The sequence below is a fragment of the Kribbella sp. NBC_01245 genome (genome assembly GCF_036226525.1).
GTDB lineage: Bacteria > Actinomycetota > Actinomycetes > Propionibacteriales > Kribbellaceae > Kribbella.
The window spans coordinates 4139084-4254426 of sequence record NZ_CP108487.1; the positions used below are offsets into that span (position 1 = coordinate 4139084).

Here is a 115343-nt window from a genome sequence, read left to right on the forward strand (position 1 = left end):
AGCGTGAGCAGGTCGCCAAGGAAGCCCTGCTGGAGCGGCTCGGGCTGGTGGTGGAGACGCAGGACGCGGGCGTCCCGCAGTACCAGCTGAACGCGATCGCCTCCACCGCGGCCGAGATCCGCCAGGTGTTCGATTTGATGCCGACGGCAACGGACGAGCACTGGGAGACGATCGCGACCCGGCTCGGCAAGGTCGGCACCGCCCTCGGCCAGTACCGCGAGAGCCTCACGTCGCAGGCGGCCAAGGGCAAGATCTCCGCGCTTCGCCAGGTGAACGACGTGGCCACCCGGATCGCCAGCTGGACCGGCGCCGAGGGCGACGACTTCTTCGCTGGACTGGCGTCGCGCGCTCCGGAGGGATCGCTGCGGGCGAAGGTCGAGGCGGCCGCCGCGGAGGCGCGTTCGGCGTACGACGAGTTCGGGGCCTGGCTGGAGACGGATCTGGCACCGCAGGCGCCGACCCGGGACGGCTGCGGGCTGGAGGTGTACGAGCTGGCTTCGCGGGACTTCCTCGGCGCCAAGGTCGACCTGGCCGAGACGTACGCCTGGGGCTGGGAGGAGCTGGCCCGGATCGAGACCGAGATGCAGTCCATCGCGGCCGGGCTGAACGGTGGCGATCGCAGTATCGAGGCCGCCGCGCAGCTGCTCGACAACGACCCGAGCCGGATGATCAAGGGCAAGGAGGCCTTCCGCGACTGGATGCAGGAGCTGGCCGACTCCGCGGTCTCCGAATTGGCCGGCAAGCACTTCGAGATCGCGCCCGAGATCCGGAAGATCGAGTGCATGATCGCGCCCACGTCGGACGGGTCGATCTACTACACCGGTCCGAGCGAGGACCTGACCAGCCGGCCCGGCCGGATGTGGTGGGCCGTGCCCGCGGGGCAGACCGACTTCGCCACCTGGCGTGAGGTCACCACCGTCTACCACGAGGGTGTGCCCGGGCATCACCTGCAGGTGGCCCAGACGATGGTCCGCGCCGACCTGCTGAACCGCTGGCAGCGGATGGGCTGCTGGGTCTCGGGCCACGGCGAGGGCTGGGCGCTGTACGCCGAGCGGCTGATGGACGAGCTCGGCTACCTGGACGACCCGGGCGCGAAGCTCGGCATGCTCGACGCGCAGGCGTTCCGGTCGGCCCGGGTGATCATCGATATCGGTATGCACCTGGAGCTGGAGATCCCGAAGGACAACCCGTTCGGCTTCCACCCGGGTGAGACCTGGAGCGGGGAGCTCGGGTTCGAGTTCCTGCGTGGGCACTGCCGGATGGAGACCGACATGCTCAAGGCGGAGCTCAACCGGTACCTCGGGTGGCCCGGCCAAGCGCCGTCGTACAAGGTCGGCGAGCGGATCTGGCTGCAGGCTCGCGAGGACGCGAAGCAGCGCAAGGGGGCCGACTTCGACCTGAAGGCGTTCCACCGCGACGCGCTCAACCTCGGCTCGCTCGGGCTGGACCCGCTCGTTCGCGCCCTCGGGCGGCTGTGACAACGTTAGGCGCGTGACCCGTTTCATCCTGGCCTCGGCCTCACCCGCGAGGCTGCAGACGCTGCGCAACGCCGGAGTCGACCCTGAAGTGATCGTCTCCGGCGTTGACGAGGACCATGTCACCGCGCCCTCCCCCGGCGAGCTGGCCCGCACGTTGGCCACGCTCAAGGCCCGCGCCGTCGTCAGCGAGTTGGACGGCCATGCCACCGTGCTCGGCTGCGACTCGGTGCTGGAAATCGACGGCGTGGCTTACGGCAAACCCGGTACGCCGGATGAGGCGCGGGCGCGGTTGCGCGCGATGAGCGGCAGCTCCGGCGTACTGCACACCGGGCACTGCCTCTTCGACACCAGCAGCCGGGTCGAACTGCGCGAACTCGCCTCCACCAAGGTCTTCTTCGCCACTTTGACCGAGGAAGAGATCGAGGCGTACGTCGGGACCGGCGAGCCGCTCGCAGTTGCCGGGTCGTTCACGGTCGACGGCCTCGGTGGTGCGTTCGTCGAGGGAATCGACGGCGACCACCACAACGTCGTCGGGATTTCTCTGCCGCTGGTACGTCGGATGCTCGCGGAAGTCGGCATCACCTGGACGTCGCTTTGGAAGCCCTCGATCGAGTACGACGAAGCCGAGGCCGAGCGGTACGACGACACGCGCGGTGGTGCCGATCGGGCTCGCGCTGCCGCTGAAGCCGTCGACCGTCTACTCGAGGACAAGGGGCGCGTGCTCGACCTGGCCGTGGGCACGGGCATCGTCGCGGCCGAGCTGGCGGCCCTCGGTCATCTCGTGCACGGCGTCGACGTCTCGGCCGCGATGCTCCAGCGCGCCGCGATCCGTTTGCCCGGCCATGTCGCGCAGGCCGACGCTGGTGTGTTGCCGATCGCGGATCTGCGGTGCGACGCGGTCACCGCGATCTGGCTGCTGCACCTGGTGCCGGACAGCGACGCGCTCTTGGCCGAGGTGGCCCGCATCCTCAAGCCAGGCGGGTTGTTCGTCACCACGGTGGACAAGAACGACTCGAGCCAGGTCGCCCGCGGCAATCCCCCGAACCGCGTCCGCGCCCAAGATTCCCTCGCCTACCTGGCCTCCCGTGCCCCTGTCCACGGCCTCGTGCTGGAATCCGCCACCACCTTCCCCGGCCCCGGCCACATCGGCAACGCGGCCATCCCGGTCTATCCGCTAGTCGCCTTCCGCCGCCCGCTTTAGCCCGCGCGTGGTCGCATCTGGTCCGCACGGCATTCCGACGCCTGCTTTAGCGTTCATTCGTCGGAATCCGCCCTCTCAGCGCCGCGGACCTGTACAGGACTGTGGTGGGAAGAGGGCGGATTCCGACGAATGAACGCAAATGGTTCTAGTCGACTGTTAGGTAGTAGGCGGTGGTGGTGAGGGCTAGGGCGGTGATGGTGAGGACGAGGCTGCCGGAGAGGGACGCCTCGCGGATCAACGCTGACGTGGCGGCGACGGCGGGGGCGAGGAGTAGGGCGACCGTTGCTGGGAGCAACCAGCTGCGGATGGTGGCGCGCGAGGCACGGACGTACGCGGGCAGTTGAGCGGCGTACGACGTGGCGAGGTGGAAGGCGACCAGCGCCATCGCGACCGCCGCCACCTGCCAGCTCGGGTCGGACGGCCCTCGCATCAGCCAGCCTCCCGCAACCACCACCAGGAAGACGAACGGCACGGCCGAATCCGGCAACGCGATCGTGGCCACCAGCGCCACCAAACCGACCACCAGCACGAGATCAAGCTGATCCCACGGCTGCAGTCCCGAAATCGCCAGCGCCAATCCACCCGACGCCAGGATCAGCAGGCGGGCAAGGACCGCGGCACGACCAGCGGCGCGGGCGCGAGTGAGCCAGAGGTTGATGCGTTCAGCGAGGTTCATCCGCGCGACCTCCGTTCGGCCGGGTTCATCCGCGCAACCTAGGTGCCGCGGATAGACGGCTCGCGTCGCGCAGGACCTCGTCAAGCGTGCCGGCGCCACGCCAGGCGACGGTTGGTACGCCGAGGTTGCCGAGACGGTCCAGCTCAACCCGCCGTTCGAGCAGCCGCATTCGCCAAGCCAACGGCCAGGCGCGCGGATCGTGGTCCGCGTCCATCTCACCAATGTGCTCGGGCAGCGTGTCGACCGCGATGACCGTGCAACCGGCATGCGCCAACGTCACCACATGCCCGAGCACGGCACGCCGGAGCAGCGGGCTGAGCACGATCACCAGGCTGTCCGGCCGGATCCGCTCACGCCTGGCCAACTGACCCGGATCGCGTTGGGTATTTCGGACATCGGCACGCACAAGCGCGTCGAGGATCCGCCGCAAATGCCCACGCCCGGTCCCGGCCCGCACGGACCGAACGCCCGCGCCGGTATCGATCAGCCGGACCCGGTCGCCGTGCCGCAGGTAGTGCTCCGCGATCGACGCCGCCGCCCGCACCCCGGTATCGAGGCTGCTCGCCCGCCCGTCGATCCCCTCGCTCACGCCGATGTCGTCACCGGTGTCGAGGACCAGCACCACCTCGGTATCGCGGTCGGACCAGGTCGACGTGACGTGGAGTTCACCCGTACGGGCGGAGACGGCCCAGTTGATCCGGCGCAACCTGTCGCCGGTTCGGAACGGCCGGACGCCCGCGAGCTCGGTCCCCTCCCCGGGCCGCCTAGACCGATGCAGACCGACCAACCCGGCCGGACGCGGTACGGAATCCACGGCGGCGAAGCCCTCGCGCAACGGCAACGTCATCACCTCGGCCACCCCGACCTCCAGCGACTCGGTCCGGTAGGCGCCGAGCAACGACGTACACACGATGGTCGGTCGTTCGACCGCGCGGCGCCCCCAGCGTTCCGACCGCAGCCCAAGGTCCAGCTCAACCGAATCACCAGGCTGTACGACGACCGCCCGCGCGCCGCCGACCGGGTCGTACGCGAACCACCGGCCGCGCGGTAACGCCACCACCAGCAGATCGGCCCGATCGTCGAGCCCGGTCACGCGGACCCGGTAACCCGTCGCCTGCCCTTCGAACAACGTGGTGGCATCCAGCGAGACGTCCGCCTCCGGCGTACCACCTGGACGGGCGAAGGCGGCCCAGAAGGCCAGCACCGCGAGCGGCAGACCGAGTACGGCCGCGTCCGGACGGCGCAGCACGACCGCGGCCAGGACCAGCGCCGCGGACATCCCGACCACCCGGATCTGGGCGTGCGTCGGCCGCCAGCTCTTCTTCACCGGATCGCGTCCGCCGGGGCATGCACCGTGGGCGGCGCGGGCACCGAGGCGAGCACATTGCGTACGACGGTCGCGCCGGTCACCTCGTGCAACCACAGCTCGGGCCGAACGGTGATGCGATGGGCCAGCGCCGACTCCGCGACGGCCTTAACATCCTCCGGTACGACGTAATCGCGGCCCTGGATGACCGCGTAGGCCCGGGCGGTGAGCAGCAGCGCGAGCGAGCCTCGCGGCGACGCGCCGACCAGCACCTGCCCATCGCGGCGAGTCGCCGAGGCGAGGTCCACGCAGTACCGCCCGACCGTGTCGTCCACCGTGACCGTCTCGACCGCCGCCTGCGCGGCACGTAGTCCGTCCGCATCGGTGACGGCCTCGACCTGCTGGTCCTCCTGGCGGCGGCCCATCCGTCGCTGCAGCACCTCCCACTCCTCGTCGGCGGTGGGATAGCCGAACCCAACGCGCAGCATGAACCGGTCGAGCTGGGCCTCGGGCAGCGGGTAGGTGCCCTCGTACTCCACGGGGTTCGCCGTGGCCAGCACGTGGAACGGCCTCGGCAGCGGGAAGGTCTCGCCCTCGACCGTGACCTGGTGCTCCTGCATCGACTCCAGCAGCGCGGCCTGGGTCTTCGGCGGCGTCCGGTTGATCTCGTCCGCGAGCAGCAACCCGGTGAAGATCGGGCCCGGCCGGAACACGAACTCCGACGTGCGCTGATCGAACACAAAGGCGCCGGTGACATCGGACGGCAGCAGGTCCGGGGTGAACTGAACGCGCCGGAAGTCCAGCCCCATCGCTTGTGCGAACGACCGGGCCGCCAGCGTCTTCCCAAGTCCCGGGAAGTCCTCCAGCAGCACGTGCCCGCCTGCCAGGATGCCGGCGAACACCAGCTCCAGTGCGGGCTGCTTGCCGACAACGGCCTGGCCAACCCGGCTCAGCACCTCACGGCTCAGCGTGGACACCTCTGCGAGTCGCATCTGCTCAGTCACCGCTACACATCCCTACAGCTTCTCGATGGATTCAATGGCTCGCTCGATCCGTCCATAGCTGACAGTTGGCTCAGCCGCCGTGATCAGTTCCCAAGTTGGTACGCCGAGTAGTGCCTTCGCACGCTCCGGTTCAGCCTCTAGTTCGACGCCATGACGGGCACGAAGCGTTGTAGCGGCCAGCTCGGCCATTAGCGGCTGCACGCGCCTGGTGAAGGTCTCAGCTTCCCGATTCGACTCCTGCAACCAGGTAGCGAGGAACTGCGCCCTACTGTCGTTGTTGCGCCACGCACCGACGTACACCAGCCCCTTCTCGGGCCAGGACGTCTGAGTCACTCTGCGGCCTACAAGTCGCACTGCCACCGACACCAGCCCAGTGGCAACTGCAACGGCCACAAACCACGCTGGCCGCGGCTGGTACTTGAAGGCGGCAAAGGCGGCTACCAGCAACAGTGCGACGCCGAGACTGATCCCGACGTGCTGCGCGATCATGCGACGAGTAGAGATCATGCTGCGCCTACAAGTTCTTCCCGCAGCCGCACCAACGCCGTACGCGCCCGCTGCCGGTCTTCCTCGCTCGACTCATGCGTGGAGAACCGCGCCTCGCGGTAGAGCTCGGCCAACTCGGTCAGTGCGTCCGCCGATACGTTGCCGAGGGCAAGGACCCGGACGGTGAACTCTGCCGGCGTCTCGGCGGGCTCCCGCGGTACGCCGGCACTCGCGGCCGTCTGCTCGAGGGCGACCCAGCACGCCACGATCGCGTCCGCGGCGCGGCCCGAGTCCACCCGGGACAGGCCCTCGTCGACGGCGTCCGCGAGGCGCTCGGTCGCGACCCGCTCCCAGTCGTCGGAGGTGTCCTGCTCGACCTCGGGCAGCCGCAATTGCCGGAAGAACCCATAGAGCAGCCGGAGGATCAGGTAGGCCAGGCCGCACACGACCGCCACGGCCACGGCCATGCCGAGAAACTTGAGGCTGATGGACAGCCAGTCCGGCAGGTCGATCGGATCGACCCGCTCGCCCGGGCTGGCCACCGGCTGCGACGGCGTGGCCTGCGGGCTGACGGTGCGGATCGACGGCGTACGGCTGGCCGTACTCTCGCCGATCGGGCGCACGCTGCCGGTCGACGAGACGACCACGACCAGACCGACGACGGCGGCCGCCAGACCCACGGCACCCGCCGCCGCGAGGGCGCTGGAGCGGCGCGCACCGATCGGCTGCATCCCGGCAGGCTATCCCGGCTTAGGTCTGTGCCCTTTAGAAGCCGGTATCGAGCCAGGGCAGGGTTTCGGTCTGGAAGGCCCTGGAGGTCTGCACGAGCGCACCCGGCGTGAGCTCCTCAACCAGGCCGGCCTTGGCAAGGCTCGTCATACCCGGCCTCCCCAGGTAGAGCCCGCCCAGGTCACGTACGTCGGCCAGTAGGTCCGCCTTGTCGGTAGTGCGCTCACAAGTCGCTCCACCCGGCCCAGCCGTCAGACGCCACGACCCGTCGTTCCACGGGCAGAACTCGTCCCTGACACCCAGTACGACGTCTACGTCGCTCTCGTACGTCCGAGCGGTCAGTGCGCGCGGCAAGTCCACCAGCCGCACCCAGAGGCCGTCGAACAACATGGGCCGCGACGGACGAGAGTTGACCAGCAGAGTGATCAGCGGATCGTCCAACGCGAACCGGCCGTACCCGATCTCCGTCATCAGGTCCTGGTCGAGCAGGAACTTCCAGATCGCCACGTACGACGCGAGGTCCGTCGCGTGCACACGGTCGACCATGACCGTGTTGTGGGGAACGTTGTTCACCCTGTCGCGCTTAGTCCGGTAGTACGCGTAGCCGGTGAGCACACCGTCCTTGCTCGACTGGACGCACCTCACGGCACTGGCGCCACTTCCAGCGCCCCAGACCACCTGCTCACTGCTGACGTACTTGCGCCAACCCGCATCGTGCTGGAACATCCCGGCCCGGGTAGCAGCCACCTCGTTGTGGATCCGCGCGCACTCATCGAGAGAGCCCGCCACGTCGGCGTACCGGATCTCCACCTCGTCACTACCCGGCACTGGCCGCAGTGTCGGGCCGGGGCGGCGCGGAATCTGCAGGCGGAGGTGCTCGCTGGCGAGGCCGTAGCCGAAGCGGCCGTAGATCTCCGGCTCACTCGCGGTCAGCGCGGCGACGGACTCGGCACCACTCTCGTACATCTCCGCCAGCTGGCGGTTCATCAGCTGACGCAGGATGCCGCGGCGGCGATGGGTCGGTTTGACCGTGACCATGCTGACGCCGGCGACCGGCAGCGGCCCACCGGGCACGGTCATCTGCAGCGAATACGCGGCGGTATAGCCGACGACCTCCTTGCCGTCGACGGCCACAATGCCGCGGTCGGGCTCGTGGATATCGAGCTCGATCGCCCAGTCGTCATCGCTCAACATGTCGGCGAACGCGAGCGACAGGGTTTCCCGGATGCCGGTCCAGTCGCCGTCGAAGGACCTCAGCTCGATACTCATACCCGCCTGCCTATCATCCGGTCGGCACCGGCGGCGATCGCTTTTAGCTTGCCGCTAGCCAGGTGTGCAGGGCCCACCAGTTGCGCATCGTCTGCAGGGTGCCCGACGAGGTCGTGTCGGGCGACCAGCCGGTGAGGGCGGTCAAGCGGCTCAACCGGTAGCGGACCGTGTTCGGATGCAGGTGCAGCGCGGCCGCAGTACGGTCGAGGCGGCGATCGGCATCGAGGTACGCCTTGGCGGTTCGCACCAACTGCTGATGGAAGGCGTCGCCCGGATCGAGCGCGCCCAGCAGGTCCCGGGCCAGGATGGCGGCAAGGTCCGGCTGCGTCGCGAGAGCCGTCTCGACCGCGAGGTCGGCCAACTGGTGCAGCCCATGCCGGCCGCTGGCTCTTGCCGTGGCCAGGGCGTTCCCTGCCGTTGCGTAGAGCGCGGGGATTTCCCGGAGCGGCGCGGCCGGTGCCGCCACCACCAGCTCGTCGGCGGTGATCAGCTTCTTGCCGGGCAGGCGCGGGATCAGGCCCGCCAACTTGCCCTCGACCAGTCCGAACACGCCGCCCGCGTCAGCCAGACGTCGTTCGATCGCCTCGGATTGCACGGGGTCCGCGACGTCCGATCGCAGACAGAAGTACGACCTTCGCCTGCTCAGGTTGACCCGGCTGAGCTCATCGTCGGACACCTCGATCTGCTGACCTTCTCCGATCAGCAGCTTGCGGAGGACCTGGGTGCGGATATCGCGCTTCGTTCGGGCCAGTTGCAGTTCAGCCGTGTGGTAGCCGCTGACGACGTGCCGCTCGAGCGCACCCGCATAGCGCTCGAAGTCGAGCAGCACATCCAGCAGTACGTCGGACGGCACGCCGATCGCCCGGCTGCGTTCGACCGCGATGGCGATCACGCGACTCCGGCCGGCGTGCACCCCTTTGAGCAACTCGGTCAGTGGGATGCCTTGGGCGGCGCGGTCCGTACCGAGGCGGGCGGCCGCGGCGAAGTCCTCCACCCCGGGCCCGTCGGAGTCGTCGAAGGCGGCCAGCCCGGCGGCGACCATCACGGCGATATGGCGGCGGTTCTCCGCGATCGGCAGGCTCGCCACGTCGGTCGAATCGTTGCGCGCCGCCTCGACCACCGCCTCGATCACGTCAGGATCCGTGGCCATCGCCCGGACCACGTCGCTGAACTGGGCCTTCATCCGCTTCGCCCTTCGTTGTGGTCGAGCCACAACGAAGCCCGGTCATGTTGGCGGTCGTGGCCTAGCGACACAACGCTACTGGTTGGTTACCTAGGGCACTACCGCCCCGCTTCTTCGCGCTTGGAGAACTGCCATGCGTACTGCTCTGATTCTGACCGCCGCCTTGATAGCCACCGCCCTGCCGACCGCCCACGCCTCCGTGGAGGCCGGCGTACGACCGGTGTTGTTCGTCGGCAACAACTGGGAGGGCACCGCCGACGTGGTCGCGTCGACACCCGACCTGACCAAGATCGGCCGGATCAACCTCATCCCGGACAAGGCCCAACGGCTGCACGAGATCTACCTCGACCCGATCAGGCTGGCCTACTTCCTCGGTATCCGAGCCTCGGTCGGCGAAGGCCATGACCAGTTCGTCGACGACATGTACACCACCCCCGCGGGCGACTCCGTCGTCGTCTCCCGGCCGAGCTTCGCCGACGTGGTGTCGATCAGCCTGACCACCGGCCAGGTCAACTGGCGATTCCCGGTGTCGGGTTATCGCTCCGACCACATGGCCGTTTCCCCCGACGGCCAACGGGTCGCGGTGTCCGCGTCGACGTCCAACACCGTGCACGTACTCGATATCGGCACCGGCCAGCAGCTCGGGTCGTACGGCACGGGCGACAAACCGCACGAGAACACCTTCACCAACGGCGGCCGCTACCTGTGGACCAGCTCGATCGGTGAGGTCAACACGGCCACGGACGAGCCCTGGCTGGACTGGACCAAGGGCGATCGCAAGATCACCATCGTCGACACCACCACGTTCCAGAAGGTGCGCGAGGTCGACATGCGCCCCCGCCTCGACGCCTTCGGCCGCAAGGACCTGTCCGACTCGGTTCGCCCGGTCGCCTTCACGCCGGACGAGTCGAAGCTCTACTTCCAGGTCTCGTTCTTCAACGGACTACTGGAGTACGACGTGGCGTCGGACAAGATCACCCGCGCCAAGACGTTGCCGAAGAACCCGAACACCACCGAGGACCGCACCAAGTGGGTGAACGATTCGCGGCACCACGGTCTGTCGATGAGCCCCGACGGCGCCAAGCTCTGCGTCGCCGGGACCATGGACGACTACGCCACCATCGTCGACCGCGCCACCTTGGCCGAGGGACCGCTGGTGCCGGTCTCCAAGCCGTACTGGGCAACGGTCAGCGGTGACGGTTCGGCCTGCGTGGTATCGGAAAGCGGCTCCGATCGCGTCACCTCGATCAGCTTCCGCACCGGCCAGAAGGTCGCCTCGATCCCGGTAGGCGACCACCCCCAACGCGTCCGCCTCGGCAAGGTCCCCACCGGCTGGACCAGCCCCTCCTGACCCGGCCCCTCCTGCCCCGGGCCTCCTCCTGACCCGGTAAGGGGATGCCGGGCAGGGCCGGCATCCCCTTACCGCCTCGATTCTTTTGCATTCATTCGTCGGAAACCGCCCTTTCAACTCAGCGGACCAGTTCAGGTAAGCGGCGAGAAGAGGGCGGTTTCCGACGAATGATGCGTCAACGTGTATCGGTGTCCAGGCACCACCGTGGCCGTAACCTCCTTCCAGCCTTGGCTATTCGTGCACGTCTTCGCGAGCACCGCACTCGTCGTACCGCTCGTCTCGTCCTTCAACGTCGCCCGCGCCCAGGCGTACGTCACGGTGTCGGGACAACTCACGCTGTACCAGAACGACAACCTGGTCGAACCACTCGGCACAGTGAACGTCTGCGCCACCTTCGACTCGCCGTTGGTCGCAGTCGCCGCTCCAAGCCGTACGGCGTGCGCGCCGCCGTGCTGACCCGCGTTGACCGTCGCCGACGTCCCGGCCGGCGTCCAGCCGTCGGTCGTACCCGTCTCGAACCCGCCTTTGGTCACACCATCGACCGGCGGATCGAGGTCTTCGCCCAGTTGTTGCCGGATCAGGGCCTCGTAGTTGGTGATCTTGGAACCGACTTGCGGACCGGCACAGTTCGTATCGCCGGACTCGATCAGGCCGACCTTCTTGATCACCGGGTCGTAGTCCGCGCTGGTCGTTCCGGCACCGGTCTTTCCGTTGGTCACCAGGGTCGTATTGGTGCCGATCACGTTGAGGCCGGTATCGGCCGCGGTCGCCAACGCCAGCAGGGAGGTCCCGGGACGAGTGATCACCACCGACCACGGAAATTGCGCATGCGTGGTGTGCTCCCCACCCTTCACACCTTGCGCGGGCAACGCGGTCATTGTTGTCGGCACTGCGATGAGGAGACTGAGCAGGACGCGTAAAAGCCTTCTAGCCATGGGTTTCCCTTCACTTGGAGGCACTCCGTCCTCTTTCTTGTTCACGAGTGGTCAAGAAAGACCGGGGCGGGCACGAGGTCTGCGGGCCGGGCGTCCCGCCAGGTGTGCCGGGCCGGGGCGCCCAAAGGCCCCGGCCCGGCTGATGGGGTCAGAGCGTTAGGGACCAACCGGTGAGGGTGCCGGTGTCGCCTGGGCCGTTGTCGCCGATGCGCAGGGTCCACGTGCCGGCGGCCGCCTCAGTGGTCGCCGGCGTCACGGAGTACGTCTTGCTGGCGGGCAGCGGGTGGCAGGTGGTGCCGCCGTAGCGCTGTAGGTAGTACCACCGGCCCGAGGGCGACACCACGCTGATGTTGAGGTCCTCCAGGCAGGTGTGGTTGCCCTCGACGGTGACCTTGAACGGGCTGGCCGGCTTACCCGTCGCGGTAGAGGAGATCTTGCTGATCGTTACTTGATAATCCCGAATCGGATAGTCACTTCCGTTGACGAACGTCCGCCCGCCACCGGTATCACCCGGCTGCGTTCGCGCAGACTCGGCCACGGTGGGCTTCGACTTGTTGCCTGCGGCATCCTTCGCCTGGATGGTGAACGAGTACGCCGTGTCCGCGGTCAGACCCGACACCGTGGCCGTCGTACCGGCAACAGTGGTGGCAAGCGTCGAGCCGTTGTAGACCTCGTACCCGGTCACGCCGATGTTGTCGACCGAGGCGTCCCAGGCGAGCGAAACGCTGTCTGCCGTCGTACCGGTCGAACGCGGGTTGCCCGGCGTGGTCGGCGCCTCGTCGTCACCCGGATCCGGCGTACCGGTGTAGAGCGTCAGACCCCACTTGGTCAGCGCTTCCTTGACCGGCTGGAAGATCGAGTTGTCCTGGTTGGCCGTGCAGCTGTTCTCGCCACCGGAGTGCAGACCGACGGCCTCACTGCCACGCAACCACGCACCGCCGGAGTCACCACCCTGCGAACAGGCGTCCGTGGTGGTCAGACCGTCGATCACGACGTTGCCGTAGTCGATGCTCTGGTTGACCGACCTGACCTTGCCGCATTCGAAGTTCGGCGCGGTGTTACCGGAGTGGCAGACCGAGTCGCCGACGATCGCCTCAGCCGCCCCCGTGACGGTGACGGCGGGCTGGCCCCAGGTGTTGACGCTCGCGCTGAGGTTCCAGCCGGTTTCGGTCACCGCGACCACGCCCATGTCGCCTTCGCGGGCGTTGATGCTGCGGCTGCCGCCGACGTTCGACGTACCGATCTTGTTGCGCTGACCGCTCTCGCCGTACGCCGCCTGGTTCACGTCGTTCGTGCAGTGACCGGCGGTCAGGAAGTGCTTGTTGCCCTGGGCATCGGTCGCGCCGAAGCCGACCGAGCAGTTGGACTCGCTGCCCGGCCACCACGGATCACCCGGGTTCACGTCGCCGGCTTGCTGCTTGAACGACGTACTGACCTTGACGACCCGGACGCCCGGCGCCGAGAACTTGAACGCCTTCGGGTCGCGGGTCTTCACCACCACGCTGTTGGTGACGGGGTCGATTCCCCAACTCTGCAAGTGATTCCCGGTGTCCGCGCGGGCGGCACGATCGACCTTGGCGCGCAGGAGATCGAGGTCGGCCTGCGAGCGGGCCACTTGCTGAGGCACGGCACCAGCGGCGCGGACGCGGGCGGCGGCCCGCGCGCTGGTGACCGCGACGACCAGGCGGCCATCGTTGTTCACCCAGCGTCCGGCCAGGTCGGCCGCGCTGGGGATCTTGGCGGAAATCGCCTGCACACCGTTCGGTCTTGGCTCACCGTGCACGCGATCGATCGCGTCGGCACCGTCTTGGGAGTAGGCGCCTTGCGAGCCGTACGCGCCGGCGGGAAGGGCGTTGGCGGGGGCGCCGGTGAGCAGGCAGAGGGCTAGTGCTGCCAGCACTGAACCACCGGCGACTTTCGTGCTGGGGGCCACGGGAATCTCCTCACTGTCCGGGTTTCGGGTGCCCTGACAGTAGGCCCGAATTCGCCGGACAATAAGGCAGTGGAGCTTTTAACAATTAAGCACTGAACGACCAGCGGAAACCGTACCGCCCGGGTCCGAAATTCAACGCCACCCCGTGTACCGAGTACGCGTCGACCGTTACCTGCTGGACGATCTCGTCGTCACCGTCGAGCCGGGAGAACCGTTCACACCGGGCCGGAATGGCGGCCGGATCGAAATGCACTTCGAGCGCGAATTCCCGGACCGGCAGCCGGAACTTGCGTTCGTAATTGGTCGACGGCGGATAAGGCGCGATATTGACCAGCTCGTGTTCGGTGATGACGGTTTCGCCGCGCAACAGCGGCCGGTCGAAGAGCAGTTCCGCGACCAGCAGACCGGCTTCGGGCCGATGCACGATCCGGCCGAGATGGCAGTGCTGCAACGGCCGGATCGTCGGCAACGGCCGGTCGTGTTCGTCCAGGTGCATGATCACGACCCAGCGATCGGGCCCGTCCGCCTCGGCACGCAGGACCTGCCGCGAGAGGTAGGACCGTTCGCCGCCGTCCGCGCTGATGAAGACCTGGTCGTGCTGGCTGATCCGGGTCAACCGCTCGTCCCACCGGGTGTCGACAGCACTCACGGCCTCGTCGACGGCCTCGGGCTTCGGCCAGAACGCGGCGATCTCCGGCGCACTCGGCACCCGGCTCAGCCAACGCCCCCTGCGCCGCGGCGGCCCGAGCAGTCCGGACAGCGAACCGGGCGGCACCTCCAGCACCAGCTCGAGCTGCGCCAACGCGACCAACGACTCGCGGCGCTCGGGACGACTGCGACCGGACTGCCAGTAGCTGAGCGTGGCCAGGCTGACCGAATCGCCTCGGGCCCGCAGGTGATCCCTGATCCGCTCCAGCCCCAGCCCGCGAGCCCGGATCGCCGCCCGCAACGCGGCAGCGAACTCCAGCCCACCGATCGGCCCATCCGTCGGCCCGTCGATCGGCCCAGAACGCGGCCCGTCTATCGGCCCAGAACCCGGCCCGGACATCGAGCCAGAACCCGGCTCAGACGTCGCGCCGATACTCGGATGCCGCGGCTGTTCGGTCATCACCTCTCCCGGCTCCAGTCTCCCGCCGACGGTAACCCCGCCCCGCCGCCACGGCGAAGGCTTAACCGTTGACACCTGGATCTCACGCCTGCCGCCGCCCCTCGCCCGCCTGCGACCGCCGTACCGGAACGTGGTTTCCGCGATTCGCCGGAAGTCAAGGGATTGGACCGGAATCACGCGGAAAATCCGGTTCCGGTACGGGCTGGACTAGTGAAAACGGTTTTCATATAATGCGGAGATGGCCGCCCACCAGCAAACCCCGCTCACCCTGCTCGTCGGACTCTCGACGACCCTGCGCGAGCCCGTCCTGACCGCGATGCTGACGCCTGGGACCGCCGCGATCGTGGTCGATCAGGACGAACTCTCCACCCGTGGCGTGCTCACCTGGCGCCTCCTCACCGCCGCCCCGATGAGCGCCGATCCGGCGTCCATCCGCGAGCCCGGCGCCTGGTCGGCCGAGCCTGACTGGCCGACTGGCTGGGCGGCTGACGATGATTGGCCCGCGCCGGACTCAGTGTTGCTCGATTCGGGCGAGTTCGCCGTCGGCGAGGACTGCGGCGCCTGCCAGCTGATCGAGTCGCTACTGCCGCTGCTCGACACTCTGGTCAGTCGCGGTCACTGGGAGCACCTGGTGCTCGCGGCGCCGCCCGCGATGGAGGCCCGTCCGCTCGCCACCACCCTGGTCGCCGCGATGCCGGCCGAGATCAAGGTCGACACCGTCACCTGCGTGGTCGACGCCGTACTGCTGGTCGAGCAACTCTCCGGCGACGAGCTCCTCGACGAGCGCGGCCTGGCCCTCGGCGCGCCCGACCGCCGCAACGTGGCCGAGTTGACCGCCCGCCAGGTGGAGTACGCCGACATCTGCGTGCTGGCCAACGCCCATCGCGCCAACGCGCCCGAGCGCCTGCACAACCTGCTCCGCCACCTCAACCCGCGTACGACGGTCATCCCGGCGGACCCCAGCGGCGTACCGTCCGGCCCCGTCTCCCAAACCGGCGCCTTCGACATCGAAGCCGCCGAGGCCTGGGCAGGCGAACTCGCCGAAGCCGGCCGCCTCCAGCCGAGCGAGGCCGGCGTCACCACGGTGTTATGGCGGTCCACCCGGCCGTTCCACCCCGCGCGCCTGAACGACGCCCTCGAGGACATCGTCGAAGGGGTCGTACGCAGTCGCGGAGTCGTCTGGCTGGCCAACCGCCCAACTCAACGCGTCCGCTGGGAATCCGCCGGCTTCAGCGCCTCCCTAGGCGCCCTCGGCGAATGGTCCGACACCGAACACCTAGCCGAATGCACCTTGGTCGCCACCGGCGTAGGCCTAGACCCCTTACGCCTCCAGGCCGTTCTAGACGCCTGCCTCCTCACCGAAGCCGAACTAACCACCCTCGACTGGCACTCCCTAGAAGACCCCTTCGCCGGCGTCCTCTAACCACGCCACTACCGGCAACCCGGCACGACCGCCCGACGCCAACACTTGCAGACGCCCGCGATCCGAACAGCTCAAGCCCTGCGTCGATTTGCCTGGATGCGACCGCTAGGAGGCGGGCCGTGATCGGGATGGCTCCGTGCGGTCGCATCCTGGCAAACCGACGCTAATCCCGGTCCACGAATAGCGTCAGGCCGGGCGCTTGTTCCGTCGTACGGGCTCCGAGGTAAGGGATGCGTGGCGGACGACAGCGTCGGTTTGCCAGGATGCGACCGCGCGGAGCTGTCGGAATTGCGCTCGCCTGTCCAGCGGTCGCATCCAGACAAATCGACGCAGGGCTTGGGCTGTTCGGATCGCGGGCGTCTGCAAGCGTTGGCGTGGTGCGAGGTGATTCGGATCGCGGGCGTCTGCAAGCGTTGGCGTGGTGCGAGGTGATTCGGACCGCGGGCGTCTGCAAGCGTTGGCGTGGTGTGAGGTGATTCGGATTGCGAGCGTCTGCGAGTGTTGGCGTCGGTTAGACCGGGGGGACGCCGTGGCGGCGGTTGGAGAAGTGGCGGGACTTGGTTTGGGCGGCGGCTAGGCGGGCGATCAGGTCTTCGCGGAGGTGTTCCGGTTCGACGATGGCGTCGATGACGAGGTCGGCGGCGAGGCGGAGGATGTCGATGTCGGTTTCGTATTCCTCGCGCAGTTTCGACACGTACTCGACCCGCTCGGTCTCGTCCGAGATTTCCTGGATCTTGTTGTAGTAAACGGCATTGATCGCCGCCTCCGGACCCATTACCGCGATCTTCGCCGTCGGCAACGCGATACACGCGTCGGGCGAAAAACCCGGACCGCACATCGCGTAAAGCCCTGCCCCATAAGCCTTTCGCACGATCACCGAAACCGTCGGCACAGTCGCCTCAGAAACAGCGGTGATCATTTTCGCGCCATGCCGGATAATTCCAGCCCGCTCAACCTCGGACCCGATCATGAACCCCGGCACATCGCACAAGTAGATCAACGGAACGTTGAACGCGTCGCACAACCAAATGAACCGCGCCGCCTTATCCGCCGAGTCGACGAACAACACGCCACCCTTGACCGCGGGCTGATTCGCCACGAACCCGACGACCTGCCCCGCCAGCAGACCGAAGCCGGTCACCAGCTCCGCCGCGTACGACGGCTTGACCTCGAAGAACGAGTCCGCGTCCGCGATGGCGTCGATCACGTCGTGGATGTCGAACCCGATGCTCTCCTCGGCCGGCACCAGGTCACGCGTGAACGCACGGCCCGCCTCCCCCGCGTCGTACGACGGAGGGCTGGACTGCCAGGAGCCCGGGAGGTACGAGAAGTACTGCTTGGCCAGGTCGATCGCCTCGGCGTCGTCGGACGCGAGCAGGTCACCACATCCCGAGACGCTGGTGTGCATCCGAGCGCCGCCCATTTCCTCGAGCGTGACCTTCTCCCCGACGACCATCTCGGCCATTCGCGGCGAACCCAGGTACATCGAGGCGTTGCCGTCGACCATGATGACGAGATCGCAAAAGGCCGGGATGTATGCGCCACCAGCGGCGGACGGCCCGAACAGGCAGCAGATCTGCGGCACCTTGCCCGAGAGCGCGACCTGGTTGTGGAAGATCCGGCCGGCGCCACGACGCCCCGGGAACAGGTCCACCTGGTCGGTGATGCGCGCACCCGCCGAGTCGATCAACCAGAAGATCGGCAGCTCGTCGCGGATCGCCACCTCGGTCATCCGGACGATCTTCTCGACCGTACGCGCGCCCCACGAACCGGCCTTCACGGTCGGGTCGTTCGCGACGACGAGCGCCGGCCGTCCATCGACCAGCCCGCGGCCGGTGACCACGCCGTCAGCCGGGAGACCCGGGTTCAGCGCGTTGGCCAGCTGCGCGTCTTCGACGAACGAACCCTCGTCGAGCAACAGTGCGATCCGGTCGCGGACGTACAACTTGTTCTGCGAAGCGAGTTTGGCCGCCGCCTTCTCAGGCGGAGCGATCGTCGCCTCGCGCGCGACCTTGAACTCTGTCCAGTGATCCCGGCTCATGCCTGCATCCTCACACGCTCACTCAACGGACCGCGTCTCATTCGACGGGGAGGCCTAGACCACGCGCGATCAGCATCCGCTGCACCTCTGACGTACCCTCGCCGATCTCGAGGATCTTCGCGTCGCGGTAGAAGCGGGTGACCGGGTATTCCTCCATGAAGCCGTAGCCACCGAAGACCTGAGTCGCGATCCGGGTCGCGGTGACGGCGGCCTCGGTGCTGTAGAGCTTCGCGACCGCGGCAGCCTGCTTGAACTCCTTGATCGGCGCGCCCTTGTCCTTCAGCGCGGCGGCCTTGTACGTCAGCATCTCGGCCGCATGGGCCATCACCTGCAGGTCCGCGATCTGGAACGCCACACCCTGCTTGGCGCCGATCGGCACCCCGAAGGTCTTGCGCTCACCGGCGTACTGCACGGACATCTCGAGGCACGCCTTGATGCAGCCGAGCGCCACCGCGGAGATCGCGACGCGGCCGTCGTCCAGCGTCGCGAGGAACTGGCCGAAGCCCTTGCCGCGCTCGCCAAGCAGGTTCGCCGAGGGCACCCGGCAGTCGGTGAAGCTCAGCGGATGCGTGTCGGAGGCGTGCCAGCCGAGCTTGTCGTACGGCGCCTCGGCCACGAAACCGGGCGTGCCACTCGGGACGATGATCGTGGAGATCTCGGGCTTGCCGTCAGCCCGCTCACCGGTGCGCGCGGTGACGGTGACCACCGAGGTGATCGACGAACCCGAGTTGGTGATGAACTGCTTGGAGCCGTTGACGACCCACTCGTCACCCTCAAGTACGGCGCGGGTCTTCGTGGCGCCGGCGTCGGACCCGGATTCCGGCTCGGTCAGACCGAAGCCCGCGAGCCGCTTGCCCGCGACCAGGTCGGGCAGCCACGCCTGCTTCTGCGCGTCGGTGCCGTACGTCAGGATCGGGTTGATGCCGAGCCCGACGGCGGCCTCGAGCGTGATGCCCATCGACTGGTCGACCCGGCTGATCTCCTCGATCGCCACGCACAGGCTGGTGAAGTCGCCGTCCGCGCCGCCGTACTCCTCGGGCGCGGTCAGACCGAACAGGCCCAGCTCGCCCATCTTGTGCACCACGTCGACCGGGAAGTGGTGCTTGCGGTCCCACTCGGCGGCGTACGGCGCGATCTCGGCCTGGGCGAAGTCGCGCACGCTGGCGCGGAACTCGTTGTGCTCAGGGGACAGCTCGAAAGACATTCCGACTCCAGTGGCTCCGGTGATTGACGCTTACGTAAACGTAAAGCATGCTGGCGGCGTGCACAATATCCAGGTGAGTGCCGACAGCCGGACCTGGTCGATCGCCGAACTGGCGGCCGAGTACGACGTCACGCTGCGCACCATCCGGTTCTACGAGGACCGGGGCCTGCTCACGCCCGAACGGCGCGGCACGGTCCGGGTCTACCACCCGCGCGACCGGGTCCGGCTCGGCCTGATCCTGCGCGGCAAACGCCTCGGTTTCAGCCTGGACGAGATCGCGACGATCGTGGACATGTACGACGCGGAGCCCGGCGAAAAGGGGCAACTGGCCTACCTACTGGACCAGATCACGTCACGCCGCACCGAGCTCGAGCAAAGACGCCGCGACATCGACGAGACCCTGGCCGAACTGGCCGAGGTAGAACGCCGCTGCCAAGCCGACCTCCACGCCCTCCGCGACTAGGACTCCGAGATCTCGCGTTCGTACCTGCTGAAGGTTTCGACGAAGAGTTGCCGTTGGGCCGGAGTGAGGGGTTCGAGGGCGGCCCGCCAGGCCTTGGCGCTTTGGGAGAGCCAGGCGTCGACGGCCGGGCGTTGGTCCTCGGCGATCGTGACGATGGCCTTGCGACGGTCTTCGGGATCGGCCTGGCGGTCGAGGATGCCCTTACGCGTCAGCTCCCCCACCATCAGGCTGACCGTGGCCGGGGTGACCTCGAGCCGGGCGGCCAGGTCGTTCACGCCGAGCGGCCCGTCGAACTGCAGGTAGGCGAACAGCGAGAGGTGGCGCGGCGCGAGCTGCAGGCCGGCGATCTCCGGCGGCACCTGCAGGCGTTTGATCCGGCCGACCAGCCGCGGCATCAGCAGCAGCATGGTCCGAATGCCGTCGTCCACACCCAAGCCGCTTGACATATCTTTGTCTCCAAAATAGTTTTGCTCTCAAAGCTATTACTTTGCCGCAGGTTCACAGTACCGATCGGGAGACGACGTTGAGCGATTTCAACCGGCAGTTGATCGAGGAGTTCCGGGCCAACCAGGGCCGGTTGAGCGGCATGTTCGAGGGCGCGCGCCTGCTGCTGCTGACCACCACCGGCGCCCGCTCGGGTCGACCCCACACCACCCCTGCCGCCTACCACGCTGACGACGACCGTCTGCTCATCTACGCGTCCAACCGAGGCGCCGACGAGCATCCCGCCTGGTACTTCAACCTCCGCGCCAACCCCGAGGTCCAGGTCGAGCTGGGCGCCGAGACGTTCCAGGCCCGCGCCACCATCCAGGAAAGCGCCGAGCGTGATCGCCTCTTCGCCGAGCAGGTCGCCCGCGACCCACGCTTCGGCGAGTACGAGGCCGCCACCAACCGCGTCATCCCAGTCATCGCACTCACCCGCATCGAGGCCCGCGTGGGTGCGGCGACGGCTCACCTCAAGGCCATTCACCAAGGCCTTCGGGACAACCTGGCGTCGCTCCGAGCGAGCGTCGACGACTACCTGAGCGGGCAGACCAAGTCGGTCGAGCTGCCGCAGTTGGTCGACGATCTGCGCACGCATTGCCTGGCCTTCTGCGGTTCGCTGCGAGCACACCACACGCGCGAGGACAGCGTCTTCGACCAGCTCAACCTCGGCCCGGCAGCCGACCGTCTTCGCCGCGAGCACGAGATCGTGGCCGAGCTCAACGACCAGATCGCCGATCTGGTCGGCCAACTAGGCAACAGCGACGGCAACAGCGACGGCAAGGGCGATGACGCGAGGTTGCGGGACGAACTCGCCCGGCTATCGGACCAACTGGAAGCGCATTTCGACTACGAGGAAGCCCATCTCGGCCCAGCGCTGGATGCCGCCTGATGTGATCGGATAGGCGTTGTGCAATCGACGATCACCTATCTCGAACAGACCAGCCCCGATGACCTGATCCCCGCCCGCGCCCCCGCCGAACCAGTGGAGGTACGGCGAGCCGAGGTGCCGTCGCCGGAGTTCCACCGGTTCCTCTACTCCGCCGTCGGTGGCGACTGGCATTGGCGGGGGAAACTCGCCTGGGACTGGGACCAGTGGATGGAGTGGCTGACGCAACCCGGCTTCGAGGCGTGGGTCGCGTGGGTGCGCGGTACGCCGGCCGGCTACACGGCGTTCACCGGCCGCGAGGGCACCGAGGTGGAGATCGAGAACTTCGGCCTCCTACCCGCGTTCATCGGCCGGGGTATCGGCGGCCACCTCCTCGCCACAACCCTCCAACACGCCTGGACATTGCCCGAGCGCCACCCGGACTTCAAGCCGGTCAAACGCGTCTGGCTGCATACCAACACCCTCGACGGCCCCCACGCCCTCGCCAACTACCAGGCCCGCGGCCTACGCCCGTACCGCACGACCACCGAAGAACGCCCCGACGCCGACGCCCCTCCCCCCGGCCCCTGGCCCAACGCCAACCGCCGGGCATAGCCCTGGACCAGTTCGGACTCCTCTCGGCCTACAGCACCACGGTCGCCGGAGTCGCCGACCGCACGTTGTCCGATATGCCTGCCGTAGGAGGCGGATCGCCAGCACCACACGACGACCCGAAAGCGGCCAAACAGCCCGAAAAGACACCTTCATGTGGACCTGGCGGTCCGCCTATGCAGACGGGACCAATAGCGAACGGCGGGCGTGGTCGTAGCGTTGCAAGGCGAGGGCGGCGATTCGGGTGTCGGCGCCGAGGGGGGCCGAGCAGCGGACGGCGCCTGCCTTCAACGAGATGTGGCGGGCGCGGTCGGCGAAGAAGCCGGGGGCGAGGAGGTACGTCGCGACGGCCACCCGGCCGGGCGTACGGGCGATGACCGGGCCGAGGCGTTCGCCCGCGCCGGAGATGTAGCCGACCTCGACGGAACGCCCGAGGCGCTCGCCCAACAACGCAGCAGTCGCGGAGCAATCGAGCAAGGCCGCGCGATCCGACGAACCAGCGGCCGCGAGCACGACCGAGTCGATCCCACGAAGGTCGCCCAACCGATCGACCAGTACGTCGGCCAACACGGGCGACGGGCCGAGCGCGGGTGCCGCGACGACCTGGCCGGAACGACGTACGACCTCGCGACCGATGTCCACGCCCACGTGATACCCACTGCTCAGCAACAACGGCACCAACACGGTTTGCTTGCTATCGGCAACAACCCGCGAGACCAACCCGGGCAGCGCCGGCTCCTGCACATCGACGTATCCCAACGACATTGGCAGTTCCGGCCGCAGCGAGGCCATTTCCCGTACCAACGACCGGACCGCAGCGATCCCTCGCGGGTCCGCCGTACCATGCGCGACAGCAACGAGATCGGTCATCCGGCACCTCCAGCCACGGCCAGCCGGTACCCCCGGCGCACGACCGTACGAACAAGTTCGGGTTTGCCGATCGCGGTGCGCAATCGGTTGACGGTCACCTCGACGGCGTGGACGTCCTCGGCCCCCGGTAGTACCGAGAGCAACGCGGGACGCGACACCACGTCACCACCCGCGGCCACCAGGGCGGCGAGTACGGCGCGTGGGCCCGGGCCGAGCGGCAAGACCGTGCCATCGAGTACGGCGGCGCCACCACGGATCACCAGCGAGCCGAGTTCCGTCTCGATCGACCGGGCGTTGTCGTCGATCAGCTTGTCGGTGACGATCCGGATCAGCGCGCCGAGGCGAAACCGGTCCGGCACCACCGGGTCGAGGCCGATGGCGCGGAACGGCAGCGCGGTGATCGGTCCGACGCAGGCGTTCATCACCCGACCGGTTCGCAGCGCGGCCACCAACTCGTCGTACTGCCCGTTCAGTGCCGCGGTGTCCAGCAACGCCTGCGCGCCCGGCGCCGAGGTGTGCACGAGCGCGTCGACCGCACCCGCACAGATCTGGCCGATCGCCTTCTCCACCACGGCCTCGTCGGGCGCGGGCCCCCAGCGGTACACCTCGATCCCGCGGACGGAGGCGCCGGCCGAGCGCAGCGCCTCCAGCGAACCGGGATCGGACATGCCATGCAGTTGTACGACGATCTTGCGGCCGTCCACGCCTTCGGTCTGCAGCCACTCGACCACCTCGGCCGTGGTCTCGGACTTCGCGGACCAGTGCTCGACCAGCCCGGCCGCCCGGATCGCGCCCCGGGCCTTCGGGCCGCGGGCCAGGATCCGGGTCTGCTCGAGCGTGCCGAGCAGGTCCGCCGCGAGCCCGACGGTATCGGCCGCCTCGACCCAGCCGCGGAAGCCGACCGCGGTGGTGACGACGACATCGTGCGGCGGGTTGGCGATCACTCGCCGGGTCGCCTCGACCAGGGCCGAGTCCTCCTCGATCGGCACGATCTGCAGCGTCGGCGCGTGCATTACCTTCGCGCCGCGCCGCTCGAACGAGGCGATCAGGTCGTCGGCGCGCCGGTGCGCCGTGACGACCAGAGTGCAGCCGCTAAGCGGCCCCGGCTTAGTTGTCGCCATACCCCACCACGCCATGCCCCACAACCACCAGGCCGTCTACGACGGACACCGGGTAAGTAGCGACGCTGACCTCGGGATCGTCCAGGCACTGCCCGGTCCGCAGGTCGAACACCTGCTTGTACATCGGCGAGGCCACGGTCGGGATCTCGCCGCGGCTGCCGACGATGCCGCGCGACAGCACGTTGGCACCGCTGAAGGGATCCTGGTTGTCCAGCGCGTAGACCGCACCGTCGTGCGTGCGGAACAACGCGATCTGCCGGTCCCCCAACAGGGCCGCGACGCCCCGCTCGGGGAACAACGCCTCGTACGCGCAGATGGTGGTGGCGGTCATGATCGGAACACTCATCGGCGAATCTCCAGTCTCGGCCCGGCCAGCAGTACCGGCCCGGTCAGTTCCTTCTCGGCCGGGGTGGCCGGCCGGGGCTGATTGCGCTCCACCACGTACCGGAGATCGGCGTCCGGCTGGTCGGGAGCGTTGACGAAGGAGACGAAACGCGACAACTTCTCGGGATCGTCCAGCGTCGCGCGCCATTCGTCCGCGTAGGAGTCGACGTGCTCCGCCATCGCCTTGTCCAGGTCGGCCGCGATGCCGAGGCTGTCCTCGAGCACCACCTCGCGGACGTGGTCGAGACCGCCTTCGATCGAGGTGATCCAGGTGGCGGTGCGCTGCAGCCGATCGCCGGTTCGCACGTAATACATGAGGAATCGGTCGATTGCCTGCAGCAACTGCTCGTCGTTGAGGTCGGACGCGAGCAACTGCGCGTGCCGCGGCGTCATCCCACCATTGCCACCGACGTACAGGTTCCAGCCGTTCTCCGTCGCGATGACGCCGACGTCCTTGCCACGCGCCTCCGCACACTCACGGGCACACCCGGATACGCCGAGCTTGAGCTTGTGCGGCGACCGCAGCCCGCGATACCGCAGCTCGAGCGCGATGGCCATCGCCACGGAGTCCTGTACGCCGTACCGGCACCAGGTGGATCCGACGCAGGACTTCACCGTGCGCAGCGCCTTGCCGTACGCGTGCCCCGACTCGAAACCGGCGTCGACCAGCCGGGCCCAGATCGCCGGCAACTGCTCGATCCGCGCGCCGAACAGGTCGATCCGCTGACCACCGGTGATCTTCGTGTAGAGCCCGAAGTCGCGAGCCACCTCGCCGATCGTGATCAGGCCCTCGGGCGTGATCTCGCCGGCCGGGACGCGCGGCACCACCGAGTACGTACCGTCCTTCTGCAGGTTGGCCATCACGAAGTCGTTCGTGTCCTGCAGGGTGGCGCGTTCGCCGTCGAGCACGTGGCTGCCCGGGTCGAGGCTGGCCAGGATCGACCCGACGACCGGCTTGCAGATATCGCAACCACGACCCTTGCCGTGGCGGCTGACGATCTCGCTGAAGGTCCGCAGCCCGGTGACGCGGACGACGTCGAACAGCTCGGCCCGGGACAGCTCGAAGTGCTCGCACAAGGCCTTGCTGACCTCGACACCCGCGGCGGCGAGTTCGGTGTTCAGCAGGTTCTTCACCAGCGGCAGGCAGGACCCGCAGCTCGTGCCGGCCTTGGTCTTGCCGCACAGCGAGCTGATGTTGTCGCAGCCCTCATCCCGAACCGCGCAACGAATGGTGCCTGCAGCAACGTTATTGCAGGAGCACACCACCGCGTCGTCCGGTAGATCGCCCTGTGCCGGTTGTGCGCCTTCAGGCAGCAGGTACGACGCGGGGTCCGCGCCGAGCGGACGTCCGACCATCGGCCGGAGTGCCGCGTACGCCGAGGCGTCGCCGACGAGGATGCCGCCGAGCAGCGTGCGCGCGTCGTCCGAGAGCACGAGCTTCTTGTACACCCCGGCGACCGGGTCGGCGTACACGATGTCGAGCGCGCCCTCCGTCGTACCGAAGGCATCGCCGAAGCTCGCCACATCCACACCGAGAAGCTTCAACTTGGTGGACGAATCGGCGCCCGGGAACGTCGCGGCACCACCGAGCAGCCGGTCGGCGACGATCTCGGCCATCGCATAACCGGGTGCGACCAAACCCCACACTCGGCCCTCGATGCAGGCCACCTCGCCGATCGCCCAAATGCCCGGCGTCGACGTCTGGCAACTGGCGTCGACCACGACACCACCGCGTTCACCGATCTGCAGGCCCGCGTTCCGGGCGAGCTCGTCGCGCGGGCGTACGCCGGTCGCGAACACCACCACGTCCGCGGGAACATCGTTGCCGTCGGCAATCGACATCGCCTTCGCCGCGCCCTGCGAGTTGGTGCGGACCTTGGTGGTCTGGCTGGCCGTCATCACATCCACGTCGAGACCACGGATCAGCCGGGCCAGCGCGCTGCCGCCGCCCTCGTCGACCTGCAACGGCATCAGCCGTGGGGCGAACTCGACCACGGTCGTTGTGGCGCCGAGGGCCCGGAGTGCGCCCGCGGCCTCCAGACCGAGCAGACCACCGCCGACGACGACGCCGGTGACAGCTCCGTCACGCTCTTCCTTCAGGCGTTCGACGTACGTGCGCAGCGCGGCGACGTCGTCGATGGTGCGGTAGACGAAACAGCCTTGCGCGTCGCTGTTCTTGACCGGCGGTACGAACGCGCTCGAACCGGTCGCGAGCACCAGTTCGTCGTACGCCACGACCTCGCCGCGGGTCGTCTCGACGGTCTTGGCCGTCGGGTCGATCGCGGTGACGCCGACGCCCTTGCGCAGGGTCACGGCCGGGTCGTCCCACAACTCCGCTTCGCCCAGGGCCAGGTCCTGGGGATCGCGTCCGGAGAAGTAGCTGGTCAGCGCCACTCGGTCGTACGGCAACCGCGGCTCCTCTGCGAAGACCGAGATCCGCCAGGCGATCTTGTCGTCGCGGGAGCGCAGTGCCTCTACGAGCCGGTGCGCGACCATGCCGCCACCGACCACCACTACATGTTTGGCCTGCTCGAGTTCGGTCATGGTTGCCTTCCTGGCCGGAACTGGTTCGGTCTCGCCTTGCCGGAGCCGGTCGAGAAGGTTGCCGACAGCACCGACACAGCTGCCGCAACCCGTGGTCGCTCTGGTCTCCTTCGCGATGCCGGCAACGCTGTCGGCACCGCCTTCCCACGCCTGCCGAATGACGCTGCGGGTGACTCCGTTGCAGCGGCAGACCGTGCTGTCCTTGGTGGTCGTCTGGGGCTCGTCGGACTTGAGGAGCGTGGCCCCGTCCACCTGGGTGTGCCGATCGGCGAGTAGCACCAGCTCGGCGGCGACGTCGGGTGCGCCGATGCTCACCGCGGACCGGACGATCCCGTCGGTCAGCACCGCGCGGACGTAGCGCTCGCCGTCGTCGAGCTGGACGACCTCGCCGAGTTCGCTCGTGCTGCCGATCGCGAGCACGTCCAGACCACCCGCGGTGAGGCGGATGACCTCTGGCCGTGCCTCGTAGGTGCCTTGGTTTATAAGGCTTTCCGCCAACGCGTCGGCCTGTTCCCAGGCTGGTTCGACCGTGCCGGTGACAACGCCGTTGACCTCGGCGCAATCCCCGATGGCGTGGATCCTCGGGTCGTTCGTGGTCAGGTCGTCGCCGACCACGATGCCGCCAGTCGGTCCCGTTTTGATGCCTGCGGCCCGGGCGAGTTCGGTGCGCGGGTTGGTGCCGCAGGCAACTACCAACAACTCGCCGTAGACCAACCGCGCGCGGTTGAGGTGGATCGCCCGGAATCGGCCGTCGCGAGTCTCGAGCGGGCCTGCCTCGGCGTTCAGCATCACCTCGATGCCGAGACCGCGGACGGCCCGGGTCACGCGACGGCCGGCGGTGAGGCCGATCGTCTTCTCCAGCAGGGCTTCACCGTCATGTACGACGGTAGTGGCGACACCGCGATCGCGTAAGGCGCAGGCCATTTCGACGCCGAGTACGCCACCGCCGAGCACCACCGCGCGTCGTACTCCCTCGGCGTCGGCGACGATCGCGCGGGCGTCATCGGCCGACCGGAGCACGTGGCAGCGCTCGGGCAATGCGCCGAGCTCGGCCGGGATGACGGGGGCGGCGCCGGTGGCGAAGACCAGGTGGTCGTAGTCCCAGCGTCGGCCGTTGCCGTCGACAACGAACTGCTTGGCGCGGTCGATCCGTACGACCGCCGTTCCCGCTTTGGTAGCAGGCGCGGCGGCGCGACCGGCGACGTACTCGCTGAGCCTGGTCCGGTTGTACGGTGCCTCGTCGCCGAGGACCTGGACGTCGAACTGGGGCGGCAGCTGCTCGGCGAAACGTGTGCCCGCCATACCGGCGCCGATGACGATGATCTTGGTCATGCCGACACCTCCCGGACGCTCGCGACGGCCAGTACCTCGACCGCGCAGACCTTGAACTCGGGCATCCGCGAGACCGGGTCGAGCGCGTCGTTGGTCAGCTCGTTGACCGCGCCGGCACCGCCGTAGTGGAACGGCACGAACACCGTGTCCGGCCGTACGTCAGTGCTCACGCGGGCCGCCAACCGCATCGACCCTCTCGCTGTTCGCAACTCCACCTCGCCGCCGTCAGAGACGCCCAGGCGGGCCGCTACGCGCGGGTGCAACTCGGCGAAGACGTCAGGCTCCGCCTTCAGCAACTCCGCGACTCTGCGGGTCTGCGCGCCACTCTGGTAGTGCTGCAATACGCGGCCGGTGACGAGGTAGAGCGGTGCGTCGTCGCGCAGATCGTCCGCCACGGCTCGGTGGTCGACCAGCACGATCTTGGCCTTGCCGTCCTTGGTCGGGAAGCCGTCCGCGAACAACCTCGGCGTACCGGGGTGGTCCTCGGCCGGGACCGGCCAGAACAACGCCTCGCCCGCGTCCAGTCGCTCCCAGGTGATGCCCGAGTAGTCGGCGATGCCGCCCTTGCTGGCCTCGCGCAACTCCTCGAACACCTCCGCGGGGTCGGTGGTGAACGTGCCCTTGCTGGCGAGGCGCTCGGCCAATCCGGCGAAGAGGGCCAGGTCGCTGCGGGCATCCCCCGGAGCCGCAAGGGCCTGGCGGCGTCGTACGACTCGGCCTTCGAGGGTGGTCATCGTCCCCTCTTCCTCGGCCCACTGGGTGACCGGGAAGACCACGTCGGCAAGTAGGGCTGTCTCGGACGGCACGACATCGGCCACCACCAGAAGGTCGAGACTGGCCAGTCTGTCGCGCACGCCCGCTAGCCGTGGCGCAGAGACGACCAGGTTGCTGCCGTGTACCAAGAGAGCCTTCGGACCGCCAGGAGTGCCTAGGGCGTCGATGAGTTCCACTGCGCTCTTACCCGGGCCTGGTAGGTCTGCCGCGTCTACGCCCCACACCTTGGCGACGTACTCGCGTGCAGCCGGGTCGTCGATCTTGCGGTAGCCGGGAAGTTGGTCTGCCTTCTGACCGTGTTCGCGACCGCCCTGGCCGTTCCCTTGGCCCGTGATGCAGCCATAGCCGCTATTGGCACGGCCAGGCAGTCCGAGAGCCAGTGCGAGGTTGATGCAGGCCGTGACCGTGTCCGTGCCCTTGCTGTGCTGCTCGGCACCACGGCCGGTCATGATGAAACAGCCCGCGCCGCCGTTGGCAGGAGCCGCCTTGGCCAGCAGACGCGCCGCCTGCCGGATCTGCGCGGCCGGTACGCCGGTAACGCGCTCAGCCCTCTCCGGCCACCACCCGGCCGTGGAGCGGTGCAGGCCGTCCGGGTCGTCCGTACGTTCCTGCAAGTACTCCTGGTCCGCGAGGCCTTCCTGAAGCACCACGTGCGTCAGAGCCAGTACGAGCGCGAGGTCCGTGCCCGGAGTGGCTTGAAGATGTACGTCGGCCAGTTGCGCGGTCGGCGTACGGCGCGGGTCTACGACAACCACACCGCCCTGCTGTTGCGCATTGGCCAGGTGAGCGACGGCTGGCGGCATGGTCTCCGCCAGGTTGCTACCGACGAGCAGAACGGCCTGAGCATTACCGACGTCTTCCAGCGGGAACGGCAGGCCCCGGTCAATACCGAAGGCGCGGTTGGTCGCAGCCGCCGCCGAGGACATGCAGAACCGGCCGTTGTAGTCGACGTTCGCAGTCCGCAGTGCCACCCGGGCGAACTTGCCGAGCGCATAAGCCTTCTCGTTAGTCAGACCGCCACCACCGAAGACGGCGATCGAGTCATTGCCGTGCTGCGCCTGCAGGTCCTTGATGCGGTCGGCGACGTAGTCCAACGCCTCAGACCAGCTAGCCGGCGTCAGTACGCCGTCCTTGCGGATCAACGGCGTCGTAAGGCGGTCCGGGACGTCCAGTACGGCGGCGGCGGTCCAGCCCTTCTGGCAGAGGCCGCCGCGGTTCGTCGGGAAGTCCCGGGGCTCGACAGTCACCGGCCCCGCACCCGGCTGAGTAGCCGGGTGCAGGGTGGTGGCGCACTGCAGAGCGCAGTACGGGCAGTGCGTGGCAACACCTGTGGTCATACGCGTTCCTGGCTGAGGGGTCCGCCCCGGCGCAGGTAGCAGACGTACGTGACGAGCAGACAGACGACGTAGAAGCCGCAGAAGGTGTAGAGAGCCGGTACCAGCGAACCGAACTCCGCGGACGACATTGCGAAACCACGCGGCACCAGGAACCCGCCGTACGCGCCAACCGCGGAAGCGATACCGATGCAGGCCGCCGCCTCGCGCCGGGCCCGGGCGGGCTCGGGACTACCGTCGATGTCCTTGGTGGTCTGCCGGAAGACCGCGGGGATCATCCGGTACGTCGACCCGTTGCCGGCGCCACTCGCGACGAACAGCACCAGGAAGCTGATCAGGAACCAGGTGAAGTTGTCCGCTCCGAGCGCGCCGATGGCCGACAGGATGCCGAGGCCCATCACCACGAAGGCGACCACCGTGACCAGCGCACCGCCGACCTTGTCCGCCAGCTTGCCGCCGAGGGGGCGCGAGACCGAACCGACCAGGGCGCCCAGGAAGGCGATCTTGACCGCGGCGATCTCCGGGAAGGTCGTCTTGATCAGCAGCGGGAAGGCCGCCGAGAAGCCGATGAACGAACCGAAGGTGCCGATGTAGAGGAACGAGATGACCCAGGTGTGCAGTCGCTTGGCGGCCGCGACCGAGGCGGTGAACGAGGAGGTGGCGGCGGACAGGTTGTCCATCAGGCGCCAGGCCAGGATCGCCGCGAGCGCGATCAGCGGGATCCACATCAGGCCGGCCCGGCCGAGCGAGAGGCCCGCACCGGCGACGATGACGATCGGCACCAGTAGCTGGACCACCGCGACGCCCAGGTTGCCGCCGGCCGCGTTGATACCGAGCGCGAAGCCCTTGTCCTTCTCCGGGTAGAAGAAGGAGATGTTGGTCATGCTGCTGGCGAAGTTGCCGCCACCGACACCGGCGGTCGCCGCCACCAGGGCCATCACCCAGAACGGCGTATCCGGACGGCTGACGAAGAACGCCAGGCCGCTGGCCGGGATCAGCAGCAACAGGGCCGAGACGAGCGTCCAGTTCCGGCCGCCGAACTTCGGCACCGCGAAGGTGTAGGGCAGTCGCAGGGTGGCGCCGACCAGGCTGGGCAGCGCGATCAGCCAGAACATCTGGTCCGTGGTGTACGCGAAGCCCGCGACGGGCAGCGAGACCACGACGATGCTCCACAGTTGCCAGACCGAGAATCCCAGGAACTCGGCGAAAATCGAGGGCCACAGGTTCCGGCGGGCGACCTTACGGCCCTTCTCCGCCCAGAACTTGGGGTCCTCGGGGTCCCACGCGTCGATCCAGCGTCCGCGCCGGGGCGCTTCCACGGTACCGACAGTGCCGTGCTGCTCACGCAGCGCGACACCTTCGGGCTGTGTCTCGAGCGTCATGGCTTCTCCGATCGTCTCCACGCCGGGCGGGCGTCGTCCTTGATTAGCTCAGGAAGCTATGACCGGGGTGTTTCCGAGCAGTCATCTCGTTGTTACGTCGGCGAAACGGCTCCCGCACACCTGCCGCCGTGCCATGAGAGAACCGGCTAATCTGCAGGTCACCGTGCTGTAGATCACTGAGAGTCGTAAGAGGGGACGCGGGGTGGATCGCAGGTCGAAGTCGCTTGGCGGGTCACGTTGGGGCGTGCGGGCGGGTCTGGCCGCAGTCCTGATCGCCTGGTTGCTGCTCGCCGGTATCGGCGGGCCGACCGTCGGACGGCTCAGCGAGGTGCAGGAGAACGACAACGCGAACTTCCTGCCCAAACAAGCCGAGTCCACCCTGGTCAACACCGAGTCGGCCAAGTTCGTCGATTCCGCCGCCTTGCCGTACTTCGTGGTGATCGAGCGGGATGCCGGTATCACCAAGCCCGATCAGGCCAAGGCGGCCGCGTTCCTGGCCTCGGTGCCGGGGCTGAAGCTGTCCAACGGCTCCGCGATCGGTGATTATCTGGCGGCTCCGGCCAAAACGGTGATCCCGAGTCAGGACGGCAAGGCCCTGATGCTCGTGGTCGAGCTGAACGGCAACCGGGCCTCGGAGGTGGTGACCGAGGGGGAGACGGTGCTGTTCGCGGTCGCCGATTCGATGCGTACGGCGATCAAGCAGGAGCTGTTGCCGACGGGCCTGCAGGTCTACGTGACCGGGCCCGGCGGCGTCTTCGCGGACTTCGTCGTCGCCTTTGGCGGGATCGACGGCATCTTGCTCGGTGTCGCTCTGACCGTGGTCTTCCTCATTCTGCTGATCGTCTACCGAAGCCCGATCCTGCCCATCGCCGTACTGCTCACTGCGGTCTTCGGGCTCGCACTGGCCGCTCTAGTGGTCTACCCGCTGGCTCACAACGACATCATCGAGCTGAACGGCCAGAGCCAGGGCATCCTGTTCATCCTGGTTGTAGGCGCCGCGACGGACTATGCGCTGCTATTGGTCTCTCGGTACAAGGAAGAGCTGCACGACCACGAGGACAAGTACAAGGCGATGCGGATCGCCTGGCGAGCCTCTATCGAGCCTATTGCCGCTAGCGCCGTCACGGTGATCATGGGCCTGCTCTGCCTGCTGCTGTCGCAACTGGGCAGCACGAAGGGCCTTGGGCCGGTCGGAGCGCTTGGTATCGCCGGTGCGCTTGTGTCGTCGATGACCTTCCTCCCGGCGGTACTACTGCTCTTCGGCAGGCGCATCTTCTGGCCGGTCATCCCGCGGGTCGACCATGTGCACGCCCAGGATGTTGTCAACGGCAAGCGCCTTTGGGGACGCGTCTCGGGGCTGGTCGGCCGTAGTCCGCGCAAGGTGTGGGTGGTCACGGCACTCGGTCTGCTCGCCTGCGCCGCCTTCCTGCCGACGTTCAAGGCGGACGGCATTCAGCAGAGCGACCTGTTCCTGAACGAGGTCGAGTCCGTCACCGGCCAGGAGGTCTTGGCTCGGCACTTCGCGGCCGGATCGGGCACGCCCGTGCAGATCGTGGCACCCGCCTCTCGCGCCGCCGAGGTGGTGCAGGTGGCTACCGGCGTTGACGGGATTGCCTCGGCGTCTGCCTCAGTCGCGCCGGGTGTGCCGCCGAAGGTTGTCGACGGCAAGGTTCTCGTGCAGGCGACCCTCGAGCCCGCGTCGGACTCGCCCGAGGCCACCAAGGTCGTCGAGCAGTTGCGCCAGGAGCTGGACCGGATCTCGCCGGACGTGCTCGTCGGCGGCAGTACGGCGATCAACCTCGACGTGATGAAAGCCAGCGAACGGGATCTCCGGGTGATCATCCCGGCCATCCTCGCGGTCATCTTCGTCGTCCTGATGCTGCTGCTCCGGTCGATCGTGGCCGCCGTACTGCTGGTGGTCGCCAACGTCCTGTCCTTCGGCGCCACCGTCGGCGTCAGCGCGCTGGCGTTCAACCACATCTTCGACTTCCCCGGCGCGGACCCCTCGATTCCCTTGTACGCCTTCGTGTTCCTAGTAGCCCTTGGAATCGACTACTCCATCTTCCTAATGACCCGCGTACGCGAGGAATCCCTCTCCCATGGCACCCGCCCCGGCATCCTCATCGGCCTAGCGGTCACCGGTGGCGTCATCACCTCGGCGGGAGTCGTCCTAGCGGCAACCTTCTCCGCCCTAGCCGTACTCCCGATCCTCTTCCTAGTCCAAATCGCCTTCATGGTCGCGTTCGGCGTACTCCTCGACACCACCATCGTCCGCTCCCTCCTAGTCCCAGCCCTAGCCCACGACCTAGGCCCCCACACCTGGTGGCCCAGCCCCCTCTCCCGCCGCCCCTAGCCCACCCGCGCGGGCCGCGCTCTCCGGCGCCCCGGCCTCCGCCGGCGTGTCGGTAGCCCGCTCATCGGGCCCTTGTGACGCGGCGTGTCGCGGTTCATCGGTCCCTTCTGACCACGACCACGCCCGCCTTCACCTTGCATTCATCGGTCTGAATCCGCTCTCTCAGCACAGCGGACCCACACAGGTCAGCGATGGGAAGAGGGGCGGATTCGGACCGATGAATGCGAGGTGCCGCAGACTCGCCACGATCATTTCCCTTTATCCACAAGGGTTTCCTCGTCCTCTTCAGCGAGCACAAATCCGGATACTCTCTCTGCCATGGAGACATTCGAGACCAGAATCGAGGTCGGCGCGGGCGGCGGTGCCTTCGTGGCCGTGCCACCGCAAGTGATCGACGCGCTCGGCGGCGGCGGCCGCATTCCCGTGCGCGCGACCTTCGACGGTGTGCCCTACACCGGTTCGATCGTGTCGATGGGCGGCACCAAATGCCTCGGCGTCCTGAAACAGATCCGCACGGAGCTAGGCAAGGAACCAGGCGATCCGGTCACCGTCTCGGTCGAGCGAGACACCTCCGAGCGAACCGTCGACGTGCCCGACGACCTAAGCGCGGCCTTGACGGAGGCCGGCGCGCGCGAAGCGTTCGACCGGCTGAGCTTCAGCCATCGCCGCGAACACGTCACCGCGATCGAGGAGGCCAAACGACCGGAAACGCGCGCCCGGCGGATCGCCAACGCCGTACGGATGGTGACATCTGCTGACCCTGGGTAGCGCTGTGAGCCGAGTCACCGTGTCGGGTCGCCGGAAAGCCCTTACATGGCTAAGGTCCCGAGCGAGGGGGTCGAGGAAACGAGGAGCGATGGCAAACGCGACACGGGACTCACTGGAGTTCAACCTTCCGACCAAGAACCTGCCTGCCCCACAAATTCGGGATCTGCCTGAACCACCTTCCAAAGCCTGGCGCGTGGTCGGCCCCGGCATGGTCGGCGCAGGCGTCGGACTTGCCTCCGGCGAGTTCATTCTCTGGCCGTATATCGCCTCCCAGGTCGGGCTCGTCTTCCTGTGGGGCGCGGTCGTCGGCGTGGCGATCCAGTGGTTCCTCAACATGGAGATCGAGCGGTACACCATGGCGACGGGCGAGACGGCCCTGACCGGGTTCAACCGCTACTGGAAACACTGGGGTCTGTTCTTCGCGATCATGACCTACTTCGCGAACCTCTGGCCCGGCTGGGCAACGAGTTCCGCGTCAATGCTGACGTACCTGTTCGGTGGCGGCAATCCGCGCTGGATCGCGATCGGCATCCTCGTCGTGATCGGCGCGATCCTCACCCTCGCCCCGGTCGTGTACGTCATGCTCGAGCGGCTCATCTTCGTCAAGATCGCCGCCGTCGCCCTGCTGGTCATCCTGGCTCTGGCCTTCGCCATCCGCGGCAAGACGTACGGCGCGCTCGGCGACGCGGTCACGAACCCGCAGTTCCCGGTCGGCGACCTCGGCTTCGCGCTCGTCATGGGCGCCATCGCGTACGCCGGAGCCGGCGGCGGGCAGAACCTCTGCCAGAGCAACTGGATCCGCGACAAGGGTTTCGCCATGGGCGTGCACGTGCCCCGATTGGTCTCGCCCGTCACCGGTGAGCCCGAGGCCGACCCGACCGCGAACGGCTACATCTTCCCGCAGGACGAGGCGAACCTGTCCCGCTGGAAGAAGTGGTGGAAGTTCGCGAACGTCGAGCAGGCCGCGACCTTCGTCGTCATCACCATCGTCACGATCGTCTTCACCTCGATGCTGGCCCACGCGACCCTGTTCGGGAATCCCGCCGTGGAGAACAAGATCAGCTTCCTGAAGGTGGAGGGCATGACCCTGCAGTCCCTGGTGGGCGGCTGGTTCGGCTACCTCTTCTGGGCAATCGGCGCGTTCTCCCTGTTCGCGGCGGCCGCCGGCATCGTCGACTACACGTCCCGGCTTTCGGCCGACATGATCAAGGCCCGCTACCTGCGGACGTCGAAGATCACCGAGTCGAAACTCTACTTCTGGCTCGTCTGGGGCCTGGTCGCCTTCGGCTGCCTCGTGCTACTGGCCGGCCTGGACCAGCCCTTGGTGCTGCTGGTCATCTCCGCCTGCACCGCCGGCACCATGATGTTCGTCTACTCCGGCCTGCTCTGGTGGATGAACTCCCGCGCTTTGCCCAAGCCCATCCGCATCAACAACATCCGCACGGCCGTCATGCTGTTCGGCTTCCTGGCGTTCGGCTTCCTGGCCGTCTTCACCGTCATCGACCAACTCAAGAAGCTCTGACCTCGCTGCAGGTTCCTGCAGCTGCCCTGCAGGAACCTGCAGCACCCTTCCGCCTCCGAGCCCTTACGCCGGTAAGAAACTTACTCGCGAATCGTCTCGCTCTGTACATGAGTAATAACCGTTGGTAGCGTCCCCGCCGGTATAACGCCGACACGTGAGGGGACAGCGGTGATGAATCAAGACATTTCCACTGGTGACAAGGCGACGGGGAGGATCACCCGGCGGTTCGTGCTGAGCGCGGTGGCACTTTCCGTCGCAGTGGGCTCGGTAGGTCTGGCGCAGCCGGTAACAGCGGCTCCGGCGCCCGAGCTTTCCACGACCGCCTACAGCTATCCGGTACTCCCAGGCACCGCCGCCTGGAAGAACCTCGCCACCCATGACGACATGCTGCGCGTGACGCAGGTCCCGGCCGCCGCCCTGGCCGGGATGTCGACCGCCGCCCTGGTCGACACCGTTCTGCGCTACCCGCTGTACGACGACATGCTGGCCTTCAACACCCCGCAGCAGGGCTTCGACAAGATGTCGTCGCGGTTCAACGGGTTCGCTGCGCTGGCCTCCCGCCCGGACGCCGGCACCGAACTCCTGAAGCGCTACGACTCGATGAGCCCGGCCATCGCACCGAAGTCGACCCTGTTGCAGCAAGGCAAACTCGACGCTTCGTTCCGCCGGATCGAGATGCTGCTCGCGCAGGACGCGATCCGCCGCACGATGAACGACAGCCAACTCACGCAACTCGTCGCGGAAAGCCGCGAGAAGCTCCAGGCCAAAGCCGCCCGTGCTGACGTCTACGGCCTGGTCGGCCAGGCGAACACCAGCCTCGTCATCGGCAGAACCCTTGCCAGCAAGGCGACTCCGGCCACCAAGAGCTTGACGTCCAACGCCGCCACCCGCTCCTTCCTGGCCACCGGCGACGTACGCTCGCCCGAAACGCTGTCCCAGATCGCCAGCACGTCGGACCTCGTCTTCGGACCGACCGACACCAGCGTCACCGTCCGCACGCCTCGCGGCACCGCGGTCCCGGCCATCCAGATGACGTACGAGTTGAGTTCGGCCCAGATCACGTCGAACAACAACTGGGTCGCGAACAACTACCCGAACGCCACGCGCGAGACCAACTCGAGCCGCAAGTACAACTGCCACTCGTACGCCTGGCACAACCAGAGCACCAGCAACAACATCTGGATCAACTCACCCGGCGACGACAAGTACTGGACGGACGGCAGCTACCGCCCGAACGCCAACGTCGGCCAAGGCGGCCGCAAGGTCTCGTACCGCAACGACGACCACTCCGCCATCACCGTGAACGCCACCTACTTCCGCTCCAAGTGGGGCCAACTCCCCCGCATGTACCACGCCTGGAACTACACCCCCTACAACGAAACCGCCCTCTACTACTACTCCCTCGCCTAACCCCACCCCAAGCGCGGCCTGGCCCACGGGGCTAGGCCGCGCCCGGAGTACTCCTAACCCCGTCAGACGCACACCAGACAGGCATTGGGTTTTCCACAGCTGGCGCATTCCGCGTCCGACCGTGGGCGAGGGGCTCGACGTACCTCGCAGAAACCTCCACGCCTAGACGTCGGCGAACCAGGTCTGCGCGGCCGTCGCGAAACGCCCGCACCACCTCGTGGCCGTACGGGGTGAGCGTCGGGCTACCCACGCCTACGCGTAGTAGGGGTGAGCGTCGTTCGCACGCCTAGGCGTCGTACGGCTGAGGGGCGCCGGTGGTGGTTAGGAGGAGGGAGTAGACGGAGGTGGTGGCGGTGAGGAAGAGGCGGTTGCGTTTGGGGCCGCCGAAGGTGAGGTTGGAGACGGTTTCGGGGACGAGGAGTTTGCCGAGGAGGGTGCCGTCGGGGTGGTAGACGTGGGCGCCGTCGGCGGCTGCGCCCCAGATGCGGCCTCGGTTGTCGAGGCGGATGCCGTCGAAGGCGCCGTTCCCGCACTCGGCGAACAACTCGCCGCCGGTCAGACCGTTGTCCTTCACGTCGAAACGGCGGATGTGCGCGCGCTCGGTATCGGTGATGTAGAGCTGGGTGCCGTCCAGCGAGAACGCCAGCCCGTTCGGCCGGTCGAAGTCGTCCGCCACCCGGGTGATCGCGCCCGACGCCGGGTCGATTCGGTAGACGTGGCAACCATCGGTCTCGATCTCCCCCTCGAAACCCTCATAGTCGGAGTCGATCCCGTACGCCGGATCCGTGAACCAGATCGAGCCATCCGGATGCACCACCACGTCGTTCGGGCTGTTCAGGCGCTTGCCGTCCCAGTTGTCCGCCAGCACCTGGATCGACCCGTTGTGGTTCGTCCGGGTCACCCGCCGATTGCCGTGCTCACAACTGACCAGCCGCCCCTGCTCATCGAGCGTGTGCCCATTCGTATAACCCGCGGGCTGCCGGAACACCGACACCCCGTACGACGTCTCGTCCCACCGCAAGATCCGGTCATTCGGGATGTCGCTGAACAGCAAATACCGCCCAGCCGGCGAGTAAACCGGCCCCTCGAGCCACCGCCCACCACTCCACAACCGCTCGAGCTGATTGTCTCCCCGAATCCCCTCGAACCGCTCTTCCAACTTCTCGAACACAGCGGGCGCCGTACCGGCCAATGGCTCTGGGATGGTGGACAAACCGGCTCCTTCGGTCATCGGCGGCAACGGACGCGCCACGTCGTGACGCAGTAGCAGCGTGGCAGCCAGCGGCGTCTGCCGCATGGACATCCTCTACCCACCCTAAAAGTCCACCGGTGCCTACAACTACAACGGCGAGCACCTGATCGTGAGAAACCGGGGGCTGGCTGTGATGTCCGCCATCGGCGAAATGGGGGTCTGGTCCTAGACTCAGGGACTGCTGAAGGGAGCAGATGTGTCGATCACCAAGGTTCTGGTCGCCAATCGCGGCGAGATCGCTGTCCGCATTATCCGTGCCGCCGCCGATGCGGGGCTGAGCAGTGTGGCGGTGTACGCCGAGCAGGACCGTGACGCGCTGTTCGTCCGGCTCGCCGACGAGGCGTATTCGCTGGACGGCGCGACCCCGGCCGACTCGTACCTCAACGTCGGGAAGATCCTCGATGTCGCGGCACGCTCCGGGGCGGACGCGGTGCATCCCGGCTACGGCTTCCTGGCGGAGAACGCCGGGTTCGCGCAGGCGGTGATCGACGCCGGGCTGATCTGGATCGGCCCGCCGCCCGCCGCCATCGACTCCCTCGGCGACAAGGTCAAGGCCCGCCATATCGCGGAGAAGGTCGGAGCGCCCCAGGTTCCCGGTACGCCGAACCCGGTCGCGGACGCGTCCGAGGTGGTCGCGTTCGCCGAGGAGTTCGGTCTGCCGATCGCCATCAAGGCGGCCTACGGCGGTGGCGGTCGCGGTATGAAGGTCGCGCGCACGATGGAAGAGGTGCCCGAGCTGTTCGAGTCGGCCACCCGTGAGGCGATCAGCGCGTTCGGCCGGGGCGAGTGCTTCGTCGAGCGGTATCTGGACAAGCCGCGGCACGTCGAGACCCAGTGCCTGGCCGACTCGCACGGCAACGTCGTGGTGATCTCCACCCGCGACTGCTCCCTGCAGCGCCGGTACCAGAAGCTCGTCGAGGAGGCGCCCGCGCCGTTCCTCTCCGAGAGCCAGATCGCGACGTTGTACAAGTCTTCCAAGGCCATTCTCAAAGAGGCCGGGTACGTCGGCGCCGGGACGTGCGAGTTCCTGGTCGGTCAAGACGGGCTGATCTCCTTCCTCGAGGTGAACACGCGTCTGCAGGTCGAGCACCCGGTCAGCGAAGAGGTCACCGGGATCGACCTGGTCCGCGAGATGTTCCGGATCGCGGATGGCGAGGAGCTCGGGTACGACGACCCGGCGGTCAGTGGTCACTCCATCGAGTTCCGGATCAACGCCGAGGACCCGGGCCGTGGCTTTCTGCCCGCGCCCGGCACGCTGACCCGCTGGCACGCGCCGTCGGGCCCGGGCGTGCGGCTGGACGGCGGCTACGACCAGGGCGAGACCGTGCCCGGCTCGTTCGACTCGCTGGTGGCGAAGCTGATCGTGACCGGCCGCGACCGGACGCAGGCGCTGGAGCGGTCCCGCCGGGCGCTGAAGGAGTTCGTCGTCGAGGGCATGCCGACGGTCATCCCCTTCCACGCGACCGTGGCGAGCGATCCGGCGTTCATCGGCACCGGGCCTGGCGGGTTCGGCGTGCACACGCGGTGGATCGAGACCGAGTTCGACAACACGCTCCCGCCGTACGACGGTGGGGCCGAGGTCGCCGAGGCCGGCGAGCGGGAGAAGGTCACGGTCGAGGTCGGCGGTAAGCGGCTCGAGGTCGTACTGCCGGCCGGGCTCGGGGCTGCCGCGGCAGGCGGCAACGGCGGGAAGAAGAAGCCCGCGCGACGGGCAGCCGGTGGCGGTAAGGGCGCTGCGGCGTCCGGTGACTCGCTCACCTCGCCGATGCAGGGCACCATCGTGAAGATCGCCGTCGAGGAGGGCGCGATCGTTGCGGCTGGTGACCTGATCGTGGTGCTCGAGGCAATGAAGATGGAGCAGCCGCTGAACGCGCACAAGGCCGGCACCGTCACGGGCCTGTCCGCCGAGGTCGGTGCGACCGTGTCGGCGGGCGCCGTCATCTGCGAACTCAAGGACTGACCCAAACCCAAGCTGAACGACCGGCCCGCACCCGCGGGCCGGTCCCGGCGCATGCCCTCTTGCCAAGGCTGGGGGATCTTCAGGAAAATCCCAGCTTGATCGGGCACACTCGGTCGCCGGGTAGGCACGGTGGGCGGTGGCCGGACGGCACGGTACCTTGTCCCCCACCCATGGATCGCGCCTGCCCGGAGGACCCGGCAGGTGAGGTGAGGAGAGCTCGGAATGGTCAACAAGACCCATCAACGGCAGGTCGAACAGCGCCGGGCCGCCCGGCGAGCGGCCCGCGAGGCTGAACGCGCCGCGCAGCGCCGTCGGCTGGCCATCACGATCACTGCCATCGTGGCCGTTGTCGCGGTCGTGGTCGGCGTCATCGTGGTGATCGGCATCGGCGGTGACGACACCCCCGCGGCGAACCCGTCGACCAGTCCGAGCGCCCCGGTCAGCACCGGTCCGGCCAGCGCCGAGAACCGGGCCACCTCCATCCCGGCCGCGCTCTTCCCCGCGCCGAAGCGGATCACCCCGCTGGCGGCCGAGGTCGATTGCACCTACAACAAGGGCACCGAAGCCGCCAGCAAGCCCGTCGAGGCCCCGGCGAACGGCAAGACCCCGACCACGGGCACCAGCCCGGTCACCCTGGTCACGACGATCGGTGATCTCAAGCTCACCATCGACAAGGCCGCGGCGCCTTGCGCGGCGAAGAGCTTCCTGAGCCTGGTCGGGCAGAAGTACTTCGACAACACCGAGTGCCACCGGATGACCGTGGGCAAGGGCCTGCAGGTGCTGCAGTGCGGTGACCCGACAGGTCAGGGCAGCGGCGGCCCGGGCTACACCTTCAAGGAAGAGGCCTGGAAAGAGCTGAAGTACGGCCGGGGCACGCTCGCCATGGCCAAGACCCAGGCTCCGGGTAGCACGGGCAGCCAGTTCTTCATCGTGTACGGCGACGGTTCGGGCCTGACGCCCGACTACACCGCCTTCGGCACGGTCGACCTGGCCAGCCTCAAGAAGATCGACGCGGTCGCCCTCAAGGGCGTCACCCCCGTCATGGGCCCGGGCGACGGCAAGCCGCTGACCCCGGTCAAGATCACCGCGGCCACCGCCGCGAGCTGAACCGAGGCGGGACCACCGCCTCAGTGACATTGCAGTGCCACCCAGCTGGCCGACCACTCCTGGTCGGCCAGCTGGTCTTTGTGCATCCAGAAGTACAGGCGGCCCGCATCGCCCCAACTCATCCCGATCTCCGGCTGGGAGTCGACCTGCAGCAGCAGGCGCCAATCCCGCGCGCCCTCGGTCAACCCGACCTGACTCTGATCCTGGTAGCCGTCGAATCCCTGGCTGGCCATCTGACACATCAACTGCATATCGCCCTGAAGCGGATCGGGATGGCCGAGCAGCCTGTGCACGACCGCCGGCGGTTCATCGCCCAGACGATCCAGCACCCCGCTGTAAGTAAAGGCATCCTCAGGGCTGATCTCGAGCGCTTCGAACTCAGCCGACTCGCACGGCACGAAGGTGAACGTCGGCACCGGCCTCAGCCGTAGTGCCTCGAACCGCCCGCCGACAGACAACCCGGACGGCGGCTCGCGCCGAACCAGCTGGGCGCCAGGTGGCGTGAAGAGCACAGCCCAGCCGCCACGATCCTTCGGGTCGCTACCCCAGACGGCCGTTTCGGTCTCGTAGAAGAAGGACAGCAGGCCACGCGCGGGCAGCGCGCCCTCCGCATCGAAGGAATGCGTGTCGGCCAGGTCGATCTGTGCGATGAAGGCCAGCGGCACGCCATCCCAATCAGGCCAGGCGGTTTTGGCAGGCAGGTCAGGCCGCCCGCCCAGGCGAGAAGCGCCGAGGCGATGATCAGCGACCTGTTCGACGAGCAGCCGCACGCTGGGACGCATCAAACCCATCAGGGCAGTCGCGTGCCGCCCCAGACCAGCGGCGCTCAATGCTTTGACGTAACGGGCGATCGAGGTATCTGTACGAGTCTCCATGCCAGGGAAGATGCCGTCGAAAACGGCACCTTCCCCGGTTATCCACAGAAAATCTCAGGCGAGTTGGCCATACTTCCAGCGCGGCCAGCCAAGGAGAGCGTCGATCTGGACCATGCCCGCCTGCTCCAGCAGTTGCACCGGCTTGTCGTCGAAGTGGAACAGGCCCGTCTTCGGATCACGCGCCTCGGTCCAGGCACGGTCGGAGTAGGCCGTCATCGCGGCGCGGTAGCCCGGGTTCGGCGCGACCGTCTCCAGGATGAACAGGTTCTTGAAGTAGATCGAGTTGAACCGCGACGGCTGCTTCCACAGCCGGTCCTCGGAGCCGTAGAAGGCCAGCGAGGCAGCGGCTACGGCCTTCGCGTTGTCGAGGTACTTCTTCTCGCCGGTCGCCTTGTAGAGCAAGGTGCTAGCGCCGATCATGACGCCCTGGTTGTAGCTCCACTGGGTCTTCTCGATGTTGCCGGCCAGGTCGATGTGGTCCCAGTAGAGACCGTTCGGCGCCAGCATGCACTTCTGCGTCCAGTCGTACATCTTCTTCGACCAGGTGAGGTAGCTCTTCTCCCTGGTCTGCAGGTAGAGGTGCAGGCCGAGCTCCGCGCCCGGGCCGTTCGACACGGTGTTGCGGTCCTGGCTCCACGGGGCCTGGGTCCAGAAGACGCCACCGGCGCAGGGATGCGAGGGGTCGTCGTCCCAGCCGTAGACGACCAGGTCGAAGATCTCCTTGGCCCGGGTGAGCGAGGATCGGTCGCCCGTGCGCTTGAAGTGCTGGATCAGGTTGAGCCCGATCCATTCGTTGTCGTCGTAGAACTTGTCGCCACCATGACCGAGCGGCGGCCGCAGGTACGAGTCGTACCCCTTGGGCGTTGTCGTGGTGTTCCAGTACGGCTTGTAGCCGTCGAGACGCAGATCCGCCTCTGCCGCCCAGCGGTGGCCCGTGAGCGGCGTACCGGCGAGGTTCTCGGCTGCGATGACCGCCTGCGAGTACGGCCAGATGTAGGAATAGGGGTTCGACTGGTGGTTCGGGTACTCCTCGAGCAGCAGGCCCTTGCCCGCGTCGAAGTAGGTGTTCAGCGCCTTGTACGACGCGGCGGCGCGCTCTGTCGAGCGTGAAGCGGTCATGGCCTCGCTGTCCTGGCTACCAGTGGCGGCGGTCGTCTGGAGTGCGGCGAAGACCGCCACCCCGGCCAGACCGCCGACCAGCGTTCTGGTGAATCTCAACCCTCTGCGCATCGGAACGACTCCCTCGGGCGGATTGACATCGATGTCACGTTTTAGCCCGCCGAGGAACTCACGTCAATGGTCAAGGCATCCGCATACCGAGATTTTTGGAAACGTTCCCGCCGACCACAGCCCGAGCCGCCCAAACCGGACAGGGGCTGAACCGGTCCACACGATCACCCAAAGTTGAACCACGTTGAGCGCAAGCGCAACTTGTACCGGACCTGTTCGCCGGTGAACGTCCGCACCCCGTCCGCCCCCGTCACCTGCACCCGAAGGGCCCGCCCGCCCCATTCGCCGTACCCGTTCCGCGAACTGACAACGATGTGCCTGATCGTGCCGACACCGAAGACGCGCTCGGCCGTCGAGCGCTTCACCGTCACCTTCCAGGTGTTGTGCGGGTTGCCGGGATGGCCGTCGTACGGATCGGCCTTGCCGACCTGGTACGGCTCGTCGCCCGGCGCCGTCTGGCCGCCACTCGACGCGGAGAACTCGGCGATGACCGGCACGCCCCCGGAGATCCGGATCACGCCGGCGGTGTCCGCGATGGCCTCGTCGGTCGAACCGACCTCGGCGCCGTACCCGCCGTAGACCTGGCAGGAGACCGTGTCGCACAGGTCGTAGTCGCGGTTGGCCCGCAGACGGCGGTGGTACGCCGAATAGGTGCGGGCGGCAACGGCCTGAGCCTGCAGAGCGGCCGGTCGCCAGGAGGTGATCGCCTCGCGAGGTACGACGCCGCGCAAGTAGCTCTCCAGTGGAACGACGTTGATCGTGTCGAGGCCGCTGCCGCGACGGTCGGCCGTTCGCAAGGCGCCGCGATAGCCGACTTGGCGGCCGCTCGGCAGCACCAACGCGGTCACCACAGGGCCCTCGAACTGGGCCATGCCCTTGAAGATCCTCCGGCCGCCCCAAACGGCCCATCGCTTCGTCGGCGCCCAGTAGTACCTGAGCCGGGTTCGCGAGGTGCCATACGAGTCGATGGACCAGGAGGTGATGTTGCGCGTCCTCGGCAACGTCCAGGCCGTTCCGTCACCGAGGTCGCGAACACGCAGGCCATTCACCGCACCGACTCGCAGACCGTCCGTGGTGTCCGCCGTGATGTGGATCCGGATAACGCCGCCTGCGTGCGCCCGCGTCGTACCCGGGTAGTAGAAGTTCATGATCTCGGTGGACGACTTCCCTGCCAGGGCAGCACCTTGTGCGCCGTACTGGGACATGCCGCGACCATGACCGTAACCACGGCCGTAGATCACCAGGTCGCCTGCCGAAACAGCAACAGGCGCAGGCGGCACAAGCAAGGTCGTTGCCATCAGCAACGCTAGGGAACCGCTCATCGGAATATGACCTTCGCTCGATTGCTACGGGAGTTCCACTCGATCCGGCCGCCCTGGAAGCGCTGGGCCAGGCCGCCGCGAACGTGGTACGGGCTGGTCGTCGGCAGCCGCAGGCGCGACCGCTCGGCGCCGACGCGCAGGTAGTGCAGCATGATCACGCCGTAGATCGCCTGCACACCGGTCGATCGGGACCAGTAGAGGGCGGCGCGAGTGCCCTTGTGCTCGAACAGCTGCACCCGTGAGCCGTTGGCGCGGCCGTTCTTCTCCTCGCCGACCGGAAGCCCCAGTGGGCCGTTGGCGGAACCGAAGGCGCGATACCGGGCGCGGAAGCCGCCACGGACCGAATGGGCGCCAGTGGCGCCGGACCAGTAGACATCCCGGTTGCGGAACCAGGTGCTGCGTCCAGTTCGCGTGGGGTGCTCACCCCAGAAGGGCGCGCCCAGGACCGACTCACCACCTACGCGGCGGGCATAGCGGTAGATCGGGGTTGAGGCGCCGTGGTCCATCAGAGCGCTTACCCGCTTACGTAGTTCGCCTAGTTTGGCGTAGACGTTCTTGCCCGGGCAGGCCGTCGCTTTGGTGTCGCGATGGCCTGAGATCGCGTCGAAGCTTGAGCCGTTGATGAGCGCCTTGCCGAACGGCGAGCGGTAGTTCGCGTCGAGCTTCCACGCGATCACGCGGGATGCCATGTCGAGCATCGCGGACGACGGCTGGGCCTTCTCGAAGTTGCCGATCATGCTGACGCCGAAGGAGTCGCTGTTGAATCTGCCGGTATGCGCCCCCAGCACCGGCAAGTGCATCCCGCCGGCCCTGCCCTCGAAGGCCTGCCCGTACTTGTCGACCAGGAAGTTGTAGCCCAGGTCGCACCAGCCACGCCCCTTCACGTGATACGCGTACATGCTGCGGATCATCGCGGCCGACTGCGCCTTGGTGTAGCGATTGGTATCGGCCGTGTGGTGCACGAACGCGGCCCGGATCGTGCTGGTGAACCGAGGGGTCGCACAGGCCACACCGTTGAACGACCGCAGCGACTCGTCCGCACCCCAGCCCTGCCTGGTAACGATCTTCGGCATCGGGAACGGCATCGGCCCGGTCGCCGAGTCGTAAACCGCACCACCTGTCGTGGCCATCCGCGCGGGCTCGTCGTCCGGACTCGCACCTGGATCGATCAGCACCACCTTGGCGTCCGGCACGGGCTTGCCGTCGAGAGTGGTCAGGGAGACCTGCACGCCGGTTGAAGGCTCCACCCAGAGTGGCTCGGTGCCGGAACGACCAGCAGCGGCAGTGGCGGCGTCAGGCCCGTGCTCCTCCTCCACGTGCAGTCCCTGCCAGGGGCTCCACTGGCCGCCTGAGAAGACGCTGACCTTCGCGACGACCTTTGCCGCGTCAGGCTGGTAGGGCCAGGTAACGCCGACCAGACGGAAGACGTCGGTCTGGGGTTCGACCGCGCTCGCGTACGCCGTACCAGGAGCGTTGCGGACGTCCAGCTCGACGTACGCCGACTTGATCGGCTGGCGCACGTCTACAGCCGCCATAGAGGCCGTTGGCGGGCCGTACGGGACAAGGAGAACCAGACCGGCGGTGAGGATCGCGACCAGCCGGTGAAACCTGCTGAACCTGCTCATCATGCGGCCTTTCGGCGGCAGAGGGCGGTCCACCTGAACTGTTACGGCTGTTACTGGTGTGAAGGTTGTGGCAGCAGTAACCGATTATGCGCCATGAGTCATGTCCTGACTAGAGGGGCGTATGGGAGGAGGGGCTGGGCTGACTGGGTAGGCTCGTTGTAACACCCACCGAGGAAGGCCCGTCATGAAGTGGATTTTGCTCATCGCGGTGATCGCCATCGCGGTGATGGCGTACCGCTCTTACCAGCGCACCCAGCTCCAGGCGAAGAAGAAGCTCGAGATCAGCTCGGCCGAACTCGCCTCCGTCAAGAAGACCGCCGAAGAGGACATCACCAAGTTCGGCGAAGAGCTGCAGGACCTCGACCTGGACATGGTCGGCAAAGACCTCGGTGACGGTGCACGACAGGATTACCAGCGTGCCCTCGACGCGTACGAGTCGTCCAAGCAGGCCCTCGACGCAGTAACCGAGGCAGACCAGATCAAGCACGTGATCGAGATCCTCGAGGACGGCCGCTACGCGTCGGCGTGTGTGCGCGCCCGGGTCAACGGCGAGCCGCTGCCGCAGCGCCGCCCCTCCTGCTTCTTCAACCCGCAGCACGGCCCCTCGACCGAGGACGTCACCTGGGCCCCGGCCGGTGGCGCACCGCGCGAGGTGCCGGCCTGTGCGGCTGACGCCGAGCGCGTCCGCGCCGGCGCCGACCCGGATGTCCGCAAGGTCATGGTCGGCCCGCAGCGGGTGCCGTACTGGGAGGCAGGCCCGGCCTACTCGCCGTACGCGCAGGGCATGTTCGGCGCCCTCGGCGGTGTGATGACCGGCATGTTCATCGGCACGATGCTCGGCGGCATGTTCGCCGGCGGCGGCTACGGCGACCTCGCGGGCGGCGGCTTCGACAGCGTCGACGCCGGTGGGTTCGAAGGCGGCGGCGATGGTGGCGGCGGTGACGGCGGCGGCGACGGCGGCGGCTGGTCCGACGGCTTCGGCGGCGACGACGGCGGCGGCTTCGACTTCGGCGGCTTCGAGTAATCCACCAGCGCATGTAAGGGCCGGCACCCAATCAGGGTGCCGGCCTTTATCAATTAACTCCGCAGGTGCAACCGCCGGGCAGCCTCGGCGACCGAGCCCGAGACCGACGGGTAGACCGTGAACGCGTTCGCCACCTGATCGACCGTCAACCGGGCCGCAACCGCGATCGAGATCGGGTGGATCAACTCGCTGGCCCGCGGCGCCACCACCACGCCACCGACCACGATGCCCGTGTTCGGCAGGCAGAAGAGCTTCACAAAACCATCACGAACACCTTGCATTTTCGCCCGCGCGTTATCCGCCAGCGGCACCTTCACCACCATCGCCGTACTGCCGCCCGCGTCGAGCACCGCCTGCGTCAGCCCGACGGTCGCGATCTCCGGCGCGGTGAACACGTTCGACGACACGGTCTGCAGGTCGAGCGGCTGAACCGCGTCGCCCAGCGCGTGCGACATCGCGATCCGGCCCTGCATCGCGGCGACCGAGGCCAGCATCAGTACGCCGGTGCAGTCGCCCGCCGCGTAGACCCCGCGCGCCGTCGTCCGGGACACCTTGTCGGTCGTGACGAAGCCGCCATCGCCCAGCGACACGCCCGACTCGACCAGGCCCATGTCCTCGGTGTTCGGCAGCGATCCGACGGCCAGCAGAGCGTGCGAACCCTCGACCGTCCGGCCGTCCGTGAGCGTCACCACGACGCCTTCGCCGACCCGCTTGACCGACTCCGCCCGAGACTTGCCGAGCACGGTCATCCCCCGCCGCATGAAGACGTCCTGGAGCACCTCGGCGGCGTCCGCGTCCTCCCCCGGCAGCACCCGGTCGCGGCTCGAGACCAGCACCACGTCGCTGCCGAGAGCGTCGTACGCACTGGCGAACTCGGCACCGGTCACACCCGAGCCGACCACGATGAGCCGCTCGGGAAGCTCCTGCAGCTCGTAGACCTGCTCCCAGGTCAGGATGCGCTCGCCGTCCGGCTCTGACCCGGCCAAGATGCGCGGGCGCGCGCCGGTGGAAATCAGGACGACGTCCGCGGCGAGTCGTTCATCGCCGACCAGCACGGTGTCGGGCCCGTCAAGCCGGCCACGGCCCTGGATCACGCGGATGCCGTCGCGCTCCAGCCGGCGGCTGATGCCGTCCGACTGGGCCTGAGCGAGCCGCTTGACCCGGGCGTTGATGACCGAGAGATCGACGTGCACGGAGTTCGCCGGGTCGTCGTCCCCGTCGTCCACCCGGACGCCTAGTTCACCTGCCTCCTCGACCTGGGTCATCACCTCCGCGGTCGCGATCAGGGTCTTGCTCGGCACACAGTCCGTCAGGACCGCCGAACCACCGATCCCGTCGGTGTCCACGACCGTTACCTCTGCTCCCAGCTGTACTGCGGCATGCGCCGCCTCGTACCCGCCGGGACCGCCTCCGATGATCACAACTGACGCCACGAGAGGCCATTGTTCCGTATCGTGTGATCGCGTGAACCTGTACGCCGCATTTGCGTCGAATCTCGACCCGAATCAGATGGCCGAGCGTTGCCCCTATTCCCCGCTGCGCGGGACCGGCTGGATCGTCGGCTGGCGCCTCACCTTCGGTGGCGAGGAGCTGGGCTGGGAGGGCTCGATGGCGACCATCGTCGAGGACCCCACCGACCCGGACAACCAGGTCTTCGTCGCGCTGTACGACGTCAGTCCGCAGGACGTCGAGCGGCTGGACGAGTGGGAGTGGCTCGACCAGGGGATCTACCAGAAGATCAACGTCCGGGTGCAGACGCTCGACGGCGAGCAGCTGGCCTGGGTCTACGTGCTGAACGCGTACGAGGGCGGTCTGCCCTCCGCGCGCTACCTCGGCATCCTGGCCGAATCCGCCGAGGCCGCGGGCGCTCCCGACGACTACGTGGCCGCCCTCCGCGCCCGCCCCTGCAACTCGTCCGGCCACTGACAGAGCGGGACTCGTCGGCCAGACGATGACAGTGCTGGTGCGACGGTATCGTCGGGGCCGTGACCGCTGACGAGACTGTTGAGTTCCGTACCGCCGCCCAGGCATGGCTGGCCGAAGATCCCGATCCTGACACGGTTGCCGAGTTGCAGGCCGTGCTGGCGGTCGGGGACGAGGCAGGCTTGATCGACCGGTTCGGCGCCAAGCTCGAGTTCGGTACGGCGGGATTGCGTGGTGCCGTCGGCGCCGGGCCGAACCGGATGAACCGGGTCGTGGTGATCCGGGCCGCCGCCGGGTTGTGCGCGTACCTCAAGGCCAACGGGCTGACCAATGGCCCGGTGCTGATCGGGTACGACGCCCGCCACAAGTCCGACGTATTCGCGCGCGACACAGCAGCCGTCGTACGCGGTGCCGGGCTGGACGCCGTACTGCTCGACCGGCCCCTCCCGACGCCTGTGGTGGCCTTCGGGATCCGCCACCTCGGCGCGGTCGCGGGAGTGGTCGTGACGGCTTCGCACAACCCGCCGCAGGACAACGGCTACAAGGTCTACCTCGGCGACGGCTCGCAGATCGTGCCGCCCGCGGATATCGAGATCGCGGCCGCCATTGACGCGGTCGGCGCGCTGGCCGACGTACCGCGTGGTGATGACTGGCAGACCATGGGCGACGAGCTGCTGGGGGCGTACCTGGATCGCATTGCGTCGCTGGTACCGGCTGACGCGCCTCGGTCGATCAACGCGGTCTACACGCCTCTGCACGGCGTTGGGCGGGATCTGGTGGTGTCGGCGGTGCAGCGCGCGGGATTCGCCGTACCGAAGGTTGTCGGGTCTCAGGCTGAGCCGGATCCGGACTTCCCGACTGTGTCGTTCCCGAATCCGGAGGAGCCTGGGGCGATTGACGCGGCGTTGGCGCTTGCTCGGGCCGAGGGGGCCGACATCGCGGTGGCCAATGATCCGGACGCGGATCGGTGTGCGGTGGCGGTGCCTGATGCGTCAGCCGAGGGTGGTTGGCGGATGTTGCGTGGGGATGAGCTGGGCGGGCTGCTTGGGGAGTTCTTGCTGTCCTCGCGGCCGGATGGGGTTGCGGCTTGCTCGATCGTGTCGTCGTCGTTGTTGTCGAAGATCGCTGCGGCGTACGGCGTGAGGTTTGCGGACACGCTGACGGGGTTCAAGTGGATCGGGCGGGTGCCGGAGCTGGTCTTCGGGTATGAGGAGGCGCTCGGGTACTGCGTGGATCCGGAAGCTGTGAAGGATAAAGACGGGATCTCGACGCTGGTGCGGGTGTTGCAGCTTGCGGCCGGGGCGAAGGCGCAGGGGCGTACGTTGCTGGATCTGCTGGATGATCTGGCGAACAAGTACGGGCTGCATGCGACGGATCAGCTGTCGGTTCGGGTGGACGATCTGGGATTGATCGTCGACGCGATGACGAGGTTGAGGAGCACGCCGCCGGTGGTGCTGGGCGGGTTGCGTGTGGAGCTGGCGGAGGATTTGAACCTCGGGGCCGGCGGGCTGCCGCCGACCGAGGGGTTGCGGTATCAGCTCCAGGGTGGGGCGCGGGTGGTGGTGCGGCCGAGTGGGACTGAGCCGAAGTTGAAGTGTTACCTCGAGGTTGTGGTGCCGGTCGAGGGTGGCGTGGTCGCAGATGCGCGCGCCAAGGCCGTGAAGTCGCTCGCCGCGATCAAGGCGGATTTGGCTGTTGCGGCAGGGATTTCGTAGAGCTGCCGCTAGCAGTCGCAACGATTCGTCCCAATTCGCTTGGCTGCTTTCCTGAGTACAGGTTGGCGGTCAGGCGAATAGGGACTAATCGTTGCGGGGTGTTCTAAAGGAGGCCCTGGCGAGTGGTCTCCAAAGGCGACCTCAGACGGGCTGTTCGACCGTTAGGGAAGTCTTCAGGGAAGCCAGCAACGTTTTGAGGGTGCTGGTGGATTGGAGGAGGGCTTCGCGTTCGATCGGGTTGCGCTCGGCGACCGAGGTGATCTCGGCGATGCTCTCCTCGACGCGGGCGATCCGCTCGGCGGTGGTGCCCTCGCCGCTGGTGGCGCGCCGAAGGGCGTCGGAGGTGATGGTCCAGACGTCCTCGGTGTTGCTGCGCCGGGACAGGTCGAGCATCTGTCCCAGGGCGTCCAGGTCGTTGGAGATCTGGGTCCGCTCCGCGGGCGTGCCGACTCCCTCGGTCGCCTTCCGAAGCCGGACGACATGCGCGGCCAGTGCCGACGCGCTGCACTCGCCCCGCTGAATCTTGTCCAGCACCTTGGTGTACTCGGTGTTGAACTCGTCGTAATTCACGATCTAACTCCTGCCGTTGTCTGTGCGCGACAAGACTGTAAGGCCAACCAGCCGCAGACCACCGTAACCAATTGGTCGCGGTCTGTTGCACCCGCACGCTCGATGAATCGTAGGGCCTGTCCCCACGCTCGCGAGCACACAACGACGCTCGACACCCCGGAGTCACCCGAAGCACCGGATCAATCACCCGATTCAAGCGCCGGAACCAGTCCAGCACACGAGCAGTTCACCGCGCGCCGGCACCGGATCCGTTTCAGCACGCGATCGGTTCACCCACGTGATGGACCGCGATCAGTTCAGCAGCCAGGTCACCACGGCGAGCGCGATCAAACCGCCGAGCACGCTCAGCTCGAGTTTGGCCCAGCGAGTCGAGAGCTCGCCCTCGGCCGTCTTGCCGTACCGCTCGGCGTGCTGCTCGATCCGCTCGACCACGAAGCCGGCCCGGGAGACCGAGTCGTCGTTCCCGTTGGCGCCGCGGAGGCGTTGTTTGCGCATGTCCCGCATGATCAGCTGGACGCCGGGCGCACGCAGCCGCTTCTGCGGGGTCTGCACCACCACGATGTCGGCGATGTCCGCACCTTCGACCAGGTTCCAAGGCACGTCGTGATCCCTGATGTGGTTACGGATTCGCAACTGTTCCGGTGTCAGCACGATGGACGGCCGGATCAGGCCGAGGTACGTGACCACCATCACCGCCCCGATCACCAGGGCCGCGGTCAGGCCGCCGAGGGAGCGCCACTCGATCAGGATGTCGATCAGACCGAGCACGCCGATGGCCAGCACCACCACCCCGGTGATCCGGTTGGAGTGCGTTATGTAGTGCTCGTTCTCGTTCGGTGCGGACTTCACCCGCACAAGGTAACTCCGACCCCCGAATTGCCCATAGAGTAGGACGCGTGACCACCGACACGCTCGCCGACGTGACCTCATCGGAGGACCGCCTCCGCCGGTTCCTGCATGGGTTGCCAGGAGTCGACCAAGTCGGTGCCGAGGCTCGCGCCGCCATGCTGGGCACCAGGTCGATCAAGACCACCGCCAAGGCGTATGCGCTGGACCTCGCGATCCAGATGATCGACCTGACCACGCTGGAGGGGCAGGACACCCCGGGCAAGGTGCGCGCGCTGTGCGCGAAGGCGCGCCGCCCGGACCCAGCCGACAGTACGGCGCCGCAAGTGGCCGCGGTCTGTGTCTACCCGGACCTGGTCGCCACGGCAAAGCACGAGCTGCGCGGTTCGGGGATCAACGTCGCCAGTGTCGCGACCGCCTTCCCCAGTGGGCGTTCCAGCCTCGCGATCAAGCAGCAGGACACCCGTGACGCGGTGGCCGCCGGTGCGGACGAGGTCGACATGGTGATCGACCGGGGCGCGTTCCTCTCCGGGCGGTACGGTCTGGTCTTCGACGAGATCGTGGCGATCCGCGAGGCCGCCGGCGACGCCCATCTGAAGGTCATCCTGGAGACCGGCGAGCTGGTCACGTACGACAACGTGCGACGCGCGTCCTGGCTGGCGATGCTGGCCGGCGCCGACTTCATCAAGACCTCCACCGGCAAGGTCTCCCCCGCGGCGACGCTGCCCGTGACACTGGTGATGCTGGAGGCCGTGCGGGACTACCACGAGGCCTCCGGCTTGCACATCGGCGTCAAGCCCGCCGGTGGTATCCGGACCGCCAAGGACGCCATCAAGTACCTGGTGATGGTGAACGAGACCGCCGGGCCCGACTGGCTCGACCCGGAACTGTTCCGCTTCGGCGCGTCCAGCCTGCTGAACGAGTTGCTGATGCAGCGCACCAAGATGAAGACCGGGCACTACCCGGGCCCCGACTACTTCACGCTGGACTGATCTCGATGAGCAGATTCGAATACGCACCCGCCCCGGAATCCCGGTCGATCGTCGACATCAAGTCGTCGTACGGGTTGTTCATCAACGGTGCCTTCGTGGAGGCGACCGAGGGCAAGCCGTTCAAGTCGGTCAGCCCCGCCACCGAAGAGGTCCTCGCCGAGATCAGCGAGGCCGGCCCGGCCGACATCGACAAGGCGGTCAAGGCCGCCCGCAAGGCGTTCGAGAAGACCTGGGGCCCGATGGCCGGTCGCGACCGCGCCAAGTACCTGTACCGCATCGCGCGCATCATCCAGGAGCGTTCGCGCGAGCTGGCGGTGCTGGAATCGCTCGACAACGGCAAGCCGATCCGCGAGTCCCGCGACGTCGACGTACCGCTCGTGGCCGCGCACTTCTTCTACTACGCGGGCTGGGCCGACAAGCTGGAGTACGCCGGGTTCGGCACGCAGCCGCTCGGCGTCGCCGCCCAGGTCATCCCGTGGAACTTCCCGCTGCTGATGCTCGCGTGGAAGATCGCGCCGGCCCTTGCCGCGGGTAACACCGTCGTACTCAAGCCGGCCGAGACCACCTCGCTGACCGCACTCGCCTTCGCGGAGATCTGCCAGCAGGCCGATCTGCCGCCGGGTGTCGTCAACATCGTCACCGGTGCGGGCGCGACCGGCCGGGCGCTGGTCAACCACGAGGGCGTCGACAAGGTGGCCTTCACCGGCTCCACCGAGGTCGGCCGCGCGATCGCCCGGGACGTTGCCGGTAGCAACAAAAAGGTCACTCTCGAGCTCGGCGGCAAGGCGGCGAACATCGTCTTCGAGGACGCGCCGATCGACCAGACCGTCGAGGGCATCGTCAACGGCATCTTCTTCAACCAGGGTCACGTCTGCTGTGCGGGTTCGCGGCTGCTGGTGCAGGAAAGTGTGTACGACGAGGTGCTGGCCCTGCTCAAGCGCCGGATGTCGACTCTGCGCGTCGGCGATCCGCTCGACAAGAACACCGATGTCGGCGCGATCAACTCGAGCGAGCAGCTGATCAAGATCCGCGAGCTGTCGCAGGTCGGCGAGGACGAGGGCGCCGAGCGCTGGTCGCCCGAGTGCGAGCTGCCGACGCAGGGCTTCTGGTTCCCGCCGACGGTTTTCACCGGCGTGTCCCAGGCTCACCGGATCGCCCGCGAGGAGATCTTCGGCCCGGTGCTGTCGGTGCTGACCTTCCGGACGCCCGCCGAGGCCGTCGAGAAAGCCAACAACACCCCGTTCGGCCTGTCCGCGGGCGTCTGGACCGACAAGGGCTCGCGCATTCTCTGGATGGCGAACCAGCTGCGCGCCGGCGTCGTCTGGGCCAACACGTTCAACCGCTTCGACCCCACCTCGCCGTTCGGCGGCTACAAGGAGTCGGGTTACGGCCGCGAGGGCGGTCGCCACGGCCTGGAGGCCTACCTTGCCAACTAAAGACACTCCGAGGCTCGACGTGCGGAAGACCTACAAGCTGTACGTCGGCGGCGCCTTTCCGCGCAGCGAATCCGGCCGGTCGTACGTCGTGAACGATGCCAAGGGCAAGTTCCTCGCGAACGCGTCCTGGGCCAGCCGCAAGGACGCCCGGGACGCCGTCGTCGCGGCCCGCAAGGCCTTCGGCGGCTGGTCGGCCAAAACGGCGTACAACCGCGGCCAGATCCTGTACCGGATCGCCGAGGTGATGGAGGGCCGGCACGAGCAGTTCAGCGCCGAGGTCGCCGCGAGCGAAGGCATCACGATCGCCAAGGCCCGTGCGCTCGTGGACGCCTCGATCGATCGCTGGGTCTGGTATGCGGGCTGGACCGACAAGATCGCGCAGATCGTCGGCTCCAGCAACCCGGTCGCCGGGCCGTACTTCAACTTCTCGTTGCCCGAGCCCAGCGGTGTGATCGCCTTGCTCGCCCCGCAGGACTCGAGCCTGCTCGGCCTGACCAGCGTGATCGCCCCGGTGATCGCGTCCGGCAACACCGTCGTCGTCGTCACTTCGTTCGAGCGCCCGCTGCCGGCCGTGACGCTCGGCGAGGTGATGGCCACCTCGGACCTGCCGGGTGGCGTGGTGAACCTGCTGACCGGTTCCGCGAGCGAGATCGCGCCCTGGCTGGCGAGCCACACCGACGTCAACGGGATCGACCTGGCCGGGATCAACGACACGATCGAGGCCCGCGAGCTGGAGGGTTCAGCCGCGGAGAACCTCAAACGCGTCCGCCGTCCCGGTGACGAGGACTGGACCGCCGACCCCGGCACTTCCCGGCTGACCCAGTTCCTCGAGACGAAAACCGTCTGGCACCCGATCGGTATCTAATCGGCCTTGCGGTACCGAAGGTTCACTGCGGCCGATGGGTCATCGGCAAAGAACCGCTCGAGCCGGACGGGCGCGCCGCCGGGGTTGTCGAACATGCGGATGCCGTCGCCGAGTAGCACGGGCGCGATGTGCAGGTCGATCTCGTCGACCAGCCCCAACTCGGTGAGCTGCCTCCCGATCGAGGCCGACAAGACCTCGAGGTTCTTGCCACCGGCCGCCGCCAGCGCGATCCGGGCCGCCTCGGCCACATCGCAGTTCAGGAAGGTCACGCCCGCACCGGGTTGCGCGTCTTCGGGATGATGCGTGAGCACGAACACCGGCCCTTGCCACGCGCCGCCGTAGACACCACTGGCGTCGGGGAAGGCATCCCAGCCATCCCGCCCGCCCAGGATGGCGCCGGTCGTCTCGGTGTACTCCTCGGTCAGCCCGGGGCGATGCGTTGTGCCGGCCATCCAGTCCATGGCGTGGTTCGGCCCGGCCACGAACCCGTCCAGCGACATCGTGAAATGCCAAAGCACCTTGCCCCCGGCCGTCTGCGGTTCCGTATCCCTCAAGTACGTCGCACCCGTGCTGGACATACCGATCCTCTCGTTCGTTGGCCCTCTTCTTTGTGTTTCCCGGACATCGGAGCCGATTCGTGGTTCTCGACATTCGCTCAGCGGATCCGCGTGCGGGTGAGGATGGGGACCGGGTCGGGGTGGCATGCGGCCGGGGCCTTTACCGTGCCGAAGGGGATCTTGATGCGGGCGATGAGCGTTAGGCCAGGCTCGTCGTGACTCGAACCGGCCGGACGGGTCTCGATCGTCGTACCGGCACTACCCGCGACCAGCCATAACGTCAGCTTGGGAAGCTGATACCGCGAACCACCCGCGATCGGCCCCGGGACCTTCACCGTGACGACGCCATTCGCGATCTCCAGGTACGGCGCCGCGCCCAGGCCCGATCCGCCCGTCAGCCGGGCCGACGCGAGGCGGGAGTTCGCCGGGACCCGGAATCGCAGCGCCAGATCGCGCAGCTCGCGCAACTTGAACCCCTTGATCTCGGCCGGCACGTCGCCTGGTTCGAGCTCGACCACGACCGGGAACGTCGCGCCCGCCAGGATCTGCCGCGGCGCGGAGGCCCGGACGTTCTCCCGCAGCCGGAAATGCTTGTCCCCCATCGGCGTCTGCGCCCGGCACGCATAACCAAGCTCAACTGACGAAACAGCGGCGGCCGGGAGCGTCGTACCGGCTAAGACCACGAGACCGAGGAGCAGAACGGCGAGGCGGTGAGTAGTCATGCGACTACCCTACGAAGTCACTGGCCGAAGAAGTACCAGGAGGCCAAACCGGCGAGCGCGAAGACCACCGGCAGCGAGAGCCACGCCAGCACGCGCTGCCACCTGGGCGGCCGTACGACGAGCACCGTGCCGATCTCGTCGATGCTCGGCGCCTGCGTTCGCTGCGCGGCCAACCCCGGCGCCTCTCGCTCGAGCCGGTACGCCTCGGCCTCCAGCTTCTCCGCCAGGCTGTCGGCGCGCGGCCAGCGCTCGTCGACCCGGTAGGCCAGCGCCCTAGCCAGCAGGTCGTCGATCTCACCGACCGCGTCGTGCAGCAACGGCAGCAGGCTCGGCGGGTCCAGATCGGGATCACGCGCGACGACGTCACCGATCGACGACGTCACGTACGGCGTACGACCGGTGAGCAGCGCATACGTCACGCCGCCGATCGCGTAGATATCGGCCCGCTCGTCGAACCCGCCATCGCCGCGTCCCTGTTCGGGCGACATGTACGCCGGGGTGCCGACGGCCTGAGTCAGACCGGAGGCCTCCGCCAGGCTCTTCGCCAGGCCGAGATCGGCGAGCACGACCCGATGGCTGCCGCCGCCTGACTCGGAGCTCGAGTTCTTGCGGAGCAGCAGGTTGGCCGGGGTGATGTCGCGATGGACGACGCCCTCGGCGTGCAAGGCGGCGACCGCCCGGGCCACGTCGGCGCCCCACCAGAGCGCGTCGGCGGGATCGACCGCGCCTCCGGCCAGGATGTCGGCCAGCGAACCGCCGCCGATGTAGTCCATCACGAAGTACGGCCGGCCGTCGGGCAGTTCGCCCAGGTCGAAGACCCGGACCACCCGGTCGCTGGCGATCCGCCGCATCAGCCGCGCTTCGGCCAGGAATCGCTCGCGCACATCGGCTCGGGAGGCCCAGTTCTCGGCCAGCACTTTGACCGCGACGTCGACGTCGAGATCGTCGTCGTAGCCCCGCCAGACCGTGGCGAAAGCGCCCGCGCCGATCTTGGCTTCGAGCCGGTAGCGTCCGATGACTTCCATCGCCCGATATTGTCGTGCACTGGAGGGGCTTTTGCCCGCTTTTGATCCGGATCAACTGGGGACGGACCTTGACCGAGGACCTTGAGGAGCTGGCGGCGGCTGCCGCGGCCGGTGACAAGACCGCGCTGGCGGAGCTACTGCAGCGCGTCCGGCCGCAGGTGCAGCGGCGGGTGGCGAAGTTCCTGCCGTGCCGCGAGGACGCCGAAGAAGCCGCACAGGACACGCTGATGGCGGTCGCGACGAAGATCCACACGTTCAAGGGCACCGGCTCGTTCGCCGGCTGGCTGACCATCGTGGCGACCAACTGCGCCCGGCAGACGTATCGCTCGCTGAAGCGCCGGTCGGTCGAGCGCTCGGCCGAGGTGCTGCCGGAGGCGATCGATCCGCGGACGACCTCGGTGATCGCGGGTTCCCGGCTGGATCTGCTGGAGGCGCTGGACTCGCTGGAGGCCGACCACCCGCAGCTGGTGCAGCCGCTGGTGCTGCGCGATCTCGGGGCACTGACGTATGCCGAGATCGCCGAGGAGTTGCAGGTCCCGCTCGGCACGGTCAAGGCCCGGATCCACCAGGCCCGGAAGCAGGTCGCGGAGCGGCTCACCGTCCGCTGAGCAAGTCGTACGGCGCTGAGCGCGTCGTACTCCGTGAGCTCGTGCGTCGTACTGCGTGAGCTCGCGGTGCCCTAGGGTGACGAGCGTGACTGAGCTGCCGACGACCGAAGAGGGCTGGCACGAGTACCGCAGCCGCCTGGTGCGCGCGGGCCGGGATGCGCAGGAGCGGATGAACCACGCGCCCACGCTGCCCGAGCGCGAGCAGGCGCGGCAGGAGTGGGAGCGGATCGCCGACCAGACCGAGGTGTCCGAGCGTGCGTACGACGCCTTCCTGCGGGACAAGGCCCGGACCGAGGTCGCCCAGGACGCCGACGAACTCGGCAACCAGCTCTGGAACACGTGGGTCCGGCCGCGGAGTGATGCCGCCGCCAGCCAGGTGCTCACCAGGGTCGCCGTGTCGGATCAGGACGACGCCGGCCGCCCGGCAGGCCTCGACGAGGAGGGTCTGCGCCTGCAGCGGCTGGCCGCCACCCTCGTGGCCGAGCCCGAGACGGCCGCGCGAGTGCCACGCGAGGTGGTCGAGGCGATCACCGCGGCGTTGCGCGAGTTCGCCGGCCGGCTGATGCTCGCCCGCAGCAAGGGCGAGTTGGCCGAGGGCGACGAGTACGTGCGCGCCGTACTGCTGATGGTCGCGGACCTCGAAAGCAGGAGGTTCAATGCCTGAGCAGCGCAGGTTGCGCGTCCTCACCGTGGGCACGGGCTGGGACTCGAGCGCCGGCGGTATCGCCACGGTGAACCGCGAGCTGTCGATCGGGCTGGCCCAGGCCGGGCACGACGTCACCGCCTGGATCCCCGAGCCGATCGAGGACCGGCACCCGGACGTCGACATCCGCTGGCCGACGAATCCGCCCGTGAAGGTCGAACCGGGCGATAGCAGCGGCGCGAAACTGGCCAAGCACCGGCAGATGCTGCTCAGTGGCGAGGGTCTGCCCGAGCACGTCGACATCATCGTCGGACACGCCAAGTTCACCGGCGATCTGGCCCAGCAGCTCCGGGAGCAGTACTACCCGACCGCCAAGGTCGTCGACATGGTGCACAGCTCGACCGAGGAAGGCGATCGTTCCCGCAACGGTGACGGTATCGGCGCGGACCAGAAGGCCGCCGCCCAGCTCGAGCGGATGAAAGGTGCCGACCTGGTCGTCGGTGTCGGCCCGATCATCACCGAGGAGGCCGAGCGCTCGGCCCAGCGCGACCGGGTCCAGCTGAACGTGCACGAGATGATTCCGGGCATCACGGCGCAGGAGCCGCCGATGTACCGGGACAGCCAGTACCGCTACGAGATCCTGATGATGGGCCGGATGGACGACCCGCTGAAGGGTGCGCCCGAGGCCGTCAAGATGGTCAAGGAATTGCGCGACCGCGGCGTGCCCGCTCACCTGGTGATTCGTGGCGTGCCCGCGGACAAGCTCCAGGAGCAGCAGGTACAGGTCAACGAGGAGAGCGACAACTCGGTCCGGCTCCGGCCGTACTCGGTCGATCCGGCCGATCTGCAGCGCGACCTGAACGGCGCGGACCTAGTGCTGATGCCGTCGCATACCGAGGGATTCGGCCTGGTCGCGTCCGAGGCGGCCGGCGCGGGTGTGCCGGTGCTGATGAGCCAGAACACGACCGGAATGGGCATGTTCCTGAACGACGCCAGCCGGGTGCCGCCCGAGCTCGGCAAGGACTCGACCATCACCCAGGGGCCACGCAATACGCAGGCCTGGGCTGATCGCATCCAGGGCGTGCTGCAGAACCTGCCCGCCGAGCGCGAGCGTGCGCTTGGGCTGCGCGAGCACCTCACGAACAACTACAGCTGGAAGGCCGCCGGCGAGAACATGGTCGCGGCCGTCGAGAAGCTCAACACCCTGCCGAAGACGCAGGAGCAGGCGACGCTGCAGATGGCCACAGCCGGTCTCGCCGCGCCTGGCTCTGACAAGTCTCTGGGCAAGGGGGCTACTACCACTTCGGTGAGTCAGCTCAGCGAGCGCAACAGCACTAAGCAGGGCCCGGAGCGCTGACCCGGACCCTGCTTTCAGGGGTTAACGCATGTGCTTGTGCTGGGCGCCCGGGTCTACGGCCTGGGCAGTCCGCTGCGTGGCTACAACCGTCTCAGGCACGCCCATCCAGTTCTGCAGGATGTGCGTAGCCTCGGTGCGCTGCGCCGCCGGTAGCCGGCTGATGTTGGATCCGTGGTTACCGTCCGGCACGGTGAACCAGTGCGAGTCACGAGTGCCTCTACCCGGCTCGAACTTCTCTGCGCTCCACGGGTCGTTCTCGCCGTAGACGAAGAGCATGCGCTGTCCCTTGGCCGACAACCAGTTCTGCACGTCCAGCATCGCCAGCGGGTCGTGCCGCGGCTCAATCGCGTCCGGTACGGCGGCAGGCGCGTCCCCGGCCTCCTTGTAGCGCAGTAGCCCCTGCAGCCAAGTAGTGCGGCTCGCGACGTCCGGCCAGTTCAGCTGATGCGTGGCCTGGAAGAAGTACGGCAGGAAGCCCTTGGTGCCCTCGTCCGAGTAGAAGCTCCACCCGGCGACGTTGTCGAAGAAGTCGAACAGCTCCTGGTCCGTCGCGTCGGCAGACCCCGGCACACTCGGGCACGCGGCCTGGTTCGAGTACTGCCAGAAGGCGAACGGCGTATCCAGTACTGCCGCCTCGAACGACCTGTCGGTGCTACCGAACGTGTCCTCGTACGTAAGCCCGTTCGCCTTCGCATACGCGTCGAGCTTCGCCACCATCGCCGTACGGCGTAGTAGCGCGTTGCGCTGGGCGTTGCGGAGTGCCTGGTTGCACGCCGGGTCAGTACCGGCTTCCTGGATGAACCCGACGTAGATGTCCTTCTTGTTGAACACGTCATGCGGTGCGACGTACGCGACGGTGGCGTCCACGTCGTTCGGGTAGAACCGGCGGTGGTAGACGGACGTCATACCGCCCTTGCTCGCGCCGGTGTTGACCCACTTGGCGCCGTACAGCGCCTGCTTGAAGGCCTGCGCGATCCGGTGCTGGTCGGTCGCGGCCTGCCAGATCGTGAGCTTCGACCAGTCCTTGCTGGCCGGCGTCGAGGCGTTGAAGAAGCGCTGTTCGACGTTCAGCTGGTTGGCGTCGAGGAGCCGGGTGGGCTCGCTGGTGAACGCACCACCGACGCCGCCGTACCCGGTGGTGTGCAGCACGGTCGGCCGGTCGAACGCGCGATGCCAGAGCGTGACGCGCTGCTCGAACTTCTCTCCGTTCGGCTGGCGGTGGTCCGCGGGCTGGGTGTACTGCAAGACGAAGAACGGCTTGCCGCTGACCACCGTGCTGCTCTGGATCCGCAGGCCGGGGATCGTCGCGAGCTTCGCCCGGACCTCCTCGATCGGATCCGCAACAGTGGTCGTCTCTTGAGCCGGTACGGCGTTGGCAGCTGTCGGCGCGAGCGGAATCGCGAGTAATAGGGCGGCTATAACCAGGGCGGTGGTACGCGGCGGGCGCATGCGTCTCCTCGTGCGTGGGCGGTTCCCGGACCGGCCTCACGCCTTTGGTCCGAGAACCCTGACCCTAAGCAGGTCGAACGCCACCAGGGAAGACGTCCAGCCGCAAACAAGGGCTAACCGCCACACCCTTCCCCCTGCCGCGAGTGTCACATCTGGTCCGGCGGCAGTCCGGCAGACATCGCCCTGACGAAATGCCGTTCATCGGGCCCTCGTGACCAGGTGTGTCGAGCATCATCGGTCCCTTGTGACCACGCGCGCTCTCGCCCTACCCCTTGCATTCATTCGTCGGAATCCGCCCTCTCAGCCACAGCGGACAGGCGCAGGTCGGCGGACGGAAGAGGGCGGATTCCGACGAATGAATGCAAAGTCCGTGGGCAATGATCCGCGACGCGCCTGGTCACAAGGGCCCGATGAACGGAAGGAAGTTGCTAGGGGCGAGGGCCGAGGGGGTCTTCGGGGGGTGGGGTGGGGAGGCGGCGGTCGGCGTTGGTTAGGGAGCGCTCGGGGAGCCAGAGGACGAAGGTGCTGCCTACGCCGAGTTCGGAGTGCAGGGCCACGGAACCACCGTGGCTTTCGACGATCTGGCGGACGATGGCGAGGCCGAGGCCCGCGCGGCGCTCGCCGGTGGAGGCGCCGGTCGACGCTCGCGGCGGGACTGTTGCCGGGTCTTGGCGTTGGCCCGAGCGGAAGAAGCGGTCGAAGACCCGGTCGGCGTCGTCTTCGGCGATCCCTGGACCTTCGTCGCGAACGGCGATCCAGGCCCATCCGCCGCGTGACCCGACGGCCAGGACGAGGTCGCTGCCACCGCGTGCGAGGCGTACGGCGTTCGAGAGCAGGTTGTCGACCGCCCGGCGCAGGGCTTGCGCATCACCCGCCGCGGTCGGCCCGGGCGCGAGGCGTCGTACGAGCTGGAGCTCTCGGTCCTCGGCGATGAGCGTGTATTCCTCGGCGGCCTCGCTCGCGATGGCGGCGAGGTCGACGTCGGCGTCCACGAACGCGGGCGAACTGCGGCGCGCGGAGGCCAGCAGGTCCTCCACCAGCCGGGTCATCCGCTGAATGGCCCGGCCGACGATCGCCGTGGCCTGGGCCCGATCGGCCGGGGGCGTGTCGTCGTGGGCGAGGACGGCGTCGACGTTCGCCTGGATCACGGCGAGCGGGTTACGCAGTTCGTGCGAGGCGTCGTCGACGAGCTGGCGCTGGGCGACGAACGCCTCCTCCAACCGGTCAAGCATGCCGTCAACGGTGTCACCCAGGGTGCGCAGCTCGTCCGGCGGCCCGCCGAGGGCTATCCGTCGGGACAGGTCGGTCGCGGTGATCTCCTGCGCGGTCGCGGTGATCTGTCGGACCGGCCGCAGCGCCCGACCGGACAACCACCAGCCGGTGCCGAGACTGACCAGGAACAGTACGCCGATGGCGATCGCCGAGTAGTCGCGCAGATTCTGCAGCGTCTGGAACTGCACCGCGCCCTCGATCGCCGAGAGCTCCGCCGCCTCGATCGTCTGGCCGGGCTTGACGTGCAACTCGCCGTCCTGGCCGCGATACATCTTCTTCACCGTAAAGGTGTTCAGCTCGCGCGCATCCGTCATCGAGGACAGCGCGAAGTACACGCCGCCCAGCATCAGCGCCGACAACCCGATCAGGACGGCCGAGTACGTCACGGTCAGGCGGAAGCGAACCGTCCGCATCCAACCGGGCAGCCGGTTCATGTCTCACCTCTTAACCGGTAGCCGCGGCCGATCACCGTTTCCAGCAAGGGATCCTCGCCATCGAGCGTGAGTTTGCGCCGCAGCGTGCCGACCGTCACCCGCACGCTCTGGGTGAACGGATCGGCGTTCTCATCCCAGACGTGTTCGAGCAGTTCCTCGGCCGAGACGACGTGCCCGGGCCGGGACATCAGATAGCGCAGTACGCCGAACTCCTTCAGCGTGAGCGACAACTCGCGCCCGGCGCGGGTGGCGAGGTGGCGGGCGCTGTCGAGCGCGAGATCGCCGACCTCCAGCAGGGCCGATCCGTTGGTGACGTCGCGGCGCAGCAGGGCCCGGATCCGCGCGAGCAACTCGACCAGCGCGAACGGCTTCGTCAGGTAGTCGTCGGCGCCCTCGTCCAGCCCGGCGACGCGATCGGCCAGACTCGCGCGAGCCGTCAGCATCAGCACCCGCAGGTCCCGGCCGGACGCCACCTCGATCTCGCCCCGGCGGACCGCCCGGCAGATGTCGAGCCCGGTGGTATCGGGCAGCGTGATGTCGAGTATCGCCAGGTCGTACGCCGTACTGGCGAGCTTTTCCATCGCCTCCTGGCCCGTCCCGGCCGCGTCGACGGCATAACCGGCCCGGCCCAGTCCCGAGCGCAACGCGCTGACCAGGCCTTCCTCGTCCTCCACCACCAGTAATCGCACGAGACCAAAGTAGCTGGGCCTCCCCGTAACGCCCTTAACGCCTTTCGTTGCCTTTTCGGTTCGCTTTCCGGTCGTTTTCGCGAGCTCTTGATGATGTGGAGCCCGTCGAGTCCACAACCGAAGGAGCTAGTCCAGATGAGGAAGTTCAGTACCAGCAAGCGACTCCTGGTCGGCGGTATCGCCACGGCGGCGGTCGGCCTCGGCATCGGCGGGGTCGCGTATGCGGCTGGTGACAACAACCCGACGCCTGGCCAGGAGCAGGGTTACGTGACGATCGAGGAGAACCCGACCGCGGACACCACCCCGTCGCCGGGCGCTGACCGCGATTGCCCGGAGAAGGGCGCGCAGGGCTCTGAGAACAACGGCACTGCTGAGGGACAGGCGTGACCATTCACGCCGGCGGCTCCGCATCGGCACACGCCGGTGCGGAGGGCCGCCTCCCCGAGACCGCCGTGCTGGAGCGGGCGCTGTTCGAGGTGAAGCGGGTCGTCGTCGGCCAGGATCACCTGGTCGAGCGGATGCTGGTCGGCCTGCTGGCCCGCGGTCATTGCCTGCTCGAAGGCGTGCCAGGTGTCGCGAAGACCCTGGCCGTCCGCACTCTCGCCGAGGTGATCGGTGGCCGGTTCGCCCGGTTGCAGTTCACCCCCGACCTGGTGCCCGGCGACATCATGGGCACCCGGATCTGGCGGCCGTCCGCGGAGGGCTTCGACACCGAACTCGGCCCGATCTTCGCCAACCTCGTACTGGCCGACGAGATCAACCGTGCCCCGGCCAAGGTCCAGTCGGCACTACTGGAAGCCATGGCCGAGAACCAGGTCAGTATCGGCGGCAAGAGCTACCCGTTGCCAGAGCCGTTCCTGGTGCTCGCTACGCAGAACCCGATCGAGTCCGAGGGCGTGTACGCACTACCAGAGGCGCAGCGGGACAGGTTCCTCCTGAAGATCACTGTGGGCTATCCCGCGCCTATGGAGGAACTGACCATCCTGCAGCGGATGAGCGCCCACCGGCCGCACGCGAGCGCCGTACTGACTCCTGAGCTGGTGTCGGAACTACAGGCCGCTACGGAAGAGGTCTTCGTCCACAACGCCGTCGCCGAGTACGTCGTACGTCTAGTGCACGCAACCCGCGAGCCTTCGGCGTACGGGATCAACGACCTCGACGGCGTACTGGAGTTCGGCGCGAGCCCGCGGGCCACGCTCGGCCTGGTCGCGGCGGGACGAGCGCTCGCCTTGCTGCGCGGACGGGATTACGTGCTGCCCGCGGACGTGTACGACGTGGCGCAGGACGTGATGGCGCATCGACTGGTGCTGACGTTCGACGCGTTGGCCGACGGGCTCGACCCGCGTTCTGTCGTCGCCCGCGTGCTGGCCTCGGTGGAGCAGCCGCACGTCGTACCGGCTGACGAAACGAGGGGGTCGGCGGCGTGAGCACCTCCGACGATCTCCTGGCCGGGCGGGAAAGGGCGTTAAGGACGCTGGAGTTGTCCGTGAAGAAGCGCCTGGAAGGGTTTCTTCACGGCGATATCACCGGGCTCCGGTCAGGCCCGGGCAGCGAACCGAACGAGGCACGCCCCTACCAGCCCGGCCAGGACGACGTACGGCGGATGGACTGGAACGTGACGGCCCGATCGCTGGAGGCCCACGTCCGGGCGCCACTCGCCGAGCGCGAGCTGGAGACCTGGGCGCTGGTGGACGCGTCCGCCAGCATGGACTTCGGTACGGCGCTCGCGGAGAAACGGGATCTGGCCGTCGCGGTCGTCGGCGCGATCGGGCTGCTCGCGGACCGGCCGGGTAACCGCCTCGGCGCGCGCGTGGCCTTCGGTGACCAGCTGACCCGGATCCCGGCGGTCGGCGGCGCGGCGGCACTCCGTCGTACCTTCCGCACACTGTTGTCGCTACCGCGGCTGGAACCGGGGGCGCACCCCACTACGGATCTGGTCACGGCCATCCGGCGGCTCGACCGGGAACATCCCCGGCCCGGTCTGCGGGTGGTGGTGTCCGACTTCACCGAGGACTCGACCGCGTGGGCCAAACCGCTGCGACGGCTCGCCGTACGGCACGAGGTGATCGCGGTCGAGGTGATCGATCCGCGCGAGCTGGAACTGCCCGAGGTCGGTCTGCTCACGCTGGTCGATCCCGAAACCGGCCGGCGGCACGAGGTCCAGACCAGCCGGCGCCGGATCCGGGAGCGCTATGCCGTGGCCGCCGCCGAGCACCGGGAACGCACCGCCGCCGCCTTGCGCTCGGCCGGTGTGGCCCATCTGCAACTCCGGACGGACCGCGACTGGGTCCGGGACGTCGCCTCGTTCGCGTCGGCCCGGCGTCGTGCCGCGGCCCGCCGGTCCCCACTGAACAGGGATGGCATCCGATGAGATTCGAACAACCCGCGTGGTTGTGGCTATTACTGGTGGCCGTGGCCCTGGTGATCGCCTACGTGATCGCGCAGAAACGCCGCAGCCAGTACGCCGTCCGGTTCGCCACCTTGCCGATGCTGGCGAAGGTGACGCCGAAACGGCCCGGCTGGCGACGGCATGCCCCGGCCTTCGCGTTCCTGGCGGCGATCATCGTGCTCACGATCGCGATCGCCCGCCCGGTCGCCGACGTACGAGTGCCGCGCGAACGCGCCACCGTCATCGTCGCGCTCGACGTCTCGAACTCGATGGCCGCCACGGACGTCGAGCCGAACCGGTTCGAGGTGGCGAAACAGGCCGCGACCGAGTTCGTCGAGAACCTGCCGGAACAGTTCAACGTCGGCCTGGTCTCCTTCGCCCGTACGGCGACCGTGGTGACCCCGCCGACGACGAACCACCAGGCGACAACCGATGCCATCGGCAACTTGACGATGACGGACAGTACGGCGATCGGTGAGGCGGTGCTGACCGCGTTGCAGAGCATCCAGAGCCTTGACGCGGAGGCGGAGTCCGATCCGCCACCGGCTCGCATAGTGCTGCTGTCTGATGGCGGTAATACTGCGGGACGGCCGATCGACGAGGCGGCCCAAGCCGCGACGCAGGCCGGCGTACCGGTATCGACGATTGCCTACGGCACCGCCGAGGGCACGGTCGACATCGACGGGCGCAACATCCCGGTCCCGGCTGATACGACCTCGCTCGAGGGTCTTGCGGATGCGACATCGGGCAGCTTCTACAGCGCTGAGAGTGATACCGAGCTCCGCAGCGTTTACTCCGATCTCGAGTCCTCCATCGGCTGGACGACCGAGGAACGCGAGATCACCAACCTGGTCGCCGGTATCGCACTGGCCGCCGCCTTGCTCGCCGGGCTGGCCTCGCTGCTGTGGTTCTCCCGACTGCCTTAATTGGAGCCCTTATGAACGCACATCTCGGCAGTCCGTTCCGCGGCCCGCACTACCTACCGGGCCCGGTACCGCCCCCTGGCCGCACCCCTGATTCCGTCACCCCGGGTTCCGTCCCGCCGGCATCCCTTGCACCGGCGCCTACGGCCCCTCGGCCCGGGGTGACGGCCCCACCTGCTCCGGTACGCCGCGGCGGGCGCGCGTTGGCCACCGGGATCGCCTTGTCGGTCCTGGCGGGCGGGTTGGCCGGCGCAGCCACCGGGACGTACTTCGGTGACAGCGACAACGCTGCCGCGCCAATTCAGTTGCCCCAGGCAAACGCTCCGGCGCCGTTGCCGGGAGCAAGTATCGCGAACGCGGCGGCCGCCGTACTGCCTGGAGTCGTCTCGGTCCGGGCCGGTCGCGCGACCGGTTCTGGCTTCGTCATCGACGCGCAAGGGCATGTCGTCACCAACGCCCACGTGGTTCAGGAGGCCCGAAATGTCACGCTCGTGCTGTCGACCGGGCGAACGGTTTCGGCCGAGATCGTCGGGATGGACGAGGACAACGACATCGCGGTGCTGCGGACCGAGGCCACGGGGCTCCGTCCGCTCACGCTCGGCCGCTCGTCGCAACTCCGGGTGGGTGACCCGGTGCTGGCCATCGGCTCACCACTCGGCCTGGAAGGAACCGTGACCGCGGGCATCGTCAGCACGGTCAACCGCCAAGCCCGCTTCGGCGACAACGGCAACCGCCAAACCGCGATCCAAACCGACGCCGCCATCAACCCCGGCAACTCCGGCGGCCCCCTCGTCAACGCCTCCGGCCAAGTAGTAGGCGTCAACACCGCCATCGCCACCCTCAGCGGCGGCAGCCGCACCGGCAACATCGGCATCGGCTTCGCCATCCCAGTAGACCGCATGAAAACCATCGTCGAATCCCTCATCAACTAACACCATTTTTTGCGTTCATTCGTCGGAATCCGCCCTCTTCCGTCCGCCGACCTGTGCAGGTCCGCGATGCTGGAGGGCGGATTCCGACGAATGAACGCAAAAATGTGGCCAGACCCGAATGCCGCCTGCCTGCGGACACCCCGCCACGGTCGGACGCGAAGTGCGCCTCGCCTGTGGATGCCGAGCCCACGGCACCAAGCCCCGACCGTGGCAGCGCTGACGACAGGCGAGCGTGCCATCCCTCTCGCGAGTGGTCGCGTCATGACGCGTCCACTCGCGGGGTATTTGGGGACCACTCGCAGGCGTGTTGGGGTCCGCTCGCCGGGGTGTTGGGGTCCACTCGCGGGGTATTGGGCCGAGTCGCGTCATAACCTGACCACTCGCGGGGTGTTCGGACGGGATCACTCGCGGCCAAGGAACGGTGATCGGACTCGTGGAGGTTGTGGTGGGGTTGGATGCGGATGCTCGGCGGATGGTGGCGGCTAATGAGGCCAATTGGGATGCGCGGGCGCCGATTCATGCCAGTAGCGAGTTTTACGCGCAGCCGGCGCGGTATTGGTTCGCCGATTACGAGTGGGATGAGCTTGGCGATCTGACTGGCAGGGATGTGCTGCATTTGCAGTGCCACCTTGGTACGGAGACGATCGCGTTCGCGGCGGCAGGCGCTCGCAGCGTCGTGGGGCTCGACTTGTCGTCGCGGTCGGTCGAGGAGGCTCGGCGGATCGCGGCGAAGGCAGACGCCGACGTGTCGTACATGCATGCGGATGTGTACGACGCCGTTGACGCGTTGGAGGGACGGCAGTTCGACGTCGTCTACACCGGCAAGGGCGCGCTTTGTTATCTGCCGGATCTGCCCGCGTGGGTGGACGTCGTACGGCGATTGCTGAAGCCGGGCGGATCGCTTTATATCGTGGAGTTCCACCCATTGCTCAACGCGCTCGGCCCGACGCCACCGCCCGACAAGAGCCAGGATCTCCTGCTGCGCAACGATTATCTCGAAGGGCGTGGCCCGATCACGCGCGAGTCGAACCGTACGTATACCGGTCACGAGGTGCCCGGGAAGACCGAGAGCTACGAGTGGATGCACGGCCTCGGCGAGGTGGTGACGGCATTGGTCGCGGGCGGGCTGCGGATCAAGAGCCTGCGCGAGTCCGAGGTACTGCCCTGGCCGCGGTTCGACGCGATGGTCGAGACGGCCGAGGGCTGGTATCGCCTACCCGACGAGTACCCCCGCATCCCGCTGCTCTTCGCCCTGCACGCCCTCGCCTGAGGTTCGGCCGCGATAGAGGCCGAACGCGAGGTCGACGAGGAGGAACGCCGCGAGGCTGATCCCCAACAGGGGAAGGAAAATCCCGACACCAACGGCCGCCGCGAGTACAACGACAAGCCATGGCAAAGACGCGCGCCGCCAGGCCCCACGCTGCGCCGGCCGCCCGAACCGAATCGCGTGACCACGAGTCGGACGACGGAGCCACCACATCCGGTACCCCCAGACGACCATCGCGATCACGACGACCATCACCGCGACCAGGATCAACTGGTTCGCAAGACCGAAGAGCACGCCCATATGCGCGTCGATCCCCCACCGGGTCAGCTTTGCGGCCAGCGGATAGTCGTCGAACCGTACGACGTCCAGCACCTCGCCGCTCATCGGATCGACCGCGACCGAGTCGGCCTGGGTCGGCCAGAGTTTGCCAATCTCCTGCACCACAAAGGCGGAACCGGCCTTCTTCGGCGCGACGATCTCGACCGGTCCGTCGAGCTGAGCCGATCGGGCCGACGTCATGGTCCGGTCCCAGCTCTCGACCTTCGGATCCTCACCCGGCGCGGGCATTCCGGCATGACCGGTGTGATCGGTACTGACCGCCGTACTGACAGACGGCGTCGTCCAGCTCAAGGCGGAGCGCAACTCGTCGACGTTCTCACCGGCGAAGCGCGACCACGTAAGTCCAGTGGCCGACAGGAACAACATCACGACAATGACCCACGTTCCGGCCGCGCCGTGCCAAGACAACGTACGGCGGCGAGGGCTGCCGCTGCGCTGCGGTTTGAGCCGTGACCCAGAACGTCGGCCAGTCCACCACAACACCAGACCAGCGAGCGCGATCAGCCACAACCACGATGCGGCCAATTCGCTGTAGAGACGACCGGTCTCCCCAAGATGAAGGTTGCGGTGCAGCCCAGACAACCAAGTACGCAACGGCAACGCACCAGTGGAGCCATAGGCAACCAATTCCCCGGTGACGTCGGCGTTGGCCGGGTTGACGAAAACCGCGAGCCGCTCGGATTCGCCCAGCCCTGGTACGCCGAGCAGCACGCGCGTGGTGTCCTCCGGACCAGCCGCCGGCCGGATAGCGAGCAACGTCCCGTCCGGATGATGCTCGCGCGCGGCGGCGACCTGCGCACTCAACGGCACGGTCGACCTCGCGCTATCGACCGTCAACGTGTCGCGATAGATAACGCTCTCGATCTGCGGGCTCAAGGCGTAAAGCAGCCCGGTGGCGGCAACGACCACGAGGAACGGACCGACCAGGATCCCGGCGTAGAAGTGCAACCGAAGCAACAACGGCCGCAAACTTGACCGTGCCAGCCCAGGCTTACCAGCAACGTCATTGGAAACGTCAGCATCGGCCATGGTGGCCTACCTCTCGCGGGACAACGTCAGAGCGTCAACGGTCACGGACACTCAGTAGTGTGGCCCGCCGCCATTGCCACCAGATTTCGCCACCACTAGTTGCCGTTGCCACCGTATTTCCCCATGCTCTCGCCCAAGAACAGCGCTGAGAGGTCGGGTGGCAACGGCCGCTGAGTCATCCCTTCCGGACGGCCAATCCGTCGATCTGGACGAGCTGGCTGTTTCGCGTGACCAGTTTCACCGTCCCGTTGATGGCCGTCGCGGACACCGGCAGGGCCAGCAACACCTGCCGTTCGGTCTGCGGACGGTAGAGGTAGAGGATGCCCGCGAGCTTTCCACCGTAGAAGACCTGGACCGATCCGCAGCCCGGGCACCGGGTCGCCACGACGTACACCTGCTTGCCCTTGACCGTGCGGGTCAGTGCGGCTCCCGGGCGGTTGGTCGCGGTCGCCGTACCAAGGTAGAACTGGCTGCTCGTCTGCCTGTTCCAAACCCCGACGGCCGTCAGCGAACGGTCGTCGACCGGCCGCGCGAAACAACGCTCCGCCGACCAGCCGGAGAGGTTGCCGAAAGAATCGCGGGCGCGGACCGAGAAGCAGTACTCGTACCCCGCGGCCAGGTTCAGCGTGAGCGAGGTCAGCTTCGAGCCGATCCGCGGATTCGCGTAGGCCCCGAAGGTCCCGTTGTAATGCGCGGTGCGGTAGCGCAGGTCGTACGACGCGACACCGCTCGGGTCCGTCGCGCCATACGTCACCGTGGCCGTCCCCGCCTTCGTCAGCGCGAAGGTGGGGTTGATGATCTTGGCAACCGGCGCGGTCGCGTCGACCGTGAACGACCTGGTCGCCATCGCAGCGCGGCCATCAGCGTCCGTCACCTTCACCCGGAGCGTGTGGCTGCCCGCGGTGAGTCCGGTTTTCTTGTACGGCGAGACGCAAGCCGCCGCCGGGGTGTTGTCGAGCTGGCAGCTGGCGGTCTGACCAGGCTGCGGCGCCACGATGCGAAACGGGACCGAGATCGACGGGCCGAGCGTCGTCGCCGGCAGCTCGATCTTCACACCCTGTCCGTGCCAGCCGAGCCGGAAGATGGACTCATCCTCCGGCCGGATGAACTGCCTGGTCTCCGGACCGGGTTTGCCGTCCGCGCCGATCGCGGCAACCCACACCGAGTCACCGGCGAACTGTGCCGACCGGATGGCAGCGACTCGGGTCGCGTCCGGCGACCACGCCACGGACCGCAGCGAGGTGCCGCGCGCTTCGCCGAGCAAGGGAGTCCCACCGCCGACGGGGATGACCGCGACCGCCTTGTCGATCGAGTAGGCGATCCACCGGCCGTCAGGTGAGACGACCGGCACGCTGGCCCGATCGGTCCCGGTGTACGTCAGCAGTGTGGCGCCCGCCGCCTTCGCCTGAACCCGGCGCAAGGGGCGGCCGACGGCGTCCTGCACCACGAGGGTCTGGCCATCCGGCAGCCAGGCCGGCCCGACCATGCCACAGCCGACGCGGATCGGCGTCCCCCCGGTGGCCGCCACAATCTCCAGGCAGTTGTCGCCTGTGACGGTCCTTCGCTCGTAGGCGATCCGACTGCCGTCCGGCGACCAGGCCATCATCTTGATACCGGACGAGTTGTCGAGGATCTTGACTGCTACGCCGTTCGGCTTGTTCGCGGGCGTCGTCCAGATGCTCGCGCCGCCCTGGGTGAACGCGAGCTGCGAACCGTCAACAGAGGCGGCCACGTCGGTGATCCCGGACTGGGTGATGCCGTCGGGGGCGAAGGGCACCAACTGAAGCCCGTCGCGTGCCGCCTGGCTGAGGAACCAGCGGCCGGAACCATCGCTGTTGCGCCGGTATTGCGCCGTCGAGATGGCCTCTCGCGCCGGCGCGGGCTGGATCGGCGCGCTCGCCGGGCCGAGTCCGTCCGCGGTCGCGGCGGCGACGCTGTAGGTGGCTCCCGGCACGAGCTCGGGCGCGGTCCAGCCGAACGGCTCAGGGCCGGACCGGAACACCTGGAACGTGTCGGTCTGGCTCCCGACCGTGCGACTGACGGTGAACGATGAGACCGAATCCGCCTCGTCCACGGGCAGCCGCCAGGTCAGGTCGACCCCGGTGAAGGTGGCCCGAACGGTCACGTCCTGCGGCACCGAGGGAAGTGCCGACGACTGACGTGAAACGGCGGCGTGATCGGTCGCGCCCAGCGCCGGAACGGGAGCCGCGAGCACCAGTCCCGTCGTGAGAGCGACCAGGGGAACGATGCGCAAAAGGACTCCAGGTGATTCGGGCTGGCGATGGTCTCCGGCTGAATATCGCGTTGCCCGGCCCGCTGTTACTGCCATTGCAGGAAGCTGCAGCCACAGGTGACCAAGGACACCAGATCCGTTGTCCTAGGCAATCGTCAGCTGACTGGCAGTCATCTATCGCGGTGTGGAGAGTAAGGCCTGGCTGTTGGTGAGGACTGAGGTGTAGTGGGAGCGGATGGTGGCCGCCTCCGTGTCGGAGAGGATTGACGGTTCGGGCTTGCTGACCGGGACGTCCCACGTGGGCGGAGCCTCCGCACCCGACAACGCCCAGGCGGCCTGGCGAGCTGCGCCGAGGGCGACGTACTCGGCGGGCTCGGGCAGGACGACGGGGGCGCCGAGCAACGAGGGGGCGAGAGCCTGTACGGCGCGCGAGCGGGCCGCGCCGCCGAGGAGGAGCACGCGTTCGACCGGAATTCCCTGTGCACGAAGGGCATCGACGGCATCCGCTAACCCGCAAAGCATGCCTTCAACCGCCGCCCGGGCCATCGTAGACGGCACCGAAGTGGCACGCGTCAGCCCGTAGATCAGCCCGGTCGAATGCGGCAGATCGGGCGTCCGCTCTCCATCGAGGAACGGCACCAGCACCAGCCCATCGCTCCCAGCGGACCCGAGCGCGGCCTCGTCGAAGGCGGTCAGGTCCATACCGAGCAGCGCGGCCGTTGACGAGAGCACCCGGGCTGCGTTCAACGTGCAGACCAAGGGCAAGTAGCCACCAGTCGCGTCCGCGAATCCGGCCACCAGACCCGCGGCATCCTTCGTAGGCGCCGAGCTCCGAGCAAACGCCGTACCACTAGTGCCAAGCGACACCGCCACGTCACCAGGCTGGAGGTCGAGCCCGAGGGCCGCCGCCATGTTGTCGCCCGTCCCCGCGGCAAGACCCGCGCCACCGGCCGTCGTACCAACGATCTCCGCCGGCCCCGCCACCCGCGGCAACTGCAACGCCCGCCCGAAAGCCAACTCAACCAAATCCGACCGGTACGACTCGCTAACAGCGGACCACCAGCCCGTCCCAGACGCATCACCACGATCGGTCGTCAACCCCGAGATCCCCGAGCGGTCGGCCGCCAACCGATGCGTGAGCCAGTCATGCGGCAACGCCACAGCCTCAGCCCGCGCCGCCGCATCCGCAGCGTGATCCCGCATCCACCGCAACTTCGTCACAGTAAAACTGGGCACCGGCACGACGCCGGTCGCGGCCGCCCAGGCCGCAGACCCGCCAAACTCCTCGACAAGCCCAGTGGTCACCCCAGCCGACCGAGTGTCGTTCCACAACAATGCGGGATATACGACCACACCAGCCGAGTCCATCAGCACCATCCCGTGCTGCTGACCGCCGACCGAGATCGCCTCAACACCATCCAGCAAACCCTCGGAAGCAGCCGACCACGCCTGCCACCAGGCTTCCGGATCGACCTCGGTCGCGTCGGGATGGGAGGCCCGGCCTTCGCGCAACACCTCGCCGGTGTCCGCGTCGCAGACCATCACCTTCGTCGCCTGGGTGGAACAGTCCACTCCGGCGACGAGCCTCCGTACCGTCATTGGGTCTCCTTCTCGGTGGCAGCCAGCACCCGCAGGGTCTCCCGGGCCAGGTCAGAGGTCGTCACCAGGGTGCTCACCAGCCCGGCGCGCACCGCGGCGACCACAGCCGGCGCGCGATGCACCCCGGCGGCCAGAGCGACCCGTTCGGGCGGTCGACGCAATTGTTCCACCGAGACGGCGATGACCAGTTGCTCCAACGGCGATTCGACCAGCTTGCCGTCGGCGTCGAACACGTGTCCGCTGACCTCCGCGACGGCTCCCGCGGCCGCCGCCTGCTGCCGGATCTCGGGCGAAACCGCGTCCCACACGGTCGAACAACCCGATCGCCAGGCACCGATCGCGACCACCGACACGTCGAGCGCGTCGGCCATGTTGAGCGTGTCCGCGATCCCCGGCTGCCTGCGCAGTGCCGTCACCGCGGCCGCGTCGTCGACAACCAACGGCGCATGTACGGCGTGCGCGGTCCCGCCCGCGAGGGCTGCCGCGCGACGCGCCAGGTCCATCGTCGTACCGCCGCCGCTCGGCGAATGCAGCGAACCGGCCATCTGGACGACCGTGCACGGCGGCAGGTAACCGAGGTGGTCCACCATCGCGTCGACGGCCCGGCTCCAGGTCAGGCCGAGCAGGTCGCCATCCCGGACCAGCGGCGGCAGGATCCGCGCGGCGGCCTGGGCCACCTGCGAACGGACCTGCTCGGGCGATCCGGACGTGTCCGTGACCACGCAGCGCGCCAGCCCGAGGGCCTGCGCGAGCTCGTCGGACAGCCCGCGATCGATGGGCGACGGGCTCTTCACCTGGATCTGCACGATGCCGCGACTCCGCGCCTCCTCGAGCAACCGGGCGATCTTGAACCGGCTCAGCTCGAGCTGTTTCGCGATGTCGACCTTCGAGGTGTTGTCCAGGTAATAGCGCCGGGCGACATCGGCCAGCAGCTCGTCGTCCGCTTCACCGTCGGCTTGCGACTTCATCGAATCCACACCCCAATCTGCCACCTCGGCGCCGAGCCCGAAGGCACCGGGTTGCCGCACGATAACCGGTTCCCGGCCACGCCACGAGATGTTGACACCCGTTGGACAAGCCCGTAGGAATGACATCACATCACATTTGAGCCAGCAAGTGCCCATATGAGCATCAGGAGGTCGGCGTGCGAGCAGTGGTCATCGACGAACCCGGCAAGATTCGGGTCACGGACGTCCCCGAGCCCGAACCCGGCCAAGGCGAGGTCCTGGTCGAGGTCGGCGCCTGCGGGGTCTGCGGCACCGACCTGCACATCGCGGCGGGCGAGTTCCCGCCCACGCCGTACCCGATCGTTCCCGGCCACGAGTTCGCCGGCACGATCGTGGGCCTCGGCCCGGACGTCGAAGGCGGTTGGGCGGTCGGCGACAAGGTGGCCGTGGACCCGTCGCTGTTCTGCGGGCACTGCCGCCAGTGCCGCCGCGGCCGGGGCAATCTCTGCGAGAACTGGAACGCCACCGGCGACACCGTGGACGGCGCCTTCGCCGAGCGCGTCGCCGTACCGGCCTCGACCTGCTACCGGCTCCCCGAGAACCTGAACTTCCAGCAGGGCGCGTTGATCGAGCCGGTCTCCTGCGCCGTACACGGGCTGCGCCGCCTCGGTGTCGAGGTCGGCGAGCGCGTGCTGGTCATCGGCGCGGGCACGATGGGCCTGATCATGAGCCAACTGCTGATCGCGAGTGGCGCCCAGGTCACGGTCGTCGACCTGGCCGAGTCCAAGCTCGGACTGGCGAGCGAGTTCGGCGCGGTCGAGGTCGCCACGTCGACAAAAGGCTTGTCCCGCAGGGGCTTCGACGCGGCCGTCGACGCGACCGGCGCTACCCGGGCGATCGAGGACGCGTTCGACGCACTCGATCGCGGCGGCCGGTTGGAGGTGTTCGGCGTGGCTGACGGCGAGGCCAAGATCACGCTGTCGCCGTTCCGGATCTACAACGACGAGATCCGCATCGTCGGCTCGATGGCGGTGCTGAACAGCTATGGCGAAGCCGTCGAACTCGTTGCCAACGGCACCATTTCGTCGGAACGCCTGATCTCGCACACCTTGCCACTGGACGATTTCGAACAGGCACTCGAACTGGTGCGGTCGGGGTCGGCGACGAAGGTCCAGATCCTGCCGAGGCCGTCATGAAAACACGCGTGATTGTTCTGCTCGCGATCGCGGCGTTGCTCGCGGGTTGTGGCGGCGCCGGCTCCTGGGGTGGCGGCAGCAAAGACCAACTCGTGGTCGCGATCGTCTCGAACTCGCAGATGTCCGACGCGATCTCCCTGTCGGACCGGTTCGAGAAGGAGCACCCGGGCGTCGAGTTGACGTTCGTCTCGCTGTCGGAGAACGAGGCGCGCGCGAAGATCACCGCCTCGGTCGCGACCGGTGGCGGCGAGTTCGACGTGGTGATGATCAGCAACTACGAGACCCCGATGTGGGCCGCGAACGGCTGGCTCGTGAACCTTCAGCCGTACGCCGACAAGACCGAGGGGTACGACCCGGACGACTTCATCCCGACCGTGCGTGAAGCCCTTTCGTACAAGGGTGATCTCTACTCCGTGCCGTTCTACGGGGAGTCGTCCTTCCTGGTCTATCGCAAGGACCTGTTCGACCAAGCCGGGCTGACCATGCCGGATCGGCCGACGTGGCAGCAGGTCGCGTCGTTCGCCTCGCAACTCGATAAGCCCGAGCAGAACCAGGTCGGCATCTGCCTGCGCGGTCTGGCTGGTTGGGGCGAGAACCTCGCGCCGATGAACACCGTGGTGAACACCTTCGGCGGCCGCTGGTTCGACGAGAACTGGAACGCGCAGCTCAACTCCCCCGAGAGCGCCGAGGCGATCAAGTTCTACGTCGACCTGGTTCGCAAACATGGCGAGCCCGGTGCCGCGACGGCCGGCTTCTCCGACTGCGCGACGCGTTACAGCCAAGGCCAAGCGGCCATGTGGTACGACGCAACGTCGATGGTCGGCGTGGTCGAATCGCCTTCGGACTCGACGGTTGTCGGCAAGAACGGCTACGCCCAGGCGCCAGTGGTGAAGTCGAAGAGCTCGGGCTGGCTCTACAGCTGGTCCCTGGCGATTCCGAGTACGTCGAAGAACCCGGACGCGGCGTGGGACTTCATGTCCTGGATGACGAACAAGGACTACATGAAGCTCGTCGGCAATGAGCTCGGCTGGGAACGCGTACCACCCGGCAGCCGCCTCTCGACCTACCAGATCCCGGAGTACGCCGAGTCCGCGCAGGCCTACGCGAAACCGACGCTGACCGCGATGGGCGAGGCCAACCAGGACAAGCCGACCGTGCAGCCAGTGCCGTACGTGGGCATCCAGTTCGTCGGCATACCCGAGTTCCAGGATCTCGGCACCCGGGTCGGCCAGCAGATGTCGGCCGCCATCGCCGGACGGATCAGCGTGGACGAGGCGATCGCGCAGTCCCAGCGGTACGCCGCCGCCGTGGGCAAGGGATACCAGGAGGCTTCCCGATGAGTACAGCTGTGATGCCCGAGCCGTCGGTCCTTACCGATGACGCGCCGGCTCGTCGTACCGATCGCAAGGAGGGCTGGGCCCGGCGTGGACCGCTGTTGCCCGCACTGGTCTTCGCGATCCTCGTTACGCAGTTCCCATTCCTCGTAACCCTCTGGTATTCGCTGCAGTCCTGGAACCTGGTCAGGCCGGGCTCAAGGCGTTTCGTTGGCCTGAGCAACTACGGCCAGGTGTTCACCGATCGCGTCTTCCGGCAGGCTGCGCTCAACACGATCCTCATTACCGGCTCCTGCGTCCTGGTGGCGTTGGTACTCGGCACAGGGCTCGCGATCCTGCTGGACCGGAAGTTCCCGGGCCGTGGCGTCGTACGGACCTTGCTGATCACGCCGTTCCTGGTGATGCCGGTGGCCGGGGCGCTGCTCTGGGGCACGTCGATGTTCGACCCGAGCTTCGGCATCGTGAACTACGTGATCGGGTGGGTCGGGATCGATCCGGTCGACTGGGTGTCGAGTTACCCGCTCTTCTCGATCGTCACCGCGCTTGTGTGGCAGTGGACGCCGTTCATGATGTTGTTGATCCTGGCCGGTCTGCAAAGCCAGAACACGTCGGTGCTGGAGGCGGCCTCGGTGGACGGCGCCAGCCCGTTCAAGACGTTCGTCTTCGTCACGCTGCCGCACTTGCGCCGGTATCTGGAGCTGTCGGTATTGCTCGGCGCGATCTACGTGGTCAACACGTTCGACCACATCTACATGATGACCCAGGGTGGTCCGGGTACGGCGAGCGCGAACCTGCCGTTCTACATCTACCAGCGCGCGTTCCTCGGCTTCGATGTCGGTCAGGCCGCCGCGATGGGAGTGGTGGTGGTGATCGGCACCATCATCGTCTCGACCGTGGCCCTGCGGCTGATCTTCACCAGCTTCACGAAGGAGGGCACCGAATGAGCCGGAAACGCACGATCAGCTCGGTCACGACCGGTTTCACCTGGTTGATCGCCCTGCTGTTCTTCTTCCCCGTGTTCTGGATGGTGCTCACCTCCTTCAAGCAGGAGGCCGACGCCTACACGGAAACGCCGAAGCTGTTCTTCAAGCCGACGCTGGACCAGTTCGCCGGCGTCTTCGAACGTGGCGCCGGGCCGTACTTCGCGAACTCCCTGGTCGCCTCGATCGTCTCGACCCTGCTGGTGTTGCTGCTCGCCACGCCGGCGGCGTACGCGCTGTCGATCCGGCCGGTTCGCAAGACGCAGGACGTGCTGTTCTTCTTCATCTCGACCAAGATGCTGCCGGTGGTCGCGGTGATCGTCCCGCTGTACGTCATCGCCGGCGAGATCAAGGCCCTCGACAACCTCTGGGTGCTGATCGTGCTCTACACCGCGATGAACCTGCCGATCGCGGTCTGGATGATGCGCTCGTTCCTTCAAGAGATCCCGTCCGAGGTGCTTGAGGCCGCGTCGGTCGACGGCGCGTCGCTGCGGCAGACCTGGGTCAGCGTGATGGCGCCGATGGTGGCACCGGGTATCGCCGCCACGGCCCTGATCTGCGTCATCTTCACCTGGAACGAGTTCTTCTTCGCGGTGAACCTGACCGCCTCGGCCTCCCCCACCGTCCCGGTCTACCTGGTCGGCTTCATCACCAGCGAAGGCCTCTACTGGGCCCAACTCTCCGCCGCCGCCACCCTCGCCTCCCTCCCGGTCGTCATCGCCGGCTGGATAGCCCAAAAGCAACTGGTCCGAGGCCTCTCCATGGGCGCCATCAAGTAGGCCACCCTCTTTCTGTCCGCGAGTGGACGCGACCACTCGCGGGCAGGAAGAGGTGGGGTGGCAGGATGGCGCGGTGAGTGTGAGGGTGATTTTGCTGGCTGGGCCGTCGGGGACGGGGAAGTCGCACCTGGCGGAAACGTTGGGGCTGCCGGTGGTTCGGCTGGACGACTTCTACCGGGATGGGGACGACGCCGCCATGCCGAGGTCGCCGCTGGGCATCGTGGACTGGGACCACCCGGGCTCGTGGGATGCCGACCGAGCCGTGGACGCGCTCGCGGAGCTCTGCGCGACCGGGGTCGCGGATATGCCGATCTACGACATCTCCGCCGACGGGACGGTCGGGCATCGTCCTGTCAGTACGCACGGCTCGCGCCTGGTCGTTGCCGAGGGCATCTTCGCCGATCAGGTCGTACCCGAGTTGCGCCGCCGGGGGCTGCTCGCGGCCGCGATCTGCATTCGGCATCACCGCATCGTCACGTTCGTCCGCCGCCTCCAGCGCGATCTGCGCGAACACCGCAAGCCTGCGCCGACACTGGTCCGCCGCGGGTTGTTGTTGCTCAAGGACGAGCCTCACGTCGTACGACGTTGCCTGGCCGCGGGTTGCGAACCGCTGACGCCACGGGCCACCCGGCGCCGGATCGCGGAGTTGATCGCCCAGCAGGAGGAGCAGGTATGACCGTCCTGATCACCGGGGCCGCCGGCTTGATCGGCACCATCCTGCGCGAGCGTCTCGATCGGCCGTTGCGCCTGCTCGACGTGGTGGAGCCGCCGGCTGCCGCGCCAGGCGAATCGGTCGAGATCCTGCCGGCCACCTCGGTCACGCATCTGCCCGCACTCCGCTTCGCCTGCGAGGGCGTCGATGCCGTCATCCACCTGGGCGGTATCCCGTTGGAGGACCGCTGGGAGAAGATCCTCGCGGTCAACATCGACGGCACCCGGGCCGTACTCGAGGCGGCGCGCCAGGCCGGCGTACCGCGGGTGATCCTTGCCTCTAGCAACCATGCCGTCGGGTTCGAACGACGCTCGCAGGCGCCGCCGGAAGGCCTGCCGGCCGACGTACCGCCGAAGCCGGACACGTACTACGGCATGAGCAAGGCGGCGATGGAGGCGCTGGGCAGTCTGTACCACTCGCGGTACGGGATGGACGTGGTCTGCCTGCGGATCGGGTCCTGCCGCGAGCAGCCCTTCGCCGCGTCCGAGCTGCCGATCTGGTTGTCGCCCGATGACATGGGCCGGTTGGCGGTGGCCGCGCTGGATACGCCGGCGCCGGGATTCCGGATCGTCTGGGGTGTTTCGCGCAATACCGCCCGCTGGTGGTCGCTGGCCGAGGGCGAGGCGATCGGCTACCACCCGGCCGACGATTCGGCGGCGTTCGCGGCGGACGTCGTACCGGATGACACCACCGATGACCTGCTCGGCGCGGATTTTTGCCGGCGGCCACTCGGCGAGCCGTTCACGCTCTGAGACCGTTCGCCTGCCGTTCATCTGCGACTGGTCCGATCCGAGGGAACCATCCCCGGACCCGCGGAGGTTTCCGTGCGGCGCGTGCTCCGACCGTCTGCCCTGCTGCTGACGCCTGCCCTGGTTCTGACGTCTGCCCTGGTGCTGACCGCTTGCGGCACGGGCGAGACCGGCACGGGCTCGCAGGCGACCGACGCGCAGGCGAAGACGGACGTGGCTCCGGTCAAGGCGCCGCTCACCGGTCTGGCCGCGTTGGTCGTCACGCCTTCCGGCTTCCGGTCGCCGCCGGTTCGGAGCGGGCGCGAGATCTCCGGGCCGTTCAACACCACGAAGTACGTCGAGCAGCACTCCACCGCGCCGTACGAGGATCGCGCCCTGCTACTCAACGCCGACTTCACCGAGGGGTACTACGCGACCCGGATCAGCGCCGACCGCCGGACCACGGCGACCACCTACCTCTTCCGCGCGGGCACACCGGCGAAGGCCCGAACCCTGCAACACGGCATGTGGGCGGAAGACACACACGGCACGCCGTTCCGCGTGCCCGGCGTCGGAAACGTCCAAACCGGCACCAAGGTCATCGTCAGCGCCACGTCCGGCCGAACCGTCGCAGCCATGGACGTCACCTTCACCATCGGCCGCACCGTCGTCCGCATCAACGTCCGCCGCCACCTAGCCGACAACGAACTGGGCCTACTCCCCAACACCCGCCTCGCGACAACCCTCGCCCAACAGCAATACCGCCGCCTCCGGTTGCCCGCAGCAACCAAATAGAGGCAGGGTTAGGTGGTGGGGGTGCAGGGGGTGTTTTTGAGGGTGTATTCGGTGAGCATCCAGGCTCCGCCCATGTTCGTGAGGATGACGGTCAGCTTCAGTTTCGGCCACTTCGTGGCGCCTGGGCCTCGGTAGGCGACGCCGTTCGCGCGGACGAGTACTGACTTGCTCTGGTCGTAGCAACCGGTCAGCAGCACTAGGCGTAGACTCGCGCCCCTCACTCGCGCCGTGACTTTCACCAAACCCCCGCTCAGGTCCTTCCTGGCGACCTGGCCTGCCACGTTGTCCCGGATCGATTTCACCAGTGCCGGGACCGCGATCTCCTTGAGACCGGGGTCGTCGACGTTCGTGGCGAGCATCTTGTGGGTTCGCCGCTCGAAGTCGGCGTACGACCGGAGCGCGGCGCGCGCGGTGCCGGGCTTCGCGGGCAGGTCCAGGGTCAGCGTCAGCGTGCCGTACTTCTGCACGCTCCGGGGCTTGTCCGGCGCAGGGGTGGTGGCGCTCGGCGTGGGCGTTGCACTAGGGGTGCTGGCCGATGGGGTCGCGGTGGGACTCGTCGTCGGCGGCGGGTCGGCAACCTCGTCGGTACCGCCACAGGCCACCAACGACATCACCGATGCGCCAGCCAGCAACGACGATAGGATCCAACGAGAACTCTTCACCGGTTCAATTCCCTAGATTTCTAGCCGATTCGACGACCCGAGGCTACTGCCGAACCAGACCAATCGAGCGACCGGCCGGAATCAGGCGGTGATCTTGTCGATGATCAAAGGCGTCGGGCTGTACGACGTACCGATCTCGACTGCGTCGGTAAGGGATTCGAGGGCGCGCTCAAAGCGAGATGAGGCGTCGGCGTGGAGCGTAAGGAGAGGCTGACCCTCCACGACCGTGTCGCCCGGCTTGGCGTGTAGCTCGATCCCGGCGACAGGCGAAACCGGGTCTTCCTTGCGCGCGCGGCCGGCGCCGAGGCGCCATGCGGCCACGCCAACGGCGAGGGCGTCCAGGCGAGTCAGTACGCCGGAGGCCGGCGCCGTGACGACGTGGGTCTCGGGCGCGACGGGGAGCTCGGCGGAAGGGTCGCCACCTTGGGCCGCGATCATCCGGCGCCACGCGTCCATCGCCGTACCGTCGCGCAGCTTCTCCGAAGGGTCCACGTCCGTGACGCCTGCGGCCGCGAGCATCTCGACGGCCAAGGCGACGGTCAGTTCAACCACGTCGGACGGGCCGCCACCGGCGAGCACCTCGACCGATTCGCGGACCTCCAACGCGTTACCGGCGGTTAGACCGAGAGGCGTCGACATATCCGTCAACAGCGCGACGGTACGCACGCCCGCATCGGTGCCGAGGGCAACCATCGTCTCAGCCAGTTCGCGCGCGTCCGCGAGTTCCTTCATAAAGGCGCCTGTGCCGACCTTGACGTCCAGCACAAGCGCACCCGTGCCTTCGGCGATCTTCTTGCTCATGATCGAGCTGGCGATCAACGGAATCGCCTCGACCGTGCCAGTCACGTCCCGGAGGGCGTACAGCTTCTTGTCCGCCGGAGCCAACCCGTCACCCGCGGCGCAAATGACCGCGCCCACGTCGTCGAGCTGGCGCATCATCTCGTCGTTGGACAGTGCCGCACGCCAACCGGGGATCGACTCGAGCTTGTCCAGCGTGCCGCCGGTGTGGCCGAGGCCGCGGCCGGACAGCTGCGGTACGGCGACACCGCAGGCCGCCACCAAAGGGGCCAACGGCAACGTGATCTTGTCGCCGACGCCACCCGTCGAGTGCTTGTCCGCGGTCGGCCGGGACAGTTTCGAGAAGTCCATCCGCTCGCCCGACGCGATCATCGCGGCCGTCCAGCGGGAGATCTCGCGCCGGTTCATCCCGTTCAGCAGGATCGCCATCGCGAGCGAGGACATCTGCTCGTCCGCCACCGCACCCCGGGTGTACGCGTCGATCACCCAGTCGATCTGGCCATCGCTCAGCTCACCGCGATCCCGCTTGGTCCGGATCACGTCGACCGCGTCGAACTTCTCGCTCACTTCTTCTCCAGGTTCTCGGGTCCGAACGCGTCCGGCAGGATCTCGCTCATCGGGCGTACGCCGGCCGCCAGCTCCACCAGCAGGTTCGGGCCACCGTGTTCGTACAGCAGTTGGCGGCAGCGTCCGCATGGCATCAGGATCCGCTCATCGCCGTCCACACACGTGAAGGCGACGAGCCGGCCACCACCGGTCAGCTGCAACGCCGAGACCAGACCGCATTCCGCGCACAGCGACAGGCCGTACGACGCGTTCTCGACGTTGCATCCGGCAACGATCCGGCCGTCGTCGACCAGCGCCGCGGCGCCCACCGGGTACGACGAATAGGGCGCGTACGCCCGTCGCATCGCCTCGACGGCCGCCGCCCGCAACGCCTTCCAATCGACCGGTGTCACGGCCTATCCAGCCTGGCCGCGGCGATATCGCACACCGTCGGCCGCGGGCATCCGCAACCGCTGGGAGGCGAGCCCGAGCACCAGGATCGTGGTCACGTACGGCGTCATCCGGGTGAAGTCGGACGGTACCGCGTCGGTGGTGAAGAACCAGAGCGCGAACGCCAGGCCGATCAGCAACGACATCACCGCGGGGAAGCGCAGACCGCGGCGGTACTGCAGCACCGCCACCCCCAGCAGCACGATCGCGATGATGATCAGCAGCGCGTGCACCGCCTCGCCGCCAGCGCGGAGCTGAAGCGCGTCGGTGTAGCCAAAGAGTCCGGCACCGAGCACCAGGCCGGCCGGACGCCAGTTGCCGAAGATCATCGCCGCCAGGCCGATATAGCCGCGGCCGCCGGTCTGACCGTTCTGGTAGAGCCCGGACGAGATCAGCACGATGAACGCGCCGCCCAGTCCCGCGATCGCGCCCGAGACGAGCACGGCCATGAACTTGTACCGGTAGACGTTGACGCCGAGCGTCTCCGCCGCCGTCGGGCTCTCGCCACAGGAGCGCAGCCGCAGCCCGAAAGCCGTTCGCCACAACAAGAAAGCGCTGCCCACGATCAACGCCACGGCCAGCAGCGTCAGGATCGACAGGCCGGTCGTGATCGCGCCGACGAGCGAGGCCAAGTCGGAGACCAGGAACCAGTGTTTGGCCTCCAGCGAGCCCATCGCATCGGACAGACCCGGCACCGTGATCGACAGTGGTGCGTCGATCGGCGGCGACTGGGTCGGCCCGCCACCCTTCAGGCCGGAGAAGAACGTGTCGGCGAGGAAGGCCGCCGTACCGATGGCGATGATGTTGATCGCCACACCGGAGACGATGTGGTCGACCCCGAACGTCACCGTCGCCAACGCGTGCAAGGCCGCACCCAGGGCACCGAAGATCATCGCGCCGACGATGCCGGCCCAGGGGCCGTACCAATAGCCGAAGTAGCCCGCGCCGATGGTGCCGAGGATCATCATGCCCTCGAGGCCGATGTTCACCACGCCGGCGCGTTCCGACCACAGACCCGCCAGCGCGGCCAGGGCGATCGGCACCGAGGCGTTGACCGCCTCCCGCAACGTTCCGGTCGAGTCCATCTCGTTCGCCCCGGTGAGCACCCGGACGAAGGAGATCAGGCCGAAGCCGAGCAACAACCAGATCCAGATGCTGATCCGGCGCCGGATCACCGGTTCCGCGGGGGCCGCGGCCGGGAGCAGTTCATCAGGAGCCACGGTCATCGGGTCGCCTCCGGGGTCGCCTCGGCCGCCGGGGCCGAGCTACTGAGTTCCGCTGCCACCCGCTGTTGCTCCAGCGCGGCGCGGTACCGGCGGACCACCTCGTAGGCGATCACGACGGTCAGCACGATCACGCCCTGGGTGATGGCGATGATGTCCGGTGACACCTCGGCGTTGATCTCGAGCAGGTTGCTCTGCTCGGCCAGGTATGAGAACAGCAGCGCGCCGAACGCGATACCGATCGGGTTGTTCCGGCCGAGCAGCGCCACCGCGACACCGGCGAAACCGATCCCGCTCTGGAACGTCGTGCCGTAGGCGTGCGAACTGCCGAACAGCAACGGCATCCCGATCAGACCGGCCACCGCACCACTGATCAGCATCGAGACCACCACCATCCGGCGGACGTCGATACCGCTGGCCACGGCGGCGCTGGCCGACGTACCGGTCGCACGAAGGTTGAAGCCGAACTTGGAGCGGTTCAGCAGCACGCTGTACGCGATACCCCCGAGCACGGCCAGTACGGACAGACCGAGCAGCTCGTTAGGGGCCGACGGCAACAACGGGATACCGGCCACCCAGCTGTCCTCGGGCAACGTCTTGGTGGCCAGGTTGCTGCCCGTGGTGACACCGACCTGGCGCAGCAGGTACGCCGTCAGGGAGACCGCGATGGCGTTCAGCATGATCGTCGAAATGACCTCGCTGATACCCCGCGTCACCTTCAGCAGACCGGCGATCGCGGCCCACGCGGCACCGACGACCATGGCCAGCAGGATCGCCACCAGCACGTTCAGCGGGCCGGGCAGCCAGCCGTACGACGCGAAGACCGCGGCGGCGAACACCGCCACCCGGTACTGGCCTTCCACGCCGATGTTGAACAGGTTCATCCGGAACCCGATCGCGGCGGCCAGGCCGGACAGGTAGAGGATCGACGCGTTGTTGATGATGTTCACGACGTTGCGCTCGGCCGGAGCCGAGAAGATCGTGCTGAGGAAGCCCGATACGGAACTGCCCGAAGCGAGCAGGATCACACACGTGATCAGCAACGCGACGATGATCGCGAGCACCGGCGCCGCCAGCGCGAGGCCGATCCTGCGCGCGTCGAGCTTGCCGCCCATCACTGTTCGCCTCCGGCACCGGTCATCGCCGAGCCGAGCTGCTCGGGCGTCACTGAATCGGGATCGAACTCGCCGACCAGCCGGCCGCGCAAGATCACCTGGATCTGGTCGGACAGGCCGATCAGCTCGTCCAGGTCGGCAGAGATCAGCAGTACGGCGAGGCCGCGCCGCCGGGCCTCGCGAATGTGGTCCCAGATCGCCGCCTGCGCGCCGACGTCCACGCCGCGGGTGGGGTGCGCCGCGATCAGCAGCACGGGATCGCCGCTCATCTCGCGCCCGACCACGAATTTCTGCTGGTTACCGCCGGAGAGCGCGCGCGCCGTGGTGTCGATGGACGGCGTACGTACGTCGTACTGCTCGATGATCCGGTCGCTGTCCTTCCGGGCACCTGCTTTGTTGATCCAGGCGCCACGCGAACTCGGCGCACGATCCTGGTGACCGAGAATCCGGTTCTCCCACAAGGGGAAGTCCAGCAGCAGGCCGTGCCGCTGCCGGTCCTCGGGGATGTAACCGATGCCGAGGTTTCGGCGGTCCGCGGTCGACCAGGTGGTGATCTCCCGGTCGCCGAGCAGCACCCGGCCGGACGCGGCCGGACGCATGCCCATGATCATCTCGACCAGCTCGGTCTGGCCGTTGCCCTCGACACCGGCGATACCGAGCACCTCGCCGCGGCGGATGCGCAGCGACACGTCGTCGAGCAGCGCCCGGCCGCCGGGGCCCGGCAGCGTCACGTTCTCGACGGTGAGCTGGACCGTCTCCGTGACCGTCGACTCCTCCGTACTCGGGGAGGGCAGTTCGGAGCCGACCATCAGTTCGGCGAGCTGCCGCGAGGTGACCCCGGCGGGCTGCACGGAGGCAACCGTCGTACCGCGTCGCATCACCGTGATGTCGTCGGCGACCGCGAGCACCTCGTCCAGCTTGTGCGAGATGAACAGCAGCGTGTGGCCCTGGGCCTTCAGCTCACGCAGGTTGCCGAACAGCGCGTCGACCTCCTGCGGCACCAGCACCGCGGTCGGCTCATCCAGGATGATGAGCTTCGCGCCGCGATAGAGGACCTTGAGGATCTCGATCCGTTGCCGCTGGCCGACACCGAGATCCTCGACCATGTCGTCGGGCTTCAGGCCGAACCCGTAGGTGTCGGAGAGTTCCTTGATCTTCGCCTTGGCGCGGCTGCCGATGCCGTACAGCTTCTCGGCGCCCAGAACGACGTTCTCCGCGACGGTGAGGTTGTCGGCCAGCATGAAGTGCTGGAAGACCATCCCGATCCCGTGCTTGATGGCGTCGGACGGCGTGTGCAGGACGACCTGCTCGCCGTTGACCTCGATGGTGCCCTCGTCCGGCTTCTGTACGCCGTACAGGATCTTCATCAACGTCGACTTGCCCGCGCCGTTCTCCCCGACCAGGGCGTGCACGGTGCCGGACCGGACGTCGATATCGATGTCATGGTTGGCCTTCACGCCGGGAAAGCTCTTGCCTATCCCGCGAAGACGAACGGCCAGCGTCGCTGTGCTGGTGCTGATGTCACACGCTCCCAGTTCCCTCCGGCGACACCCTTGTCGCCGGCTTTGCCGCCGAAACGAGCCTCGGGCCCGGACGAGAACGCTACCGCGTCACCGGCCGAGCCCGAGAAACAATCGTCAGAGTTTCGACGGGGCCTTCAGCTCACCGGAGATGAGCTTCGCCTTGTACTCCTCGATCTTCGGGGCGATGTCGTCGATGAAGCCACCGCTGGTCGCGTAGCCGACACCGTCGCGCTTGATGTCGTACACGTCGAATCCGGCCTTCGAGGTGCCTTCCTTGACCAGCTTCACGTAGTCGAACACCGCGACGTCTACGCGCTTGAGCGACGAGGTCAGGATGTGCTTCTGCTGCTCGGCCGAGGCGCCCTGGTACTGGTCGGCGTCGACACCGATCGCCCACTTGCCCTCGCCCTCGGCGACCACGGCGTCGAACAGACCGTTACCGGACAGGCCCGCCGCGTGGAAGACGATGTCCGAACCGGCGTCGTACAGCGCGGTCGCCGCGGTCTTGCCACCGGCCGGGTTCGCGAACGCCTTCTCGTTGGCCTGGTCGGACAGCCACTTCATCTCGACCTTGATCGACGGGTCGACCGCCGCCACACCGGCCTTGTAGCCCGCGGCGAACGGGTCGATGATCGGGCCCGGTACACCACCGATGAAGCCGACCTTCTTGGTCTTGGTCTTCAGCGCTGCCGCGACACCGACCAGGAACGAGCCTTGCTCGACCGAGAAGACCAGGTTCGTGATGTTCGGGCCCTCGGCGAAGCCGTCCACGACGGCGAACTTCACGTTCGGGTACTCCTTGGCGACCTTGTTCACCTCTTCGGTGTAAACGAAGCCGACGGCAACGACCGGGCTGTAGCCCGCCTCGGCGAGCGTGCGCAGCCGCTCTTCCTTGGCCGAGTCCGGCTCATCCGCCCCCGCCTCGGACTCCTCACAGGTCGCGTCCAGGTCAGTCAGGGTCTTCGCTACACCCGCTGCGGCCAGATCGTTGAAGGATTTGTCACCACGGCCGCCGATGTCGTACGCCAGGCCGACCTTGGGACCAGCGCCTTCCTTGTCAGCGCACAGTTCGTCGCTGCCGGATGCACCGGTGTTCTCCTTCTTCGCACAGCCCGCCAAAACGAGCGCCACCGTGACGGCGACTGCCGCCAGCTTGGTCGTGTGCCGCAAGATGCCTCCTCGATCAGGTGGAAGCCCAATCGGGCATCCGATCCGCCACGATAGACCCGGTTTTGCCGCCCAGCCATCAATGATGCCCGCGCTTAATTCTCGTTACTGAATCGTAGTTTCACTCCGTCACGCTCCGATCGGCCCCGGTCGCCACCGGTGAGAACGGCGATCCGTGGCTGTCCGGGTGCCCGGCGATGGGACAATCGCCAGATGACTGCTGGTAAGACGCTGCTGCTCTCCGACGTGAAATCCCGGGTTGACGAGGTCCGGGACGAGGCAGTGGCGATTCGCCGGGACCTGCACGCGCACCCCGAGCTCGGCTGGCATGAGGAGCGCACCACCGAGGTCCTGCGGCAGCGTCTGCTCGAGGCCGGGCTGTCCCCACAGGTATTGCCGACCGGCACTGGGCTGATCTGCGATATCGGCTCCGGCGACACGTGTGTGGCACTGCGGGCGGACATTGACGCATTGCCAGTCACTCAGACATCCGTAACGCCGTATAGCTCGACACACGCCGGTGTGAGCCACGCCTGCGGGCACGACGTCCACAGCGCCGCCTTGATGGGTACGGCGCTTGTGCTGGCCGGGATGTCCCGGGACGGGCTACTCGACCGGCGCGTGCGACTGATCTTCCAGCCGGCCGAAGAGGTTATGCCCGGCGGTGCGCTCAGTGTGATCGCAGCCGGCGGTCTGGAGGGCGTGCACCGGATCTACGGGCTGCACTGCGATCCGCGGCTAGAGGTCGGTCAGATTGGCCTACGCGTCGGTGCGCTCACTGCGGCGGCAGACCGCGTGCTGGTGCGGTTGACCGGTCCTGGCGGGCATACGTCGCGGCCGCACCTCACCGGCGACCTGGTCTACGCCTTGGCGACACTGGTCACGGAGTTGCCGGCGGCGCTCTCGCGGCGGGTCGACCCGCGGGCTGGGATGTCGCTGGTCTGGGGTCGCATCACGTCGGGCTCCGCGGCCAACGCCATCCCCGCACGGGGTGAGGCGGAAGGCACCCTGCGCTGCCTCGACGTGAGCGCTTGGCGCCTCACGGCCGAGCTGATCCCGTCCCTGGCCGCACAACTCGTCTCGCCGTACGGCGTCCAGGTCGAGATCGAGGTCACCCACGGCGTACCACCGGTGATGAACGACGCGCTCGCGATCGACGTACTGCGTAAATCCGTCGAGCAGACTCTCGGCTCGGCGGCGGTGGCCACGACCGACCAGAGCCTTGGCGGTGAGGACTTCGCTTGGTATCTGGAGCACGCCCCGGGCGCGATGGCCCGCCTTGGCGTACGCCCGGTGGGCGTGGCGTCTGCGGCCGATCTGCACACGCCTGGCTTCACGCCGGACGAGAGCGCTATCGCCCTCGGCACTACCGTTCTCGCCGCCGCAGCCCTCTTGGACTAACGGCGGCTGTTTTTAGAACGTGCCGGCGGGTTTTAGGCGGGTTTTAGAACGTGTCGGCGGGGATGTAGACGCCCCAGACTTCGCGAAGGGCGTCGCAGACCTCGCCGACGGTGGCGCGGGCCTTGAGCGCGTCCTTCATCGGGTAGAGGCAGTTGTCGCTGCCCCGGGCGGCCGCCTTGAGCTCGTCCAGCGCCTTGTCGACGGCGCCTTGGTCGCGCTCGGCGCGGAGGCGGGCGAGGCGCTCGACCTGCTGGGCCTCGATCGCGGGATCGACGCGGAGCGGCTCGTACGCGTCTTCCTCGGCCAGCTTGAACTTGTTCAGGCCGACGACGACCCGCTCGGCCGAGTCGATCTGCTGCGCGATCCGGTACGCCGAGCGCTCGATCTCCTGCTTCTGGAAGCCCTGCTCGATCGCCGCGACGGCACCGCCGAAGTCCTCGACCTGTTCCATCAGCTCCCGCGCGGCGGCCTCGACCTCGTCGGTCAGCGCCTCGACCACGTACGACCCGGCGAACGGGTCCACGGTCGCGGTGATGTCGGTCTCGTAGGCCAGCACCTGCTGCGTTCGCAACGCCAGCCGGGCGGCCTTCTCGGTCGGCAGCGCGATGGCCTCGTCGTACGAGTTGGTGTGCAGGGACTGCGTTCCACCCAGTACGGCGGCCAGGCCTTGCACAGCAACGCGAACGAGGTTGACCTCGGGCTGTTGCGCGGTGAGCTGGACGCCCGCGGTCTGGGTGTGGAAGCGCAGCATCAGGGACTTCGGGTTCTTCGCGTTGAACTCGTCGCGCATCACCTGGGCCCAGATCCGGCGGGCCGCGCGGAACTTCGCGACCTCCTCCAGCAGCGTCGTACGGGAGACGAAGAAGAACGACAGCCGGGGCGCGAACTCGTCCACGTCGAGGCCGGACGCGACCGCGGCCCGGACGTACTCGATGCCGTCGGCAAGGGTGAACGCGATCTCCTGCGCGGGCGTCGCACCGGCCTCGGCCATGTGGTAGCCGGAGATGGAGATCGTGTTCCAGCGCGGCAGTTCGGTCTTGCAGTACGCGAAGATGTCGCTGATCAGGCGCAGCGACTCCTTCGGCGGATAGATGTAGGTGCCGCGGGCGATGTACTCCTTGAGCACGTCGTTCTGGATCGTGCCGGTGAGCTTGCCACCGTCGACGCCCTGCTCCTCGGCGACCAGTTGGTAGAGCAGCAACAGCACCGAGCCGGGCGCGTTGATCGTCATCGACGTCGACACCTGGTCCAGCGGGATGCGGTCGAAGAGCACCCGCATGTCGTCGATCGAGTCGATCGCCACGCCGACCTTGCCGACCTCACCGTGCGAGATCTCGGCGTCGGAGTCGTAGCCCATCTGCGTGGGCAGGTCGAACGCGACGGAAAGGCCCATCGTGCCGGCGTCGATCAGCTGGTGGTAGCGCTGGTTCGACTCGGCGGCGGTGCCGAACCCGGCGTACTGCCGCATGGTCCAGGGGCGCTGCGTGTACATCGTCGGGTAGACGCCGCGGGTGTATGGGTACTCGCCGGGCTCGCCCAGCTTCACGGCTGGGTCGAATCCCTCGAGCTTGTCGGGGCCGTAGACGGGGGCGAAGTCCCAGCCCGACTCGGTCTGGTGGCTCATAGTTTTCAACGTTAGGCCCGGACCCCTCGAACCGATACATCACGCGCGGTGACATCCCCCACGTCGCCGCCGACTACGTCACATTTGCTCGTACGCCGCGGCTGGCAGGCGCTCGATCAGGTCGCAGGCGAGGTCGGTCAGCTGGTCCGCGAGCGCCTGATCCGACAGCCGTCCGTCGGCCATCACGCACAGCGCGGCTTGCTTGAGGTGGCGGATCGTGCCGGCGGGCGCGGGGTCCAGATACTCGGTCAGGAAGGTGATCCTTGTTCGCTCGGCCCGCGGATCAGAGGCCAGCCAGGAGGTCACCTCCGGCGTCAGCACCGCTTTGGCGAAGTCGGGCCGCGCCGTGCCGGTGACGAATCTTCGGTCAAACGCCTCGTCCCCAGTTGGCACCTCGTCGTCGAAGTGGGTGATCCAGGACGGAGCGAGCACCCGGGCCGGGAGCGAGAGGGTGGGCCACGTCACCACCGGTACGGCGATCTTGACGACCACCGTCCAGGTCTCGACCTTCCACTGCTCGATCAAGGCCTCGTATCGCTCGATCTCGTGGCCGCGATGCGTCAGGCGCTGCAGGAAATGCACGGCGCCGGCCGGGGTGTCGCCGAGGACGTCGGCCGGGATCGCGCTCACCGGCGTACCTCGTTCGTCCGCGGCGAAGTCGGCGTACACAAAGGACGGGATCAACTCGAAAACCTTCGCGGCGTACGACGCGAGCGCGCCCAACTCGTTCCCGTTCTCGACCAGCCCGTCCCGCCAGACGACCAACGCGCGCCCTTCCAGCCTGACGCTGAAGCCCTCATGGTCGAGCAGGTAAGCCATCAACCGCGGATTCACCACCGCGTGCGCGAAGCGATCGTCATCCGCCACCACCCGGAAGGCCGCGTTGAACCGCCCGCTCTCAACCTCCAGATCAGACCCACGTACGGCATCAACCGCCACCTCACGCCGTACGGTCAACGCCGGAACCGCCCCCGGCAGCTCGACTACCGCCGCAGCCCGAACCCCACTGCGAACCCCACTCGTCCCAACGCTCGAACTCTGCTCCGCATCAGGCAGGTAATACCAACTGAACTGAACCAACAACGCCGACCGACCGGCAATCCGCCCTTGCAGCAAATCCTGGACGTCCCGGCTGGTCCCATGCCCAAACGGCTCAGCCGGCAAATACCCCAACAACTCGTCGGAACCCCGCGTATACCGCCACCCGTTCCGAGTCCCCCACCAACTAACCAGCTGCTTCCGCTCCGCATGCTCCTGCGCCAGCACCGACCGCCACAACGCCCCCGCCCCCGCCCCCACCACCACGAGCCCACCCATCACCACCAAAACCCCGATCCACCACATCCCCCCACCCAACCAAACCCCCACTCCAGCCAGTGGCCCTGTTGGGTAGGTTCGGCGCCCTATTCCGAGTGTCGACCCTCGGAATGGGGGGTGGACTCGCCAAATTTCGAGGGCCGGCTCCCCATTCCGGGTGCCGACACCCGGAATAGGGAGCGGCTAGTGCCGACGGCGGGCGAGCGGCTGAGCAGATCGCCATTCGTGCACTGGAAGATGATTGTCGACAGGAACTCTTACGGACCAGGAGTGCACGATGCGCATCACGTCGAAAGGACGGGTCACCATCCCGATCGCCGTACGTCGGCAGCTCGGGCTCGATGGGGGTGATGAGGTGCGGATTGTGGTGGACGGGGACAGCGCACGCGTCATCCGGGTTGTCGGTGACGAGTCCGCTGGTCGGCGGCTGGCGCGCCGGCTCCGTGGCAGTGGGTCGAGCGGCATGGCCACGGACGAGATCATGGAACTGCTACGTGGCGGAGTGGGATGAGGGTTCGTGTGTGAGTACGGCGTTGATCGCGACGAGCTTTGCCTGGTCCATCTCACCGTGGCGCCGGAGGACGAGCCGGGGCCGGACACATTCCACGGCGGCGCGCGAGGTACGGACGGCTTCGGCGGTACGACGTACGGGCCGATGCGGTTTCAAACGCGGTTCACCGGCACGATGCTGATTGGTGCCGAGTACAACAACGCGAACTACCGGACCAGGGGTGCTCCCCTGCCGTGGATGTACGACCAGGTGCGCGAGCTCGTCTTCGCCGAAGGCCGGCTGATCTCCACGCTTGACCGCTCGGCCGACATGGCCCGCCTCCACGAAGCCGACACGGTCCGCTACTTGCGCCGGATGAGCGCGAGGTGACGGTTGATGGGGCGAGGGGTACGGCCTCGCCCCACCTAGGGGTTAGACCGTGGTGGCGAAGGGGTCCCAGTCTTCGGGGAGGGTTTCGGGGGCGGTGACGGTGCTGGTTACGTCTACGAAGGCGCCGGAGTCGACGGATTCGCTGACGGAGACCATGGCGTCGACGACGTGGTGGGCGAGGTCGCCGGTGGCGCGGTGTGGGCGGTCGGCGCGGATGGCGCGGGCCATGTCGAGGACGCCGGTACCGCGTTCGGCGGCGGCCGTGACGTTGGCGACGGTCTCCCATTCGCCGTCGCGGCGGATCAGCTTGATCTCACCGTCGAAGCGGTTGGGGTCGGGCAGGGACAGGGTCGCCTCGGTGCCGGTGATCTCGACGAACCCGTGCCGGCCGAGCGGTGAGTCGAAGCTGAAGATGTTCTGCGACGACTGGCCACTCTCGAACTTCGCGATCATGCTCACGTGACTCGGCACCGTCACGTCAAAGTCGGTCCCGGCCAACGGACCCGAGCCGATCGTGCGCGTCGGCCGCGACGTCGAGCCGATACCGGCAACAGCGCCGACCGGACCGAACAGCTGCACCAGCGCGGTCAGGTAGTACGGGCCGATGTCGAACAGCGGGCCCGCGCCTTCCTGAAAGAGGAACGCCGGGTTCGGGTGCCACGACTCCGGGCCGGGCGACTGGAACAACGTCAGTGCGGTCAGCGGCGTACCGATGTCACCCTTCTCGATCAACCGGCGAGCCGTCTGCAGCCCCGGGCCGAGGAAGGTGTCCGGCGCACAACCGAGGCGTACGCCGGCGTCGGCGGCCGTGGCGAGCAGCTTGGCGCCGCTGTCCCGGTCCATCGCGAACGGCTTCTCGCTCCACACATGCTTGCCCGCGGCAACGGCAGCCAGCGCCACCTCGACGTGAGCGACCGGGATCGTCAGGTTGACCACGATCTCGACGTCCGGGTGGGTCAGCACCACCTCGGGCGAACCGTGGCTGGCGATGCCGAACTCCTCGGCCTTCGCCTGGGCCGCCTCGGGCCGCAGATCGCCGATGGCGTGCACGACGACATCGGGGAAGCTGGTCAGGTTCTTGATGTACGTGTCACTAATGACACCTGCGCCGATAACGCCGACGCCGACGGGACCGGTGCTCATGCGCCGGCCTGCTGCAGGAAGGCGTAGCTGCCGCTGACGGCGTCGAAGATCTCGCCCTCGAAGTCGTCCAGCTCGACCACGGCGAGGCGACCCGGCGCGGCGGCCAGGAAGTCCTTGACCGGGATGACGCCCGAACCGACGGCGACCTGGGCCTTGTTGTTCAGCGTGCCGTCGCCGTCCTTGATGTGCAGGGCGACGACCCGCTCACCGAGGCGCTTCAGCAGCGCCGGTACGTCGGCACCGCCGACCGCGGCCCAGTAGGTGTCGATCTCCAGCACGATCTCCGGCGCGAGATGCTCGACGAAGACCTCCAGCGCGTGCCGGCCGTCGAGCATCGAGGCCAGCTCGAAGTGGTGGTTGTGGTAGCCGATGGTGATGCCGTGGTCCTCGGCCTGGTGCGCGACCTGGTTCAGCTGGACGGCGATCTGCTTGACGTCCTCGGCGGACTGCCAGCGGGCCGGGTCGGTGTAGGGGTCGATCACGGTGCCGATGCCGAGGCGCTTGGCGGCCGCGAAGGCGGGCTCGAGGTTACGGCCGAGCAGGCCGGCGTGCGTGGTCGGCGCGGTCAGGCCGTGCTTGGCCAGGCCGTCGGCGAGCTGGGACTCGAATTCGACCAGGCCGAACGGCTCGACCTGCCGATAGCCGATCTCGGCGATCCGGGCCAGGGCGGCGTCGAAGTCCCGCTCCAGTTCGCCACGGACGGTATAGAGCTGGAGGGATAGGCGGTCAGCAGAGAGCACGGTTGCTCCTCGAAGCGGCGGGTCAGGTCCGGGAGAACGCTCTCTCCCTCGTGAAGTGATCCTACGGACCCTCGCGCTGAACCGGTCAAGTGGAAAGCCCGCAGTCTGGACGGAGACATTCGGTTACCGGCTGGTCACCTATCGGTCGCACCCGCGTCGTCCGCCGGATATCGGCCGGGGGTTGAGCCGACCACGGCCCCACCGCTGCCCGACATACCCGATTGGCCAAGGGTTCACCCGGCGTCGGGAACCTTCGAAGTGTGAGGATCGTGATGGTCGCCGAATCGTTCCTGCCACAGATCAACGGCGTGGCGAACACTGTTCGTCATGTCACCGACCGGCTGGTCGCCCGTGGGCACCAGCCACTGATCATCGCCGCCGGCCCCGGTCCCGACCATTACGGCGACGTGCCGGTGGTACGGGCCCGCAGCTTCGGCATCCCCGGCTACCGGGCGTTCCCGGTCGGTCTGCCCGATCCCGCGATCGAGCGCGCGATGGCCGATTTCGCGCCCGACCTGGTGCATCTGGCCTCGCCGTTCGTCCTGGGCGCGTGGGGCCTTCGCAGCGCGCGGCGCCTGGGCTTGCCGACCGTGGCGGTGTTCCAGACCGACATCGCCGGATTCGCCCGGCAATACCCGTGGGCCGTGCGCGCCGATCGTGGCGTCTGGGCCTGGGTACGGCGGTTGCACTCGCGGTGTGACCGCACGCTCGCGCCTTCGTCCGCGTCGATGGCGCAGTTGGTCCAGGCCGGCGTACCCCGGGTCCAGCACTGGGGGCGCGGCGTCAACCTCGACCTGTTCGACCCGGGTCTGCGCGATGACGCGTGGCGCCGGGAGATCTCCCCCGACGGCCGTCCGATCGTCGGGTACGTGGGCCGGCTCGCCGCGGAGAAGCACGTACGCCGGTTGAGCGAGCTGTCCGAACTCGGCTGTCAGGTGGTGATCGCGGGTGACGGTCCGGACCGTGCCGCACTGGAACAGACGTTGCCGGGTGCGGCCTTTCTCGGCATGCGCCGGGGCGCCGACCTGGCCCGGATCTTCGCCAGCCTGGACGTTTTCGTGCACACCGGCGAACACGAGACGTTCTGCCAGACCATCCAGGAGGCGCAGGCCTCCGGCGTGGTGACCGTCGGACCCGCGGCCGGTGGCCCGGTCGATCTGATCAAGCCGGGTGAAACGGGCCTGCTCTTCGACCACAAGACGCCGGGCGCTCTCCGGCAGGCGGTGCACAGCCTGCTGGCGGATCCCCAGGCCCGGCAGGCGATGGCCGAAGCCGGCCACAAACGGGTCCAGACGCGGACCTGGCCGGCCGTTGTGGACGACCTGATCGACCGGCACTACGCCGAAGTCACCTTCAGCCAGAAACGGGCGGCCTGACATGCAGCGGATAGCCCAGCTCGCGAACTTCGTCGGCCCCACCTCGGGCGGCATGCGGACCGCGATCGACCACCTCGGCCAGGGATATCGCGCCGCCGGCTTCGAGCGCGTCCTGGTCACCCCCGGCGAACGCGATGCCATCAGCGAGGACGAGAACGGCATCGTCATCCGCCTTCGCGCGCCCCGGATCGGCGGCGGCTACCGGCTCATCGCCGAACCCTGGCGGGTGATCGAGGCGCTCGAGCGATTCCGGCCGACGACCGTCGAGATCTCGGACAAGTCGACCCTGCTGCCGGTCGCGCACTGGGCCCGGCGCCAGGGCATCGGCTCGATCCTGTTCAGCCACGAACGGCTGGACGCCATGGTCTCGCTCCGGACCGGCCGCCAACTCGGGATCGCGGCCGGCGTCGGCGCGTTGTACCGGCTGCTCGGGCGGACGTACGACGCGATCGTGGTGACCTCGCGCTTCGCCGCCGCCGAGTTCGGCGAGGTGTCGACGCCATTGGTACGCATCCCGCTCGGCGTCGACCTCGACACGTTCCACCCGTCCCTCGGCACACCGGCCGCGGACGGCGTACTGAAGCTTGTGCACGCCGGAAGGCTCTCGCGCGAGAAGAGCCCGCACCTGGCAGTTGCAACGGCCGTAGAGCTGCACAGACGCGGCATCCCGGTCAGGCTCGACGTGTACGGCTCTGGGCCACACCTGGACGAGCTAGTCGCCATAGCCGGGTCTGCGCCTGTGAAGTTCCACGGCTACGTCGATGGGCGTGTGGAGCTGGCTCGCCGCCTTGCTCAGGCAGACGTGGCTCTGTCGGTTTGTCCGGGCGAGACGTTCGGACTGGCGGTGCTGGAGGCTCTCGCCGCTGGGACGCCAGTAGTCACCGCTGATACGGGTGGCGCTCGTGAGTTGGTAGACGCGGGGTGTGGCGCGTGGGGCGCCCCTCGTGCCGACAGGCTCGCGGACGCCGTACTGGAGCTTGTACGACGTCCGGAGGCTGCCCGTCGTACCGCTGCCCGGGAAAGGGCTGAGCGGTACGACTGGCAGACCTGCGTTGACCGGATGCTTGCCCTGCACAACCGGCTCACCTGGAACCGCCGCGCCGCTTGACCCTTAGGTCAGGTGGTCGTAGTCCCCACGCGTCCAGGCGATGTGGCGATCGGCCGAGAACCGCAGGATGGCCCGCGCGTCCGACGTGATGACGTTGTCGAAGTTGCCGTAGACCCGGTCGAACTCGTACTGCTCGACGGCCTTGGTCACCCGGTCGACGACCGCGCCCGACAGCGGGATGCGGTTCGGGTAGCTGCGCATGAAGCTGGCCGACTTACCACCCGGGTTCGGGAAGATGGTGTCGCCGCTGAGCAACACGCCGCGCCCTTCGGCACCAGCGGCCCAGTGCACGACGCCACTGCCCTTGAAGTGACCACCCGGCTGGAACAACGTCACGCCCGGCAGGATCTCCAACGGCCCGGTCCAGGTCTCGATGACCGGATCCGGCCGTGCCACCCACTCCTGGTCCGCTTCGGCCACCAGGACCGGCACCCCACCGAGGGCCCGGCTCCACTCCACCTGGACGCCGTACATGTGCGGGTGGCTGGCCACGATGGCCTTCACCTCGCCGTACGACGCGACCAGCGCGGCGCCGTCGGCATCGACGTACCCGATCGGGTCCCAGAGCAGGTTGCCCGCGGGCGTCCGCACCAACTTGGCCTGCTGGCCGATCCCCACGCCCGGCTCGGACTCGATCGCGAACAGGTCCGGCTCTCGTTCGCTCAACCGGACCTTGTGGCCGGCGGCCTGGAGCTCCTCGAGCGTCGTCCAGTGCTGGCCGTCGACCGGCACCCACTGCCGCTCGTCCGCGCAGATCGCGCACACGTCCGGTTGCGTACTGTGCTCAACGGCACAGGTCTTACAGATCCACATTCGCCCTCCCAGATCAGCGGTTTTCTACAGTCCACAAGTTCAACCCCTGTGGAGGTCAAGTGAATAGGCGAGAGCGATGTCACATGGGTGGTGGCCAAGTCGGCGTACTGCTGCGGTTAGCATCGAACACGGCCTGGTTTTCGCCGGGCCGAGCCTTGACTTGCGGGGCCTTCTGACGGCCACCGGCGGCAACGCCGACGACGACTGCCAGCGATGCCCTCAGTCGGCTCTGGTCGTCGTCCGATCGGAGGATCGGTTTGCCCAGCAAGCCACTGACCCGTCCCCCCGGCACCCTCTACCGGGGCCATGAGGGCATGTGGTCATGGGTCGCGCATCGGATCACCGGTGTGGGGATCTTCTTCTTCCTGTTGGTGCACGTGCTCGACACGGCTTTGGTGCGAGTCTCGGCCGACGCCTACAACGAGGTGATCGGCACCTATAAGAACCCGATCGTCGGCCTGATGGAGATCGGCCTGGTCGCCGCGATCCTCTTCCACGCCTTCAACGGCATCCGGCTGATCCTGGTCGACTTCTGGGCCAAGGGCCCGCGGTACCAGCGCCAGATGATGATCGGCGTCGGCGTGCTCTGGTTCGTGCTGTTCGTCCCGTTCGTGGTCCGCCACCTGATGCACGTGTTCGGAGGGCACTGAGCCATGAGCACACCAGAGATCGTCACCCCGCGGTCCAGCACCCGGGCCCGCTCGGTCAAGGGCGGCGGCCGGAACCGGTCCGGCCAAACCAACTTCGAGCTGTACGGCTGGCTGTTCATGCGGCTGTCCGGCCTCGCCCTGGTGGTGCTGGTGCTCGGCCACCTGTTCGTGAACCTGTTCCTCGGCGACGGCATCCAGGGCATCGACTTCGCCTTCGTGGCCGGCAAGTGGGCCAGCCCGTTCTGGCAGGTCTGGGACCTGCTGATGCTGTGGCTGGCCATGTTGCACGGCACCAACGGCCTGCGCACGATCATCAATGACTACGCCGAGCGGGACCAGTCCCGGTTCTGGCTGAAGATGTCGTTGTTCACGGCAAGCATCGTGGTCGTCGTGCTCGGCACGCTGGTCATCTTCACCTTCGACCCCTGCCTCGACCCCAGCTCCACGCTGTCGGTCTGCAAGTAAGGAACTTCTGACATGCAGCGCCATCAGTACGACGTGGTGATCGTGGGCGCGGGCGGCGCCGGTATGCGGGCCGCCCTCGAGAGCAGCAAGCGCACGCGGACCGCCGTACTCACCAAGCTCTACCCGACCCGGTCCCACACCGGCGCGGCCCAGGGCGGCATGTGCGCCGCCCTGGCCAACGTCGAGGAGGACAACTGGGAGTGGCACACCTTCGACACGGTCAAGGGTGGCGACTTCCTGGTCGACCAGGACGCGGCCGAGGTGATGTGCCGCGAGGCCGTCGACGCCGTGCTCGACCTGGAGAAGATGGGCCTTCCGTTCAACCGGACGGCCGAGGGCAAGATCGACCAGCGCTTCTTCGGTGGGCACACGCGCAACCACGGAGAGGCCGTCGTACGGCGCTCCTGCTTCGCCGCCGACCGCACCGGCCACATGATCCTGCAGACGCTCTACCAGCAGTGCATCAAGCAGAACGTCGAATTCTTCAACGAGTTCTACGTCCTGGACCTGCTGATGGTCGCCGGTAAGGCAACGGGCGTCGTCGCGTATGAGCTGGCCACCGGCGAGCTGCACATCTTCTCGGCCAAGTCGATCGTGTTCGCGTCGGGCGGTTTCGGCAAGGTCTTCCGCACCACGTCGAACGCGCACACCCTGACCGGTGACGGCATGGGCATCGTCTGGCGCAAGGGCCTGCCGCTGGAGGACATGGAGTTCTTCCAGTTCCACCCGACAGGTCTCGCCGGCCTCGGCGTGCTGCTCTCCGAAGCCGCTCGCGGTGAGGGCGGAATCCTGCGGAACAAGGACAACGAGCGCTTCATGGAGCGCTACGCGCCAACCGTGAAGGACCTCGCGCCACGCGACATGGTCGCCCGCGCGATGGCCAACGAGGTCCGCGAGGGCCGTGGCTGTGGGCCCGACGGCGCGTACGTGATGCTCGACCTGACCCACCTCGAGCCCGCGCATATCGACGCGAAACTGCCGGACATCACCGAGTTCGCCCGGACGTACCTCGGCGTAGAGCCGTACACCGAGCAGATCCCGGTCTTCCCGACCGCGCACTACGCGATGGGTGGCATCCCCACCAACATCAAGGGTGAGGCGCTCGCGAACAACGACGACGTCATCCCCGGCCTGTACGCCGCCGGCGAGGTCGCGTGCGTCTCGGTGCACGGCGCCAACCGCCTCGGCACCAACTCGCTGCTGGACATCAACGTCTTCGGCCGCCGTGCGGGTATCGCCGCCGCGGAGTACGCCGCCGGCGTGGACTTCGAGGAGCTGCCGGACGCGCCCGAGACGTTCGTGGTCGACCTGATCGAGGGCATGCGCGACGCGACCGGGACCGAGCGGGTGGCCGCGATCCGGGCCGACCTGCAGGCCACGATGGACCTGAACGCGCAGGTCTACCGGACCGAGGGCTCGCTCAAGCAGGCGCTCTCCGATATCGAGGGCCTGAAGCAACGATTCGCCCAGGTTTCCGTTCAGGACAAGGGCAAACGGTTCAACACCGACCTGCTCGAAGCCGTCGAGCTCGGCTTCCTGATCGACCTGGCCGAGGTGCTGGTGGTGTCCGCGCTGGCCCGCAAGGAGTCGCGTGGCGGTCACTTCCGCGAGGACTACGCGACCCGCGACGACGTCAACTTCATGCGTCACACGATGGCCTACCGGTCGATCGATGACGAGGGCAACGTGAACATCCGGCTGGACTACAAGCCGGTCATCCAGACCCGCTACAAGCCGATGGAGCGCAAGTACTGATGGACGTCAAGGTCAAGATCCTCCGCTACAACCCCGAGGTCTCGCCCGACCCGGAGTGGAAGACCTACTCCGTCACCCTGCAGCCGACCGATCGGGTGCTGGACGCACTGCACAAGGTCAAGTGGGAGCAGGACGGCACGCTGACGTTCCGCCGGTCCTGCGCGCACGGCGTCTGCGGTTCTGACGCGATGAAGATCAACGGGCGCAACCGGCTGGCCTGCAAGACCCTGATCAAGGACCTGAACCCCGAGAAGGAGATCACCGTCGAGCCCATCAAGGGCCTGCCGGTGCTCAAGGACCTCGTGGTCGACATGGAGCCCTTCTTCGACGCCTACCGGTCGATCATGCCCTTCCTGGTCACCGACGGACACGAGCCGACGCGTGAGCGGATCCAGTCCCAGGCCGACCGCGACCGCTTCGACGACACCACCAAGTGCATCCTCTGCGCAGCGTGTACGACGTCGTGCCCGGTCTTCTGGTCCGACGGCCAGTACTTCGGCCCGCAAGCGATCGTCGGCGCCCACCGCTTCATCTTCGACAGCCGCGACGAGGGTACGGAACAACGCCTCGAGATCCTCAACGACAAAGAGGGCGTCTGGCGCTGCCGCACCACCTTCAACTGCACCGAAGCCTGCCCCCGCGGCATCGAAGTAACCAAGGCCATCCAAGAAGTAAAACGCGCCCTGATCTTCCGCCGCGTCTAACGGCCATCTTCCGCTGGTACTCGGCGTCCCGCTCAGCTTTCGGCAGGGGCCCGGCCGCGTCGTCCCCCCGACGACCCGCCCGGGCCCTCCGCCTTTTCCGTTCATCGGACCCTTGTGACGCGGCGTGTCGGCGTTCATCGGTCCCTTCTGACCATCGAATCGGCCGCGTTTAACGCGACCGCCGCGTCCTCACCACCAAGGCCGCTGAAAGTCGGCTGACATCATCGGTACGACGCCTCACCGGACTCCGGGTGGGGCATTCCGGCGACGGGAGACGTGGTGAGCCGGCGTACCGACGCTCTGACCGAGTTGGCCGATGCCGTCCTGGCCGTCGAGCGCCCACATCCGGTGCGGGTCGCGATCGACGGCTGCTCCGCGGCGGGTAAGACGACGCTCGCGGACGAGTTGGCCGACACTCTGCGCGCCCGGACCGGCCGCGAGATCATCCGGGCCGGCATCGACTACTTCAAGCGTGCTCCGGAGCTGCGGACGGCGTACCCGATCGAATCGCCGGAGAGCTACTACCTGGATACCTGGGACCACGACGCGATCCGCGAACGGCTGCTGATGCCTCTCGGTCCGGGCGGCGACCGCCGGTACACCACTGCGATCGGGGAGCCCAACGGACGGCCGCTGTCCGAGTCATCTGTCCACACAGCCGATCCGGATGCGGTGCTGCTGGCGGACGGCGCGTTCCTGCAGGTACCGGCGCTGATCGAACACTGGGATCTGCGGATCTACGCGCACGTCAGCTTCGACGAGGTCCTCCGACGCGGCACCGCGCGCGACCAGGCATGGATGCCTTCGGCCGCCGCGGCCGAGGAGCGCTACCGCACCAGGTACATCCCAGGGGAGCGCATGTACGTCGATCAGATCCAGCCGCGTTCCCAGGCCCAGATCGTCGTGGACAACGAGGACTTCGCCCACCCGACAATCACCTACCGCTTGGCGAACCCTGATCCCTAGTGAGTCAGTCGGTTTCGGCGCGCTGGCGCTGTATCCGCCGGTCATAGAGGGCATACAGCCCGGTGGCGATGAGACAGGCCCAAACGTAGGTGTTGCTGATCAACCGCTCGCCGAACCAACGATCGCCCGCAGCTTCATCGCTGACGAGCTCCACCGCCCCGCTCGCCACCCAGCCGTTAGCCGACACTGCTTCGCATGAGCGGGAGTGACCTCACCCGGCGCCGGCCTCGAGCTGGGCGAGGTCGCGCACCGCATAACGGTGATGCTCGGCCTCTTCCTTCAGCACCACCTTGAGGCAGCGGCGTACGACGTACTCCTGGTCGGGATACGGGTCTGCCGGTTTGCGACCGCATACCCGGTCAAGCTCGGCCTCGGTAAGCCCGTCAACGACCCGCCGCATCGTCGCCATGCGGGCCAGCCGCAGCGCGAGCACCTCGTCGAGCGTCGGGGTGGCCTTGAGGGTGAGCCCGAGCTTCGCCGCGTCGTCGGGCGGCATCCCGCCGGCAGGGAAACCCAACGGGTGGTACGGCGCTTCCTCCTCGAGCACGGCATTGCCCAGCCAGGCATCGCTGGCGAACAGCAGGTGCCGGTTCGTCTCGACCAACGACCACTCGCCGTCGACCTGCTCGTACAACTTGGCCTCGGGCAACAGCCGGGCCCGGTCGAGCGTCGCCTCCCACAGCGCCTCGATCGCATCCCACGCGGCCCGGTAGTCGTCGGGAGACTCGGCCTCACGCGCCAACACCCGCGCCGGGTGCTGCCGGTCGAGCTCGCCCTCGACGTACGCGGTCACATCAACGTCATTGACAACAACACGCTCGAAGTCGCCACCGAGGTAGACGTCGCTCCCATAGCAGTCCACGACCTTCAGACCGCTGACCTCACAATCGCGAATCTCAAGCCCAGCAAGCTCGCACAAGTGAATGCGCCCACCACGAAACTGATCACTCTGAACATACTCAGCAGCCATCGCAGCAGTCTCCCCCGCCCATCCCGCCCACGCCAAGTCCCGGAGCCTGCAATAGACGCGCCCCGTGGCAATCCCGGTAACGCCAGATGGTGGAGGGCTTCCCCGGGACGAAATCCTGGATTAGGCGGTGCGTTCGTCAGTCTCTGATTTCGTTCCATTGGACGCTGCAGCGCGTTGGGGAGCTGCAGATCTGGATTCGGATTCGGTCGATGCCGCCGGGAAGGAGGGGGTCGCCGAGATTGAAGTCGTACGGGGCGACAACCGCCTGGTTCGGATATGGCACGTAGCTTGTCGCGGAGTCGACCTTCGTCGAGCCGGCGAAGGCATCCCAGTGGACCATCGTGATTGCACCAGGAACCTTGTTGACGACATCCCCTGCCACTCTGGCCGTTCTGTTGCCCCAGGTGATGTCGCCGGAGACGGACATGGTGCAGGCCTGGTCGACGCAGATCCGGAAGTAGTCGGGAGCGAATTCTGTACTGGCCGAAGCGGATGACTGTCCGCCCGCTACAGCGACGACTGCTGCGGCAGCGGCGGTTGCCAGCGCTCTGCGGACCACACTTTGCATGTCGAGTCTCCTCCGGCTGGCCCATCAAGGTCGGACCCAAGTCCGAGATCTCTGCCTCCGTCTGGCCAGCAGGTTGCATGAACGTGCAACGCCACCCGCTCACCCGGGCGCCGGGTCCAGGCTCGGCGGCGCGGGCGTTTGAGCGGCGCGCTGAGGTTGCCGGTTGCTGCAATCGCATGCTGTTGAGGTGCTGGACGCAGGCTCACAGACTGGGCGGTCTTGCAGCGTCCAGTGAGGAAGCGAGATTGACAATGGGTTCATTGCGCCGAGTCGTCGCCGTCATGGCCATGGCGATGGCTCTCATAGGTTCTGCCCAGCCGGCCCATCGGGCCAGGTTTCTGTCTGTGCTGGCGTGAAAACCGATATTCGGGACTGATCACGGACTCGAGCTCCCGCCAAGCAGCCGGGCTCATCAACACCCGTTGGGTGACCTCCACGCATAGAGGTCACGCAGCAGGCAGATCTCGGCACCGTGGTGGATCACCTCGACGTGGACGTACATGACCTTCCGCGCAATGGGGGCGTCTGCGAATTGTGCCGGTGCCAGGGCCCCTTGCGGTCGGGTGATGCCCGCAATACCGAGGCTGCACACGTCAGCGATCCATGCCTCGAAACCCTCGTCAAGCTGACGTAACGCCGCCCGAGCAGAGCCCGCAAAGTCGACGCCAGGCGGGTCAGCGGTCGTAACCTCGAAGTGCGGACCCGTTGGCGCGCCAAAGACATCAATGAGGTGCGCGAGCCGCCACGCGATCGTGGTCACTGGCTCGCGGTCGTGGGGCGGTTGGGCGTAGTCCATCGTGAATTCACCGCTACCCAGGGAGATCGGCGCGGAACTCTCACCACGTCTCCGCAGCGACCAACTGCCGGAGACCGGCTCCCAGAAGAACTCGTCGTCGGTCAGCCCGTCGAGGCGGGGCCGAAGTCGGTTCCGCCAGTGCGACTCCACCTGATCCACAACTTCGGCATTCCAATCAATCTCCACGCCTCAGACCTATTCACGGCATGTCGGCTGTGGTCAAGGCAGGTTGAGGTGGAACGGACGGCCTACTCCCGTGCCCACCAACCCGACAGCTCAAATCGGTGGATCCGGGTTGAGAAGGGCGGATTCCGACGAATGAGTGGTTGGGGTGGCTGGCCCGCGCCGTTGGTCACAAGGGCCCGATGAACGGCGACACGCCGCGTCACAAGGGACCAATGAACGGGGGGGAGGCGGATGGGTGTGATGTGGGTCACGGGGAGCAACCGGGGTGGGGTGGCGGGGGTCGTTGGGGGGTGAGCGAGAGGCTGGGGGCTGGAGGGGCGATGGGTGGGCAAGAGCGGGTTCGGGAGATCTATGACGGGTGTTATCGCCGTTTGGTCGGGCAGTTGTTCGCGATTTGCGGGAGCTTGACCGAGGCGGAGGATGCGGTGCAGGAGGCGTTCGTGCGGGCGGTCGAGAGGCCGAGGCGGTTCGCTCAGGTCGACAACCCGGAGGCCTGGTTGCGGACGGTCGCGCTGAACGTCGTACGTACGCGTTATCGCCGGGCCAGCCGGTTCAGAGGACGGCTGGCGGAGGCGATGCCACCACCGAATACCCAATTGCCCGGGCTTTCGGCGGATCATGTCGCGCTCGTGGACGGACTGAGGCAGTTGCCGTACGAGCAGCGCGAGGCGATCACGCTGCACCACGTGGCCGATCTGCCGGTGCGGGAGATCGCCGCGATGCTCGGCGTACCGGAGGGCACCGTGAAGGCCAGATTGTCCCGGGGCCGGGCCCGGCTCGCACCACTTGTGCACGAATTCGTCGACGACGCCGAGGAGGTCGGCCATGTCTGAACTGAAGGATCTCGCCTGGTCGGTCCAGGAGCAGGTCGAGCCCACCCCGTTCGACACCATTCACCAGAAGGGCACCCGCAGGCGCCATCGCAAGCAGCTCTTCGCTGCCGCAGGTGCTGCCGCCGCGACGGCCGCCGCCGTTTTGGCCGTGACGCTACCGACCAGCCTGCCCAAGGGCGACAACGCTCCTCCCCCGATCGTCACCCAACCAACGACGATCGTCACCCCGCCAACGACACCCGCGCCGGACCACAGCACGAACCCGGCCGGCGAGGCGTTGATCCGGTCGGCCGACGCGAACGTCGCCAGCGCCTTGTTCGCAACGCCGTCCAGCTGGATCGCGGCCTGGTCCGATTGCGAACCACAGCCCTGCCGCTATGCCGCGCGAATCCAACGAGCCGGGATGAGCGTCGCCACCTCGATCACCGACAGCTGGTTCGACCTGGTGCAGCAGGGCGATGACGTCTACGGGCTCATCACCCCGGACGCGAATCCGCTCACGGCCGCCGACCCGGCCTGGGCGAAGTCCCGACTGGCGAGCCTGACCAGCAAAGGCCTGGAGGAACGGCGTTTGCGGATGGCCGCGGCGACCACGACGTTCGGTGCCGATGAGGTGCTGGTTGGCGAGGGCTCGCTGCGGGTGCTCAACCTTCGTACGGCGACGCTGCGCGATCTCACGCTGCCGGTGGACCTCGGCCGGGGGTATTCCCCGGTGCAAGGGCCGAACGGGCGTTGGTGGATCACGGCCGCCAAGGAGAACGGCAAGCCGTGGCAGATCGCGTGGACGGACGACGGCGGCAAGACCTGGCAGCGGCACACCGTCAGTGATGGCGCCTTGCCGAGCCGGATCGCGGTGAGCCATGACGGCCGGACGATTGTGGCGACCTCTTGGCACGACGGCGCGACCTTCGAGGCGATCGGCAGCGTGGTGATCTCCACCGACCGCGGCGTCAGCTGGCGCACGGTCCAGGGCACGCCGTGGGCCCGGATGGGCGGGCCGGTCCCGTTCGACGACGGCACGGCCGCGCTGCTCGGCATCCAGCCCGAGAACAACGCGAAGCCGACGGGCTATCTGATCGGCACCGACGCGAAGGCCCGCAAGGCCGAGGGGTGGCCGAAGCAGCTGGAGGATCTCGACGGCGACGGCAAGTTCCTCCACGGCAAGAGCAGTCCGACATCGCTTGCCATCAGCAACGATCGCGGCGAGACCTGGCGCACGATCACCCCGCGCTAGTGTCCTGAGTCAGAAGTTCGTGCCTTAGCTCCGGTGTCCAGGTGCGTGCATCGCAAGGCGGAGGAGGGGAGCAATCTTTTTCGATTGTGACCCGACGACAACGCAGCGAGGTGCGTGCCTGGGCGCCGGAGATGAGGTGCGAACTTCTGACTCAGGACACTAGGAGTGCATGCGGGCGCCTTTCAGCACTTTGTCGACGGCGTTCTTCGGACCGTGCAGGGCCAGCCCGACCAGGTCGAGCTGGCCCTGCGACACGGCCCGGACGGCGGCGCGGTTGTCGTCGTCGTTGCCGCTGGCAAACAAGTCCGACGTGAAGATTGCCAACGGCAACGAACGGCCGACCGCGCGAGCGTGGGCCGCGACGAGGACCTCCTTGCCGCCTTCGAAGACGAGCACGGGCTGCCGGAACATCGGCAGGTACGGCGTCCCGTCCGCGTCGGCGTACGGCGCTCCGATCAGCTCGGGTAGTCGCGTACCCAGGCCGCTCACGAGGAAGGACGTCACGTTCAGGCGTTGCCAGCTGAGCAGGTCATCCCGCAACAACACGGCGATCTTGGTATCGAAGTTCACCCCACCACTCTGGCCAACCGCCCGACCAGGTGTCTTGTACGTTTTAAACGTGGATCCCAAGGTCACAGCGTGGCGCCCGCCGGTGGAGGGCATTCGCGAGGTCTTGCACGCCCACTTCCCGACCCACGCGTATCCCAGTCACGTCCACGACGCGTGGACGTTGATGGTCCTCGACCACGGCGTGGTGCGGTACGGGCTGGACCATCGCGAGCACGGCATCGTCCAGGCCGAGGTGACCGTGCTGCCGCCGCAGGTGCCGCACGACGGCCGTTCGGTCAAGCCCGGTGGGTTCAGCAAAAGGGTCATCTACCTCGAGCCCGACGTACTGCCGCTCGACCTGATCGGCGCGGCCGTCGACCACCCGGGCCTGGTCGATCCGGTCTTGCGCCAACGGCTCCACCAGCTGCACGAGGTGCTGGTGCAACACCACGAGGACCTCGAAGCCGAGAGCCGTCTGACCTTGATCAAGGAACGCCTCGGACAACACCTCACGCACCGCGTCCAACCCCAGTGGACCAAAGACCAGGGCATCGCCGTACGCCTGAGAGAGCTGCTCGACGCCCGCACGACGGAGGGCATCACCCTGGCGGAGGCCGCCGGTGAACTGCACGCCCATCCGGCTCATCTGGTGCGGGCGTTCGCCAAGGAATTCGGCCTGCCGCCGCATCGGTACCTGACCGGACGCCGGGTCGATCTGGCCAGACGCTACCTGCTCGACGGACAGCCCGCGGGCGAGGTCGCCGTACGGGCCGGGTTCTACGACCAGTCACACCTGAGCCGGCATTTCCGCCGGATCCTCGGGGTCAGTCCGGTTGCGTACGCGAGGACTTGAGCGCCTTCGCGCCCCACGTCCCGAGCACGGCGGCGATGCCGAGATTGACGACGATCAGCACGGCGTGAGCCACGTAGTAGCCGGTCGGGCGGCCTTCGGTCTTGGCCAGGTTCTTGATGAACGTGGCGTAGGTGAGAACGTTCCAGACGGCGACGCCGAGCAGGAACAGGGCATGTTTGCGTTCGAACTTCACGGCCCTATTGTGCGCTGCCGCGATCGACCATTCGCAGCAGCTGGGTGCGATTCGCGACACCGAACCGGCGGTAGAGCCGGGTCAGCTGCGATTCGACCGCCTTCACGCTGAGGTAGAGCGCGGCCGCGATCTCCCGGTTGGTCGAGCCGTCGCGGACCATCGCGACGATCTGCAGCTCGTTGTCACTCAGCTCCGACGGCTGCCGGGTCCGGCTCGGTACGTCGAGGCGGGCCAGCTCGGTCTCGGCCACCTCGCGCCACGCGGGCGCACCACTTCGGTCGAACTGCTCGATCGCGTCGAGGAACGCGGACCGGGCGACCGAGCGGCGCCGGGCCTGCCGCGCGATCCGGCCGCGGGCCAGCTCGCACCGGGCCAGGTCGAGCGGGTAATACCGATCGCCGGCGCTCGCCACGGTCTGGTCGAGCAGCTCCAGGGCCTTGCCGGGATCGCCTTGTTTCGCGACCAGCAGCGCCTCCACCCGGCCGAGGCCGACCATCGTCACCTGGCGATCGAGCTTCACCGCCCGGTCGCGGATATCTGTGATCACGGCGGCCGCCTCGACGGTCTCCCCCGTGGCGATCAGCGCCTCGATGTAGTCGGCGTGCCACGGAATCACCGCCGGGTCGAACGGCATCGCCGCTTCCCGGAACTTGTCGATCGCACCGAAGGCCGCGACCGCGCGCTGCGGATCGCCGAGCAGCAGCGCGGCCATCCCGCAACTGGCCAGCGCAGGGCCGGTCCACTCCTCGTTGGTCACCTGGTGACACCGCTCGAGCGCCGCCTCGGCGAGATCGCGGGCCGCGGTCGCCGTACCGCCGGCCCATTCAGCGCGGGCGGCGACGACCATCGCGACCTCGGGTTCGTCACCGATGTCGAGCATCAGCTGCAGGCACTCCTGGCCGGCGGCGAGGGCGTCCGCACCGCGGCCGCTGCGCTCGAAGATGGCCGTCGCGGAGATCAGCACCGAGGCCAGCCAGCTCATCGCGCCGACCGCGCGCACCTCGTCGGTCAGCGCGGTGATCGCGTCGACGGCCTCGGCGGTCTCGCCCCGGAACAGCTTGCGCATGGCGGCCATCTGGCGTGCGTGGACAACGCTCTTGGTCAGTTTGAGGCCGGCCGCCAGGCTCGCCGCCTCGGCCAGCAGCCGGTCGGACTCGCCGGTGGTGTTGCCGTCGTGGATCTCGACCGAACTGGCCGCGTTCAGGGCGTCGACCACGGCCTCGGTATCACCGCAGCGACGGCCGAGCTCCTCCGCGATGTGGGCGTCCTCGGCGGCATCGCGCAGGCGCCGGTCGAAGTACGCGCTGGCGCTGCGCTGGATCCGGACCCGCGCCTCCAGCCGGTCGTCGCCCTCGGCATCGGCGAAGGCTTGGTCGAGCAGCGCGAGCCGCTCGTCCCGGTCGGACCAGACGGCGTCGATCAGCAGCAGCAGGGCCTCGACCCGGGTGCAGGCGTCGGGCGCGATCTGGACGGCGAGCCGGGCGACCTCGGCCGATTCGGCCAGATGCCCGGCCGAAGCCGCGGCCTCGGAGGCGCAGGTCAACCGGCTAGCGCGCTCGCCCGGAGCGTCTGACGGCGTACGGTCGGCCGCGAGCCGCCATAGCGTCGCTGCCGCGCCGGGCGCTCCCCTGCCACCCGCCACGGTCGCCGCCTCGTCCAGCGAAGCGGCGAGGCTCGCGTCGGCCTCCTGCGTGGCGAGGGCGCGGTGCCGGGCGATCTCCACGGGCTCGTCGACCACCGCGGCGAGACGCGCGTGAGTCTGCCGCCGGGTCGCCGAGGTCGCGTCGGCGTACACGAACTCGCGCAGCAACGGATGGCTGAAGCGCAAGCGGCCGGACGAGATGTCGATCAGGCCAACCCGCTCGGCCGCGGCCAGCTCGGCGTCGATCGGGCGGCCGAGGGACAGCGCGAGCTGAGCGACGGTCGGCCGCGGGGACGACGCCGCGTGCAGCAGGAGCTCGCGCGTACCCGGGTCGAGGTCGGCCAGGCGATCGCCGAGCAACGTCTTCAACCGGCTCGACACCGGCAGGGGGTCGTTCGGCGACACGCCCTCGGGATGCCGGAGCACGGCCCGGCCGAGCTCCAGGGCCATGAACGGATTGCCCGCGCTGGCCGCGAAAATCCGGCGCGCGGTCCGGACGGGCAACGGCTCGTACAACCTGGTCCGCAGCAGCGCGAGCACGTCCTGCTCGGTCAGCGCAGGCACCTCGACCTGCAGCACCGGCTCGGGGCAGGCCTCGGCCATCATCGGCAGATCCCCGTCGGCGACCTGCTCGGTGGCGAGCATCTGCACGCCCTCGGTGAGCCTCCGAGCGCAGAACGTCAGCACCTCGAGGCTCGACGGGTCGGCCCACTGGATGTCGTCGACGACCAGCAGCACCGGACCGTTGGTGGCGAGGCGCCGCAGCACATGCAGTACGGCGAGCCGCACCGCGAGCTCATCCCGGACCGAGTCGGGGGCGCTCGCCTTGAGCAGCGCCACCTCAAGCGGTTGGCGGAGATGGTCCGGCAGCACCTGCCAGGCCAGTTCGAGCTGGTCGGAGAGCAGGTCCAGCAGGGTGACGTACGGCAGGCCGGCTTCGCTCTGTGACGGCGCGGCGCTCAGCACCCGGCAGCCGGCCAGGGCCCGCTCGGCCACCAAAGAGCGGCCGATTGCGGACTTCCCGATCCCGGTCGGGCCGTAGAGCAGCACGCTGCCAGCCGTTTCGAGCTGTTTTTGGGCGCGGTCGACCAGGCCGGCGCGGCCAATCAGCTCGTCGTCAGTCATCGGACACATTCTCCCGAAGGAACACCTTCCCCCACCATCACAGCTCCATGCCAATGGACACCTCGAGTGTCATACCAGTAAACCCTCCCGTCACCCGCCGTACCCAGCATTCGGCCATTGTGCGTGGCGGGTTTGGGTCACGTGAGAAACGCGCGCAATAGTGCCGCGGTGCCGGCGAGATGTTCGTACATGGCCAACCGGGCCGTTTCGGGGTCGCCGGCGAGGATGGCCTCGACGATCAACTGGTGCTGCTGATCAGAGTGCACGATATTGCGTTCGAGCAGCGGGATCGCGTCCAGCAGCTCGTTCAGCCGCATCCGCGCGTCGGCGACGGCCGAGGTGAGCGACGGTGAGCCGCTGACCTCGGCGATCGCGAGGTGCAGCCGCGAGTCCATCCGGCGATAGTCGCCCAGTTTGGCCGCGCCGGTATCGGCCAGGCAGCGGCTCAGGTGTTCTCGTTCAGCCGGACTGAGCGCCCGCGCCGCCGCCGCTTGGGCCGCGCCGCATTCCAGTGCTGACCGCAGCACCAGTGCGTCCTCCAGGCCGTCGCCGAGTTCCAAAGCGATCTTGCGTTTAGGGCGGGCCCGGGGTTTCGGTAAACGATCGTTCACGAACGTGCCGCCGTAACGACCGCGGCGCGATTCGACGTACCCCGCCTCGGTCAGGGCGCGGATCGCCTCGCGCAGGGTGACCCGGCTGACGTTCAGCCGGGCCGCCAGGTCACGCTCGGACGGCAATCGG

General features: G+C 67.7%; 105 protein-coding genes (2 of these 105 running past the window's edge). 48 read left to right on the forward strand and 57 right to left on the reverse strand.

Annotated features, from left to right (window positions below; translation table 11 throughout):
- Window positions 1-1478, forward strand: the 3' portion of a protein-coding gene (locus OG394_RS18350) for a DUF885 domain-containing protein (RefSeq protein WP_328996609.1). It extends 214 nt beyond the left edge of the window; the window shows 1478 of its 1692 coding nt (coding positions 215-1692); its start codon lies off the left edge, out of view; the stop codon is at window positions 1476-1478.
- A gap of 13 nt (window positions 1479-1491) precedes the next feature.
- The gene (locus tag OG394_RS18355; protein WP_328996610.1) at window positions 1492-2679 is read left to right on the forward strand and encodes a Maf family nucleotide pyrophosphatase; all 1188 of its coding nucleotides are present in this window, start codon (window positions 1492-1494) and stop codon (window positions 2677-2679) included.
- A gap of 145 nt (window positions 2680-2824) precedes the next feature.
- On the opposite strand, the gene OG394_RS18360 is transcribed toward OG394_RS18355, so the two are convergent.
- Genes OG394_RS18360 through OG394_RS18390 form a run of 7 tightly spaced genes read right to left on the reverse strand, consistent with a single transcriptional unit; the run spans window position 2825 to window position 9332 of the window.
- On the reverse strand, window positions 2825-3355 hold the full coding sequence (locus OG394_RS18360) for a hypothetical protein (RefSeq protein WP_328996611.1): 531 nt from the start codon (window positions 3353-3355) through the stop codon (window positions 2825-2827).
- A gap of 25 nt (window positions 3356-3380) precedes the next feature.
- The gene (locus OG394_RS18365) at window positions 3381-4682 is read right to left on the reverse strand and encodes a DUF58 domain-containing protein (RefSeq protein WP_328996612.1); all 1302 of its coding nucleotides are present in this window, start codon (window positions 4680-4682) and stop codon (window positions 3381-3383) included.
- The gene (locus tag OG394_RS18370; protein ID WP_442914309.1) at window positions 4679-5653 is read right to left on the reverse strand and encodes an AAA family ATPase; all 975 of its coding nucleotides are present in this window, start codon (window positions 5651-5653) and stop codon (window positions 4679-4681) included. Before OG394_RS18370 ends, OG394_RS18365 begins: the two co-directional genes overlap by 4 nt.
- A gap of 24 nt (window positions 5654-5677) precedes the next feature.
- A complete protein-coding gene (locus OG394_RS18375; protein WP_328996614.1) occupies window positions 5678-6154 on the reverse strand; it encodes a hypothetical protein in 477 nt (158 codons plus the stop codon).
- 14 nt (window positions 6155-6168) lie between these two features.
- Window positions 6169-6882 (reverse strand): DUF4129 domain-containing protein, encoded by a 714-nt coding sequence (locus tag OG394_RS18380; protein ID WP_328996615.1) that lies wholly within the window; start codon window positions 6880-6882, stop codon window positions 6169-6171.
- Between the two features lie 34 nt (window positions 6883-6916).
- Complete coding sequence (locus OG394_RS18385; RefSeq protein ID WP_328996616.1) at window positions 6917-8149, reverse strand: GNAT family N-acetyltransferase; 1233 nt, start codon at window positions 8147-8149, stop codon at window positions 6917-6919.
- A 43-nt stretch (window positions 8150-8192) separates the two neighbouring features.
- Window positions 8193-9332 carry a PucR family transcriptional regulator gene (locus OG394_RS18390; protein ID WP_328996617.1) on the reverse strand — a complete coding sequence of 380 codons (1140 nt, stop codon included), beginning with the start codon at window positions 9330-9332 and terminating at the stop codon, window positions 8193-8195.
- A 133-nt stretch (window positions 9333-9465) separates the two neighbouring features.
- Between OG394_RS18390 and OG394_RS18395 the strand changes: the two genes are divergently transcribed.
- The gene (locus OG394_RS18395) at window positions 9466-10683 is read left to right on the forward strand and encodes a YncE family protein (protein ID WP_328996618.1); all 1218 of its coding nucleotides are present in this window, start codon (window positions 9466-9468) and stop codon (window positions 10681-10683) included.
- A 131-nt stretch (window positions 10684-10814) separates the two neighbouring features.
- On the opposite strand, the gene OG394_RS18400 is transcribed toward OG394_RS18395, so the two are convergent.
- The 3 genes from OG394_RS18400 to OG394_RS18410 all read right to left on the reverse strand — a co-directional run bounded on the left by OG394_RS18400 (window position 10815) and on the right by OG394_RS18410 (window position 14659).
- The gene (locus OG394_RS18400) at window positions 10815-11618 is read right to left on the reverse strand and encodes a carbohydrate binding domain-containing protein (RefSeq protein WP_328996619.1); all 804 of its coding nucleotides are present in this window, start codon (window positions 11616-11618) and stop codon (window positions 10815-10817) included.
- 148 nt (window positions 11619-11766) lie between these two features.
- Window positions 11767-13551 (reverse strand): proprotein convertase P-domain-containing protein, encoded by a 1785-nt coding sequence (locus tag OG394_RS18405; protein ID WP_328996620.1) that lies wholly within the window; start codon window positions 13549-13551, stop codon window positions 11767-11769.
- Window positions 13552-13636: 85 nt separating this feature from the next.
- The gene (locus OG394_RS18410) at window positions 13637-14659 is read right to left on the reverse strand and encodes an XRE family transcriptional regulator (protein ID WP_328996621.1); all 1023 of its coding nucleotides are present in this window, start codon (window positions 14657-14659) and stop codon (window positions 13637-13639) included.
- A gap of 238 nt (window positions 14660-14897) precedes the next feature.
- Between OG394_RS18410 and OG394_RS18415 the strand changes: the two genes are divergently transcribed.
- Window positions 14898-16082 carry a CobW family GTP-binding protein gene (locus OG394_RS18415; RefSeq protein WP_328996622.1) on the forward strand — a complete coding sequence of 395 codons (1185 nt, stop codon included), beginning with the start codon at window positions 14898-14900 and terminating at the stop codon, window positions 16080-16082.
- Between the two features lie 511 nt (window positions 16083-16593).
- On the opposite strand, the gene OG394_RS18420 is transcribed toward OG394_RS18415, so the two are convergent.
- Together OG394_RS18420 and OG394_RS18425 are read right to left on the reverse strand one after the other, a co-directional pair.
- A complete protein-coding gene (locus OG394_RS18420; RefSeq protein ID WP_328996623.1) occupies window positions 16594-18123 on the reverse strand; it encodes an acyl-CoA carboxylase subunit beta in 1530 nt (509 codons plus the stop codon).
- A 37-nt stretch (window positions 18124-18160) separates the two neighbouring features.
- Window positions 18161-19327 (reverse strand): acyl-CoA dehydrogenase family protein, encoded by a 1167-nt coding sequence (locus OG394_RS18425; RefSeq protein ID WP_328996624.1) that lies wholly within the window; start codon window positions 19325-19327, stop codon window positions 18161-18163.
- Window positions 19328-19400: 73 nt separating this feature from the next.
- Here OG394_RS18425 and OG394_RS18430 point away from each other — a divergent pair, with 73 nt between their 5' ends.
- Complete coding sequence (locus tag OG394_RS18430; protein WP_328996625.1) at window positions 19401-19790, forward strand: MerR family transcriptional regulator; 390 nt, start codon at window positions 19401-19403, stop codon at window positions 19788-19790.
- On the opposite strand, the gene OG394_RS18435 is transcribed toward OG394_RS18430, so the two are convergent.
- Window positions 19787-20236, reverse strand: a complete 450-nt coding sequence (locus OG394_RS18435) for a MarR family winged helix-turn-helix transcriptional regulator (protein ID WP_328996626.1) — start codon at window positions 20234-20236, stop codon at window positions 19787-19789. The genes OG394_RS18430 and OG394_RS18435 overlap by 4 nt on opposite strands.
- Window positions 20237-20313: 77 nt before the next feature.
- Between OG394_RS18435 and OG394_RS18440 the strand changes: the two genes are divergently transcribed.
- Complete coding sequence (locus OG394_RS18440) at window positions 20314-21165, forward strand: nitroreductase/quinone reductase family protein (protein ID WP_328996627.1); 852 nt, start codon at window positions 20314-20316, stop codon at window positions 21163-21165.
- Window positions 21166-21183: 18 nt separating this feature from the next.
- Window positions 21184-21756 carry a GNAT family N-acetyltransferase gene (locus OG394_RS18445; protein WP_328996628.1) on the forward strand — a complete coding sequence of 191 codons (573 nt, stop codon included), beginning with the start codon at window positions 21184-21186 and terminating at the stop codon, window positions 21754-21756.
- Between the two features lie 171 nt (window positions 21757-21927).
- On the opposite strand, the gene OG394_RS18450 is transcribed toward OG394_RS18445, so the two are convergent.
- Genes OG394_RS18450 through OG394_RS18475 form a run of 6 tightly spaced genes read right to left on the reverse strand, consistent with a single transcriptional unit; the run spans window position 21928 to window position 31494 of the window.
- Complete coding sequence (locus OG394_RS18450) at window positions 21928-22623, reverse strand: sirohydrochlorin chelatase (protein ID WP_328996629.1); 696 nt, start codon at window positions 22621-22623, stop codon at window positions 21928-21930.
- On the reverse strand, window positions 22620-23744 hold the full coding sequence (locus OG394_RS18455; RefSeq protein WP_328996630.1) for a uroporphyrinogen-III synthase: 1125 nt from the start codon (window positions 23742-23744) through the stop codon (window positions 22620-22622). Before OG394_RS18455 ends, OG394_RS18450 begins: the two co-directional genes overlap by 4 nt.
- Window positions 23731-24090, reverse strand: coding sequence for a nitrite reductase small subunit NirD (gene nirD, locus OG394_RS18460; protein ID WP_328996631.1), 360 nt, complete (start codon window positions 24088-24090; stop codon window positions 23731-23733). Before nirD ends, OG394_RS18455 begins: the two co-directional genes overlap by 14 nt.
- Window positions 24087-28004 (reverse strand): nitrite reductase large subunit NirB, encoded by a 3918-nt coding sequence (nirB, locus tag OG394_RS18465; RefSeq protein ID WP_328996632.1) that lies wholly within the window; start codon window positions 28002-28004, stop codon window positions 24087-24089. Before nirB ends, nirD begins: the two co-directional genes overlap by 4 nt.
- On the reverse strand, window positions 28001-30115 hold the full coding sequence (locus tag OG394_RS18470; RefSeq protein WP_328996633.1) for a molybdopterin oxidoreductase family protein: 2115 nt from the start codon (window positions 30113-30115) through the stop codon (window positions 28001-28003). The genes nirB and OG394_RS18470 overlap by 4 nt, the downstream gene beginning before the upstream one ends.
- Complete coding sequence (locus OG394_RS18475) at window positions 30112-31494, reverse strand: MFS transporter (RefSeq protein ID WP_328996634.1); 1383 nt, start codon at window positions 31492-31494, stop codon at window positions 30112-30114. The genes OG394_RS18470 and OG394_RS18475 overlap by 4 nt, the downstream gene beginning before the upstream one ends.
- Before the next feature lie 202 nt (window positions 31495-31696).
- Here OG394_RS18475 and OG394_RS18480 point away from each other — a divergent pair, with 202 nt between their 5' ends.
- The 4 genes from OG394_RS18480 to OG394_RS18495 all read left to right on the forward strand — a co-directional run bounded on the left by OG394_RS18480 (window position 31697) and on the right by OG394_RS18495 (window position 37547).
- Entirely contained in the window at window positions 31697-33847 is a 2151-nt protein-coding gene (locus OG394_RS18480) for an MMPL family transporter (protein WP_328996635.1), read from the forward strand.
- 318 nt (window positions 33848-34165) lie between these two features.
- Window positions 34166-34615, forward strand: a complete 450-nt coding sequence (locus OG394_RS18485; protein ID WP_328996636.1) for a YdeI/OmpD-associated family protein — start codon at window positions 34166-34168, stop codon at window positions 34613-34615.
- Between the two features lie 88 nt (window positions 34616-34703).
- Entirely contained in the window at window positions 34704-36137 is a 1434-nt protein-coding gene (locus OG394_RS18490) for an Nramp family divalent metal transporter (protein ID WP_328996637.1), read from the forward strand.
- A 171-nt stretch (window positions 36138-36308) separates the two neighbouring features.
- A complete protein-coding gene (locus OG394_RS18495; RefSeq protein ID WP_328996638.1) occupies window positions 36309-37547 on the forward strand; it encodes a hypothetical protein in 1239 nt (412 codons plus the stop codon).
- Between the two features lie 286 nt (window positions 37548-37833).
- On the opposite strand, the gene OG394_RS18500 is transcribed toward OG394_RS18495, so the two are convergent.
- Window positions 37834-38844 (reverse strand): SMP-30/gluconolactonase/LRE family protein, encoded by a 1011-nt coding sequence (locus tag OG394_RS18500; protein WP_328996639.1) that lies wholly within the window; start codon window positions 38842-38844, stop codon window positions 37834-37836.
- Window positions 38845-38995: 151 nt separating this feature from the next.
- Here OG394_RS18500 and OG394_RS18505 point away from each other — a divergent pair, with 151 nt between their 5' ends.
- A complete protein-coding gene (locus OG394_RS18505; protein ID WP_328996640.1) occupies window positions 38996-40759 on the forward strand; it encodes an acetyl/propionyl/methylcrotonyl-CoA carboxylase subunit alpha in 1764 nt (587 codons plus the stop codon).
- Between the two features lie 222 nt (window positions 40760-40981).
- Window positions 40982-41866, forward strand: coding sequence for a peptidylprolyl isomerase (locus OG394_RS18510; protein WP_328996641.1), 885 nt, complete (start codon window positions 40982-40984; stop codon window positions 41864-41866).
- A 20-nt stretch (window positions 41867-41886) separates the two neighbouring features.
- On the opposite strand, the gene OG394_RS18515 is transcribed toward OG394_RS18510, so the two are convergent.
- The 4 genes from OG394_RS18515 to OG394_RS18530 all read right to left on the reverse strand — a co-directional run bounded on the left by OG394_RS18515 (window position 41887) and on the right by OG394_RS18530 (window position 46918).
- Window positions 41887-42636 carry a YwqG family protein gene (locus OG394_RS18515; RefSeq protein ID WP_328996642.1) on the reverse strand — a complete coding sequence of 250 codons (750 nt, stop codon included), beginning with the start codon at window positions 42634-42636 and terminating at the stop codon, window positions 41887-41889.
- 159 nt (window positions 42637-42795) lie between these two features.
- A complete protein-coding gene (locus OG394_RS18520) occupies window positions 42796-43971 on the reverse strand; it encodes a glycoside hydrolase family 76 protein (protein ID WP_328996643.1) in 1176 nt (391 codons plus the stop codon).
- A gap of 164 nt (window positions 43972-44135) precedes the next feature.
- Window positions 44136-45293 (reverse strand): SpoIID/LytB domain-containing protein, encoded by a 1158-nt coding sequence (locus tag OG394_RS18525; protein WP_328996644.1) that lies wholly within the window; start codon window positions 45291-45293, stop codon window positions 44136-44138.
- The gene (locus OG394_RS18530) at window positions 45290-46918 is read right to left on the reverse strand and encodes an N-acetylmuramoyl-L-alanine amidase (RefSeq protein ID WP_328996645.1); all 1629 of its coding nucleotides are present in this window, start codon (window positions 46916-46918) and stop codon (window positions 45290-45292) included. The genes OG394_RS18525 and OG394_RS18530 overlap by 4 nt, the downstream gene beginning before the upstream one ends.
- 184 nt (window positions 46919-47102) lie before the next feature.
- Here OG394_RS18530 and OG394_RS18535 point away from each other — a divergent pair, with 184 nt between their 5' ends.
- Window positions 47103-47942 carry a hypothetical protein gene (locus OG394_RS18535; protein ID WP_328996646.1) on the forward strand — a complete coding sequence of 280 codons (840 nt, stop codon included), beginning with the start codon at window positions 47103-47105 and terminating at the stop codon, window positions 47940-47942.
- A gap of 53 nt (window positions 47943-47995) precedes the next feature.
- On the opposite strand, the gene OG394_RS18540 is transcribed toward OG394_RS18535, so the two are convergent.
- Window positions 47996-49375, reverse strand: coding sequence for an NAD(P)H-quinone dehydrogenase (locus tag OG394_RS18540; RefSeq protein ID WP_328996647.1), 1380 nt, complete (start codon window positions 49373-49375; stop codon window positions 47996-47998).
- A 31-nt stretch (window positions 49376-49406) separates the two neighbouring features.
- On the opposite strand from OG394_RS18540, the gene OG394_RS18545 reads away from it, so the two are divergent.
- On the forward strand, window positions 49407-49868 hold the full coding sequence (locus OG394_RS18545; RefSeq protein ID WP_328996648.1) for a gamma-glutamylcyclotransferase: 462 nt from the start codon (window positions 49407-49409) through the stop codon (window positions 49866-49868).
- Between the two features lie 59 nt (window positions 49869-49927).
- A complete protein-coding gene (locus OG394_RS18550; protein ID WP_328996649.1) occupies window positions 49928-51580 on the forward strand; it encodes a phospho-sugar mutase in 1653 nt (550 codons plus the stop codon).
- 141 nt (window positions 51581-51721) lie between these two features.
- Here the strand turns inward: OG394_RS18550 and OG394_RS18555 are convergent, their stop codons facing one another.
- Entirely contained in the window at window positions 51722-52150 is a 429-nt protein-coding gene (locus OG394_RS18555) for a hypothetical protein (protein WP_328996650.1), read from the reverse strand.
- 291 nt (window positions 52151-52441) lie between these two features.
- Window positions 52442-52999 carry a PH domain-containing protein gene (locus tag OG394_RS18560; RefSeq protein ID WP_328996651.1) on the reverse strand — a complete coding sequence of 186 codons (558 nt, stop codon included), beginning with the start codon at window positions 52997-52999 and terminating at the stop codon, window positions 52442-52444.
- Window positions 53000-53046: 47 nt separating this feature from the next.
- On the opposite strand from OG394_RS18560, the gene deoC reads away from it, so the two are divergent.
- Genes deoC through OG394_RS18575 form a run of 3 tightly spaced genes read left to right on the forward strand, consistent with a single transcriptional unit; the run spans window position 53047 to window position 56289 of the window.
- Window positions 53047-53988, forward strand: coding sequence for a deoxyribose-phosphate aldolase (gene deoC / locus OG394_RS18565; RefSeq protein WP_328996652.1), 942 nt, complete (start codon window positions 53047-53049; stop codon window positions 53986-53988).
- Between the two features lie 5 nt (window positions 53989-53993).
- Window positions 53994-55424 carry an aldehyde dehydrogenase family protein gene (locus OG394_RS18570; RefSeq protein WP_328996653.1) on the forward strand — a complete coding sequence of 477 codons (1431 nt, stop codon included), beginning with the start codon at window positions 53994-53996 and terminating at the stop codon, window positions 55422-55424.
- A gap of 19 nt (window positions 55425-55443) precedes the next feature.
- Window positions 55444-56289, forward strand: coding sequence for an aldehyde dehydrogenase family protein (locus tag OG394_RS18575; protein WP_328996654.1), 846 nt, complete (start codon window positions 55444-55446; stop codon window positions 56287-56289).
- Here the strand turns inward: OG394_RS18575 and OG394_RS18580 are convergent.
- From OG394_RS18580 to OG394_RS18590, 3 genes are all read right to left on the reverse strand, one after another.
- Complete coding sequence (locus OG394_RS18580; RefSeq protein WP_328996655.1) at window positions 56286-56867, reverse strand: dihydrofolate reductase family protein; 582 nt, start codon at window positions 56865-56867, stop codon at window positions 56286-56288. The two genes, OG394_RS18575 and OG394_RS18580, sit on opposite strands and share 4 nt — an antisense overlap.
- Window positions 56868-56944: 77 nt before the next feature.
- Window positions 56945-57568 carry a hypothetical protein gene (locus OG394_RS18585; protein WP_328996656.1) on the reverse strand — a complete coding sequence of 208 codons (624 nt, stop codon included), beginning with the start codon at window positions 57566-57568 and terminating at the stop codon, window positions 56945-56947.
- Window positions 57569-57585: 17 nt separating this feature from the next.
- The gene (locus OG394_RS18590; RefSeq protein WP_328996657.1) at window positions 57586-58593 is read right to left on the reverse strand and encodes a serine/threonine-protein kinase; all 1008 of its coding nucleotides are present in this window, start codon (window positions 58591-58593) and stop codon (window positions 57586-57588) included.
- 68 nt (window positions 58594-58661) lie between these two features.
- On the opposite strand from OG394_RS18590, the gene OG394_RS18595 reads away from it, so the two are divergent.
- The 3 genes from OG394_RS18595 to OG394_RS18605 all read left to right on the forward strand — a co-directional run bounded on the left by OG394_RS18595 (window position 58662) and on the right by OG394_RS18605 (window position 61201).
- The gene (locus OG394_RS18595; protein WP_328996658.1) at window positions 58662-59201 is read left to right on the forward strand and encodes an RNA polymerase sigma factor; all 540 of its coding nucleotides are present in this window, start codon (window positions 58662-58664) and stop codon (window positions 59199-59201) included.
- An 85-nt stretch (window positions 59202-59286) separates the two neighbouring features.
- Entirely contained in the window at window positions 59287-59865 is a 579-nt protein-coding gene (locus OG394_RS18600; RefSeq protein WP_328996659.1) for a hypothetical protein, read from the forward strand.
- Complete coding sequence (locus tag OG394_RS18605) at window positions 59858-61201, forward strand: glycosyltransferase family 4 protein (RefSeq protein ID WP_328996660.1); 1344 nt, start codon at window positions 59858-59860, stop codon at window positions 61199-61201. Before OG394_RS18600 ends, OG394_RS18605 begins: the two co-directional genes overlap by 8 nt.
- Before the next feature lie 21 nt (window positions 61202-61222).
- Here OG394_RS18605 and OG394_RS18610 read toward each other — a convergent pair whose 3' ends face one another.
- From OG394_RS18610 to OG394_RS18620, 3 genes are all read right to left on the reverse strand, one after another.
- Entirely contained in the window at window positions 61223-62650 is a 1428-nt protein-coding gene (locus OG394_RS18610) for a S28 family serine protease (protein WP_328996661.1), read from the reverse strand.
- 428 nt (window positions 62651-63078) lie between these two features.
- Window positions 63079-64356: a sensor histidine kinase gene (locus tag OG394_RS18615; RefSeq protein ID WP_328996662.1), complete on the reverse strand. Its 1278-nt coding sequence runs from the start codon at window positions 64354-64356 to the stop codon at window positions 63079-63081.
- Window positions 64353-65045: a response regulator transcription factor gene (locus OG394_RS18620; RefSeq protein WP_328996663.1), complete on the reverse strand. Its 693-nt coding sequence runs from the start codon at window positions 65043-65045 to the stop codon at window positions 64353-64355. Before OG394_RS18620 ends, OG394_RS18615 begins: the two co-directional genes overlap by 4 nt.
- Before the next feature lie 135 nt (window positions 65046-65180).
- Here OG394_RS18620 and OG394_RS18625 point away from each other — a divergent pair, with 135 nt between their 5' ends.
- From OG394_RS18625 to OG394_RS18650, 6 genes are all read left to right on the forward strand, one after another.
- Window positions 65181-65432 carry a hypothetical protein gene (locus OG394_RS18625; protein ID WP_328996664.1) on the forward strand — a complete coding sequence of 84 codons (252 nt, stop codon included), beginning with the start codon at window positions 65181-65183 and terminating at the stop codon, window positions 65430-65432.
- A gap of 2 nt (window positions 65433-65434) precedes the next feature.
- Window positions 65435-66472, forward strand: a complete 1038-nt coding sequence (locus tag OG394_RS18630) for an AAA family ATPase (protein ID WP_328996846.1) — start codon at window positions 65435-65437, stop codon at window positions 66470-66472.
- On the forward strand, window positions 66469-67416 hold the full coding sequence (locus tag OG394_RS18635; protein WP_328996665.1) for a DUF58 domain-containing protein: 948 nt from the start codon (window positions 66469-66471) through the stop codon (window positions 67414-67416). The genes OG394_RS18630 and OG394_RS18635 overlap by 4 nt, the downstream gene beginning before the upstream one ends.
- The gene (locus tag OG394_RS18640; RefSeq protein WP_328996666.1) at window positions 67413-68360 is read left to right on the forward strand and encodes a VWA domain-containing protein; all 948 of its coding nucleotides are present in this window, start codon (window positions 67413-67415) and stop codon (window positions 68358-68360) included. Before OG394_RS18635 ends, OG394_RS18640 begins: the two co-directional genes overlap by 4 nt.
- A gap of 158 nt (window positions 68361-68518) precedes the next feature.
- Window positions 68519-69289, forward strand: coding sequence for a S1C family serine protease (locus OG394_RS18645; RefSeq protein WP_328996667.1), 771 nt, complete (start codon window positions 68519-68521; stop codon window positions 69287-69289).
- A gap of 421 nt (window positions 69290-69710) precedes the next feature.
- Window positions 69711-70559 carry a class I SAM-dependent methyltransferase gene (locus OG394_RS18650; RefSeq protein ID WP_328996668.1) on the forward strand — a complete coding sequence of 283 codons (849 nt, stop codon included), beginning with the start codon at window positions 69711-69713 and terminating at the stop codon, window positions 70557-70559.
- Here OG394_RS18650 and OG394_RS18655 read toward each other — a convergent pair.
- The 4 genes from OG394_RS18655 to OG394_RS18670 all read right to left on the reverse strand — a co-directional run bounded on the left by OG394_RS18655 (window position 70503) and on the right by OG394_RS18670 (window position 76724).
- Entirely contained in the window at window positions 70503-71924 is a 1422-nt protein-coding gene (locus tag OG394_RS18655) for a PepSY-associated TM helix domain-containing protein (protein WP_328996669.1), read from the reverse strand. The two genes, OG394_RS18650 and OG394_RS18655, sit on opposite strands and share 57 nt — an antisense overlap.
- Before the next feature lie 175 nt (window positions 71925-72099).
- A complete protein-coding gene (locus OG394_RS18660) occupies window positions 72100-74178 on the reverse strand; it encodes a hypothetical protein (protein ID WP_328996670.1) in 2079 nt (692 codons plus the stop codon).
- A gap of 153 nt (window positions 74179-74331) precedes the next feature.
- Entirely contained in the window at window positions 74332-75756 is a 1425-nt protein-coding gene (gene xylB, locus OG394_RS18665) for a xylulokinase (protein ID WP_328996671.1), read from the reverse strand.
- Entirely contained in the window at window positions 75753-76724 is a 972-nt protein-coding gene (locus OG394_RS18670; protein ID WP_328996672.1) for a sugar-binding transcriptional regulator, read from the reverse strand. The genes xylB and OG394_RS18670 overlap by 4 nt, the downstream gene beginning before the upstream one ends.
- Window positions 76725-76900: 176 nt before the next feature.
- Here OG394_RS18670 and OG394_RS18675 point away from each other — a divergent pair, with 176 nt between their 5' ends.
- The 7 genes from OG394_RS18675 (at window position 76901) to OG394_RS18705 (ending at window position 83227) form a co-directional block, all read left to right on the forward strand.
- Window positions 76901-77899, forward strand: coding sequence for a zinc-dependent alcohol dehydrogenase family protein (locus tag OG394_RS18675; RefSeq protein ID WP_328996673.1), 999 nt, complete (start codon window positions 76901-76903; stop codon window positions 77897-77899).
- Window positions 77896-79239: an ABC transporter substrate-binding protein gene (locus tag OG394_RS18680; RefSeq protein WP_328996674.1), complete on the forward strand. Its 1344-nt coding sequence runs from the start codon at window positions 77896-77898 to the stop codon at window positions 79237-79239. Before OG394_RS18675 ends, OG394_RS18680 begins: the two co-directional genes overlap by 4 nt.
- Complete coding sequence (locus OG394_RS18685; RefSeq protein ID WP_328996675.1) at window positions 79236-80177, forward strand: carbohydrate ABC transporter permease; 942 nt, start codon at window positions 79236-79238, stop codon at window positions 80175-80177. Before OG394_RS18680 ends, OG394_RS18685 begins: the two co-directional genes overlap by 4 nt.
- Window positions 80174-80992: a carbohydrate ABC transporter permease gene (locus tag OG394_RS18690; protein ID WP_328996676.1), complete on the forward strand. Its 819-nt coding sequence runs from the start codon at window positions 80174-80176 to the stop codon at window positions 80990-80992. Before OG394_RS18685 ends, OG394_RS18690 begins: the two co-directional genes overlap by 4 nt.
- 73 nt (window positions 80993-81065) lie before the next feature.
- Entirely contained in the window at window positions 81066-81668 is a 603-nt protein-coding gene (locus OG394_RS18695) for a uridine kinase family protein (protein WP_328996677.1), read from the forward strand.
- Window positions 81665-82456 carry an NAD-dependent epimerase/dehydratase family protein gene (locus OG394_RS18700; protein WP_328996678.1) on the forward strand — a complete coding sequence of 264 codons (792 nt, stop codon included), beginning with the start codon at window positions 81665-81667 and terminating at the stop codon, window positions 82454-82456. Before OG394_RS18695 ends, OG394_RS18700 begins: the two co-directional genes overlap by 4 nt.
- 81 nt (window positions 82457-82537) lie before the next feature.
- Window positions 82538-83227: a hypothetical protein gene (locus OG394_RS18705; protein ID WP_328996679.1), complete on the forward strand. Its 690-nt coding sequence runs from the start codon at window positions 82538-82540 to the stop codon at window positions 83225-83227.
- Between the two features lie 8 nt (window positions 83228-83235).
- Here OG394_RS18705 and OG394_RS18710 read toward each other — a convergent pair whose 3' ends face one another.
- The 7 genes from OG394_RS18710 to OG394_RS18740 all read right to left on the reverse strand — a co-directional run bounded on the left by OG394_RS18710 (window position 83236) and on the right by OG394_RS18740 (window position 90714).
- The gene (locus tag OG394_RS18710) at window positions 83236-83859 is read right to left on the reverse strand and encodes a hypothetical protein (RefSeq protein WP_328996680.1); all 624 of its coding nucleotides are present in this window, start codon (window positions 83857-83859) and stop codon (window positions 83236-83238) included.
- Between the two features lie 111 nt (window positions 83860-83970).
- Window positions 83971-85254, reverse strand: a complete 1284-nt coding sequence (locus OG394_RS18715; RefSeq protein WP_328996681.1) for a thymidine phosphorylase — start codon at window positions 85252-85254, stop codon at window positions 83971-83973.
- Entirely contained in the window at window positions 85251-85646 is a 396-nt protein-coding gene (locus OG394_RS18720) for a cytidine deaminase (protein WP_328996682.1), read from the reverse strand. Before OG394_RS18720 ends, OG394_RS18715 begins: the two co-directional genes overlap by 4 nt.
- A gap of 3 nt (window positions 85647-85649) precedes the next feature.
- Window positions 85650-86909, reverse strand: a complete 1260-nt coding sequence (locus OG394_RS18725) for an ABC transporter permease (protein WP_328996683.1) — start codon at window positions 86907-86909, stop codon at window positions 85650-85652.
- Window positions 86906-88021, reverse strand: a complete 1116-nt coding sequence (locus tag OG394_RS18730; RefSeq protein ID WP_328996684.1) for an ABC transporter permease — start codon at window positions 88019-88021, stop codon at window positions 86906-86908. Before OG394_RS18730 ends, OG394_RS18725 begins: the two co-directional genes overlap by 4 nt.
- Entirely contained in the window at window positions 88021-89478 is a 1458-nt protein-coding gene (locus OG394_RS18735) for an ABC transporter ATP-binding protein (protein WP_328996685.1), read from the reverse strand. Before OG394_RS18735 ends, OG394_RS18730 begins: the two co-directional genes overlap by 1 nt.
- A gap of 180 nt (window positions 89479-89658) precedes the next feature.
- Window positions 89659-90714 (reverse strand): BMP family lipoprotein, encoded by a 1056-nt coding sequence (locus OG394_RS18740; RefSeq protein WP_328996686.1) that lies wholly within the window; start codon window positions 90712-90714, stop codon window positions 89659-89661.
- A 210-nt stretch (window positions 90715-90924) separates the two neighbouring features.
- On the opposite strand from OG394_RS18740, the gene OG394_RS18745 reads away from it, so the two are divergent.
- Complete coding sequence (locus tag OG394_RS18745) at window positions 90925-92112, forward strand: amidohydrolase (RefSeq protein ID WP_328996687.1); 1188 nt, start codon at window positions 90925-90927, stop codon at window positions 92110-92112.
- Between the two features lie 43 nt (window positions 92113-92155).
- On the opposite strand, the gene OG394_RS18750 is transcribed toward OG394_RS18745, so the two are convergent.
- Together OG394_RS18750 and OG394_RS18755 are read right to left on the reverse strand one after the other, a co-directional pair.
- Window positions 92156-93736, reverse strand: coding sequence for an acyl-CoA mutase large subunit family protein (locus OG394_RS18750; RefSeq protein ID WP_328996688.1), 1581 nt, complete (start codon window positions 93734-93736; stop codon window positions 92156-92158).
- Window positions 93737-93814: 78 nt separating this feature from the next.
- Window positions 93815-95080 carry a hypothetical protein gene (locus OG394_RS18755; protein WP_328996689.1) on the reverse strand — a complete coding sequence of 422 codons (1266 nt, stop codon included), beginning with the start codon at window positions 95078-95080 and terminating at the stop codon, window positions 93815-93817.
- Window positions 95081-95330: 250 nt separating this feature from the next.
- Here OG394_RS18755 and OG394_RS18760 point away from each other — a divergent pair, with 250 nt between their 5' ends.
- Window positions 95331-95564: an AbrB/MazE/SpoVT family DNA-binding domain-containing protein gene (locus tag OG394_RS18760; protein WP_328996690.1), complete on the forward strand. Its 234-nt coding sequence runs from the start codon at window positions 95331-95333 to the stop codon at window positions 95562-95564.
- Window positions 95565-95570: 6 nt separating this feature from the next.
- Entirely contained in the window at window positions 95571-95933 is a 363-nt protein-coding gene (locus OG394_RS18765) for a hypothetical protein (RefSeq protein ID WP_328996691.1), read from the forward strand.
- Between the two features lie 42 nt (window positions 95934-95975).
- Here OG394_RS18765 and OG394_RS18770 read toward each other — a convergent pair whose 3' ends face one another.
- Together OG394_RS18770 and OG394_RS18775 are read right to left on the reverse strand one after the other, a co-directional pair.
- Window positions 95976-97076: a Gfo/Idh/MocA family protein gene (locus OG394_RS18770; RefSeq protein ID WP_328996692.1), complete on the reverse strand. Its 1101-nt coding sequence runs from the start codon at window positions 97074-97076 to the stop codon at window positions 95976-95978.
- Window positions 97073-97816, reverse strand: coding sequence for a sugar phosphate isomerase/epimerase family protein (locus OG394_RS18775; RefSeq protein WP_328996693.1), 744 nt, complete (start codon window positions 97814-97816; stop codon window positions 97073-97075). Before OG394_RS18775 ends, OG394_RS18770 begins: the two co-directional genes overlap by 4 nt.
- 260 nt (window positions 97817-98076) lie before the next feature.
- On the opposite strand from OG394_RS18775, the gene OG394_RS18780 reads away from it, so the two are divergent.
- Together OG394_RS18780 and OG394_RS18785 are read left to right on the forward strand one after the other, a co-directional pair.
- Window positions 98077-99192 carry a glycosyltransferase family 4 protein gene (locus OG394_RS18780; RefSeq protein ID WP_328996694.1) on the forward strand — a complete coding sequence of 372 codons (1116 nt, stop codon included), beginning with the start codon at window positions 98077-98079 and terminating at the stop codon, window positions 99190-99192.
- 1 nt (window position 99193) lies between these two features.
- On the forward strand, window positions 99194-100300 hold the full coding sequence (locus tag OG394_RS18785) for a glycosyltransferase (protein WP_328996695.1): 1107 nt from the start codon (window positions 99194-99196) through the stop codon (window positions 100298-100300).
- Between the two features lie 3 nt (window positions 100301-100303).
- Here the strand turns inward: OG394_RS18785 and OG394_RS18790 are convergent, their stop codons facing one another.
- The gene (locus tag OG394_RS18790; protein ID WP_328996696.1) at window positions 100304-101113 is read right to left on the reverse strand and encodes a hydrolase; all 810 of its coding nucleotides are present in this window, start codon (window positions 101111-101113) and stop codon (window positions 100304-100306) included.
- A gap of 257 nt (window positions 101114-101370) precedes the next feature.
- Here OG394_RS18790 and sdhC point away from each other — a divergent pair, with 257 nt between their 5' ends.
- The 5 genes from sdhC to OG394_RS18815 all read left to right on the forward strand — a co-directional run bounded on the left by sdhC (window position 101371) and on the right by OG394_RS18815 (window position 105653).
- Window positions 101371-101763: a succinate dehydrogenase, cytochrome b556 subunit gene (gene sdhC, locus OG394_RS18795; RefSeq protein ID WP_328996697.1), complete on the forward strand. Its 393-nt coding sequence runs from the start codon at window positions 101371-101373 to the stop codon at window positions 101761-101763.
- 3 nt (window positions 101764-101766) lie between these two features.
- On the forward strand, window positions 101767-102228 hold the full coding sequence (locus OG394_RS18800) for a succinate dehydrogenase hydrophobic membrane anchor subunit (RefSeq protein ID WP_328996698.1): 462 nt from the start codon (window positions 101767-101769) through the stop codon (window positions 102226-102228).
- 12 nt (window positions 102229-102240) lie between these two features.
- Window positions 102241-103983: a succinate dehydrogenase flavoprotein subunit gene (gene sdhA / locus OG394_RS18805; RefSeq protein ID WP_328996699.1), complete on the forward strand. Its 1743-nt coding sequence runs from the start codon at window positions 102241-102243 to the stop codon at window positions 103981-103983.
- Entirely contained in the window at window positions 103983-104687 is a 705-nt protein-coding gene (locus OG394_RS18810; RefSeq protein WP_328996700.1) for a succinate dehydrogenase iron-sulfur subunit, read from the forward strand. Before sdhA ends, OG394_RS18810 begins: the two co-directional genes overlap by 1 nt.
- A 279-nt stretch (window positions 104688-104966) precedes the next feature.
- Window positions 104967-105653 carry a uridine kinase gene (locus tag OG394_RS18815; RefSeq protein WP_328996701.1) on the forward strand — a complete coding sequence of 229 codons (687 nt, stop codon included), beginning with the start codon at window positions 104967-104969 and terminating at the stop codon, window positions 105651-105653.
- Between the two features lie 4 nt (window positions 105654-105657).
- On the opposite strand, the gene OG394_RS18820 is transcribed toward OG394_RS18815, so the two are convergent.
- The 4 genes from OG394_RS18820 to OG394_RS18835 form a co-directional block, all read right to left on the reverse strand.
- Window positions 105658-105807: a hypothetical protein gene (locus OG394_RS18820; RefSeq protein ID WP_328996702.1), complete on the reverse strand. Its 150-nt coding sequence runs from the start codon at window positions 105805-105807 to the stop codon at window positions 105658-105660.
- A 57-nt stretch (window positions 105808-105864) separates the two neighbouring features.
- A complete protein-coding gene (locus OG394_RS18825; protein ID WP_328996703.1) occupies window positions 105865-106623 on the reverse strand; it encodes a DinB family protein in 759 nt (252 codons plus the stop codon).
- Between the two features lie 136 nt (window positions 106624-106759).
- Window positions 106760-107191, reverse strand: a complete 432-nt coding sequence (locus tag OG394_RS18830) for a hypothetical protein (protein ID WP_328996704.1) — start codon at window positions 107189-107191, stop codon at window positions 106760-106762.
- Between the two features lie 412 nt (window positions 107192-107603).
- Window positions 107604-108173 carry a DinB family protein gene (locus tag OG394_RS18835; RefSeq protein WP_328996705.1) on the reverse strand — a complete coding sequence of 190 codons (570 nt, stop codon included), beginning with the start codon at window positions 108171-108173 and terminating at the stop codon, window positions 107604-107606.
- Window positions 108174-108493: 320 nt separating this feature from the next.
- On the opposite strand from OG394_RS18835, the gene OG394_RS18840 reads away from it, so the two are divergent.
- Window positions 108494-109006, forward strand: coding sequence for an RNA polymerase sigma factor (locus OG394_RS18840; RefSeq protein ID WP_328996706.1), 513 nt, complete (start codon window positions 108494-108496; stop codon window positions 109004-109006).
- On the forward strand, window positions 108999-110240 hold the full coding sequence (locus OG394_RS18845) for a sialidase family protein (RefSeq protein WP_328996707.1): 1242 nt from the start codon (window positions 108999-109001) through the stop codon (window positions 110238-110240). The genes OG394_RS18840 and OG394_RS18845 overlap by 8 nt, the downstream gene beginning before the upstream one ends.
- 159 nt (window positions 110241-110399) lie before the next feature.
- On the opposite strand, the gene OG394_RS18850 is transcribed toward OG394_RS18845, so the two are convergent.
- Window positions 110400-110810 (reverse strand): DUF2000 domain-containing protein, encoded by a 411-nt coding sequence (locus tag OG394_RS18850; protein WP_328996708.1) that lies wholly within the window; start codon window positions 110808-110810, stop codon window positions 110400-110402.
- Between the two features lie 49 nt (window positions 110811-110859).
- Between OG394_RS18850 and OG394_RS18855 the strand changes: the two genes are divergently transcribed.
- Window positions 110860-111642, forward strand: a complete 783-nt coding sequence (locus OG394_RS18855; RefSeq protein ID WP_328996709.1) for a helix-turn-helix transcriptional regulator — start codon at window positions 110860-110862, stop codon at window positions 111640-111642.
- Here the strand turns inward: OG394_RS18855 and OG394_RS18860 are convergent.
- The 3 genes from OG394_RS18860 to OG394_RS18870 all read right to left on the reverse strand — a co-directional run.
- Window positions 111614-111835, reverse strand: a complete 222-nt coding sequence (locus OG394_RS18860) for an SCO4848 family membrane protein (protein WP_328996710.1) — start codon at window positions 111833-111835, stop codon at window positions 111614-111616. The two genes, OG394_RS18855 and OG394_RS18860, sit on opposite strands and share 29 nt — an antisense overlap.
- Window positions 111836-111839: 4 nt before the next feature.
- Window positions 111840-114602, reverse strand: a complete 2763-nt coding sequence (locus OG394_RS18865; protein ID WP_328996711.1) for a helix-turn-helix transcriptional regulator — start codon at window positions 114600-114602, stop codon at window positions 111840-111842.
- A gap of 137 nt (window positions 114603-114739) precedes the next feature.
- A protein-coding gene (locus OG394_RS18870) for a FadR/GntR family transcriptional regulator (RefSeq protein ID WP_328996712.1) crosses the window boundary here: on the reverse strand, window positions 114740-115343 show its 3' portion. The gene runs 113 nt beyond the window's last position; only the last 604 of its 717 coding nucleotides appear in the window; its start codon lies beyond the right edge, outside the window; the stop codon is at window positions 114740-114742.

What these genes read in the sequence shown, in the direction of transcription:
- OG394_RS18360 (WP_328996611.1), bottom strand. Translation starts at nt 3,355, where the DNA reads ATGAACCTCGCTGAACGCATCAACCTCTGGCTCACTCGCGCCCGCGCC.
- OG394_RS18370 (WP_442914309.1), bottom strand. Translation starts at nt 5,653, where the DNA reads ATGCGACTCGCAGAGGTGTCCACGCTGAGCCGTGAGGTGCTGAGCCGG.
- OG394_RS18375 (WP_328996614.1), bottom strand. Translation starts at nt 6,154, where the DNA reads ATGATCGCGCAGCACGTCGGGATCAGTCTCGGCGTCGCACTGTTGCTG.
- OG394_RS18380 (WP_328996615.1), bottom strand. Translation starts at nt 6,882, where the DNA reads ATGCAGCCGATCGGTGCGCGCCGCTCCAGCGCCCTCGCGGCGGCGGGT.
- OG394_RS18385 (WP_328996616.1), bottom strand. Translation starts at nt 8,149, where the DNA reads ATGAGTATCGAGCTGAGGTCCTTCGACGGCGACTGGACCGGCATCCGG.
- OG394_RS18390 (WP_328996617.1), bottom strand. Translation starts at nt 9,332, where the DNA reads ATGAAGGCCCAGTTCAGCGACGTGGTCCGGGCGATGGCCACGGATCCT.
- OG394_RS18395 (WP_328996618.1), top strand. Translation starts at nt 9,466, where the DNA reads ATGCGTACTGCTCTGATTCTGACCGCCGCCTTGATAGCCACCGCCCTG.
- OG394_RS18400 (WP_328996619.1), bottom strand. Translation starts at nt 11,618, where the DNA reads ATGGCTAGAAGGCTTTTACGCGTCCTGCTCAGTCTCCTCATCGCAGTG.
- OG394_RS18410 (WP_328996621.1), bottom strand. Translation starts at nt 14,659, where the DNA reads ATGACCGAACAGCCGCGGCATCCGAGTATCGGCGCGACGTCTGAGCCG.
- OG394_RS18415 (WP_328996622.1), top strand. Translation starts at nt 14,898, where the DNA reads ATGGCCGCCCACCAGCAAACCCCGCTCACCCTGCTCGTCGGACTCTCG.
- OG394_RS18420 (WP_328996623.1), bottom strand. Translation starts at nt 18,123, where the DNA reads ATGAGCCGGGATCACTGGACAGAGTTCAAGGTCGCGCGCGAGGCGACG.
- OG394_RS18425 (WP_328996624.1), bottom strand. Translation starts at nt 19,327, where the DNA reads ATGTCTTTCGAGCTGTCCCCTGAGCACAACGAGTTCCGCGCCAGCGTG.
- OG394_RS18435 (WP_328996626.1), bottom strand. Translation starts at nt 20,236, where the DNA reads ATGTCAAGCGGCTTGGGTGTGGACGACGGCATTCGGACCATGCTGCTG.
- OG394_RS18450 (WP_328996629.1), bottom strand. Translation starts at nt 22,623, where the DNA reads ATGACCGATCTCGTTGCTGTCGCGCATGGTACGGCGGACCCGCGAGGG.
- OG394_RS18455 (WP_328996630.1), bottom strand. Translation starts at nt 23,744, where the DNA reads ATGGCGACAACTAAGCCGGGGCCGCTTAGCGGCTGCACTCTGGTCGTC.
- nirD (WP_328996631.1), bottom strand. Translation starts at nt 24,090, where the DNA reads ATGAGTGTTCCGATCATGACCGCCACCACCATCTGCGCGTACGAGGCG.
- nirB (WP_328996632.1), bottom strand. Translation starts at nt 28,004, where the DNA reads ATGACCAAGATCATCGTCATCGGCGCCGGTATGGCGGGCACACGTTTC.
- OG394_RS18470 (WP_328996633.1), bottom strand. Translation starts at nt 30,115, where the DNA reads ATGACCACAGGTGTTGCCACGCACTGCCCGTACTGCGCTCTGCAGTGC.
- OG394_RS18475 (WP_328996634.1), bottom strand. Translation starts at nt 31,494, where the DNA reads ATGACGCTCGAGACACAGCCCGAAGGTGTCGCGCTGCGTGAGCAGCAC.
- OG394_RS18485 (WP_328996636.1), top strand. Translation starts at nt 34,166, where the DNA reads ATGGAGACATTCGAGACCAGAATCGAGGTCGGCGCGGGCGGCGGTGCC.
- OG394_RS18490 (WP_328996637.1), top strand. Translation starts at nt 34,704, where the DNA reads ATGGCAAACGCGACACGGGACTCACTGGAGTTCAACCTTCCGACCAAG.
- OG394_RS18495 (WP_328996638.1), top strand. Translation starts at nt 36,309, where the DNA reads ATGAATCAAGACATTTCCACTGGTGACAAGGCGACGGGGAGGATCACC.
- OG394_RS18500 (WP_328996639.1), bottom strand. Translation starts at nt 38,844, where the DNA reads ATGCGGCAGACGCCGCTGGCTGCCACGCTGCTACTGCGTCACGACGTG.
- OG394_RS18510 (WP_328996641.1), top strand. Translation starts at nt 40,982, where the DNA reads ATGGTCAACAAGACCCATCAACGGCAGGTCGAACAGCGCCGGGCCGCC.
- OG394_RS18520 (WP_328996643.1), bottom strand. Translation starts at nt 43,971, where the DNA reads ATGCGCAGAGGGTTGAGATTCACCAGAACGCTGGTCGGCGGTCTGGCC.
- OG394_RS18525 (WP_328996644.1), bottom strand. Translation starts at nt 45,293, where the DNA reads ATGAGCGGTTCCCTAGCGTTGCTGATGGCAACGACCTTGCTTGTGCCG.
- OG394_RS18530 (WP_328996645.1), bottom strand. Translation starts at nt 46,918, where the DNA reads ATGAGCAGGTTCAGCAGGTTTCACCGGCTGGTCGCGATCCTCACCGCC.
- OG394_RS18535 (WP_328996646.1), top strand. Translation starts at nt 47,103, where the DNA reads ATGAAGTGGATTTTGCTCATCGCGGTGATCGCCATCGCGGTGATGGCG.
- OG394_RS18570 (WP_328996653.1), top strand. Translation starts at nt 53,994, where the DNA reads ATGAGCAGATTCGAATACGCACCCGCCCCGGAATCCCGGTCGATCGTC.
- OG394_RS18580 (WP_328996655.1), bottom strand. Translation starts at nt 56,867, where the DNA reads ATGTCCAGCACGGGTGCGACGTACTTGAGGGATACGGAACCGCAGACG.
- OG394_RS18585 (WP_328996656.1), bottom strand. Translation starts at nt 57,568, where the DNA reads ATGACTACTCACCGCCTCGCCGTTCTGCTCCTCGGTCTCGTGGTCTTA.
- OG394_RS18590 (WP_328996657.1), bottom strand. Translation starts at nt 58,593, where the DNA reads ATGGAAGTCATCGGACGCTACCGGCTCGAAGCCAAGATCGGCGCGGGC.
- OG394_RS18605 (WP_328996660.1), top strand. Translation starts at nt 59,858, where the DNA reads ATGCCTGAGCAGCGCAGGTTGCGCGTCCTCACCGTGGGCACGGGCTGG.
- OG394_RS18610 (WP_328996661.1), bottom strand. Translation starts at nt 62,650, where the DNA reads ATGCGCCCGCCGCGTACCACCGCCCTGGTTATAGCCGCCCTATTACTC.
- OG394_RS18615 (WP_328996662.1), bottom strand. Translation starts at nt 64,356, where the DNA reads ATGAACCGGCTGCCCGGTTGGATGCGGACGGTTCGCTTCCGCCTGACC.
- OG394_RS18625 (WP_328996664.1), top strand. Translation starts at nt 65,181, where the DNA reads ATGAGGAAGTTCAGTACCAGCAAGCGACTCCTGGTCGGCGGTATCGCC.
- OG394_RS18640 (WP_328996666.1), top strand. Translation starts at nt 67,413, where the DNA reads ATGAGATTCGAACAACCCGCGTGGTTGTGGCTATTACTGGTGGCCGTG.
- OG394_RS18655 (WP_328996669.1), bottom strand. Translation starts at nt 71,924, where the DNA reads ATGGCCGATGCTGACGTTTCCAATGACGTTGCTGGTAAGCCTGGGCTG.
- xylB (WP_328996671.1), bottom strand. Translation starts at nt 75,756, where the DNA reads ATGACGGTACGGAGGCTCGTCGCCGGAGTGGACTGTTCCACCCAGGCG.
- OG394_RS18670 (WP_328996672.1), bottom strand. Translation starts at nt 76,724, where the DNA reads ATGAAGTCGCAAGCCGACGGTGAAGCGGACGACGAGCTGCTGGCCGAT.
- OG394_RS18680 (WP_328996674.1), top strand. Translation starts at nt 77,896, where the DNA reads ATGAAAACACGCGTGATTGTTCTGCTCGCGATCGCGGCGTTGCTCGCG.
- OG394_RS18685 (WP_328996675.1), top strand. Translation starts at nt 79,236, where the DNA reads ATGAGTACAGCTGTGATGCCCGAGCCGTCGGTCCTTACCGATGACGCG.
- OG394_RS18690 (WP_328996676.1), top strand. Translation starts at nt 80,174, where the DNA reads ATGAGCCGGAAACGCACGATCAGCTCGGTCACGACCGGTTTCACCTGG.
- OG394_RS18700 (WP_328996678.1), top strand. Translation starts at nt 81,665, where the DNA reads ATGACCGTCCTGATCACCGGGGCCGCCGGCTTGATCGGCACCATCCTG.
- OG394_RS18725 (WP_328996683.1), bottom strand. Translation starts at nt 86,909, where the DNA reads ATGACCGTGGCTCCTGATGAACTGCTCCCGGCCGCGGCCCCCGCGGAA.
- OG394_RS18730 (WP_328996684.1), bottom strand. Translation starts at nt 88,021, where the DNA reads ATGGGCGGCAAGCTCGACGCGCGCAGGATCGGCCTCGCGCTGGCGGCG.
- OG394_RS18745 (WP_328996687.1), top strand. Translation starts at nt 90,925, where the DNA reads ATGACTGCTGGTAAGACGCTGCTGCTCTCCGACGTGAAATCCCGGGTT.
- OG394_RS18750 (WP_328996688.1), bottom strand. Translation starts at nt 93,736, where the DNA reads ATGAGCCACCAGACCGAGTCGGGCTGGGACTTCGCCCCCGTCTACGGC.
- OG394_RS18755 (WP_328996689.1), bottom strand. Translation starts at nt 95,080, where the DNA reads ATGTGGTGGATCGGGGTTTTGGTGGTGATGGGTGGGCTCGTGGTGGTG.
- OG394_RS18760 (WP_328996690.1), top strand. Translation starts at nt 95,331, where the DNA reads ATGCGCATCACGTCGAAAGGACGGGTCACCATCCCGATCGCCGTACGT.
- OG394_RS18770 (WP_328996692.1), bottom strand. Translation starts at nt 97,076, where the DNA reads ATGAGCACCGGTCCCGTCGGCGTCGGCGTTATCGGCGCAGGTGTCATT.
- OG394_RS18785 (WP_328996695.1), top strand. Translation starts at nt 99,194, where the DNA reads ATGCAGCGGATAGCCCAGCTCGCGAACTTCGTCGGCCCCACCTCGGGC.
- OG394_RS18790 (WP_328996696.1), bottom strand. Translation starts at nt 101,113, where the DNA reads ATGTGGATCTGTAAGACCTGTGCCGTTGAGCACAGTACGCAACCGGAC.
- OG394_RS18800 (WP_328996698.1), top strand. Translation starts at nt 101,767, where the DNA reads ATGAGCACACCAGAGATCGTCACCCCGCGGTCCAGCACCCGGGCCCGC.
- sdhA (WP_328996699.1), top strand. Translation starts at nt 102,241, where the DNA reads ATGCAGCGCCATCAGTACGACGTGGTGATCGTGGGCGCGGGCGGCGCC.
- OG394_RS18810 (WP_328996700.1), top strand. Translation starts at nt 103,983, where the DNA reads ATGGACGTCAAGGTCAAGATCCTCCGCTACAACCCCGAGGTCTCGCCC.
- OG394_RS18825 (WP_328996703.1), bottom strand. Translation starts at nt 106,623, where the DNA reads ATGGCTGCTGAGTATGTTCAGAGTGATCAGTTTCGTGGTGGGCGCATT.
- OG394_RS18830 (WP_328996704.1), bottom strand. Translation starts at nt 107,191, where the DNA reads ATGCAAAGTGTGGTCCGCAGAGCGCTGGCAACCGCCGCTGCCGCAGCA.
- OG394_RS18840 (WP_328996706.1), top strand. Translation starts at nt 108,494, where the DNA reads ATGGGTGGGCAAGAGCGGGTTCGGGAGATCTATGACGGGTGTTATCGC.
- OG394_RS18845 (WP_328996707.1), top strand. Translation starts at nt 108,999, where the DNA reads ATGTCTGAACTGAAGGATCTCGCCTGGTCGGTCCAGGAGCAGGTCGAG.
- OG394_RS18865 (WP_328996711.1), bottom strand. Translation starts at nt 114,602, where the DNA reads ATGACTGACGACGAGCTGATTGGCCGCGCCGGCCTGGTCGACCGCGCC.